This window comes from Sphingomonas sp. Leaf30 (genome assembly GCF_001422525.1).
Lineage (GTDB): Bacteria > Pseudomonadota > Alphaproteobacteria > Sphingomonadales > Sphingomonadaceae > Sphingomonas > Sphingomonas aerolata.
This window is the reverse complement of sequence record NZ_LMKZ01000001.1, coordinates 1,280,490-1,362,543: the sequence shown is the minus strand read 5'-3', so window position 1 is coordinate 1,362,543 and position 82,054 is coordinate 1,280,490. Positions and strand designations below refer to the sequence as shown.

General features: G+C 66.3%; 91 protein-coding genes and 2 tRNA genes (1 of these 93 running past the window's edge). 28 read left to right on the top strand and 65 right to left on the bottom strand.

Translation table 11 applies throughout. From position 1 onward, the window contains the following. Positions 1-102 precede the first annotated feature (102 nt). Positions 103-861 carry an SDR family oxidoreductase gene (locus ASE89_RS06390; protein ID WP_056674909.1) on the bottom strand — a complete coding sequence of 253 codons (759 nt, stop codon included), beginning with the start codon at positions 859-861 and terminating at the stop codon, positions 103-105. A 62-nt stretch (positions 862-923) separates the two neighbouring features. Continuing rightward, positions 924-1,805, bottom strand: a complete 882-nt coding sequence (locus ASE89_RS06385) for an alpha/beta fold hydrolase (protein ID WP_056406445.1) — start codon at positions 1,803-1,805, stop codon at positions 924-926. A 37-nt stretch (positions 1,806-1,842) separates the two neighbouring features. Here ASE89_RS06385 and ASE89_RS06380 point away from each other — a divergent pair, with 37 nt between their 5' ends. After that, positions 1,843-3,222 (top strand): protein adenylyltransferase SelO family protein, encoded by a 1,380-nt coding sequence (locus tag ASE89_RS06380; protein ID WP_056674906.1) that lies wholly within the window; start codon positions 1,843-1,845, stop codon positions 3,220-3,222. 69 nt (positions 3,223-3,291) lie between these two features. Next, a complete protein-coding gene (gene astD, locus ASE89_RS06375; RefSeq protein ID WP_056674904.1) occupies positions 3,292-4,704 on the top strand; it encodes a succinylglutamate-semialdehyde dehydrogenase in 1,413 nt (470 codons plus the stop codon). Positions 4,705-4,767: 63 nt separating this feature from the next. Here astD and ASE89_RS06370 read toward each other — a convergent pair whose 3' ends face one another. Beyond that, positions 4,768-6,585 (bottom strand): DUF885 domain-containing protein, encoded by a 1,818-nt coding sequence (locus ASE89_RS06370; RefSeq protein WP_056674902.1) that lies wholly within the window; start codon positions 6,583-6,585, stop codon positions 4,768-4,770. Between the two features lie 199 nt (positions 6,586-6,784). On the opposite strand from ASE89_RS06370, the gene cobA (ASE89_RS06365) reads away from it, so the two are divergent. The 5 genes from cobA (ASE89_RS06365) to ASE89_RS06345 all read left to right on the top strand — a co-directional run bounded on the left by cobA (ASE89_RS06365) (position 6,785) and on the right by ASE89_RS06345 (position 10,955). Further along, entirely contained in the window at positions 6,785-7,573 is a 789-nt protein-coding gene (gene cobA / locus ASE89_RS06365) for a uroporphyrinogen-III C-methyltransferase (RefSeq protein ID WP_056674900.1), read from the top strand. Continuing rightward, on the top strand, positions 7,570-7,866 hold the full coding sequence (locus tag ASE89_RS06360; RefSeq protein WP_031395828.1) for a DUF2849 domain-containing protein: 297 nt from the start codon (positions 7,570-7,572) through the stop codon (positions 7,864-7,866). The genes cobA (ASE89_RS06365) and ASE89_RS06360 overlap by 4 nt, the downstream gene beginning before the upstream one ends. Before the next feature lie 279 nt (positions 7,867-8,145). Continuing rightward, positions 8,146-9,777 carry a nitrite/sulfite reductase gene (locus ASE89_RS06355; RefSeq protein WP_056674898.1) on the top strand — a complete coding sequence of 544 codons (1,632 nt, stop codon included), beginning with the start codon at positions 8,146-8,148 and terminating at the stop codon, positions 9,775-9,777. Then, positions 9,770-10,210 carry a DUF934 domain-containing protein gene (locus ASE89_RS06350; RefSeq protein WP_031395826.1) on the top strand — a complete coding sequence of 147 codons (441 nt, stop codon included), beginning with the start codon at positions 9,770-9,772 and terminating at the stop codon, positions 10,208-10,210. Before ASE89_RS06355 ends, ASE89_RS06350 begins: the two co-directional genes overlap by 8 nt. Continuing rightward, positions 10,203-10,955: a phosphoadenylyl-sulfate reductase gene (locus ASE89_RS06345; protein WP_056674896.1), complete on the top strand. Its 753-nt coding sequence runs from the start codon at positions 10,203-10,205 to the stop codon at positions 10,953-10,955. The genes ASE89_RS06350 and ASE89_RS06345 overlap by 8 nt, the downstream gene beginning before the upstream one ends. A gap of 41 nt (positions 10,956-10,996) precedes the next feature. Here the strand turns inward: ASE89_RS06345 and ASE89_RS06340 are convergent, their stop codons facing one another. After that, complete coding sequence (locus ASE89_RS06340) at positions 10,997-12,487, bottom strand: replicative DNA helicase (RefSeq protein ID WP_031395824.1); 1,491 nt, start codon at positions 12,485-12,487, stop codon at positions 10,997-10,999. 143 nt (positions 12,488-12,630) lie between these two features. On the opposite strand from ASE89_RS06340, the gene ASE89_RS06335 reads away from it, so the two are divergent. From ASE89_RS06335 to ASE89_RS06325, 3 genes are read left to right on the top strand one after another with little or no spacing between them, the layout of a single operon-like run. Then, entirely contained in the window at positions 12,631-13,113 is a 483-nt protein-coding gene (locus tag ASE89_RS06335; protein ID WP_031395823.1) for a UPF0262 family protein, read from the top strand. Between the two features lie 9 nt (positions 13,114-13,122). Then, entirely contained in the window at positions 13,123-13,800 is a 678-nt protein-coding gene (locus ASE89_RS06330; protein ID WP_031395822.1) for a GH25 family lysozyme, read from the top strand. Beyond that, entirely contained in the window at positions 13,797-14,261 is a 465-nt protein-coding gene (locus ASE89_RS06325) for a cytidine deaminase (protein ID WP_056674894.1), read from the top strand. Before ASE89_RS06330 ends, ASE89_RS06325 begins: the two co-directional genes overlap by 4 nt. Before the next feature lie 7 nt (positions 14,262-14,268). Here ASE89_RS06325 and ASE89_RS06320 read toward each other — a convergent pair whose 3' ends face one another. Then, positions 14,269-15,822 carry a porin gene (locus ASE89_RS06320; protein WP_082451300.1) on the bottom strand — a complete coding sequence of 518 codons (1,554 nt, stop codon included), beginning with the start codon at positions 15,820-15,822 and terminating at the stop codon, positions 14,269-14,271. A 119-nt stretch (positions 15,823-15,941) separates the two neighbouring features. On the opposite strand from ASE89_RS06320, the gene dcd reads away from it, so the two are divergent. Next, positions 15,942-16,496 (top strand): dCTP deaminase, encoded by a 555-nt coding sequence (gene dcd, locus ASE89_RS06315; protein WP_031395819.1) that lies wholly within the window; start codon positions 15,942-15,944, stop codon positions 16,494-16,496. Positions 16,497-16,589: 93 nt separating this feature from the next. Here dcd and ASE89_RS06310 read toward each other — a convergent pair whose 3' ends face one another. The 5 genes from ASE89_RS06310 to ASE89_RS06290 form a co-directional block, all read right to left on the bottom strand. After that, positions 16,590-16,937 (bottom strand): tetratricopeptide repeat protein, encoded by a 348-nt coding sequence (locus tag ASE89_RS06310; RefSeq protein ID WP_235516361.1) that lies wholly within the window; start codon positions 16,935-16,937, stop codon positions 16,590-16,592. Positions 16,938-17,169: 232 nt separating this feature from the next. Beyond that, positions 17,170-17,598, bottom strand: coding sequence for an ExbD/TolR family protein (locus tag ASE89_RS06305; protein ID WP_031395817.1), 429 nt, complete (start codon positions 17,596-17,598; stop codon positions 17,170-17,172). A gap of 33 nt (positions 17,599-17,631) precedes the next feature. After that, positions 17,632-18,111: an ExbD/TolR family protein gene (locus ASE89_RS06300; RefSeq protein ID WP_031395816.1), complete on the bottom strand. Its 480-nt coding sequence runs from the start codon at positions 18,109-18,111 to the stop codon at positions 17,632-17,634. Between the two features lie 92 nt (positions 18,112-18,203). Further along, complete coding sequence (locus tag ASE89_RS06295; protein WP_031395815.1) at positions 18,204-18,998, bottom strand: MotA/TolQ/ExbB proton channel family protein; 795 nt, start codon at positions 18,996-18,998, stop codon at positions 18,204-18,206. 51 nt (positions 18,999-19,049) lie between these two features. Then, positions 19,050-19,730: an energy transducer TonB gene (locus tag ASE89_RS06290; protein WP_056406249.1), complete on the bottom strand. Its 681-nt coding sequence runs from the start codon at positions 19,728-19,730 to the stop codon at positions 19,050-19,052. 254 nt (positions 19,731-19,984) lie between these two features. Between ASE89_RS06290 and ASE89_RS06285 the strand changes: the two genes are divergently transcribed. Further along, a complete protein-coding gene (locus tag ASE89_RS06285; protein WP_236701627.1) occupies positions 19,985-20,944 on the top strand; it encodes a hypothetical protein in 960 nt (319 codons plus the stop codon). A 24-nt stretch (positions 20,945-20,968) separates the two neighbouring features. Here the strand turns inward: ASE89_RS06285 and ASE89_RS06280 are convergent, their stop codons facing one another. Further along, on the bottom strand, positions 20,969-21,259 hold the full coding sequence (locus ASE89_RS06280) for a Rossmann fold domain-containing protein (protein WP_056674892.1): 291 nt from the start codon (positions 21,257-21,259) through the stop codon (positions 20,969-20,971). Between the two features lie 4 nt (positions 21,260-21,263). Continuing rightward, positions 21,264-21,635 carry a dihydroneopterin aldolase gene (locus ASE89_RS06275; protein ID WP_056674890.1) on the bottom strand — a complete coding sequence of 124 codons (372 nt, stop codon included), beginning with the start codon at positions 21,633-21,635 and terminating at the stop codon, positions 21,264-21,266. 138 nt (positions 21,636-21,773) lie between these two features. Between ASE89_RS06275 and ASE89_RS06270 the strand changes: the two genes are divergently transcribed. The 4 genes from ASE89_RS06270 (at position 21,774) to ASE89_RS06255 (ending at position 24,727) form a co-directional block, all read left to right on the top strand. Continuing rightward, entirely contained in the window at positions 21,774-22,283 is a 510-nt protein-coding gene (locus tag ASE89_RS06270; RefSeq protein ID WP_056674888.1) for a GNAT family N-acetyltransferase, read from the top strand. Positions 22,284-22,359: 76 nt separating this feature from the next. Beyond that, positions 22,360-22,950, top strand: a complete 591-nt coding sequence (locus ASE89_RS06265) for a DUF1285 domain-containing protein (RefSeq protein ID WP_082451250.1) — start codon at positions 22,360-22,362, stop codon at positions 22,948-22,950. Next, positions 22,947-23,543, top strand: a complete 597-nt coding sequence (locus tag ASE89_RS06260) for a CoA pyrophosphatase (protein WP_056674883.1) — start codon at positions 22,947-22,949, stop codon at positions 23,541-23,543. The genes ASE89_RS06265 and ASE89_RS06260 overlap by 4 nt, the downstream gene beginning before the upstream one ends. Then, positions 23,534-24,727, top strand: a complete 1,194-nt coding sequence (locus tag ASE89_RS06255) for a CCA tRNA nucleotidyltransferase (RefSeq protein WP_056674882.1) — start codon at positions 23,534-23,536, stop codon at positions 24,725-24,727. The genes ASE89_RS06260 and ASE89_RS06255 overlap by 10 nt, the downstream gene beginning before the upstream one ends. Before the next feature lie 4 nt (positions 24,728-24,731). Here ASE89_RS06255 and ASE89_RS06250 read toward each other — a convergent pair whose 3' ends face one another. Both ASE89_RS06250 and parC read right to left on the bottom strand, forming a co-directional pair. Continuing rightward, a complete protein-coding gene (locus ASE89_RS06250) occupies positions 24,732-26,408 on the bottom strand; it encodes a putative bifunctional diguanylate cyclase/phosphodiesterase (protein ID WP_056674873.1) in 1,677 nt (558 codons plus the stop codon). Positions 26,409-26,594: 186 nt separating this feature from the next. Further along, positions 26,595-28,844 (bottom strand): DNA topoisomerase IV subunit A, encoded by a 2,250-nt coding sequence (parC, locus tag ASE89_RS06245; protein WP_056674871.1) that lies wholly within the window; start codon positions 28,842-28,844, stop codon positions 26,595-26,597. A 222-nt stretch (positions 28,845-29,066) separates the two neighbouring features. Here parC and ASE89_RS06240 point away from each other — a divergent pair, with 222 nt between their 5' ends. The 6 genes from ASE89_RS06240 to purQ all read left to right on the top strand — a co-directional run bounded on the left by ASE89_RS06240 (position 29,067) and on the right by purQ (position 33,940). Further along, positions 29,067-29,963, top strand: a complete 897-nt coding sequence (locus ASE89_RS06240) for an alpha/beta hydrolase (protein ID WP_082451249.1) — start codon at positions 29,067-29,069, stop codon at positions 29,961-29,963. Between the two features lie 34 nt (positions 29,964-29,997). Further along, on the top strand, positions 29,998-31,212 hold the full coding sequence (kynU, locus tag ASE89_RS06235) for a kynureninase (RefSeq protein ID WP_056674870.1): 1,215 nt from the start codon (positions 29,998-30,000) through the stop codon (positions 31,210-31,212). Between the two features lie 61 nt (positions 31,213-31,273). Further along, positions 31,274-32,146 carry a DUF4349 domain-containing protein gene (locus ASE89_RS06230; RefSeq protein ID WP_056674868.1) on the top strand — a complete coding sequence of 291 codons (873 nt, stop codon included), beginning with the start codon at positions 31,274-31,276 and terminating at the stop codon, positions 32,144-32,146. 118 nt (positions 32,147-32,264) lie between these two features. Then, positions 32,265-33,044 carry a phosphoribosylaminoimidazolesuccinocarboxamide synthase gene (gene purC, locus ASE89_RS06225; protein WP_031396310.1) on the top strand — a complete coding sequence of 260 codons (780 nt, stop codon included), beginning with the start codon at positions 32,265-32,267 and terminating at the stop codon, positions 33,042-33,044. Next, positions 33,045-33,275, top strand: coding sequence for a phosphoribosylformylglycinamidine synthase subunit PurS (gene purS / locus ASE89_RS06220; RefSeq protein WP_031439802.1), 231 nt, complete (start codon positions 33,045-33,047; stop codon positions 33,273-33,275). Further along, positions 33,272-33,940, top strand: coding sequence for a phosphoribosylformylglycinamidine synthase subunit PurQ (gene purQ, locus ASE89_RS06215; protein WP_031439801.1), 669 nt, complete (start codon positions 33,272-33,274; stop codon positions 33,938-33,940). Before purS ends, purQ begins: the two co-directional genes overlap by 4 nt. Before the next feature lie 127 nt (positions 33,941-34,067). Here the strand turns inward: purQ and ASE89_RS06210 are convergent, their stop codons facing one another. Continuing rightward, positions 34,068-34,769, bottom strand: coding sequence for a queuosine precursor transporter (locus ASE89_RS06210; RefSeq protein ID WP_051916672.1), 702 nt, complete (start codon positions 34,767-34,769; stop codon positions 34,068-34,070). 106 nt (positions 34,770-34,875) lie between these two features. Between ASE89_RS06210 and ASE89_RS06205 the strand changes: the two genes are divergently transcribed. Further along, positions 34,876-34,952, top strand: a tRNA-Arg gene (locus ASE89_RS06205). Between the two features lie 5 nt (positions 34,953-34,957). Here the strand turns inward: ASE89_RS06205 and ASE89_RS06200 are convergent. The 38 genes from ASE89_RS06200 to rpsL all read right to left on the bottom strand — a co-directional run bounded on the left by ASE89_RS06200 (position 34,958) and on the right by rpsL (position 62,640). Next, entirely contained in the window at positions 34,958-35,389 is a 432-nt protein-coding gene (locus tag ASE89_RS06200) for a c-type cytochrome (protein WP_082451247.1), read from the bottom strand. Positions 35,390-36,038: 649 nt separating this feature from the next. Further along, complete coding sequence (locus ASE89_RS06195) at positions 36,039-37,655, bottom strand: carboxylesterase/lipase family protein (protein ID WP_056675436.1); 1,617 nt, start codon at positions 37,653-37,655, stop codon at positions 36,039-36,041. Positions 37,656-37,762: 107 nt separating this feature from the next. Continuing rightward, a complete protein-coding gene (gene guaA / locus ASE89_RS06190; protein ID WP_056674866.1) occupies positions 37,763-39,319 on the bottom strand; it encodes a glutamine-hydrolyzing GMP synthase in 1,557 nt (518 codons plus the stop codon). A gap of 94 nt (positions 39,320-39,413) precedes the next feature. Continuing rightward, positions 39,414-39,836 carry a 50S ribosomal protein L17 gene (gene rplQ / locus ASE89_RS06185; RefSeq protein ID WP_031395235.1) on the bottom strand — a complete coding sequence of 141 codons (423 nt, stop codon included), beginning with the start codon at positions 39,834-39,836 and terminating at the stop codon, positions 39,414-39,416. Between the two features lie 252 nt (positions 39,837-40,088). Next, positions 40,089-41,159 carry a DNA-directed RNA polymerase subunit alpha gene (locus ASE89_RS06180; protein ID WP_031395236.1) on the bottom strand — a complete coding sequence of 357 codons (1,071 nt, stop codon included), beginning with the start codon at positions 41,157-41,159 and terminating at the stop codon, positions 40,089-40,091. A 100-nt stretch (positions 41,160-41,259) separates the two neighbouring features. Further along, positions 41,260-41,649, bottom strand: coding sequence for a 30S ribosomal protein S11 (rpsK, locus tag ASE89_RS06175; protein WP_031395237.1), 390 nt, complete (start codon positions 41,647-41,649; stop codon positions 41,260-41,262). A gap of 84 nt (positions 41,650-41,733) precedes the next feature. Continuing rightward, entirely contained in the window at positions 41,734-42,102 is a 369-nt protein-coding gene (gene rpsM, locus ASE89_RS06170) for a 30S ribosomal protein S13 (RefSeq protein ID WP_031395238.1), read from the bottom strand. 215 nt (positions 42,103-42,317) lie between these two features. Then, on the bottom strand, positions 42,318-42,551 hold the full coding sequence (locus ASE89_RS06165; RefSeq protein ID WP_056674863.1) for a hypothetical protein: 234 nt from the start codon (positions 42,549-42,551) through the stop codon (positions 42,318-42,320). 49 nt (positions 42,552-42,600) lie between these two features. Then, positions 42,601-43,944: a sensor histidine kinase gene (locus tag ASE89_RS06160; RefSeq protein ID WP_056674861.1), complete on the bottom strand. Its 1,344-nt coding sequence runs from the start codon at positions 43,942-43,944 to the stop codon at positions 42,601-42,603. Between the two features lie 6 nt (positions 43,945-43,950). Beyond that, complete coding sequence (locus tag ASE89_RS06155) at positions 43,951-44,643, bottom strand: winged helix-turn-helix domain-containing protein (RefSeq protein WP_031395241.1); 693 nt, start codon at positions 44,641-44,643, stop codon at positions 43,951-43,953. Between the two features lie 210 nt (positions 44,644-44,853). Then, entirely contained in the window at positions 44,854-45,504 is a 651-nt protein-coding gene (locus ASE89_RS06150) for an adenylate kinase (protein ID WP_056675433.1), read from the bottom strand. Positions 45,505-45,555: 51 nt separating this feature from the next. Continuing rightward, positions 45,556-46,920: a preprotein translocase subunit SecY gene (gene secY, locus ASE89_RS06145; RefSeq protein ID WP_031393745.1), complete on the bottom strand. Its 1,365-nt coding sequence runs from the start codon at positions 46,918-46,920 to the stop codon at positions 45,556-45,558. A gap of 327 nt (positions 46,921-47,247) precedes the next feature. After that, on the bottom strand, positions 47,248-47,790 hold the full coding sequence (gene rplO, locus ASE89_RS06140; protein ID WP_031393746.1) for a 50S ribosomal protein L15: 543 nt from the start codon (positions 47,788-47,790) through the stop codon (positions 47,248-47,250). Positions 47,791-47,907: 117 nt separating this feature from the next. After that, positions 47,908-48,084, bottom strand: a complete 177-nt coding sequence (gene rpmD / locus ASE89_RS06135) for a 50S ribosomal protein L30 (RefSeq protein WP_031393747.1) — start codon at positions 48,082-48,084, stop codon at positions 47,908-47,910. A gap of 6 nt (positions 48,085-48,090) precedes the next feature. After that, positions 48,091-48,882: a 30S ribosomal protein S5 gene (gene rpsE, locus ASE89_RS06130; protein WP_043156692.1), complete on the bottom strand. Its 792-nt coding sequence runs from the start codon at positions 48,880-48,882 to the stop codon at positions 48,091-48,093. A gap of 3 nt (positions 48,883-48,885) precedes the next feature. Continuing rightward, the gene (gene rplR / locus ASE89_RS06125) at positions 48,886-49,242 is read right to left on the bottom strand and encodes a 50S ribosomal protein L18 (RefSeq protein WP_031393749.1); all 357 of its coding nucleotides are present in this window, start codon (positions 49,240-49,242) and stop codon (positions 48,886-48,888) included. Next, positions 49,242-49,775, bottom strand: coding sequence for a 50S ribosomal protein L6 (rplF, locus tag ASE89_RS06120; RefSeq protein WP_031393750.1), 534 nt, complete (start codon positions 49,773-49,775; stop codon positions 49,242-49,244). The genes rplR and rplF overlap by 1 nt, the downstream gene beginning before the upstream one ends. Continuing rightward, positions 49,775-50,170, bottom strand: coding sequence for a 30S ribosomal protein S8 (gene rpsH, locus ASE89_RS06115; protein WP_031393751.1), 396 nt, complete (start codon positions 50,168-50,170; stop codon positions 49,775-49,777). The genes rplF and rpsH overlap by 1 nt, the downstream gene beginning before the upstream one ends. A 10-nt stretch (positions 50,171-50,180) precedes the next feature. Next, positions 50,181-50,486: a 30S ribosomal protein S14 gene (rpsN, locus tag ASE89_RS06110; protein WP_031393752.1), complete on the bottom strand. Its 306-nt coding sequence runs from the start codon at positions 50,484-50,486 to the stop codon at positions 50,181-50,183. Between the two features lie 65 nt (positions 50,487-50,551). Continuing rightward, complete coding sequence (rplE, locus tag ASE89_RS06105; RefSeq protein ID WP_042466294.1) at positions 50,552-51,166, bottom strand: 50S ribosomal protein L5; 615 nt, start codon at positions 51,164-51,166, stop codon at positions 50,552-50,554. After that, complete coding sequence (gene rplX, locus ASE89_RS06100) at positions 51,159-51,476, bottom strand: 50S ribosomal protein L24 (RefSeq protein ID WP_031393754.1); 318 nt, start codon at positions 51,474-51,476, stop codon at positions 51,159-51,161. The genes rplE and rplX overlap by 8 nt, the downstream gene beginning before the upstream one ends. Further along, positions 51,476-51,844: a 50S ribosomal protein L14 gene (gene rplN, locus ASE89_RS06095; protein WP_031393755.1), complete on the bottom strand. Its 369-nt coding sequence runs from the start codon at positions 51,842-51,844 to the stop codon at positions 51,476-51,478. Before rplN ends, rplX begins: the two co-directional genes overlap by 1 nt. A 164-nt stretch (positions 51,845-52,008) precedes the next feature. Beyond that, complete coding sequence (gene rpsQ / locus ASE89_RS06090; RefSeq protein ID WP_031393756.1) at positions 52,009-52,281, bottom strand: 30S ribosomal protein S17; 273 nt, start codon at positions 52,279-52,281, stop codon at positions 52,009-52,011. A gap of 10 nt (positions 52,282-52,291) precedes the next feature. Beyond that, positions 52,292-52,498 (bottom strand): 50S ribosomal protein L29, encoded by a 207-nt coding sequence (gene rpmC, locus ASE89_RS06085; protein WP_031393757.1) that lies wholly within the window; start codon positions 52,496-52,498, stop codon positions 52,292-52,294. A 4-nt stretch (positions 52,499-52,502) separates the two neighbouring features. Continuing rightward, on the bottom strand, positions 52,503-52,937 hold the full coding sequence (gene rplP / locus ASE89_RS06080; protein WP_031393758.1) for a 50S ribosomal protein L16: 435 nt from the start codon (positions 52,935-52,937) through the stop codon (positions 52,503-52,505). A gap of 15 nt (positions 52,938-52,952) precedes the next feature. Next, positions 52,953-53,660 (bottom strand): 30S ribosomal protein S3, encoded by a 708-nt coding sequence (gene rpsC, locus ASE89_RS06075; RefSeq protein ID WP_031393759.1) that lies wholly within the window; start codon positions 53,658-53,660, stop codon positions 52,953-52,955. Further along, a complete protein-coding gene (gene rplV, locus ASE89_RS06070) occupies positions 53,660-54,037 on the bottom strand; it encodes a 50S ribosomal protein L22 (RefSeq protein WP_037529220.1) in 378 nt (125 codons plus the stop codon). Before rplV ends, rpsC begins: the two co-directional genes overlap by 1 nt. After that, positions 54,037-54,312: a 30S ribosomal protein S19 gene (rpsS, locus tag ASE89_RS06065; protein ID WP_031393761.1), complete on the bottom strand. Its 276-nt coding sequence runs from the start codon at positions 54,310-54,312 to the stop codon at positions 54,037-54,039. Before rpsS ends, rplV begins: the two co-directional genes overlap by 1 nt. Before the next feature lies 1 nt (position 54,313). After that, the gene (rplB, locus tag ASE89_RS06060; RefSeq protein WP_031393762.1) at positions 54,314-55,153 is read right to left on the bottom strand and encodes a 50S ribosomal protein L2; all 840 of its coding nucleotides are present in this window, start codon (positions 55,151-55,153) and stop codon (positions 54,314-54,316) included. Between the two features lie 4 nt (positions 55,154-55,157). Beyond that, positions 55,158-55,472, bottom strand: a complete 315-nt coding sequence (locus ASE89_RS06055) for a 50S ribosomal protein L23 (protein WP_031393763.1) — start codon at positions 55,470-55,472, stop codon at positions 55,158-55,160. Beyond that, a complete protein-coding gene (rplD, locus tag ASE89_RS06050) occupies positions 55,465-56,091 on the bottom strand; it encodes a 50S ribosomal protein L4 (RefSeq protein WP_056674859.1) in 627 nt (208 codons plus the stop codon). Before rplD ends, ASE89_RS06055 begins: the two co-directional genes overlap by 8 nt. A gap of 2 nt (positions 56,092-56,093) precedes the next feature. Beyond that, the gene (gene rplC / locus ASE89_RS06045; RefSeq protein WP_056406239.1) at positions 56,094-56,840 is read right to left on the bottom strand and encodes a 50S ribosomal protein L3; all 747 of its coding nucleotides are present in this window, start codon (positions 56,838-56,840) and stop codon (positions 56,094-56,096) included. A 287-nt stretch (positions 56,841-57,127) separates the two neighbouring features. Beyond that, entirely contained in the window at positions 57,128-57,436 is a 309-nt protein-coding gene (rpsJ, locus tag ASE89_RS06040; protein ID WP_007406109.1) for a 30S ribosomal protein S10, read from the bottom strand. A gap of 224 nt (positions 57,437-57,660) precedes the next feature. Beyond that, entirely contained in the window at positions 57,661-58,059 is a 399-nt protein-coding gene (locus ASE89_RS21540; RefSeq protein WP_082451297.1) for a GFA family protein, read from the bottom strand. Positions 58,060-58,228: 169 nt separating this feature from the next. After that, positions 58,229-59,422 carry an elongation factor Tu gene (gene tuf / locus ASE89_RS06035; RefSeq protein ID WP_031393767.1) on the bottom strand — a complete coding sequence of 398 codons (1,194 nt, stop codon included), beginning with the start codon at positions 59,420-59,422 and terminating at the stop codon, positions 58,229-58,231. 106 nt (positions 59,423-59,528) lie between these two features. Further along, entirely contained in the window at positions 59,529-61,625 is a 2,097-nt protein-coding gene (gene fusA / locus ASE89_RS06030; RefSeq protein ID WP_031393768.1) for an elongation factor G, read from the bottom strand. 123 nt (positions 61,626-61,748) lie between these two features. After that, a complete protein-coding gene (gene rpsG, locus ASE89_RS06025; RefSeq protein WP_055872660.1) occupies positions 61,749-62,219 on the bottom strand; it encodes a 30S ribosomal protein S7 in 471 nt (156 codons plus the stop codon). A gap of 49 nt (positions 62,220-62,268) precedes the next feature. Continuing rightward, the gene (gene rpsL / locus ASE89_RS06020) at positions 62,269-62,640 is read right to left on the bottom strand and encodes a 30S ribosomal protein S12 (protein WP_010164594.1); all 372 of its coding nucleotides are present in this window, start codon (positions 62,638-62,640) and stop codon (positions 62,269-62,271) included. A gap of 315 nt (positions 62,641-62,955) precedes the next feature. On the opposite strand from rpsL, the gene ASE89_RS06015 reads away from it, so the two are divergent. The 3 genes from ASE89_RS06015 (at position 62,956) to nusG (ending at position 64,415) form a co-directional block, all read left to right on the top strand. Beyond that, positions 62,956-63,032, top strand: a tRNA-Trp gene (locus ASE89_RS06015). A 639-nt stretch (positions 63,033-63,671) separates the two neighbouring features. Further along, entirely contained in the window at positions 63,672-63,869 is a 198-nt protein-coding gene (secE, locus tag ASE89_RS06010) for a preprotein translocase subunit SecE (protein ID WP_031393770.1), read from the top strand. 9 nt (positions 63,870-63,878) lie between these two features. Then, a complete protein-coding gene (gene nusG, locus ASE89_RS06005) occupies positions 63,879-64,415 on the top strand; it encodes a transcription termination/antitermination protein NusG (RefSeq protein ID WP_031393771.1) in 537 nt (178 codons plus the stop codon). Positions 64,416-64,483: 68 nt separating this feature from the next. On the opposite strand, the gene ASE89_RS06000 is transcribed toward nusG, so the two are convergent. The 8 genes from ASE89_RS06000 to ASE89_RS05965 all read right to left on the bottom strand — a co-directional run bounded on the left by ASE89_RS06000 (position 64,484) and on the right by ASE89_RS05965 (position 74,941). Continuing rightward, the gene (locus ASE89_RS06000; protein WP_056674856.1) at positions 64,484-65,410 is read right to left on the bottom strand and encodes a glycosyltransferase family 2 protein; all 927 of its coding nucleotides are present in this window, start codon (positions 65,408-65,410) and stop codon (positions 64,484-64,486) included. Beyond that, on the bottom strand, positions 65,407-66,315 hold the full coding sequence (locus tag ASE89_RS05995) for a polysaccharide pyruvyl transferase family protein (protein ID WP_236701626.1): 909 nt from the start codon (positions 66,313-66,315) through the stop codon (positions 65,407-65,409). The genes ASE89_RS06000 and ASE89_RS05995 overlap by 4 nt, the downstream gene beginning before the upstream one ends. Next, positions 66,312-67,373, bottom strand: a complete 1,062-nt coding sequence (locus ASE89_RS05990; protein ID WP_236701625.1) for a glycosyltransferase — start codon at positions 67,371-67,373, stop codon at positions 66,312-66,314. Before ASE89_RS05990 ends, ASE89_RS05995 begins: the two co-directional genes overlap by 4 nt. An 8-nt stretch (positions 67,374-67,381) precedes the next feature. Further along, on the bottom strand, positions 67,382-68,302 hold the full coding sequence (locus ASE89_RS05985; RefSeq protein ID WP_056674849.1) for a glycosyltransferase family 2 protein: 921 nt from the start codon (positions 68,300-68,302) through the stop codon (positions 67,382-67,384). 63 nt (positions 68,303-68,365) lie between these two features. Continuing rightward, on the bottom strand, positions 68,366-69,478 hold the full coding sequence (locus tag ASE89_RS05980) for a glycosyltransferase (RefSeq protein ID WP_056674848.1): 1,113 nt from the start codon (positions 69,476-69,478) through the stop codon (positions 68,366-68,368). Next, the gene (locus ASE89_RS05975; protein ID WP_269082951.1) at positions 69,475-71,469 is read right to left on the bottom strand and encodes an HAD family hydrolase; all 1,995 of its coding nucleotides are present in this window, start codon (positions 71,467-71,469) and stop codon (positions 69,475-69,477) included. The genes ASE89_RS05980 and ASE89_RS05975 overlap by 4 nt, the downstream gene beginning before the upstream one ends. 182 nt (positions 71,470-71,651) lie before the next feature. After that, positions 71,652-73,685 carry an alpha/beta fold hydrolase gene (locus ASE89_RS05970; protein ID WP_056674843.1) on the bottom strand — a complete coding sequence of 678 codons (2,034 nt, stop codon included), beginning with the start codon at positions 73,683-73,685 and terminating at the stop codon, positions 71,652-71,654. Between the two features lie 134 nt (positions 73,686-73,819). After that, positions 73,820-74,941: an alpha/beta hydrolase gene (locus ASE89_RS05965; protein ID WP_236701623.1), complete on the bottom strand. Its 1,122-nt coding sequence runs from the start codon at positions 74,939-74,941 to the stop codon at positions 73,820-73,822. Positions 74,942-75,055: 114 nt separating this feature from the next. On the opposite strand from ASE89_RS05965, the gene ASE89_RS05960 reads away from it, so the two are divergent. Together ASE89_RS05960 and ASE89_RS05955 are read left to right on the top strand one after the other, a co-directional pair. After that, on the top strand, positions 75,056-75,811 hold the full coding sequence (locus tag ASE89_RS05960; RefSeq protein WP_056674840.1) for a Crp/Fnr family transcriptional regulator: 756 nt from the start codon (positions 75,056-75,058) through the stop codon (positions 75,809-75,811). Positions 75,812-75,902: 91 nt separating this feature from the next. Further along, complete coding sequence (locus ASE89_RS05955; protein ID WP_082451296.1) at positions 75,903-79,061, top strand: helicase-related protein; 3,159 nt, start codon at positions 75,903-75,905, stop codon at positions 79,059-79,061. A gap of 3 nt (positions 79,062-79,064) precedes the next feature. On the opposite strand, the gene cobF is transcribed toward ASE89_RS05955, so the two are convergent. The 4 genes in view from cobF to cobM are tightly spaced (each overlapping or abutting the next) and all read right to left on the bottom strand, a layout consistent with a single transcriptional unit that may run on beyond the window. Continuing rightward, on the bottom strand, positions 79,065-79,832 hold the full coding sequence (gene cobF / locus ASE89_RS05950; protein ID WP_236701622.1) for a precorrin-6A synthase (deacetylating): 768 nt from the start codon (positions 79,830-79,832) through the stop codon (positions 79,065-79,067). Then, positions 79,829-80,548: a uroporphyrinogen-III C-methyltransferase gene (gene cobA, locus ASE89_RS05945; protein ID WP_056674838.1), complete on the bottom strand. Its 720-nt coding sequence runs from the start codon at positions 80,546-80,548 to the stop codon at positions 79,829-79,831. Before cobA (ASE89_RS05945) ends, cobF begins: the two co-directional genes overlap by 4 nt. Next, the gene (locus tag ASE89_RS05940) at positions 80,545-81,879 is read right to left on the bottom strand and encodes a cobyrinate a,c-diamide synthase (protein WP_056674837.1); all 1,335 of its coding nucleotides are present in this window, start codon (positions 81,877-81,879) and stop codon (positions 80,545-80,547) included. Before ASE89_RS05940 ends, cobA (ASE89_RS05945) begins: the two co-directional genes overlap by 4 nt. After that, positions 81,876-82,054, bottom strand: partial view of a precorrin-4 C(11)-methyltransferase gene (gene cobM, locus ASE89_RS05935; protein WP_056674834.1) — the 3' end only. It continues 607 nt past the right edge of the window; 179 of the gene's 786 nt are visible here — the last part of the coding sequence; the start codon falls outside the window, past its right edge; the stop codon is at positions 81,876-81,878. Before cobM ends, ASE89_RS05940 begins: the two co-directional genes overlap by 4 nt.

Here is an 82,054-nt window from a genome sequence, read left to right as displayed (position 1 = left end):
GCCCGCCCCCTCCCGTTCGCCCTGAGCGAAGTCGAAGGGCATGCCCCGAGCGCAGGTGCTTCGACTTCGCTCAGCCCGAACGGGAGGGGGTGAACAATGGTGTTATTCCCCCTCCAGCGCGCGGGGCACGATCACGAGCTGCTGGATCACACTGCGTGTCGGCTGCGTCAGCAGGAACTCGACGCCCGCGGCGATGTCTTCGCCGCGCAGCATCTGCTCCGCCGCGATCATTTCCCGCTGCTTCTCGTCGGGCACGTCGGGATATTGCATGTTCGAGCCGACCTTGCCCGGCTCGATCAGCGACACCCGGATCCCCTTGGGCCCCAGCTCGCGACGCAGCGCCTCGGCGAAACCGGCGATACCCGACTTGATCCCCGCATAGACGGTCGAGCTCGGCCCGAGGATATGCGCGCTGAGCGAACCGATCAGGACCAGGTCGCCGATCGGCGTCATCCGGTGCGCAGCATGATGCGCGCTGAGCAGATAGGCTGTGAAATTGACCGCGATCGCGTAGCGCAGCGCGTCCTCGTCCATCTGCGTCAGCCCGCCCGCGGCGATCGAGGCGTTGATGACGGTGATGTCGAACCCGCCCAGATACGCCTCGCCCGCATCGAAAAAGGCGCGGACCTTGTCCGGATCGGCAAGCTCGGTGACTATCCCGTCGCCTTCGCCGACCGCGCGGATGCAGACGAGCGCGTCCTCGAGATGACCCGCATCGTGACCGCAGATATAGACTTTGGCGCCCCCCGCCGCGAGAAGCACCGCGATCGCCCGGCCGATCCCTGTCGTCCCCCCCGTGATGATCGCGCGTCGACCCTCGAGGGAGCGATGATTCACATGAAGGTCGGCGGGTGCGGTCATAAGCTGTTCCGGTCATCGAGCAGGCGGGACGAGGCGTCGCTGCGACGCCCCGTCCCCGTCCCCTAGGCGCGGACAGCATCCCCCTCAAGCACCTGCGCCAGCAGGTCGTCGATCGGCGCCTGGACGATCGGCTCGCTCAGCGTCGGGGCATGACCGACCCCGGGCACGGTGACGAGCGTCGCGCGGTCGAGCGAGGCGACCATCCGATCCGCGATCGCGGCCGACAACAGGTCGGATCGGCCACCGCGCACGATCAGCGTCGGGATCTCGCGCAGGCCCGCCAGCGCCTGCCACATGTCCGGCCCGGCCTCGCTGCCCGGCACGCGGAACGGTTCGGCGATCTTCAGGTCGTAATCGAGCACGATCCGGCCCGAGCTGTTGAGCCGGTAGATGCGCTTGGCCATCGCCAGCCAGTCCTCGATCGTCCAGTCCGGATAGACGTCGGCATTACTCTCCGACACGCAGCGCGCGGCATGCATCCAGGTCGGAAAGACGCTTGCCTTGCCGACATAGCCGCGGATCCGCGACAGGCCCTGCGCGTCGATCTCGGGGCCGACATCGTTGAGCAGCGCGGCTGCGATTCGCCCGCGCGCCGGCCCCGCCATCAGCATCGTGACGATCCCGCCGAGTGACGTCCCGAACGCGACGAAACGGTCGATGCCATGCTCGGCCAGCAACGCCTCGACATCCTGCACATAGGTCAGCGGGACATAGGACATCGGATCCTTGGCATAGGCGCTCTCGCCGCGTCCGCGGAAATCGATCCCGATCAGCCGCCAGCGTCCCGCCAGCCGCGCCGCCAGCGCATCGAAATCGCGCGCGTTCCGCGTCAGCCCGGGCAGGCACAGGATCGGCGGACGGCCATCGCCGCCGCCCGGATAGTCGCGTGCGTGCAGCCGCAGCCCGTCCCTGGACCACCAATAGAGGTTTTCGTAAGCGGCCATGGTTGCGTCCTTCGGGTAGCGGCCACCATATCGCCGCATGCCCATCGACCCGCAAGCCTTCCCCGCCTATCGCCCCGAAACCACGTTGCTCGACCTCGGCGACCCGTTCTTCGATCCGGTCGCGGCGGCCGATTTTCCCTGCACCCAGCTCCGCTTCCGCAACGATCGCGCCGCCGCTCAGGTCGGTCTGGCGACGCTCGACGACGACGAATGGACCCGGCATTTCGGCCGGTTCGCGCCGTTGCCGGACACGCTGCCCGGGCCGCTCGCCTTGCGCTATCACGGTCATCAGTTCCGCAATTACAATCCCGATCTGGGTGACGGGCGCGGCTTCACCTTTGCCCAGATGCGCGACGATCGCGGCCGCCTGATGGATCTCGGCACCAAGGGGTCGGGGCAGACGCCGTGGAGCCGCGCGGGCGATGGCCGGCTCACCCTGAAAGGCGGCGTGCGCGAAATCCTCGCGACCGAGATGCTCGAGGCGCTGAACGTCCCGACCTCGCGCACGCTCTCGCTGATCGAAACCGGCGAGGACCTGCAGCGCGGCGACGAGCCGAGCCCGACCCGCTCCGCGGTCATGGTCCGGCTCAGCCACAGCCATGTCCGGATCGGCACGTTCCAGCGCCTTGCCTATCATCGCGACGAGGACGCCCTGCGCCGGCTGGTCGGCTATACATTGCGCAACCTGTTCGACGAGGACGGGAACGGGGAAGGCGACGATCCGGTCCGCCTCCTCGCGCTCGTCGTCGCGCGGACCGCGCGGCTCACGGCGCGCTACATGGCGGCGGGCTTCGTCCACGGCGTGCTCAATTCGGACAACGTCAACGTCACCGGCGAAAGCTTCGACTATGGCCCGTGGCGGTTCGCGCCGACCTGGGACCCGGGTTTCACTGCCGCCTATTTCGATCATCAGGGGTTGTACGCCTTTGGTCGCCAGCCCGAGGCGATCCACTGGGACGTGATGCAGCTCGCGGTATCGCTGCGCACGATCGCCGAGAGCGATCCGCTGATCGCCGCGCTCGACGGCTTCGGCCCCGCCTATCAGGCGGAGGTTGGCGCGGCGATCCTGTGGCGGCTGGGCGTCCGCCCGCGCAATCCAGATAGCGACCGCGCGCTCGTCCAGGCGACCGAACGCGCGTTGCGGACCAGCGGGGCGGGTATCGACCGGTTCTTCTTCGACGCGTTCGGCGGCGATCTTCCCGCGGGCTACGGTCCCGAATGGGACGAGGTCCGCGCCGCGCTTGGCGACTATGCCGCGCGCAAGGATCGCACCCATCCCTATTGGTCGGGCACGCCGTGCAGCCTGCTGATCGACGAGGTGGAATCGATCTGGGCGCCGATCGCCGACGCCGACGACTGGAGCCGTCTTACCGCGAAGGTCGCGGCGATCCGGGCGATGGGCGACGCTCTTGCCTGATCGCGGGTGCCGCGGCCGACGGTGCGGCGGGTGGTGGAAACTCTTCTAAAATTGGGGCAAGAGCCCGATATGGCCGATGAGATCCTCTCCTATGAACCCGCAACCGGTACGCTGTTGTGGCGTCACCCGATCGGGGATGTCGATACCGAAGTGGCGACCGCGCGGTCGGGCTGGGCCGGCTGGGCGTCCAAGCCGCTCGCGTTCCGGATCGAGACGATGCGCCGGTTCGCCAATGTCGTCCGCCAGCGCAACGATGCATTCACCGACCTGATCGCGCGCGAGACGGGCAAGCCGATCTGGGAAGCGCGCGGCGAGGTCGAGACGGTGATGGCCAAGGTCGACATCTCGGTCAGCGCCTATGCCGAACGCACCGCGCAGCGCCGGATGGAGGCGCCGATGAACAGCCGCGTCGCGCTGCGCCACAAGCCGCACGGCGTGCTCGCGGTGCTCGGCCCCTATAACTTCCCGGCACACCTGCCCAACGGCCACATCGTCCCCGCCCTGATCGCCGGCAACGCGGTCGTCTTCAAGCCGTCCGAGAAGACCCCCGCATCGGGCGCGTTCCTCGTCGAGTGCTACCGCGCCGCGGGTGTGCCCGAGGATTGCATCCGGCTGCTCGTCGGCGGCCCGGCGGAGGGCAAGGCGCTGGCCGCGCATCCCGATATCGACGGCCTGCTCTTCACCGGATCGGCCCAGACCGGCCTCGCGCTCAACCGCGCCTTTGCCGAGAAGCCCGAGAAGATCCTCGCGCTCGAAATGGGCGGCAACAACCCGATCATGGTCTGGGACACGCCGGACCTGCACACCGCGGCGGTGCTCGTCGTCCAGTCCGCCTTCACCACCGCCGGCCAGCGCTGCACCGCCGCGCGCCGGCTGATCGTCCAGGAACGGCTCGCCCAGCCGCTGCTCGACACGATCGAGCGGATGATCGCGCGGATCATCGTCGACGAGCCGCATGCGAACCCGGCGCCGTTCATGGGCCCGGTGATCGACAATCAGGCGGCGGACCAGCTCACCGAGAGCTTTCTCGAGCTGCTGATGCGCGGCGGCCGCCCGATCCGGCATCTCGAACGCCCGGTCGATACGCTGCCCTTCCTCCGCCCGGCGATGATCGACGTCACCGACATGGCGGAGCGCCCCGATCTCGAGCTGTTCGGGCCGATCCTGCAGGTCTTCCGCACCGATGATTTCGACGCCGCGATCGCCGAGGCGAACAACACTCGCTATGGCCTGTCCGCCGCGCTGATCAGCCAGACGCCCGCGCTCTACGACCGGTTCTGGGCCAATATCCGCGCCGGGATCGTCAACTGGAACAAGCCCACCAACGGCGCCTCGTCGGGCGCGCCGTTCGGCGGCGTCGGCTGGTCGGGCAACCACCGCCCCAGCGCCTATTACGCCGCCGACTATTGCGCCTATCCGGTCGTCAGCAGCGAATCCGAAAGCGCGCGGGCCAGCATCGGCATCGGCCTGCGCGACGGCTGAGGCGCGTAGCGGCCCCCAAAGCTGAACTGAAATCCTCCCCCGCCAGGGGGAGGATCATGAGGCTTACTTCGCCCCGCCCAACCAGTCGTCGATCTTCTTCTCCAGCACCGGCATCGGCAGTGCGCCCGTATCGAGCACCTGCGCATGGAACGCGCGCGGATCGAATGCGGCACCCTGCGCCGCCTGCGCCTTGGCCTTCATCCTGAGGATCGTCAGCTGGCCGATCTTGTACGCCAGCGCCTGCCCGGGAATCGAGATGTAGCGCTCGACCTCGGCGGTCGCGTCGGTCCGCCCCATCGGCGAATTGGCGAGCATATAGGCGATCGCCTGGTCGCGGCTCCACCCCTTGGCGTGGATGCCGGTATCGACGACCAGCCGCATCGCGCGCAGCATCTCGTCATTCAGGCCGCCCATCCGCTGATAGGGATCGCTTTCGACGCCCAGTTCCTTCCACAAGGTCTCGGCATAGAGCGCCCAGCCCTCGACATAGGCGGTGTTGCCGCCGAACCGGATGAACGCGGGCAGCGCGACATTCTCCTGCGCCAGGCTGATCTGGTAATGATGCCCCGGCACCGCCTCGTGCAGGTACAGCGTCTCCATCCCCCACAGATACCGCGTCGGCAGATCATAGGTGTTGTAGTAGAAGATCCCCGGCCGCGTGCCGTCGGGGGTCCCCTGCTGATACGACCCCGCCGCATCCGTCTTCGCGCGGAAATCGGGCACTGCACGGATCTCGAGCGGACTTTTGGGTACCAGCGAGAATTGCGTCGCGATCCGCGCGTTGACCCGCTTGCCGATCGCCTCATAGCCCTCGCGCACCGCCGCCGCCGACTTGGGCTGGAAGCGGGGATCCGTGCGCAGATGATCGAAGAACGCCGCCAGCGTGCCCTTGAACCCGACCGCAGCTTTCTGCACCTCCATCGCCTGCGTGATCCGCGCGACCTCCGACAGGCCGAGCTGATGGACCGCCTCGGGCTCGAGCGGCAGCGTCGTGCTGTCCTCGATCCGCTGCGCATAGAGCGCGGCCCCGCCCGGCAGCGCCGACAGCCCGACCGTGTCGCGCGCCTTGGCGAGATATTCGTTCGCGAGGAAGTCGCGCATCCGGACATGCGCGGGATTGATCACCTCGCGCACCTGCTTGGCATAGGCCGCGGTCAGGCGCGTGCGGTCGGCCGCCGGGATCGACGCGGGGAACATCGTCACCGGCGCGTAGAAGGTCGACTTCTCGACACCCTCGGCGATCAGATTGTCGAACTGCCCGATCATGTTGCGCACGACCAGCTTGGGCTGGGTCACGCCCTTCGCCATCCCCTCGCGGAACCGCGCGATCGCCCGGTCATAGACCGCGGCATAGCCCGCATTGCGCCGCAGATTGTTCTCGTAATCCGCGACCGTCTTGAACGGCGCGCCACCCTTGCCCGACGCGAAATCGGGATAGAAGGTCTGGAACCCGCCGAAATGGCTGAGCGGCAGCAACCGGTCGATCGCGACCAGGTTCGGCGCGAACCCGCGCAGTGCAACCTCGCGGCCGTTGCGGAACACGTCATAGGCGATCTGGTCGACGCGGGTCAGCTTGCTGCGGTCGATCGCGGCGATCGCAGCCAGGTCCTGCTCGACGTTGCGCTTGTCCTGCGCGGTGCGCGCATCGGTCAGATATTCGCCGAAGCGATCGGCATAGCGCATGTCGCCGCGGAAGATGGCCTGCAGCGGATCGTTCTTCAGATCGCGCTCGTCGCTCGCATAGAAAAGCTGCTTGAGCTTTGCATCCTCTGGGCCGTCGCCGGCGATCGGCGCGGGCGGCGGCAGCGCCTGGCTCAACACCGGCACCGCGCCGATGAAGGTGGTCGCCAGCAACATGGCGGCAAGGCAGGTCAGGCGCATTATCGAAGTTCCCCATCGCGTCCGGGTTACCCGGTTCGTCGCGCCTTCCTATCGCGCGGATTCCGCCGCCACCAGCCCGTGACCGGGGCCTGCGAACGTTTCCGGCGTTGGCACCCGCGCCGCGTGGGAAAGCAGGACTAGCCCCGGGGCAAATAATGCTGGGCTCGCCAACCGCCCGCCCAGAGCCCATCTTCCTGACATGGTAAGCTTGCTAGACCCCGGTGCCCGCGGGCGCGTCATCCTCGTCGGGGCGGGGCCCGGCGATCCCGGTCTGCTGACCGTGCGTGCGGTCGCCGCGCTCGAGATCGCCGACGTCGTCGTCCATGACGGGCTGATCGATCCGCGCGTGCTCGACATCGCGCCGCCTGCCGCCCAGCGCATCTCGGTCGCCAAGCAGCGCGCGCGCCACACGCTGCCGCAAGAGGCGATCAACGCGCTGATCATCGCGCATGTGAAGACCGGCGCGATCGTCGTCCGGCTGAAGGGCGGCGATCCGTTCGTGTTCGGTCGCGGCGGCGAGGAGGTCGAGGCGGTGCGTGCCGCAGGCCTGCCGGTCGAGGTGATCCCCGGGGTCTCCGCCGCGCTGGGGTGCGCGGCCGAGGCAATGCTGCCGCTGACCCACCGCGATCATTCGAGCGCGGTCAGCTTCGTCGCGGGCCAGTGCAAGGGTCTGACCGAACAGGACTGGTCGGGCCTCGCCGGCCAGGGTCGCACGCTCGTCATCTACATGGGCATCGCGACCGCGACCGATATCGCCGACAAGCTGATGACCGATGGCGTCGCGCCCGACATGCCGGTTGCGGTGCTCGAGCGCGGCACGCTATCGGGCAGCCGTGCGATGCGGACCCTGCTCGCCGATCTCGGCCCGATGGTACAGCGCGAGGCGGTGAAGAGCCCCGCGATCATCGTCGTCGGCGAGGTCGTCGAACTCTCCGACGCGCAGGACAAGCTCGCCCGCTGGGCACGAATTGCAGAGGCCGCCGCATGAAGCTCCTGACCGGAAACGACCTTCCCACCGGCGACGTGATCTGGTGGACCGGCGATGGCTGGTCGCGCCATATCGAGGATGCGGCCGATGTCGGCGTCGCGGGTGAATCAATCCTCCAGGCGGAGGAAGGCGCACGCCGCGTCAACGTCCCCTATCTGATCGAGGCGACCGCGACCGCAGACGGCCCCCGCCCTGCGCACATCAAGGATCGCATTCGTGCGCTAGGTCCGACGATGCGGCCCGACCTGACGCTCAAGCCGGCCGATCCGGCTGCGGGGAGTTGGGTGATATGATTCACGCAAAGGCGCGATGGCGCGAAGAGAGCAGTGAGAAGGTGGTTCGCGCGGAGGCGCGGAGGCGCGGAGGTGTTGCGCTCGCCGCGCAGCGGCCTTCACAATCACTAGTCGCGACAGGGTCGATACCCGCTAGCGCGGGAGTTCCCTCTCCTTTCTCCTCCGCGTCTCCGCGTCTCCGCGCGAACAAAATTCTTCTGAATCTCTTCGCGCCATCGCGCCCCTTCGGCTTCGCTCAGGACAGGCTCCGCGTGAACCAAATTCTACCGGGAACCCCCCATGTATAAGTACGACGAATACGACCAAGCCATCGTCGACCAGCGCGTCGACGAGTTCCGCGACCAGGTCCGCCGCCGCCTTTCGGGCGAGCTGACCGAGGACCAGTTCAAGCCGCTGCGCCTGATGAACGGCCTGTATCTCCAGCTGCATGCGTACATGCTGCGCGTCGCGGTGCCCTACGGCACGCTCGACGGCCGGCAGATGCGGATGCTCGGCCACATCGCGCGCAAATATGATCGCGGCTACGGCCATTTCACGACGCGGCAGAACATCCAGTTCAACTGGATCCAGCTCGATCAGACCCCGGACATCCTCCAGGAGCTGTCGACGGTCGAGATGCATGCCATCCAGACCTCGGGCAACTGCATCCGCAACATCAGTTCCGACCAGTTCGCCGGCGCCGCCGCGGACGAGGTCGCCGATCCGCGCCCTTGGGCCGAGCTGATCCGTCAGTGGAGCACGTTCCATCCCGAATTCACCTACCTCCCGCGGAAGTTCAAGATCTGCGTGATCGCGGCGGACGAGGATCGCGCGGCGATGCGGCTGCACGACATCGGCATCGGTCTGCACGTCCGCGACGGTGAACTCGGCGCGAAGATCTATGTCGGTGGCGGCATGGGCCGCACGCCGATGATCAGCCACGAGATCCGCGATTTCGTCCCCGCCGACGACCTGATGAGCTATCTCGAGGCGTGCCTGCGCGTCTACAATCGCTACGGTCGCCGCGACAATATCTACAAGGCGCGGATCAAGATCCTGCTGCACGAGATCGGCCCCGACGAATATCGTCGCCAGGTCGAGGAGGAATTCGCCGCGGTGAAGGGCCTCGGCCTCGATCCGCCGCGCGCCGAGCTGGAGCGGATCACGAGTCATTTCGGCGCGCCCGCATTCGACGAGGCCGCGTCCACCGAAATCGACCGCAGCGATCCCGACTTCGCCGTCTGGCTCGACCAGAACGTCAAGGCGCACAAGCAGCCGGGCTATGCGATCGTCAACATCAGCCTGAAGCCCGTCGGCGGCATCCCCGGCGACGCGTCGGCGGACCAGATCGACGTGATGGCCGATCTCGGCACGCGCTACAGCTTTGACGAACTGCGCGTGACGCATGCGCAGAACATCGTCCTGCCGCACGTCCGCATGGCCGATCTGCACGCCGTGTGGTCGACGCTGAGCGAGGCGGGGCTGGCCGAGGCCAATCTCGACCTGATCAGCGACATCATCGCCTGCCCCGGCCTCGATTATTGCAGCCTCGCCAATGCTCGCTCGATCCCGCTCGCGCAGAAGATCGCGACGCGCTTCGGCGATCTCGGCCGGCAGCGCGAGCTGGGCGAGCTCAAGCTCAAGATCAGCGGCTGCATCAACGCCTGCGGGCATCACCATGCCGGCCACATCGGCATCCTCGGCGTCGACAAGAAGGGCACCGAGAATTACCAGCTCTCGCTCGGCGGATCGGGCGCGGAGGATGTGAGCCTCGCCAAGATCACCGGCCCCGGCTTCTCGGAGGATGGCGTCGTCGACGCGATCGAACGCGTTACCGACCGCTATCTCCAGGTCCGTGACCCCGGCGAGCGCTTCCTCGACACCTATCGCCGCGTCGGCTTCGAGACGTTCAAGGAGGCGATCTATGGTTGAGTATCCGGACCAGACGCTGCTCCGATTCCGCGATGACGAGCCGCATGACGAGCCTGCGGTGACGCTCGATTCGTTCATCGGCCAGAGCAACGCGGCCGCGGTCCGGCTGGAGGCGGGCGACGATGCGCGCGCGCTGCTGCCCCAGATCGACCAGCTCGCGCTGATCGAGGTGAGCTTTCCCGGCTATCGCGACGGCCGCGGCTATTCCGCGGCGCGGATCCTGCGCGAGGCGGGCTATACCGGCGAGCTGCGTGCGGCGGGCGACGTGCTCGTTGACCAGATTCCGCTGATGCGCCGCTGCGGCTTCGACAGCTTCGCGCCCGAGGCCCCGATCGATATCGACGTGCTCCGCGCCAGCCTCGCGCGCTACGACACGCCCTATCAGAAGGCCGCGGACGGCGCCGTGCCGGTCTGGAAGCTGCGCCATGGGTGAAGCGCTCCGCCGGATCGACACGATCGACGTCACCCCCGCCTTTACGAAGGCGGATGCACAGGCGATGCAGGACCGGTTCGCCGGCGTTCCTGCGGCGCAGATGCTGCGCGAGCTGCTGACCGGCGAGCTGGCCGGGCGGATCGCGTCGGTCTCGTCCTTCGGTGCCGAATCGGCGGTGCTGCTGCACATGGTCGCGCAGGTCGATGTCGACGTGCCGGTGGTCTTCACCAACACGCAGAAGATGTTCGGCGAGACGCTCGCCTATCGTGATGCGCTCGCCGAACGGCTGGGCCTCACCGACCTGCGCGTGTTCAGACCCGATCCGCGGCTGCTGGCGATCAAGGATCGGGCGGGCGAGCGCTGGTCTTATGACCCCGATGGCTGCTGCGACCTGCGCAAGGTCGAGCCGCTGCGCCGCGCGCTCGCGCCGTTCGACGCGTGGATCTCGGGGCGCAAGGGCTTCCAGTCGGGCACGCGCACCGCGCTGCCGCGGTTCGAGGAGGATGAGGGCCGGTTGAAGATCAACCCGCTCGCCGACTGGGACAAGGCCAAGCTCGACGCCTATTTCGGCGAGCATGACCTGCCGCGGCATCCGCTCGAGGCGCAGGGTTATCTCTCGATCGGCTGCGCGCCCTGCACGACCAAGGTCGCCCCCGGCGAGGATCCGCGCGCGGGGCGTTGGCGCAGTTTCGACAAGGTCGAATGCGGCATCCACGCCCCCGGGGGTTACGACCCGATCATCTGATCCGTGTCCCTCTCCCCGTGGGGGAGAGGAACGCCAGAGTTTCAATACTCCGCCAGATCCGAGAACTTCGTGATCGTCGGATCGAACTTCATCCGCACCTTGCCGGTCGCGCCGTGGCGCTGCTTGGCGATGATCAGCTCGGCCAGGCCATAGACGCGCTCCATCTCGGCCGCCCACGATGCGTGATCCTCGAAGATCTTCGCGCTGTCGCCTTCGGCCGGGCGCTTGGGCTCCTTCGACGCGACGTAATAATCCTCGCGGTACACGAACCAGACCATGTCGGCGTCCTGCTCGATCGACCCGGATTCGCGAAGATCGGACAGCATCGGCGTCTTGTCCTCGCGGCTTTCGACCGCGCGACTCAGCTGCGAAAGCGCCAGCACCGGGACGTTCAGGTCCTTCGCCAGCGTCTTCAGCCCGCGCGAAATCTCCGAGATTTCCTGAACGCGGTTGCCGTCCTTGCTCTTGCCCGACCCCGACAGCAGCTGGAGATAGTCGACCACCACCAGCCCGATCTCGTTATTGTGGCGACGCTGCAGCCGGCGGACGCGCGTGTGCAGCGCGCCGATCGACAGACCGCCGGTATCGTCGATGAACAGCGGCAGATTCTCGAGCTCGGCCGCCGCGGCCGCAAGCTGCGCGAACTCGGTGCGGCTGATCTTGCCCATGCGGAGCGATTCGGACGAAATCTGCGACTGCTCGGCGAGAATACGCGTCGCCAGCTGATCCGCGGACATTTCGAGGCTGAAGAAGGCAACCTTCGCGCCGACCGAATCCTTCGGGGCGATCCCGTCGGCCATGTCGCGCATCCAGCGCCGCGCGGCGTTGAACGCGATGTTGGTGGCGAGCGACGTCTTGCCCATGCCCGGACGCCCGGCCAGGATCATCAGATCGCTGTGGTGCATGCCGCCGATCTTGGCGTTGATCGAGTCGATACCCGTCGTCACGCCCGACAAATTGCCGCCCGAGTTGAGCGCCCGCTCGGCCATCTTGACCGCCGCGGTGGTCGCCTGCGCGAACGTCTTGACCGAGTTCTCCGCCCCGCCATCGGCGGCGACCTTGAACAATTCCTCCTCGGCGAGTTCGATCTGCGCACGCGGATTGACCTCCTCCGAGGTGTCCATCGCGCGGTCGACCAGGGTGCGGCCGACCGAGACGAGCGCACGCAGCATCGCCAGGTCATAGATCTGCTGCGCGAACTGGCGCGCACCGATCAGCCCTGCGCCGCTGCCCGTGAGGCCGGCCAGATAGGCGGGGCCGCCCAGCTCGCGCATGCCCTCGTCCGCGTCGAACATCGGCCGCAGCGTGACCGGCGTCACCAGCATGTCGTTGCCACGCAACGTCTTGATCGCGGCGAAGATGCGCCCGTGCACGGGTTCGAAGAAATGCGTGGGTTCGAGCTTGTCGACCAGATCGTCGGCGAGCCGGTTGTCGATCATCATTGCGCCGAGCATCGCGGCTTCGGCCTCGACGTTGCGGGGAAGCTGCTGTGGTTCGGCCACGGCGGGGACGGGGAATGCGAGGGTTGCCATACTGCGTTCTACGCACTGCGCGCGATCGCTCCAAGCCAACTGCGCCAGAATGATGGGGATAAGTCGACCAGCCAGCCGCGATCGGCGACCGCCGGTGCAGGCGACAAGTGACACGCGTTACGACCATCGCTATCGCACATGGCATGGCCGACCCGCGGATCATCGACATACAGCTCGACGAGCGCACGATTGCGTGGCGTTCCGCGGATATCGAGCAGGAACGCCGGATCGCGATCTTCGACCTGATCGAGGGCAATTATTTCGCGCCGCAGCGCCAGCATGCCGATGGCTATGCCGGCCCGTACCGCATCAGGCTCGAGACGGAGGAAGGCCGTCTCGGCATTCACATCCATCGTGAGGACGACACGCATCTTGAGACACTGGTGCTCGCGCTCGGCCGTTTCCGCCGACCGATCAAGGACTATTTCGCGATCTGCGACAGCTATTACCAGGCGATTCGCCAGTCCTCGCCTGCGCAGATCGAAACCGTTGACATGGCCCGTCGCGGCGTCCACAACGAGGCCGCCGAGCTGCTCAAGGACCGGCTGTCGGGCAAGATCGAGGTCGATTTCGACACCGCCCGCCGGTTGTTCACGCTCATCTGCGTCCTTCATCTGCGTGGCTGAGCAACGCTGATGGCCACGACATTGCTGAAGCTTGCGACCCTGCTGTTCGGCACGGGCGGCATCGCGATTGGCGGCTGGGCCTATGCGACGCAGTGGCATCCCGCGACCGAGACCTATCCGCTGCAAGGCGTCGACCTAGGTGAAAATCCCGCGCCGGTCGAATGGGGAACGGTGCGCGCGCGCGGCGTCGACTTCGCCTATATCGTCGCGACCTCGGGCAAGGATCGCCGCGATCCGGCATTCGAGGCGAACTGGGCGGCGCTTCCCGAAGCCGGGCTGCGGCGCGGCGCGGTGCATATCTATTCGCTGTGCCAGCCTGCGGTCGAACAGGCGAACGCGTTCAATACCTTCGTACCCGCCGCCGCCGATGCGCTGCCCGTCGCCGTCGATGTGCAGTTCCGTGATGATTGCGTCGCCCGCCCTGAAAAGGCCGCGCTGGTCGCCGATCTGACGCGCTTCGTGACGATGGTGGAGACGCATACCGGCAAGCCTGTCCTGCTGCGGATCGGCAAGTCGGTCGAGGGCAGCTATGCGTTGTCGGCGGCACTGCCGCGGCCGGTCTGGGCGATGGCCAATCTGCTCAAGCCCGATTATGCGGCACGGCCATGGCGAATGTGGCGCGCGAGCAATTTTCGGCGTGTCGAGGGAATCGAGGGACCGGTGAACTGGGACGTGGTGGCAGGATGAACGATGGTTTCGATACCGATCAGGCAACCCGCCTGATCGCCGCGGCGCGCGACGCCGCGCGTCACGCGCATGCGCCCTATTCGCGATTCGCGGTCGGCGCCGCGGTGCTGCTCGACGACGGCAGCGTGATCACCGCCGCCAATTTCGAGAATGCGAGCTACGGCCTGTCGCTTTGCGCCGAAACCGTCGCGCTGGCGACCGCAAGCGCGCAGGGCCGCCTGCGTGACGTCGTTGCGATCGGCGTGATCGGCGGCGCGATGGATGCGGACGGCATCGCCACCGGCCTCGCCCCGGTGAGCCCCTGCGGACGGTGCCGCCAGGTGATCAACGAGGCGGCGCAGATGGGCGGGCGCGATCTCCCCGTGCATTGCGGCGCGGCGCAGGGCGAGGCTGTCCGCAGCTACCGCCTGTCGGACCTTCTCCCCGATGCGTTCGGCCCGGCGGACCTCGGGATCGGCTGAGCCGCGGTCAGTAGTTGAACTGCAGCTGCGTGCGGATCAAATCGCCCTCCGCCCGGCCCTCGCGGCGTTCGTCGGCCTCGCGCCGTGTCATCCGCGCATAGGCGACGGTCAGCTCGATCGGCGGGGTCGGCTGGAACTCGATCCCCAGCTCGAACTCGTCGGTCTCGAGCCGCGGCGCGTTGGGCAGCGCCTTCCACCCGCCGCGATAATATTGCCGGCGCGCATAGGGCATGAACGGACCGAGCGGCGACGACCGCACACGCGCCATCGCCTGGACATAGCCGCCGTTCAGCCGCTTGGTCGTAATCGACTGTGACGCGTCGTCATATTCGGGGCCGCGGCCCCAGTTCCACTCCGCCTGGAACCCGAAGGGCTGCGGATAGAGGATCGCGTGGACGCCGAGCCGCTCGTCGGCAAAGCTCGTGTCGCTGACCCCGCCGCTGCGCAGTTCGGGCTGGACGCGATTACGGATGGCCGCCGCGCCGACCTCCAACACCTGTCCGCTGAACGCCCCGCCAAGCCCGTCGAGCGCGAACGGCCAGGTCGCCATCGCCACCGTCATCGCGCCGTCATTGGTCTCCGAACGGCTGATCCCCTGGCCGTTATACACGCCGAGCGCGAACGCGCCGTAATTGCCGAACAGTTTCTGGCCGTCCTCCTCGAGGCGATCCCAGATCCGTTGCACGCCGGTGGGCGTGTAATAGGCGACGATGCCCAGATCGCGCTCCCCGGGGACCGCGCTGTTGATCCCGTCGCTGCGATCGATCGTGATGCGATTCGACGAGGACTGCATATTCTCCCAGCCGAAGGGCACCTTCGACTGCCCGAACCGCAGCCGGAAGCGGCGATCTGCGTCGAGGAACGTGTCGACATAGGCGTCGCGCAGCTGGGCAAAGCCCTCGCGCCGCTCGCCGCCCGACTGGTTGCTGACGTTCACCGCGAAGTCGGGCTGGAGATAGAAGGACACACGGTCGGTCAGATCGCCCTGCAGGACCAGCCGGACGCGGCGGAGCGAGAAGCCCGTATTGTCGCCGATGCTGCCGTCATGCACTGATCGCAACCGCGACTGGCCGTCGGGCGCGGTGCGATCGCCCGACACGATCTCGTTGAACCGCATCTGCGTATAGCCGCGGATCGCGATGCGATCATACCAGGCGCGCTTCGGCTCAGGCGTCGCCGCGGCCAATTGCGTCGATGGCGCGACCGCGGTTGCCGGCTTGGGCGCCGGGGCGGGCGCAGGCGTTGCCGCAACCGCGACCGGCGCAGTGGCTGCCGCGGGGGCTGGCGTCGTGACCGGCGCCGCCTGAGCAATCGGTCCGTTCTGCGCGGCTTTGAGCTCGGCGATCGTCGCCTTCAGTTCGTCGATCTGGCGTTGCAGGTCCTGCACCGACTGCGCCTGCGCCGCCGTACCCGACAGCGCGATCGATCCTACCAGCGCAATCCGCGCATGGCGGCTGGCGCGGCGCGCGCGGATCGCGGCGCGGTTCCGCTCGTCATCATGGTCCGGAAGCTGTGGCTCGACGGACGTACCGCGCGGAAAAGGCTGCCGAATCTGGTTCATGCCGCGCCCCATGACCGCCCGACACGCCGGCTGCAACGGCAAAAACGCTCTCCGCGTGCACGCGCTCTTGCCGCCATCGACCATCCGCGCGAAAGCAGCGGCGAAAAGGGGAATGTCTCATGTCCGTCATGTCCGACCGCTGGATCCGCGAACGCGCGCTGGGCGATGCGATGATCGAGCCATTTCACGAGGCGCAGCGCCGCGATGGCTGTATCAGCTACGGGCTGTCCTCCTATGGCTATGACGCGCGCGTCGCCGACGAGTTCAAGATCTTCACCAATGTCGACAGTGCGATCGTCGATCCGAAGAATTTCGATGCGAACAGCTTCGTCGACCGCAAGACCGATGTGTGCATCATCCCGCCGAACAGCTTTGCGCTGGCGCGGACGGTCGAATATTTCCGCATCCCGCGCGACACGCTGGTGATCTGTCTGGGCAAATCGACCTATGCGCGCTGCGGAATCATCGTCAACGTCACCCCGCTCGAACCCGAATGGGAGGGCCATGTGACGCTCGAATTCTCCAACACCACGCCGCTGCCCGCGAAGATCTACGCGAACGAGGGCGCCTGCCAGTTCCTGTTCCTGCGCGGCAACGAGCCGTGCGAGATCAGCTATGCCGACCGCGCGGGCAAATATATGGGCCAGCGCGGAGTCACCCTGCCCCGGCTCTGACCGCCTAAGGCGTCGACCGCGTGAGGTCGACGCCGGCTCTGCCTCACTACCGCAACCACAGGACCGGCGCCGGACGAGCGCAACGGCCTTCGCTTAGCGCGTGGCGATCTGCACCGGGGCCACGCCGAGCGCGCGCCGTGCCAGGTCATGCGACGAGGCCACCGCACCCGAGGGAAGGTCCATCGCGATGTCGCGGCGTTCGAGCACGCGCTTGTACAGCGCCCGTGCGTCCGCCTCGCGGCCCGTCCGCCGGTAAACCGCGGCAAGGTTGAGCATCAGTTCGGGGCGACCCGGATAGACCGCCTGTTCCGCCAGGATATGGCGTTCGGCCGCGGCCAGATCGCCCGACACGATCGCCTGGTAGCCATTCTGATCCGCTGCGAGCGCCGGCGCTGCCGCGCCGACAAGGGCAAGAACTACAAAGCCGAATTTGCGCATCATCCCGTCTCCATCGCCCTTCTGAGTCGAAAGGTTTCACTTTTGTGACACTGTTGTGTCACTTCGATGACTGGAGCGCAATATGGCATTTTTACGGATATCGCCCTGGCAAGGCCGTGAGGTGCGCGCGCGGCATGCCGACGCTCTTTCCGCCCCGGTGTCATGGACGTCGGACATGCAAAAGGGGCGGCCCTTGCGGACCGCCCCTGGCATCGTATCGATCGTGTCGCGTGACTTAGAAGTCGTTGCGATACTGCTCGTTACCGATGAAGCCGAGCTTCGTGATCGAAGACCGCTTCACGACGGCAAGCGTGCGATCGACGACTTCGTACCGCGCCTGCGGGTCCGGCTGGAAGTGAAGTTCCGGCTCGGGGTTCATGCCCGCGGTCTGGTCCAGATACTGGCGCAGCGTCACCTCGTCGACCGGCGACCCGTTCCAGGCCACCGTGCCCGATGCGTCGATCGAGATCTTGTTCTTCTCGGGGTCGATCGGGTTCTGCGGCGGGTTCTTGCTGTTGACCGGAAGGTCGACCTTGACCGCGTGCGTCTGGATCGGGATCGTGATGATGAACATGATGAGGAGAACGAGCAGGACGTCGATCAACGGCGTCATGTTCATTTCCATCATCGGCCCGTCATCTTCTTTGCCGCCGCCCATTGCCATTCTATACTACTCCTAAATACGTCCGAGCGATCGTCAGCGTTCGGTGGTGCCGCCGGGGGGCGGCTCGGAGATGAAGCCGACGCGGGCGAAGCCGGCGCGCTGCATCGTGTAGATCGTGCCGCCGATGCACTTGTACGGCGTGTTCACGTCGCCGCGAATATGCGCCTCGGGCAGCTCAAGACCTGCGGCATTCACGCCACCCTGACGGTCGATCTCGGTCTTCAGCTTGGCGACCGCGCGATCGAGCAGCTCGGTCGAGGTGACCGGGGTCATGTTCCAATACACAGCACAGCTGCCATCGCCATTTGTCGTCACCGACAGCGAGACATTTTCGGGCTTGGTCGTGGTCGGATCAAATTTGACCTCGGGGAGCTTCAGCTGCACCGCCTGGACCGCGACGGTCGTCGTCACCAGAAAGATGATCAGGAGCACGAGCATGACGTCGACCAGCGGCGTCGTATTGATGTCCGATATCGATTTCTCGGTGGAATCGCCACCAACACTCATCGCCATGTGCGAACTATCCTATTCTTTTATCGCCACCGGCACCGCCGGCGGGAAGGAAGCGGAGCTGCCGCGAACGGCAGCCCCGCCTTTCTCGCGTCTTAGTTAGCGCGCGGCACGCCACCGGTCTGACCGGCAGTCGTGGTCGCCGTGGCAGGCTTGGCCACAACCGGCTTGACGCCCGAAGCGGTGATCGGACGCACGGCACCGTTCGATGCCAGGAAGCCGAGCACGTCGTTCGAGAAGGCCGACAGGTCCTCTGCGATCGACTTGTTGCGACGCTGCAGCCAGTTGTACGACAGCACGGCAGGAACCGCGACGACGAGACCCAGTGCGGTCATGATCAGTGCTTCACCGACCGGCCCTGCGACCTTGTCGATCGATGCCTGACCCGATGCACCGATCTTCACGAGTGCGCGGTAGATGCCGATAACCGTACCGAACAGACCGATGAACGGCGAAACCGAACCGACCGTTGCGAGGAAGGCGAGACCGCCACCCAGCTTCGAGTTGATCGCAGCTTCCGAACGCGCGAGCGAACCGTGCAGCCAGTCATGCGCCTCGACCGGATCGGTCAGCTTCGAATGCTGCTCCTGAGCGGCCAGGCCGTCGTCGACGATCTGCTTGTAGGCCGAGTTCTTCTCGAGCTTGGCCGAACCTTCGCGAAGGCTATTCGACGACCAGAAGGCCTGACGGACGCGCTTGCCCTGACCGATGATCTTCTGCTGCTCGAACAGCTTGGAGAACAGGATGTAGAACGAAACCACCGACATCAGCACCAGAATGCCGAACACGGTCTGGGAGATGAGACCGCCTTCGCGAAGTGCCGCTTCGAGGCCGTACGGGTTGGCTTCGGCTGCTGCGGGCGCCGCCGCGGCAAGGATAGTGGTGAACATGGTCGGATGATCCTCTTAAGATTCGTTGGTCTAAGTGCGCCGAGACGCAGATTAATTTTCCGGCAACGTCCACCGGATACGCTGCGTCGCACTCGAACGCATCGGGTTCCCGGCCTGATCGAGCGCCGGCGAGTAGCGACCGCGTCGCGTCATCGCAGCACAGGCTGCCCGATCGAGAGCAGGCGAACCGCTCGACGACGTCACGGTGCAGTTCTCGACACGACCCTGGGCATTAATGTCCCAGCGCATCGCGACCGCACCCTGTTCGCCGGCACGGATCGCGCTCGGCGGATAGTCGTCCTGGCTCACCCATGTCGCCGGATTACCCTTGGCGCCCGCGGCCTTGCTGACCGTCGGTGCTGCTGGCGGGGCCGGCGGCGCTGGCGGCGCGGGAGGCGCCGGCGGTGCCGTTGGCTGGCTCAGCGGGATGATGTTCGACGTCGTGATCGCCGGAGCGGGCGACGGCGTAACAACGACCGGCGGCGGCACGACGACGGTGGTCGGCGGCGGCGGCAGGTTGGGCTGGTCAGGCGGCGGCGGCGGCGGCTCGTCGGGCGGAGGCGGCGGTGGCGGCGGCTCCACGTCGAACGTGTTTAACTTTTCGGTGGCCTTTTTCACGTATTGAAACGCGAGGCCGGTGACGAAAGCATAGCCCAAGGCAGCATGAATCAGCGCGACGATGACGATCGCGACGATTTTGCCTGAGGACATCTTCTGGTCAACATAGGCCATTCAGCAACGACACTCCCTTATTCTGTCTGCCTTCACGCAGTCGCGCATGGGGGCAGGCGCAACGCAAACGTGTGCCGTGAAGCAAAAATTCCACGCGGCAGTGCGCAATGTCTATCGCCACGCCATGCGACACGCAAACGCTTTGTCGGACGCAACAAACGTACAAGCGTATGATGGCAATTTTATTTCTGTAACGTTCATGCGCCATCGCGTAGCCCATGGCGATGACATCCCCACGTTCCATCGCACCGCTCATGACCCTGTTCGCCGTCATCGCCGCGGCCCCGATCGTTGCGCAGACGGCCCCCCCTCCGCAGCCCGTGCCGACCGCGCCGCAGCAAAACAGCGCCGGCGACTCGACGACGCTGACCCCCGAACAGCTTGATCGGCAATGGGAAGGCGCGCGCGATGCAGCGCCCGCTGGAGCGGCTGGCGCGGAGCCGGCCCAGCCCGCGGCCGCCGACCAGGGTGCCGGCTATGCGGACCTTGCGGATCTCGTTCTCGCCGCGCCGGTGATCGCCGACGCGACGATTCGCTCGACCGCGCGGATCAAGGGCGTAGAGGCGGCGGACGTCGCACCCGGGCTCGTCCGGATCTATGTCGAGGCCGACGTAACCGCGCTGATTCGCGGCAGTGGTGGTGTGGCCCCAAGACTCGGTTATCTGCTTGATGTTGCACCGGATTCCAACGGTCGACTGCCAAAGCTGAAAAAGGCGCGCGTGCTGCTGTTTGCACGTACCGCCGGAACATCGACCGCCCAGATCCAGCTCGTCGCGCGCGACGCGCAACGCGACTGGACGCCGGCCCTCGACGCGCAGGTCCGCCGCATCGCCCGCGAGGTGCTCGCCGCCGACGCGCCGCCCGTCATCACCGGGATCGGCAACGCCTTTCACGTGCCGGGAGCCCTGCCCGGCGAAGGCGAAACGCAGATCTTCCTGACCACTTCGGATCAGCGCCCCGTCTCGCTGTCGATCCTGCGGCGGCCCGGCGAGCAACCCCGCTGGGCGGTCGCGCTGAGCGAGATCGTCGACGAGGCCGCGGCCCCCCCGCCGCGTGGTTCGCTGTTGTGGTACCGGCTAGCCTGCGCGCTTCCCGCCGCCATGCCGGATCGCAGCGTCGCGTCGATGGCAGCCACCGACGCGGTGATCGCGCGCGAGGATTATCAGTTCGTTCTGCGTGCGCTCGGCCCCTGCGGACGTAGCCCGCGGCGCTGACCGGACCACCGAGCGAGGGTCCGCTCAGCGGATCTCGAGGATCTGCCCGGTCGTCGACAGGGCGGTCTCTAGGTAGCTGATCGCCACTTCGACATCGGCGGCTCGCGCCCCATTATGGGACAGGACGGCGTTGATTCGCGTCACCGGCGCCGCCTCGATTGCGAGCGGTGCGATCAACGCGCGGGCCAGGGCGGCAAAAAGCGAATCGCTGCTTTCGCGAATCACGACGACCAAGCTGTCGTCGTTGCCCAGCCGCGCGCGCGCATCGCGCACGCACGCCGCGATATCGTCACGCTCGCTCAAGATCAGCCGCACGATCTCACCGACGATGTCGCACGAGCGTCACGCCGATCGCCTCGCCCGCTTCGGCGATCGCCAGCTTGACGATCTTGACCGTGACCCGCTGAACACGCGCGTCCTGCAGGAACAGCGTCTCGCAGATATGGTCGGCAACCGCCTCGATCAGCGTGAAATGCACGCCCGTCGGCAAGGCCGTGGTCGCGGCGTGTTTCAGATCAAGATAGTTTTTCGACGCCGACAAGGGCGTGTCGGGATCGAACCGGCTCGGGCAGGTGAGATCGACGGTGAGCGAAATCCGCAGCGGCTGGGGCAGATGCGTCTCCTCCGAGTAGATTCCGGTGAGCACCTGCACTTCCATGTCGTGCACTTCGAGCTGAAGACTGTCTTGCATCGCCGCGCTCTAGCAGAGCCGCGACCGTAGGGAAGGCCCGGGGCGGACGCGGCGTTACGCCGGTTCCGCTTGCGTTCGGCGACGTGCTGCGTAAAGCGCGCGGCCCCGGACGTTCCTGCGCCGGCGCTGGAGAAGCCGGTGTTCGAACTCGTCCCCTTGAACGCCGTCCCGGATGCCGAGGTCGAGACGCTGCTCGACCGCGCGTTCGGGCAGGATCGTCATGGCCGGACCGCCTATATGATCCGCGGCGATGGAATCGCGATCCCGACGCTCAGCTTCGCCGCGGTGTCAGGCGACGTGCTGCTGGGCTCGATCCAGTGCTGGCCGATCGCGCTCATGACCGCGCAGGCGGCATTGCCGCTGGTGATGGTCGGCCCGGTCGCGGTCGCGCCGGGGCATCAGGGCGACGGCATCGGCCGTGCGCTGGTGGCGCGCGCACTCGAGGTCGCTGCGGCGAGCGATCTGGGCGACGCGCTGATGCTGATCGGCGATCCGGACTATTATGGCCGGTTCTTCGGCTTTTCCGCCGAGCGTACAGCCGCGTGGCAGGCACCGGGTCCGGTCGAACGTCACCGGCTTCTTGCACTGGGCGGGGCCGTACCCGACGACGCTGGAATGCTCGGCCCGCGCCCAGGCGCAGCCGGCTGACGACGCCGCAGCGCGGCCTGGCGCTTCGCCTGCCGCGAGACTTTACGAGAGGCCATGCGCACCCTACCTCGCGCTCATGCCTATGGACCCCCTCCCCGATCTTGCCTCGCTGAGCCTCGCCGAAATCGCCCGGCTCGCCGACGAGCAGAAACTGCCGCCGGTCGACAAATGGAATCCGTCGCATTGTGGCGACAGCGAGATGCGGATCGCGCGCGACGGGACCTGGTATCATCAGGGCACGCCGATCGGCCGCGAGGCGATGGTCCGGCTCTTCTCGACGATCCTCCGGCGCGAGCCATCGGGCGGCTATGTCCTGGTTACCCCGGTCGAGAAGCTCGACATCGTCGTCGAGGACGTCCCGTTCATCGCGGTCGAGGTGAAGATCGATGGCGAGGGTCCGGCGACCAGGCTGACCTTCCGGCTCAACACCGGCGATCTCGTCACCGCGGGCGCCGCGCACCCGATCCGCTTCGTCGAGGATGAAGACGGCCCGCGACCCTATCTGATGGTCCGCGGCGGGATGGAGGCGGTGGTCGCCCGGCCGGTCTATTACGAGCTCGCCGACCGCGCGATTGCCGGCGGCGAGTCGCCGGTTGGGCTGTGGAGCGACGGCCAGTTCTTCCCACTCGAACCCGCGATGCCGTCGCCCGAAGACATCGCCGCGTGACGCTCGCCGATCGGCTGCGCAGCGCGCTGTCGCGGGGTGTCGAGCCGGGCATGATCCTGCTGACCGGCGACCGTGACGACATCGATCTGCCGCCCGGCGATGCGGTGCTGCCCGCGGCGGTCCTGATCGCGGTGACCGATCGTGCCGAACCCGGCGTGATCCTGACCCAGCGTACCGAGACGATGCGCAAGCATGCGGGCCAGATCGCCTTTCCCGGCGGCCGGATCGATCCCGGCGAAGATATCGTCACCGCCGCGCTGCGCGAGGCCGAGGAAGAGATCGCGTTGCCGCGCGAACGCGTGACCGTCATCGGCCAGGCCGATACCTATCGCACCGTCACCGGCTTCCAGGTGACGCCGGTGATCGGCGTCATCCCCCCCGACCTCGTGCTTCACCCAAGCGAGGCGGAGGTGGCGAACGTGTTCGAGGTTCCGCTCGAGTTCCTGCTCGATTCGGGCAATCATGTCGAAGCCAGCGTCGAGTGGCAGGGCCATGAGCGGCATTATTACGAGATCATCTGGAACGACCGCCGCATCTGGGGCGCGACCGCGGCGATGATCGTCAATCTGAGGCGACGACTACAATGGGCATGAGCCTTCCCGACGCCGCCTGGCGGACGCGCCCCGGCCTCGCCGCGCTGACCGCCGTGCTGGGCAGCGCGTCGGCACAGTCGCGCTTCGTCGGCGGGGCGGTACGCGACACGCTGCTCGGCCTGACGCCTGCCGATACCGGCGCGATCGACATCGACATCGCGACGAGCCTTCCCCCGCAGGAGGTGCTCGAACGGCTTGAGGATGCGCGGATCCGCGCAGTTCCCACCGGGCTCGCGCATGGCACGATCACCGCGGTGACCGAGGGTGGAACCGTCGAGATCACGACGCTGCGCCGCGACGTCGCGACCGATGGGCGGCATGCGACGATCGCTTATACCGATGACTGGCGCGAGGATGCGGCGCGCCGCGATTTCACGATCAACGCGCTCTATGCCGATCCCGTCAGCGGTGAGATCTTCGACTATTTCGGCGGACTGGACGATCTTTCGGCAGGACGCGTCCGCTTCATAGGCGATCCGTTGCAGCGGATTGCGGAGGATCACCTGCGGATCCTGCGCTTCTTCCGCTTTCACGCCCGGTTCGGGACCGAGATCGACGCCGCCGGGCTTGAAGCGTGTACGGCCCGCGCGAACGACCTGATGGCGCTGTCCCGCGAGCGGATTGCTGCCGAACTGCTCAAGCTGCTCGTCGCCGCGCGCGCCGTCGCGGTGATCGCGCTGATGGTCGAGCGCGGCATCTGGCGTGCGGTGCTGCCCGAGATCGACGCCGACGGGGTCGCGCGGCTGGCCGCGCTGGTCGATCACGAACATGCCGCCGGCATTGCGCCCGATCCGATCCGGCGTCTGGCCGCACTGATTCCCGCCCGCGACGGCGATGTGGTCGCTGCACGGCTGAAACTGTCGAACACCAATCGCAAACGCGTCGTCGCGGCGACGCAGGGGATTGGCGACGAGGGCCCTCGCGCACTCGCCTATCGCCACGGCGTGGCTGGCGCGATCGACCGGTTGCTGATCGCAGGCGCGGACGTCGCACCGATTGCCGACTGGTCGCCGCCGGCATTTCCGATCAGCGGGGGCGCGCTGGTCGAACGCGGCCTGCGCAAGGGCCCCGACGTCGCGGCGATGCGCCGACGGATCGAGACGCAGTGGATCGCGGAGGGCTTTCCCGATCAGGCCAGAGTCGATGCGATCGCGGACAAGGCGGTCACCGAAACGCTCGCCTGAACCTTCAGGCCAGGATCGGCACCCGGCTGAAGATCGACTCGAACGCCTGAGCCGCCTCGAGCGGCCGCGCGAAGACATAGCCCTGGCCATAAGTGCATCCGAGCGCCGCGAGCGTCTGGGCCAAGTCGCCCGTCTCGATCCCCTCCGCGGTCGTCTGCATGTTGAGCGCCTGCGCGAGACTGAGGATCGCGCGGACGATCGACACCTTGTCGCGGTCCGCCAGCATCCCCGTCACGAAGCTCCGGTCGATCTTCAGCACATCGATCGGCAGTTTCTGGAGATAGGCGAGGTTGGAATAGCCGGTCCCGAAATCGTCCATGGCGAGCGTCGTGCCGAGATCCTTCAGCGCGTGCATCGCCTGCGCAATCCGGTCCGGGTCGGACACGATCGCACTTTCGGTCAATTCGAGTGTGAATCGATCGCCGCCGAGTCGCGAGCGAGACAGCGCCGACTCGACCACCGGCGCGATCGCGTCGCGCTGCAGCTGGATCGCGGACAAGTTCACCGCGACGCGAACGCCGCAATGCCCGCCGGCACGCACGTCCCACGCCGCCAGCGTCCGCGCCGCCGTATCGATCGCCCAGCGCCCCAGCGGAACGATCAGCCCCGATTCCTCGGCAACCGGAATGAACTGTGTCGGCGGGATCTCGCGACCATCCTCGTCGGTCCACCGCGCCAGCGCCTCGAACGCGACGATACGCCCGGTCGCAAGGTCGCAGATTGGCTGATAGGCGAGCCGCAGCCGATCATTCTCGATCGCGCGACGCAGTGCGGTCTCCATGCCGAACTGTTCGCGGGCGATCACGAATTCCTGGCGCTGATAGCATTCGGTCCGACCCGTCGCCTTGCCGCGCTTCACCGCGAACTGCGCGTGGCGGATCATCTCGGCGGTGTCGCCGGTCTCGTCCCGGCCATAGGCGATGCCGATCGAGCATTCGACCCGGATCTCGTAATCGGTCAGGCGGAACGGCGCGATCAGCGCGCGCTGGATCCGGTCGGCGAGACGCAGTGCCTCTGCGGGATCCTCGTCGATCGTCATCAGCACCGCGAACTGCCCGCCGCCGACCCGCGCCAGCGTATCGCGCACCCGCAGCGCGCCCTTGATCCGCCGCGCGACGGTAATCAGCATCTCGTCGCCGACCAGCGAACCCAGACACGCGTTCAGCCGCCCGAACCGGTCGATATCGATCGCCAGGACCGCGCGCGCGGTGTGATCCTCGACCGCCTCGACCAGATCCTCGAACCCTTCGCGGTTGAGCAGCCCGGTCAGGCTGTCGGTCGTCATCTCGCGTCGCATGCTGCGTTCGGTATGGATCTGCGAGGTCCGGTCGACGAAGCTCAGCGTGCACCGGTCGTGGATCGCTGCGCTGCTCCGCGCGATCGTCACGCGGTAATGCCGGCAATCAATCGTGTCGCCAAAGGCCCAGTCGAAGTCGAGTCGGGTCTGCGACGTCAGCAGAAAGGCGATGATCCGATCGCCCAGATCGGCGATCATGGGCGACCGCGTCGCGACGACGCCCAGCCCGGCCAGGCGATAGGCCCGATTCATCGCGAACAGCTCGAGCCCACCGTTCTCGAGCGTCAGGTGGACCATCGGAATCGGGCTCAGCTCGAGGCCGCGCGCGACGAGTTCAGCCGAGACGGTTGCCGGTTGTTCGGCCTCGTGAAGAACCCATTCCATAGTCCTGCCTAACCCGGCTTCGTTAAGGCCGCGTGAAATTTACAAAAGACCCAAAACGAGTACGATTATTTCAACGCCGTTTCAGACAGCCCGGCACCAGTCCGCAACGACCCGGCCGCTGGCCCCCGGTTTACCCTAGAGCCAGATCGCGATGGTCAGCACGCATCGCCATAGCATAGACGAATTTCAGCCGAATCGGTTGTCGCGGGGAAAACCTGTGGGGGGCATCCGCCCGGCCGCGCCGCGCGCCGTACGCCACGGCCCCAGATCCGCCTCGGTCCGCGTGCGCTTGGTCTCGCCGCCCATCGCCCAGCTCAAGCCGTTGGCGAACACAAAGGTGATCGCATCCGCCAGCCCGCCATCGCGGTAACGCTGGAGCTGTACCCCCTGCCCGCGATTCATCTCGACCAGCTCGTTGATCGGGAACACCAGCAGCTTGCGGTTGTCGCCGATCGCCGCGACATAATCGTCCGCGGGGTCGACCGGACGGACCAGCTTCACCTTCTCGCCGATCCGCGGCGTCATCACCGTCTTGCCCTTGCGCGTCTCCGCGATCACGTCCGCTGCGGTCGCGATGAACGCGCGGCCATCGGTCGCCGCGACCATCAGCTTGGCCTGCCGCGCCGCGGGCAAGAGCGCGACGATCCCGACGCTGCCGTCCAGATCGATCATCGCGCGCACCGGTTCGCCAAAGCCACGCCCGCCCGGCAGCTTGTCCGCCGCCAGCGTGAAGAACCGGCCATTCTCCGCCGCGAGCAGCAGCTTGTCGGTCGTCTGCGCATGGAATGCGAAGGCGGGGCCATCGCCCTCCTTGAACTTCAGCGCCTCGGGGCTGGCCAGGTCATTATGCCCGCGCATCGCCCGGATCCAGCCGCGCTGCGACAGGATGACGGTGATCGGCTCGCGCTCGATCATCGCCTCGAGCGGAATGTCGCGGGTCGGCGCGGCCTCCTCAATCGTCGTGCGCCGTTTGCCGAGCAGCGTCTCCGCGCCATAGCGGTCACGGATCTTGCGCAGGTCCGCCTTCATCCGCTTCTTCTGCAGCTTGGGATCGGCGAGCAACGCGGTCAGCGTCGCCTGTTCCTTGTCGAGCTTGTCGCGCTCGGTCTTGATCTCGAACTCTTCGAGCCGGCGAAGCGACCGCAGCCGCATGTTCAGGATCGCCTCCGCCTGACGATCGGTCAGGTTGAACTCGGCGATCATCACCTTTTTCGGCTCGTCCTCGGTACGGATGATCTCGATCACGCGGTCGAGATTGAGATAGGCGATCAGATAGCCGTCGAGCAGCTCGATCCGGTCGGCGATCTTCTCGAGCCGATGCTGGGTGCGCCGCGTCAGCACGACGAACTGATGCTCGACCCAGGCCGCCAGGGCCTCGCGCAGCGACATCACGCGCGGCGTGCGGTCCTTGTCGAGCACGTTGAGGTTGAGGCTGACCCGCGTCTCGAGATCGGTCAGCCGGAACAGCCCGTCCATCAGCACCTGCGGATCGACCGTCCGGCTCCGCGGTTCCAGCACGATGCGGATCTCGGCGTCCGATTCGTCGCGGACATCGGCGAGGATCGGCAGGCGTTTCGCGTTGATCAGGTCAGCGATCTGCTCGATCAGCTTGCCCTTCTGCACGCCGTACGGGATCTCTGACACAATCAGCGTCCACATCCCGCCCTTTTCGCGCTCGATCTCCCAGCGCGCGCGTACCCGGAACCCGCCGCGCCCGGTGCCATAGGATTCGCGGATCACCGCGGGCGGATCGACGACCAGCCCGCCGGTCGGAAAGTCCGGCCCCGTCACATGCGCCAGGATCGCATCATTGTCTGCATCGGGCTGATCGACCAGCAGGATCGCCGCCTCGATCAGCTCGGCGGCGTTGTGCGGCGGGATGCTCGTCGCCATCCCGACCGCGATCCCGCTCGCGCCATTGGCGAGCAGATTGGGGAACATGCCGGGGAACAGCTCGGGCTCCTCGTCCTCGCCATTGTAGGTCGGGCGAAGATTGGCCGCATCCTCGTCGAGCCCGTCCATCAGGTCGACCGCGACCTGCGTCAGACGCGCCTCGGTATAGCGGTAGGCGGCGGCGTTATCCCCGTCGATATTGCCGAAATTGCCCTGCCCGTCGACCAGCGGATAGCGCAGCGAGAAGGTCTGCGCGAGACGGACCATCGCGTCATAGACCGACTGGTCGCCATGCGGATGATATTTGCCGATCACGTCGCCGACGACGCGCGCGCATTTCTTGTAGCCCTGGCTCGGATCGAGCTTCAGCAGCCGCATCGCCCAGAGCAGCCGCCGGTGCACCGGCTTCATCCCGTCGCGCACATCGGGCAACGACCGCGCGGTGATCGTCGAGAGCGCATAGACGAGGTACCGCTCGCTCAAAGCGCTGTCGAACGGAGCGTCGACGATGGAATCGAAGGGATCTTTGAAATCGGTGACCATAGTTGCCTTGTGGATAGCAAGCGCGGCCCAAAGGTTCCACTGTTGTTCTCACCACCCCGACCAGAACGCCCTGTCCTCATCCCCTGCCCGTCACCGTCACGAACGTCAGAACCCACGAGCCAAGCCTCCCACCGATATTGCGTCCACCCGCGACGTCCGCCACCGTCAGACCATGACCGCTCTTGCGTTCGTCACCTGCTCCCCGAAAGGCCACGCAACCCCATGATCCGCCTTGCCTTTCTCGCACTCGCCGCCATCTCCACCCCGGTGATCGCCGAACCGCCCGCACCCAAGCTCCTGACCTGGCCCGACCTCGTCAAACGGCCGAAGCCGAGCCCCGACGCGACCATCGCCTATGGTTCCGACCAGATGCAGAAGGTCGATGTCTGGCGCCCGAAGGGCAAAGGCCCCTTCCCGGTCGTGGTGATGGTCCATGGCGGCTGCTGGACGACGAGCATCGCCGATCGCAGCCTGATGAACTGGGTCGCGGACGATCTTCGCAAGGACGGTCTCGCGGTCTGGAACATCGATTATCGCAGCGTCGACCGCGCCGGCGGGGGCTATCCGGGCACGTTCGAGGACGCGGCGAAGGCGACCGACGCACTGAGCGCGAACGCGGCGACGTTCGACCTCGACACGCGCCGCATCGTCGCGATCGGCCATTCCGCCGGCGGCCATCTCGCGCTCTGGCTCGCCGCCCGCGTAAAGATTCCTGCTGCCAGCCCGCTCCACAGCAGCACGCCGCTGCACGTCGACCATGTCATCAGCCTCGGCGGCCTGCCCGATCTCGAGGCGACGGCGGCCACCCCCGCCAATGGCTGCGGCACGGAGGTCGTTGCCAAGCTCGTCGGCACGCCCAGCGCGGCCCGCGCGGACGTGTACGCCGACACATCGGTGCCGCGCCTCCTCCCGCTCGGCATCGCGCAGGACCTCGTCAACGGCCGCGAGGATCGGATCATCCCCTTCCCCTTCGCCACCGATTATGTCGCCAGGGCGAAAGCCGCAGGCGACGCCGCCGTCCTCCACACCATCCCGGCAACCGGCCATGTCGAACTCGTCGCACCCGAGACGCCCGCCTGGGCGGAGGCGAAACGGCTGATCGCGGCCGCCCTGAAATGAACCGAAACCCGCCCGCATTTACAAAGGCCCGACCATGACCCTCGACGAAGCCCGCGCGCTCGACGCCGCCGATCCTCTGGCAGCGTACCGGGAGCAGTTCGCGCTGCCGGAAGGCGTGATCTATCTCGACGGCAATTCACTCGGCGCGCTCCCCAAGGCGACGCCCGCCGCGCTCGCCGACGTCGCGACCCGCCAATGGGGCGACCGGCTGATCCGCAGCTGGAACGAAGGCTGGATCGACGCGCCGCAGCGGATCGGCGCGAAGATCGCGCCGCTGATCGGCGCCGCCGCCGACGAGGTGATCATCGGCGACACGACCTCGACGCATCTGTTCAAGGCGCTGGTCGCGGCGTTACGCGCCAATCCCGACCGCCACACGGTGTTGAGCGAGGCCGGCAATTTCCCGACCGACCTCCATATCGCCGAGGGCGCGGTCTCCTGCGTCCCCGGCGCCCGGCTGAAGGTGGTCGCGCGCGCGGATCTCGCAGAGGCGCTCGACGAGGACACCGCGGTGCTGCTGCTCACCCATGTCCACTACAAGACCGGCGAGCGCTTCGACATGACCGCGTGGACCGCCCGCGCCCACGATGCCGGCGCGCTGATGCTCTGGGACCTCAGCCACAGCGTCGGCGCGGTGCCGATCGACCTGAACGGCGCCGACGCCGATCTGGCGGTCGGCTGCACGTACAAATACCTCAACGGAGGCCCCGGCGCGCCCGCCTTTCTCTTCGTCGCCAAGCGTTGGCAGGACACGCTTGCCAGCCCGCTCTCCGGTTGGATGGGCCACGCCGCGCCCTTCGCGTTCGAGGACGCCTATCGCCCCGCGCCAGGGATGAAGCGCTGGCTCGCGGGCACCCCCGCCATGCTGTCGACCGCCGCACTCGAAACCGCGCTCGACCTTTGGGCCGACATCGACCAGCACGCCGTCGCCGCCAAGAGCGCGCGTCTGTTCGACATCCTCGCCGCCGCCGGCGACGCGCTCGGCCTCGACTGTGTCAGCCCGCGCGATCCCGCCCAGCGCGGCAGCCATATCAGCTTCCGCCACTCGCACGCCTATGCGATCACCCAGGCGCTAATCGCCCGCGGCGTAATCGGCGATTTCCGCGACCCCGACATCCTGCGCCTTGGCCTGACACCGCTTTATCTTAGCCACGAGGATGTCTGGCGCGCCGGCGACATACTGCGCGAGATCAACATCGACCAAAGTTGGAAAGATCCCCGCTTCGCCACCCGCCTCGCCGTAACCTGACCGCGATTGACCGCAATTCGGATCGGCTGGATAGTATATCGCAGCGATCGGGAGAGCAGGCATGCGGTACGGGGTGATTGGTACAGCAGTTCTGGCGCTGGCAGCCTGTAGCAAGGCGCCAAATGCCGTTTCGGTCGAGAAGCTCGCCACCTACGACGTCGAGCCGTCCGCCGCAGCACCGGTCAAATCGGCAAGCGCGGCAAACAGCTCGCAGCCCATCTCCGTCGCGATTCCGCAAATGGCATATTCCTATAAATATGCCTTCCGATTGGCAGGCGATGCGATCGCCGGCGCGCAGCAGACGCATATCGCCCTATGCGACCGTCTCGGTCCCGCGCGCTGTCAGGTTCTCGCGCTGGACAGCGGCAAAAGCGATGACATGGCGTCGACCGGCACGTTGAAACTGCGCGTCCAGAGCAGTATCGCGCGACGCTTTGGCCAGCAGTTACAGAATAGCATCGCCAAGGCCGGCGGTCGCGCCCTGTCGAGTTCGATCGCCGCCGAGGACGTGTCGAAGGACATCGTCGATACCGAGGCGCGCCTGCGCCAGCGGACGCTGCTGGTCGAGCGGTTGACGGACATCCTCCGCACGCGCACCGGCAAGGTGTCGGAGCTCGTCGAAGCCGAACGCAGCGTGGCCGCCGCGCAGGAAGAGATTGATCAGGCCAAGGGCTGGCTCGGCGAGCTGCGCGGACGCGTCGTCATGTCGACGATCGAGATCGGCTACCAGGCCGTCGCTGCCGACCCCGGCAGTCCCCGGTCCGGACTCGCCGAGGCCGTGGTCGGGTCGTGGAGCACCTTCACCATGGGCATCGCCGCGATTCTCAGAACCTTGATCTTCCTGGCGCCCTGGGCTCTGATGGCGGGGCTTAGCGTCCTTGGCTGGCGTGGTCTTGGTTTCCGCCTGCGTCGTACCCGGGACGCTCAGCCCTGATTGCACCACCGCGACCCTTGGCCTATAGGCGCGGCCTGTTCCGGCCTCGGCTCCGCGATCGGTTTCGCGTGGGCCGGGGCCGCTCGATTTTCACCGTTCGATTTTCAGGGGACCGCGCATGGCTCGCCGCCGCCAGATCTACGAAGGCAAGGCCAAGATCCTCTACGAGGGTCCCGAGCCCGGCACGCTGATCCAGTATTTCAAGGACGACGCGACCGCGTTCAATGCCCAGAAAAAGGGCACGATCAACGGCAAGGGCGTGCTCAACAACCGGATTTCCGAGCACATCTTCACGCTGCTCGATCATATCGGCGTGCCGACGCACTTCATCCGCCGGCTTAACATGCGCGAGCAGCTGATCCGCCAGGTCGAGATCGTCCCGATCGAGGTCGTCGTGCGCAACGTCGCCGCGGGTTCGATCTCGAAGCGTCTTGGAATCGAGGAGGGCACCAAGCTGCCCCGCACGATCATCGAATATTACTACAAGGACGATGCACTCGGCGATCCGATGATCTCCGACGAGCATATCGCCGCGTTCGGCTGGGCGAGCCAGGAGGAGATGCACGACATCGCCGACCTCGCGATCCGCGTGAACGATTTCCTGTGCGGGCTGTTTGCCGGCGTCGGCATCCGCCTCGTCGACTTCAAGCTCGAATTCGGCCGCATCTTCGACAATGATTATGGCCGCATCATCCTCGCGGACGAGATCAGCCCCGATGGCTGCCGTCTGTGGGACATGGAAACCAACGAGAAGATGGACAAGGACCGCTTCCGCCGCGATCTCGGCGGCGAAGTCGAGGCCTATCAGGAGGTTGCACGCCGTCTTGGCCTGTTGCCCGAAGGTGGCGACAATTCGGTCCTCGACCTCGAAAAGCATCGCAAGAACCGGGGCAAGTAAATGAAACTCAAGGTTTTCGTGACACTCAAACCCGGCGTGCTCGACCCGCAGGGCCGCGCCATCCATCACGCACTCGGCAGCCTCGGCTTCGACGGCGTGCAGGACGTCCGCCAGGGTAAGCTGATCGAGCTGGAGGTCGCCGACGATACCGACGACGCGACGATCGACGGCATGTGCCGCAAGCTGCTCGCCAATACGGTGATCGAGAATTACCGGGTCGAGAAGGCATGAAGACCGCGGTCATCGTCTTCCCCGGCTCCAACTGCGACCGTGACATCGCCGTCGCGCTGGAAACGGTGACCGGCGTCAAGCCGACCATGGTCTGGCACGGCGACGCCGACCTGCCGGGCGATGTCGGGCTGGTCGCGGTGCCCGGCGGCTTCTCCTACGGCGATTACCTGCGCTCGGGCGCGATCGCCGCACGCTCGCCGATCATGCGCGCGGTCGTCGAGGAGGCGGGCAAGGGCCTGCCCGTGCTCGGCATCTGCAACGGCTTCCAGGTGCTGACCGAGGCGGGGCTCCTGCCCGGCGCGCTGATGCGCAACCAGGGGCTGAACTTCGTTTGCCGTGACGTCGCGCTGACTGTCGAGACGTCCTCGAGCCGCTTCACGTCTGGCTATAGCGCTGGCGAACACGTCTCCTTCCCGGTCGCGCATCATGACGGCAATTACTTCGCCGACACAGAGACGCTCGACCGCCTCGAAGGCGAAGGCCGCGTCGCCTTCCGCTATGCCGAGAGCGTCAACGGATCGGTGCGCAACATCGCTGGCCTGCTCAACGACAAGGGCAACGTGCTCGGCATGATGCCGCACCCCGAACGCCGGATCGAAGCGGCGCATGGCGGCACGGATGGCCGACGGCTGTTCGAAGGTCTGATGGAAGCCGTCAGCGCTTAATCGGGTTCGTCACCCTACCCCACCCCATCCGTTTGCCATGAGCGAAGTCGAAGGGCCTGAGACCCAGGTGCTTCGACTTCGCCCAGCACGAACGGGTGGGGGCGGAAGCGGATCGCATGCGACAGGCTCAAACCCGCGTCCGGAACGGCGAGAAGTCCGTCCCCTCGTCATACACATCGACCCCCTCGCGCCGCTTGAGCCACCCCACCGCGACATAGGTTAGCGGCGTCAGCAGCACCTCCCACGACACCTTCAGCGCGAACTGGCTGACCATTACCATCAGCATCGCCTCAACCGGCCAGTCGGGCGCGCCGTAAAAGGCCAGTGGATAGAAGATCAGGCTGTCGAACGCCTGCCCTACCACCGTGCTGCCGATCGTCCGCGTCCACAGCATGCGCCCCTTGGTCCAGATCTTCATCCGCGCGAGCACGAAGCTGTTGGCAAATTCGCCCACCCAGAACGCACAGATCGAGGCCAGCACGATCCGCGGCACCTGTCCGAACACCGACTCATACGCCGCCTGCCCCGTCCACCCCGCGTCCGGCGGCAGCGCGACGACGACCGTCGACATGAACACCATGAAGAGCATCGCGCCGAACCCGGCCCAGATACAGCGGCGCGCCCGCGCATAGCCGTAGACTTCGGTCAGCACGTCGCCGATCACATAGCTGACCGGGAAGAACAGGATCCCCGCGCCGAATGGCCAGGCACCGATGAACGGCAGGTCGATCACCGCCCGCTTGCCCGCGCCGATCACATTCGACAGCAGCAGGATGGTGACGAACGCCGCCATCACGAAATCGAAATAGCGGAACTGTTCGCTGCGCATGGCAGTGGCCGCCACGGGTTCGGGCGCGTCGTGATCCACGATATTCATCACGTCGTTATGATGACGGTTCCAAGCTCGTGCAATGCACGCTAATCGGAACGCGTGCGCGCCCGTAGCTCAGTTGGATAGAGCAAGGAGCTTCTACCTCCTCGGTCGGGGGTTCGACTCCCTCCGGGCGCGCCAATTTCCTAACGGTCTCGGCGATAGGTCGCGAGATAGGCGATCACGTCGGCGCGCTGCTGCGCATCGGACAGACCGGCAAAGCGCATCGTCGTCCCCGGCACCAGGCCCTGCGGTGCCCGAAGCCACGCATCGAGCCGCGCCGCATCCCAGCGCCCGCCCATTGCCTGCAACGCCGCGGTATAGGCAAATCGCGGCCGGCGTTGCGCGACCGGGCCGTCAACCAGGTCGTAGAGATTGGGACCGTCGGTATCGGGGGCGTCCGCACCAATCGTGTGGCAGGCCTTGCACTGAACGAACACGCGCGCACCCGCCACGGGGTCGCCCGTCAGCGTCCCGACCACCACGCGGCGTTCCACAGCGGCGGCATCCCGGCCATCGCCCGTCTGCTGGCATGCGCCGACGAGCATCAGCCCCAGTGTCACCCCGATCCTCCGCATGCCTTCGCTCCGATACCACCGGCCCGTCCGAACGGCCGCGTCCCCCGCCTAGCGCAGATTTTCGGGCGAAACGAGGCAGCGGCGTGACGAGCGGTGCTGTCAAGTTTTGCCGCCGGTGCTAGCTTGTCGTCAGCGACGCAGTGCCGATACGGCATCGCGTCCTCGGCGCCCCGCCCGGATACGAGAGTGTCGCACGGACGGGCGGGGCGCCCCGTTCATTTTCAATTCACGACTGCTTGGCATAAGCCATGGGCAGAGGCGTTGCCGAGTATCGCGTAACCTTCAGCGCCCCGCCAGTTTTCAGTCACACGGGCCGGCGGGGCGCGCAGCACCATCCCTCCCCGCTTGGTCGGCATCGTTCGGTGCAGACCACACACAGCGCAATCGGGATCGCCGAATCGCAATTCGATCTCCAGGTTTGTCCCGCAATCGGTCGGCACAACTTCCTTTCAAAAGTCTTGATACATCGCGGCATTCCGCCCATATCCGATCTGTCCGACGCGCTTCCCCAAGACAGCAGCGTCGGCGCTGGACTGCGGCCCGCACGAGTTATCCCCTTTTCTCGAGCGGGCCGATTCCTACTGAAATCGACAGAAGACGCGGACGCCAGACGCTCGAACTATGTGTGCAAGCGGCTGCGTGGCGTGCCTCAGCGCCGTTCGGGGCCTGCTGCCACGGCGTCGGCGGGCCCCTGTACCGCATCCAGCCGGGCCTTGAGCGGATCCACGCCGTTGATCGCGCTCGCATCGGCCTGCAGCAGCTGCACGGCGCCCCGGCGTGCGTCGAAGGCCGGCCAGCGCGGTAGTCCCGGCGCGTTGGGATCGCCCTTCCGCACGAAATTGACGACATAGCGGTTGGCGAGCTGCGCGGCGCGGGCATCCTGCGGGGTCAGCGCCGCGCCGTATTTCGCGGCAACCGTGTCGAAGAAATACGGGATGTCCGTGGCATGCGGCGCGCCCGACCAGTCCTTGCGCATCGATTGTGCGACATAGCCGAAGCGATAGAGATAGGCTGGCTGCCCCGCGCGCTGCGTCTCCTGCGCGACGAGCCGCGCGGGTTCGTGCATCAGGCGGTCGCGTCCTACCTCGGGACCGACCGCGGCAAGCTCCTGCGTGCCCGCGGGATCATAGGCGGCGCGGGCGGCGTCGGCCTGCGCACCGAAGCTGGCGAACAGCCCCTCCTTGGACGTCTCGCCAAAGCCCGCGATATCCGCGTCGGTGGTCCCGACCATCATCGGTACCGCCATCGCGGTCCCTCGCCGCATCGCTCCGTCCGTCGTGCCGACCACGATGCGGCCATCGACGATCGGTCCGCCCGCATAGGTCGGCACATCCACCGGGCCCCGATAGGCAAGGTTCAACTCGCCGCGCACCTGATCGGCGGGCAAGGCGCGAAGCGCCGCGAGCGTTTCCGCATCAGACCGTCCCGCAATGCCCTGGGTCGTCGCAAAGTTGACGCCGATCGTCTCGGCCGAAGGCCTGCCGCCCGCCTCACCGCGAAGCGGCACGCCACCGATCAATGTGCGCCCGCCGCCCGACATCACGATCGCCCGCGCGAACAGGCCCTTTGCCATTGGCGATGCCATCAGGTTCAACACCGAGGCGCCCCCTGCCGATTCACCCATCAGCGTGACCTGCGCCGGATCGCCCCCGAATTTCGCGATGTTCGCCCGCACCCATTGCAATGCCGCGATCTGGTCGAGCAGCGCATAGTTGCCGAGCGGTCCCTCGTTCGCCGCGCTCAGCGCGGGGTGCGCGAAAAAGCCGAACCGTCCGAGCCGGTAGTTGAAGCTGACGAACACGACGTCCTGCCGTGCGAACGCCGACCCGTCATATACCGCAGGTGACGATCCGCCATTCACGAACCCGCCGCCATAGATCCAGACCAGCACGGGTTTCGGCGCCGCTGACGCCGCCGGACGCCAGACGTTGAGGACGAGACAATCCTCCGCCGGCGTCGTGCCGAGCGGCGCCGCATCGCTCGGAAAGGGCAGTTGCATGCAGTCATGCCCGAAACGGTCCGCCGCGCGCACGCCCGACCATGTCTGCACCGGCTGCGGCGCCCGCCAGCGCAAGGGGCCGACCGGCGGCGCTGCAAAGGGTATGCCCTTGAAGACCGCGACGCCTGCGCCCGTCGTGCCGGTCACCGAACCGCCCTCGACCTGGACCGCGGGCGTCACGCCCTGCGCCGCACCTGTGCCCGGGACCATCGCGGCAACACACGTCATCGCGATCGCCAGCGTCGTCGACGCCCTCTGCATGCTCATCACCGCTCTCCCCCGGTCCTGCTTGTCTACGAGGGGATGGAACACCCGCGCCCATCCTGCAATCGGGGAAACCGCTCAGGCGCAGAGGCGCACGCCACCCATGGGGCTCACTCCCACTCGATCGTGCCGGGCGGCTTCGACGTATAGTCGTAGGTGACGCGGTTGATGCCCTTGACCTCGTTGATGATCCGGGTCGCCACGCGCGGCAGGAAGTCGCCGGGGAACTGGAACGCCTGCGCGGTCATCCCGTCGGTCGACGTCACTGCGCGCAGGGCGAGGACGTTGTCGTAAGTGCGGCCGTCGCCCATCACGCCGACACTGCGCACGGGCAGCAGCACCGCGAACGCCTGCCAGATCGTGTCGTAGAGCCCCGCCGCGCGGATCTCCTCGAGGTAGATCGCATCCGCCTTGCGCAGGATGTCGCAGCGTTCCTTGGTGACTTCGCCGGGGATGCGGATCGCGAGGCCGGGTCCGGGGAACGGATGACGGCCGACGAAGATCTCCGGCAGGCCCAACTCGCGACCAAGCGCGCGGACCTCGTCCTTGAACAGTTCGCGCAAGGGCTCGACGAGCTTCATGTTCATCCGCTCGGGCAGACCGCCGACATTATGGTGGCTCTTGATCGTTACCGACGGCCCGCCGGTGAAGCTGACGCTCTCGATCACGTCGGGATAGAGCGTACCCTGAGCCAGGAACTCCGCCCCGCCCAGTTTCTTCGCCTCGGCATCGAACACGTCGATGAAGGTCTTGCCGATGAACTTGCGCTTCAGCTCGGGGTCGGTGATGCCCGCGAGACCGCTGAGGAACAGCTCCTCGACGTTCACATGGATCAGTGGGATGTTGTAGGCGCCGCGGAACAGGCTGACGACCTGCTCGCTCTCGCCCGCGCGCATCAGGCCGTGATCGACATAGACGCAGGTGAGCTGCTCGCCGATCGCCTCGTGGATCAGCACCGCCGCGACCGCCGAATCGACGCCGCCCGACAGACCGCAGATGACCCGGCCGGTGCCGACCTGCGCGCGGATCTCGGCGATCTTGGTCTCGCGGAACTCCGCCATCGTCCAGTCGCCGCTGAGACCGCAGACGTGCCGCGCGAAGTTCGCGATCAGCTTGCCGCCATCGGGCGTGTGGACGACCTCGGGATGGAACTGCACGCCGTAGAAACGCCGCGTCTCGTCGGCGACGATCGCATAGGGGGCGCCGGTCGACACCGCGACGGGGGTGAAGCCGGGCGGGATCGCGTCGACCTTGTCGCCATGGCTCATCCACACCTGGTGCCGCTCGCCCTCGGCCCACAGTCCGTCGAACAGCGCGCAAGGCGACTTCACCTCGACGAACGCGCTGCCGAATTCGCCGCCGTCACCCGAGACGATCACGTTGCCGCCGAGCTGTGCGGACATGACCTGCTGGCCGTAGCAGATGCCGAGGATCGGGATCCCCGCCTCGAAGAAATGCTGCGGCACCCGGGGGCTGTTCTCGGTCGTGACCGAGGCGGGGCCACCCGACAGGATGATCCCCTTTGGCTGCATCCGCTCGAACGCGGCCGCGGCGGACTGGAAGGGGGCGATCTCGCTATAGACGCCCGCCTCGCGCACGCGGCGGGCGATCAGCTGGGTTACCTGGCTGCCGAAATCGACGATGAGAATGCTGTCTGGGTGCTCCATGTCGGGCGCATAGCCGGATGGAACCCGTAACGAAAGAGGCCGCGCCTCCCGGATGGGAAACGCGGCCTGCAATTCGACTAACGAGAGGCGGGAATTATGCCGCTTCGTTGTAATCCTCGTCCGACATCACCGGACCCGAATCCTGGCCCTTCGCCGAGACGTCGCGGTCGACGAACTCGATGACGGCCATCGGCGAGGCGTCCGACATGCGGATGCCGGCCTTGATGACGCGGGTATAGCCGCCGTTGCGATCCGCATAACGGGTCGCCAGAACGTCGAACAGCTTCACCAGCTGGGCGTCGTCGAGCAGCTTGCCGTGCGCGAGACGACGGTTGGACAGGCCACCCTTCTTCGCGAGCGTGATCAGCTTCTCGATGTAGGGACGCAGTTCCTTCGCCTTGGCGACGGTGGTGGTGATCTGCTCGTGCTTGATGAGCGCGGCGCTCATGTTGCGGAACAGAGCAAGACGGTGGGCCGAGGTCCGCTGAAGCTTACGGCCGCCTACGCGATGGCGCATGTTTAATACCTTTTCGTTCGTTCAGGGGCCGTATGAGGTACCCGGGAGCTGGTCGCCGTTAAGGCCGGCGACCGTTGCCTTCGTAAAGACGGCAAGGACGGGTTTCGTCAATCACGAAACCCGCACCTTGCCCATTTTGTCTTCAGCCGTGTGGCGACCCGGCAAAGCCGTGTCGTCGAACGGGTCGGTCGAAACCGACCCGCCGGCCGGGCTGTCTGGTCTCCGGTGCAGCATGGCTGCCCCGGTGCCAGATCAGCCCATGATTTCCTGCTCGAGCTTCTTGGCCATCTCTTCGATGTTCTCAGGCGGCCAGCCCGGGATTTCCATGCCCAGGCGAAGACCCATCGACGACAGCACTTCCTTGATCTCGTTCAAGGACTTGCGGCCGAAGTTAGGCGTGCGCAGCATCTCGGCTTCGGTCTTTCCGACCAGATCGCCGATATAGATGATGTTGTCGTTCTTGAGGCAGTTCGCCGAACGCACCGACAGCTCGAGCTCGTCGACCTTCTTGAGAAGGTACCGATTGATCTGCTGCGTGTCGCCTGCGGGCTCCGCACCACCGGCAGCGGGTGCTGCCTGGCCGATCGGGGCCGACGAACGCGTGACCGACGAATCGTCGAAGTGGACGAACAGCGCGAGCTGGTCCTGGAGGATGCGACCGGCATAGCCGACTGCGTCTTCCGGGGTGATCGTGCCGTCGGTTTCGATCGTCAGCGTCAGCTTGTCGTAATCCAGGTCCTGACCGACGCGGGTCGGGTCGACCTTGTACGACACCTGACGTACCGGCGAGTAGAGCGCATCGACCGGGATCAGACCGATCGGCGCGTCGGCAGGGCGGTTTGCGGTCGCGGGCACGTAACCCTTACCGATGTCGGCGGTCAGCTCCATGTTGAGCGTCGCACCCTCATCGAGGTGGCAGATCACGAGATCCTTGTTCATGATCTCGATGTCGCCCGAGACGGCGATGTCGCCGGCCTTGACTTCACCCGGACCCGTTGCCGAGAGCTGGAGGCGCTTGGGCCCCTCGCCCTGCATGCGGATCGCGATCTGCTTCACGTTGAGGACGATGTCGGTCACGTCCTCGCGGACGCCGGCCAGAGACGAGAACTCATGCAGCACGTTCTCGATCTTGATCGAGGTCACGGCCGCGCCCTGCAGCGACGAAAGCAACACGCGACGCAGCGCGTTACCGAGCGTCAGGCCGAAGCCACGCTCGAGCGGCTCGGCGATGAAGGTCGCCTTGCGCTTGGTGTCGCCACCGGCCTTTTTCTCCAGGCCGCTGGGCTTCTTGAGTTCCTGCCAGTTCTTTGCGTTGACAGACACTTGCTTCCCCTAATTTGGGGGCCGGCGGACAGGACGTCCACCGGCCATGAATATGCACCCGTGCCGCGCGATCAACCGCGTACGGGCAACGTCGGAGAAATCAGACGCGACGACGCTTCGAAGGACGAACGCCGTTGTGCGGGATTGAGGTCACGTCGCGGATCGACGTGATCTGGAAACCGACTGCCTGCAGCGCGCGCAGTGCCGACTCGCGGCCCGAACCGGGGCCCTTCACTTCGACTTCGATCGTCCGGACGCCGTGCTCGGCGGCCTTCTTGCCCGCGTCTTCCGCTGCGACCTGCGCCGCGTACGGAGTCGACTTGCGCGAGCCCTTGAAGCCCATTGCGCCGGCCGACGACCACGAGATCGCGTTGCCCTGGGCATCGGTGATCGTGATCATGGTGTTGTTGAAGCTGGCATTCACGTGTGCGACGCCAGAGGTGATGTTCTTGCGCTCGCGCCGCTTAATGCGCTGAGGTTCGCGTGCCATGGTGTATTTCCTGACCTGTATCTGCGTGACGCCGGGCGGTCCCTCGGGACCAGCGCCGGCGGAGTAATCCGGGGTTGAGTCGGATTACTTCTTCTTGCCGGCGATCGGCTTAGCCTTGCCCTTGCGGGTGCGCGCATTGGTGTGCGTACGCTGGCCGCGGACCGGCAGGCCCTTACGGTGACGAAGACCACGATAGCAGGCGAGATCCATCAGGCGCTTGATGTTCATCGACACCTGGCGACGCAGATCGCCTTCGACGGTGTAGTCGGCGTCGATCGCCTCACGGATGTGCAGCACTTCCTGGTCGGTCAGGTCCTGGACTCGTGCCGTGTCGGCAATGCCGAGCTTCGCGACGATTTCCTTGGCCTTGGTCGAACCGATGCCGTGAATATAGGTCAGCGCGATCACCACGCGCTTGTTGGTCGGGATATTAACACCCGCGATACGTGCCATGAACTTGGTTCTCCTGCTCCACGAGGTCCGGCATGGCTGCACGGCCCTCATCTCCTAGCGATGATCCGAAACGCACGATAACGGCGAACGCAAAAGAGCGCCGCCGGGAACCGTCGTATCGGGGAGGCCGAATTAGGCGCGCGCTAACGAACTGTCAAGCCGCGGGTTCCGCCGCCCGCATGATGTGCCCCCGCAAGCCGCGCCGCGCGACCGCGTCAGGGCCGGGCCCCGGCCACCCGTCGCATAACGATCCAGCGCCGCAGCGCGACGACGAACCAGATCAGCTCGACCAGCCCGAACGGCCATGCCCCCTGCAGGAAGCCATAGGCCGATCCGAACAGGCACCCGACGGCGAAGCCGAACGTCCACCAATGCGATCCCGATTCCTTGGCATAGCACAGCAGGGTGAAGGAGACTGCGGCAAGCCCGAAAAGCGAAAGTGCGTCCATCGCCAATCCCTTGGCGCGTCCGGCCGGACAAAGCCATCCCCGCTCGCAGTCAGACTGGCAGGACGATCCGCGCAACGAGGCCGGGCGCATTGTCCCCCAGTTCGAACCGCCCGTCATGCAGCCGCGCGACCGCCTCGACCAGCGCCATGCCCAGCCCCGCCCCCGGGGTCGTGCGTGCGCTGTCGAGCCGCCCGAACCGCTTGAGTGCCTGCGCGCGGTCCGCCACCGCGATCCCCGGCCCGCGATCCTCGACCTGGATCACGACGCCGTCACCGCGCTCGATCAAGCGCAGCGTCACCATGCCACCACTAGCCCCATGCCGCAGCGCGTTGTCGATCATGTTGGTGATCGCCTGGCTCAGCAGTTCGCGGTGCAGCGCCATGGCCGGGGGCCGATCATCGATCGCCACGACGAAGCTCAGGCCCGCATCCTCGGCGACCGGGGCGTAGAGCTCACCGATCTCCTCGAGCAGGTTCGCAGGCGACACCTGGATGAACCGGTCGCGCGATACCGATCCCGACCGGCTGATCTCGATCACCATCGTCAGCATCCGCATGACCAGGTCAGTCTCGGTCAGCAGCCCGCCCAGCGCCACTTCACGCGCGTCGGGGTCCGCGATCAGCACCGCCTGCTCGGTCTTGGTCCGCAGGCGCGCCAACGGCGAGCGCAGGTCATGGGCTAGGCTGTCGGTCACGACGCGCAGCTCGGCCATCACCCCCTCAAGCTTGCTGAGCATGACGTTCAGCCGCGCGGCCAGCCGGTCGAACGCGTCACCGCCACCCGCGACCACGGCCACCCGGCGTGACAGGTCACCCTCGCCCGCGGCCTCGACGACGCTCGCTATCCCGTCGAGACGCCGACCGACATAGCGCGCGAGCACGAGCCCCCCGACGATGCCGAGCGCGAGCGAGAGGGTGATGGCGAAGGCCAGCGCGCGCTCCATCGCACGTTCCTCCGCCGCGATCAGGTCAAGGTTGCGGCCGGTCAGCAGCCATTGCCGGCCGATCGGGTACAGGGCGTACCCCGTCTCGCGCGCGTTCCACAACGCGTCGTCGCCAAGCCGGGCGATCCTGAAGCGGGTCATACGCAGCGGCACGGTCAGCCGCGCAGGCGCGACTCCCTGGACGGTTCGTCCGTCCGCGTCGACGAGCGCGAGTACCAGCGAGACGTCGCCGGGGCTCACCGCCTCGCCGATCGCCTGGCGCAGTTCGGGAATACCGCCGACCTGCCAGACGGTGCGCAGCGCATCAGACTGTTCGGTTGTCTCGCGCCGGATCGCATCGATCGCATCGGCGCTGGTCTGTTTCCAGACGAAGCCGATCAGCGCGAGGTTGGACACTAGCGACAACATGATCGCGAGCAGCGCGATCCGCGCGGTGACCGACAGGCGCATCGCGGTTCAGCCCTCCACGGCGAGCCGGTATCCTGCCCCGCGTACCGTATGGAGGATCGGCGTCGGGAACCCGTCCTCGAGCTTGCGCCGCAACCGCCCGATATGGACGTCGACGACGTTCGATCCCGGATCGAAGTGATAGTTCCAGATCTTCTCGAGCATCATCGTCCGCGTCACGACCTGCCCCGCATGCCGGGCGAGGAATTCGAGCAGGTTGAATTCACGCGCGCCCAGCGGGATCGTGTGCCCACCGCGCGACACGACGCGTGAAAGCAGGTCGATCTCGAGATCGCCGACCGACAGCTTGGTTTTTTGCGGATCGCTCGCGAGGCGGTCCGACCGGCGCACCAGTGCCTCGACGCGCGCCGACAGTTCCGCGAACGAGAAGGGTTTGCACAGATAGTCGTCGGCCCCGGCCTTCAGCCCGTCGACGCGGTGGTCGACCGCCGCGAGCGCGGAGAGGATGAGAACCGGGGTGACGATGCCGGCCGCGCGGACCGCGCTGACCATGGCGAGGCCGTCCAGCCCCGGCAGCATCCGGTCGGCGATGATCAGGTCGAAGATCCCCTCGCTCGCGAGGAACAGTCCGTCACGCCCATCGCCACAGGTCTCGACGGCATAACCCGCTTCGGTCAGCCCCTTGGCAAGATAGCTCGCGGTCGAGACATCATCTTCGACAATCAGGATCTTGCGGTTCACGGCGTCATCGCTTTCCCCTGTCCCATAACGGAAAGGCCGGCGGAAATCACTTCCCGCCGGCCCCCACGGTACCCCCGGGAGTGACGGGCACCGATCTCTGGAAACTCGTGCCGCTCTTTCGGGCGACACGCGTCTCTTAGGATCGGGCACTCGACAGGGGGATGACCCGAACATGACAAACCTGTCATGTTCGGGTCGGTGAACGTCTAATCAGCGGTCGTCGAGGATCGCCGCGATCGCGACACCGACATGGCCGATGTCCGCCATCCCGTCGACGCGGCGTACAAGCCCGCGCGCACCGTAGATCGGCAGGATCGGCGCGGTCTTGGCGCGATATTCGGCCATCCGCGTCTTGACGGTTTCGGCATTGTCGTCGGGACGGCGCTTGAACTCGGTCGAGCCACACACGTCGCAGACCCCGGCAACCGCCGGCTGCTTGAACCGATCGTGATAACCGGCGCCGCAGTTCGCGCAGGTGTACCGCCCAACCACACGGTCGATCAGCGCGGCTTCGTCAACACCAAGCTCGATCACGTAGTCGAGCGTGCGGCCGCGAGCCGCAAGCAGCCCGTCGAGCGCCTCGGCCTGGGCCGCGGTGCGCGGATAGCCGTCGAAGATCACGCCGTTTGCGGTATCGGGCTGGTCGAGCCGCTCACCGATGATGCCCGACACGATGTCGTCGCTGACCAGGCCCCCGGCGGCCATCACGGCTTTCGCCTGAAGGCCGACGGGCGATTCCGCGGCGACCGCAGCGCGCAGCATGTCGCCGGTCGACAGCTGGACCATGCCGCGTTCGGCCACGAGCGTCGCGGCCTGCGTGCCCTTGCCCGCGCCTGGCGGGCCAAGAAGGATGATATTCACGAAACGCACTCCCCTCGTTCGTGCAGGATTATAAACCGGTAACCCCGCAACTTAGCGAAGTCGACCGCCCTTCAGCTTCGCCTTCTTGATCAGGTCGCCATATTGATGCGCGAGCAGATGGCTCTGGATCTGTGTCACCGTATCCATCGTCACGTTGACGACAATCAGCAGGCTGGTGCCGCCAAGATAGAAGGGGATCGACAGCGCCGTGACCAGATATTCGGGCAGCAGGCAGATGATCGTCAGATAGGCGGCACCGATGACGGTGATGCGCGTCAGAACATAATCGAAGTAGTTCTCGGTGTTCTTGCCCGGACGGATGCCGGGGATGAACCCGCCATGCCGCTTCAGATTGTCCGCGGTCTCTTCGGGATTGAAGACGATCGCGGTGTAGAAGAACGAGAAGAAGATGATGCCCGCACCGTAGAGCAGCATGTACACGGGGCTGCCGTGCTGCAGATACTGGTTCAGGGTGATGATGAAATCGCCCCACTGCGACTCACCCGCAACGCGCTGTCCGGCGAACTGCGAGATCGTCAGCGGCATCAGCAGCAGCGACGAGGCGAAGATCGGCGGGATGACGCCCGCGGTGTTGATCTTCAACGGCAGATGGCTGCGATCCGCCTGCATCCCGCGCTGCGTCTGGCGCTTGGGATACTGGATCAGGATGCGGCGCTGTGCGCGCTCCATGAAGCAGATGAACAGGACGAGCAGGACGACCGCTACGATGATGCCGATCAGCTTGATCGGGTCGAGGCTGCCCGAACGGCCGCCCTCGAGCAGGTTGACCAGCGTCGTCGGCAGATGCGCAACGATGCCCGCCATGATGATCAGCGAGACGCCGTTGCCGATGCCACGGCTGGTGATCTGCTCACCCAGCCACATCAGGAACATCGTCCCGCCGATCAGCGAGATGACCGCCGCGATGCGGAAGGTCATGCCCGGTTCGATCACCGCGGCGATGCCCTGGTTCGCGCCGAGCGTCTCGAGCCCGACGGCGATGAAATAGCCCTGCACCGCGGTCAGGCCGACGGTGCCGTAGCGGGTATACTGGTTCAGGCGCTTGCGGCCCGATTCGCCGTCCTTCTTGATCGCGGCGAGCGTGGGGCTCAGCGAGGTCGCGAGCTGCACCACGATCGAGGCGGTGATGTAGGGCATCACGCCGAGCGCGATCAGCGACATGCGGCTGAGCGAGCCACCCGAGAAGGTGTTGAAGAAGTCGAGCACGCCGCCCTGCGTCTGCTGCGACAACAGGCCCAGCGCGGTCGGGTCGACACCCGGCAACGGGACATAGCTGAGCAGGCGGAAGACGATCAGGGCGCCGATCGTGAACCACAACCGCTTCTTGAGATCGGTCGCCTTGGCGAATTTGGACAGGCTGACGCTTTGCGCCATCTGGTCGGCTGCGGATGCCATACGTGTGATCGTCCTGGAAACAAAGAAGGCGGGAAGCGTTGTGACCGCCCCCGCCGCTCATATAGGCGCAGGAGCGCGCTTGTCTAATGCCTAGGTGGCTTCGGTCGCTTCCCATGCCGTTCGTGCACCGCAACGCGCGGGTCATTTAACCCTTCGCCCTGCCCCGTTCGTCCTGAGCGAAGTCGAAGGACATTGCCCGAAGCGAGCGACCCTTCGACTTCGCTCAGGGCGAACGGGGGGCGGGGATGGCGACAGGTGGGAAGGCCGGCAACCTGGCAAACAAAAAAGGGGCCGGCGCTCTCGCACCCGCCCCCTTTCTTGTTCGGCTCAGGCCTTGAACGACGCCTTGTGCGCCGCACGCTCCTTGTACTTCACGCCCTTCTTGGCGGCAGCCTTCTCGGCTGCGGGGACGAAGTGGATCACCTCGACCTTGCCGCCGATCTTCTCGACCGCCTCGATCGCGCCCTTCGACGCACCGTCGACGGTGAACGAGAGGACCGTGGTCAGCTCGCCCTTGGCGAGGAGGCGGACGCCGTCCTTGCCGCCACGTGCCAGGCCAGCGGCCTTCAGCGCGTTGTGGTCGAGCGTGGCGTTCGCCTCGATCTTGCCGGCATCGACCGCGAGCTGGATCGCGCCGAGGTTGACCTCTGCGAAGTCCTTACGGAAGATGTTGTTGAAGCCGCGCTTAGGCAGACGCATGTGGAGCGGCATCTGGCCGCCTTCGAAGCCGGCGATGGACACGCCCTCGCGGCTCTTCTGGCCCTTCTGGCCGCGGCCGCCGGTCTTGCCCTTGCCCGAGCCGATGCCGCGTCCGACGCGCATCTTGGACTTACGGGCACCTTCGTTATCGCGGAGTTCGTTGAGCTTCATGGTAATGCACTCGCTTTCGCTTGTTACGCGCTGGTTGAAAAACCGGGGTTAGATTCTCGAATAAGAAAGGGGGCCGTTAGCCCCCTTTCCCATATTTGTCACGTGGGTCGTGAAGGCTCAGCCTTCAACCGACACCATGTGCTGCACCTTGCGGATCATGCCGCGGACCTCTGGGCTGTCTTCCAGCTCGCGGGTCTTGTGCATCTTGTTCAGGCCGAGACCGACCAGCGTTGCGCGCTGGTCCTTCTCGCGGCGGATCGGCGAACCGGTCTGCGTGATCTTGATGGTAGCCATGATCGCTTACTCCGTGATCGCAGCTGCATCGGCCTCGGCGGTCTTCGAACCACCATGGCCGAGCAGGTCGGCGATCTTCTTGCCGCGACGCTGTGCGACGGCCTTGGGCGAGGTCTGCTCGCCAAGGGCTTCGAACGTTGCGCGGATCATGTTGTAGGGGTTCGACGTGCCGACCGACTTGGTCACGACGTCTGCAACGCCCAGCGACTCAAAGACAGCGCGCATCGGGCCACCGGCGATGATGCCCGTACCCTGAGGCGCCGACCGCAACGTGACCTTGCCGGCACCGAAGTGACCGTTGCCGTCATGATGCAGCGTGCGACCGTCCTTGAGCGGAACGCGAACCATCTTCTTCTTGGCAGCTGCCGTCGCCTTCGAAATGGCTTCCGGCACTTCGCGTGCCTTGCCATGACCGAAGCCTGCACGGCCCTTGCCGTCGCCGACGACGACGAGTGCTGCAAAGCCGAAGCGCTTGCCGCCCTTGACCGTCTTCGAGACGCGGTTGATGTGCACCAGCTTCTCGATCAGCTCTTCGCCGCCATCGTCCGAACCCGGACGACCGCCACGATTGTCACGACCGCCACGACCGCCATCGCGACCACCACGGTTGCCACCGGGGCCACCGCCACGGTTGCCGCCGGGGCCACCACGACCGCCACCGCCGCCGCCACCCGGACGACCACGGCCACCGCCGCTGTTGCCCTGGTATCCGGTGCTCTGGGGCACGTTCTGAGCCGTGACGTCCTGTGCGGTCGTCTCGGGTGCGATTACCGCTGGCGTGTTGTTTTCGTCAGCCATGTCTTAGAACTCCAATCCGGCTTCGCGCGCGGCATCGGCAAGAGCCTTCACGCGACCGTGGTAGAGGAAGCCGCCGCGATCGAACACGACCTGGGTCACGCCCGCTGCCTTGGCAGCCTCGGCGACGCGCTTGCCGACCGAAGTCGCCGCGTCGATGTTGGCGCCGGACGTGCCGCGCACGTCCTTCTCCAGCGTCGAGGCCGAAGCGACCGTCGTGCCGGCGGCATCGTCGATCACCTGGGCATAGATGTGCTTGCCCGAGCGATGCACGGACAAGCGCGGACGGGTGCCGGCGCGTGCGCGCAGCGCGGTACGGTTGCGGCGACGCCGCTTGGCGAAAAGAGAAAGTCCCTTGGTCATTACTTCTTCTTCCCTTCCTTGCGGAAGATGAACTCGCCGTCGTACTTGATGCCCTTGCCCTTGTACGGCTCGGGCTTGCGCCACTGACGAATCTCCGCGGCCAGCTGGCCAACCATCTGCTTGTCCGAACCCGAGATCTCGATCGTCGTGTTGTCCGGCGTCTTCACCTCGATGCCCTCGGGCACGTCGATGTTGACGTCATGGCTGTAGCCGAGCTGCAGCTTGAGGTTGCGACCCTGGGCTGCGGCACGATAGCCGACGCCGCTGATCAGCAGCTTCTTGGTGAAGCCTTCCGACACGCCGGTGACCAGGTTCTGAACCATGGTCCGCTGCATGCCCCAGAACGCGCGAGCGCGCTTGGTGTCGTTGGCCGGCTGCACCGAAATGCCGCCGTCTTCGATCGTGTAGCTGATCTCGTCGCGCAGCGGCATCTTCAGGGTCCCCTTGGGGCCCTTCATCGTCAGCTGCTTGCCCTCGATCGTCGGCGTGATGCCCGCCGGTACGGTGACCGGCTTCTTACCAATACGGCTCATCAGAACACCTCCGCGAGGACTTCGCCGCCGACGTTCTGCTCACGTGCTTCGGAATCCGAAAGCACGCCGCGGGGCGTCGAGACGATGGTGATGCCGAGGCCGTTGCGGACGCGGGGAAGTTCCTGCGAACCGGAATAGACGCGACGGCCGGGCTTCGAGACGCGCGCAACATGCTTGATCGCAGGCTGGCCCTCGAAATACTTCAGCTCGATGCGAAGGCCGGCCGCGGGGCCCATCTGCTCTTCGCTATAGCCACGGATATAGCCTTCACGCTGCAGAACGTCGAGCACGCGGACGCGCAGCTTCGACGCCGGAGTCAGGACGGAGTCCTTCTTCGCGCGCTGGCCATTACGGATACGGGTGAGCAAATCACCCAGGGGATCGGTCACTGCCATGATGTAGTCCTTACCAGCTCGACTTCGTGACGCCGGGGATCAGGCCCTTGTTGGCCAGATCGCGCAGCTGAATACGGCAGAGCCGGAACTTGCGGTAATAGGCGCGCGGGCGACCGGTCAGCTCGCACCGGTTACGGATGCGGGTCGGGTTCGCGTTGCGCGGGATTGCCGCCATCTTGAGGCGAGCGATCAGACGCTCACCATCGTCGAGCGTCTTGTCCGCTGCGATTGCCTTCAGTGCCGCGTACTTCGGGGCATACTGCTTGACCATGCGCTTGCGGCGCTCGTTCTTGTTGACTGAACTCAGTTTCGCCATCGACTTAAGTTCTTTCTTTCCTGAAGCGCCGCCCGTGACACGAGGTCAGGGGCGGCGGTTGGTAGTTAAGCTGCCTTCTTCTCGTCGGCAGCGTCGTCTTCGATCGGGAACGGGAAACCGAAGAGACGGAGAAGCTCGCGAGCCTCGTCGTCGGTCTTGGCGGTCGTCGTCACGATCACATCCATGCCGCGGACCTTGTCGACCCGGTCATAGCTGATTTCTGGGAACACGATCTGCTCCTTGATACCGCAGGCATAGTTGCCACGGCCATCGAAGCTCTTCGGGTTGAGACCGCGGAAATCGCGGACGCGGGGAAGAGCGATCGTGATGAAACGGTCGAGAAACTCGTACATGCGCTCGCGGCGAAGGGTAACCTTCACGCCGATCGGCATGCCCTCACGCAGCTTGAACTGCGCGATCGACTTCTTGGCCTTCGTCACGACGGGCTTCTGGCCGGCGATCAGCTCCATTTCCTGGGCTGCCTGGTCGACCTTCTTCTTGTCCTGCGTCGCTTCGCCGACACCCATGTTCAGCACGATCTTGTCGATCCGGGGGATCTCCATGACGTTCTTGTAGCCGAACTTCTCGGTCATCGCCTTGATGATCGTCTCATCATACATCTTCCGCATGCGCGGCGTGTAGGCGGCCTCGGTGCCAGCGGCGGTGTTCTGATCAACCATTGATCTTCTCCCCGGTCTTGACGGCCACGCGGACCTTCTTGCCATCCTGCTCCTCGAAGCGGACGCGGGTCGGCTTGCCGTCTGCGGTCACGTGAGCGACCTTCGAGACGTGCATCGGTGCTTCCTTGCGAACCAGGCCACCCTGCGGGTCACCCTGGGTCGGCTTGGTGTGGCGCACCGCGATGTTCACGCCCGAGACGACGACCTTGTCGGTCTTCGGCATCGACATCGTGACTTCGCCGGTCTTGCCCTTGTCCTTGCCGGACAGGATGATGACCTTGTCACCCTTCTTGATACGCTGGCTCGCCATTACAGCACCTCCGGCGCAAGGCTGATGATCTTCATGTGCTTCTTGCCACGCAGCTCGCGAACGACTGGGCCGAAGATACGGGTGCCGATCGGCTCCTCGTTCTTGTTGACCAGCACCGCGGCGTTGCCGTCGAAGCGGATGACTGTACCGTCTGCACGGCGGATATCCTTGGCGGTACGAACGATCACCGCGCGGTGAACGTCGCCCTTCTTCACGCGGCCCCGTGGCTGCGCTTCCTTGATGCTGACGACGATGATGTCGCCAACGCCTGCAACACGACGCTTGGAACCCCCAAGCACCTTGATGCACTGCACCCGCTTCGCGCCGCTGTTGTCAGCGACGTCGAGATTGGACTGCATCTGGATCATGGATCCGTATCCCTTCTCTGTCTCTGGGGTCGATACCGACCGAACCCCGCCTAAAAAATCACCCCGCCGCGGACGAATCCGCAACGGGGAGGAGCGGCCGCTTAGCCGTTCCCGTTTACGAAAACAAGAGCGCAGGGAGTTGCCCCCCTGCCCTCATGTTTGATTCAGCCCTCGGCCGAAGCCCGCTCCGGCGTCGCGTGGGTGTTGACCCGCTCGATCACCTTCCAGGTCTTCAGCTTGGAGATCGGTGCGGTCTCTTCGATCCGCACGGTCTCGCCCTGCTTGAACTCATTGCTCTCGTCATGAGCATGATACTTTTTCGAGCGACGGATGATCTTCCCGTAGAGCGGGTGCTTCACCTTACGCTCGACGTTCACGACCACCGTCTTGTCGCCCTTGTCGGACACGACCAGACCGGTCAGCACGCGCTTCGGCATGATGTGTTCCTTACTTCGCGGCGTCAGCGCTGGTGCGCTGAGCCTGCAGGGTCTTGATGCGAGCGATGTCGCGGCGGACCTCACGAACGCGGCTCGGCTTTTCGAGCTGGTTCGTGGCGGCCTGGAAGCGCAGGTTGAACTGCTCGCGCTTCAGTTCGCCAAGCGACTCCGACAGCTGGTCGTCGCTCTTGGCCTTCATGTCGTCGATACGAGCCATGATCTTACTCGCCTCCCAGATGCGAGGTGTCGCCCAGGCGGGCAACGACCTTTACCTTGATCGGCAGCTTCATGGCCGCCCGCTCGAACGCCTCGGCGGCGATCTTGCCGTCGACGCCGTCGAGCTCGAACAGGATCCGACCCGGCTTGACTCGAGCGGCCCAATATTCCGGCGCGCCCTTGCCCTTACCCATGCGGACTTCGGCTGGCTTTCCCGAGACCGGAAGGTCTGGGAAAATGCGGATCCACAAACGCCCCTGGCGCTTCATGTGACGCGTGATCGCGCGGCGGGCCGCCTCGATCTGACGTGCGGTGATCCGGTCGGGCTCCATGGCCTTCAGGCCGTAGGAGCCGAAATTGAGCGAGAAGCCACTCTTGGCGTCGCCCGAAATCTTGCCCTTGAAGGCCTTCCGGAACTTGGTCTTTTTTGGTTGCAGCATGTCTGTTCCTGCCCCTTAGCGACGATCGTCGCGCTGCGGCCGCACGCCGGAGGTCTGAGCCTCCATCATGATGCGGTCGTACGACGTCGGATCGTTGCCGAGAATCTCGCCCTTGAAGACCCAGACCTTCACGCCGCAAACGCCATAAGACGTGTGCGCCGTAGCCTCGGCATAATCGATGTTCGCGCGCAGCGTGTGCAACGGAACCCGACCCTCACGATAGCTCTCCGACCGTGCGATCTCGGCGCCGCCAAGACGGCCGCCGCAGTTCACGCGGATGCCTTCGGCACCGAGACGCATAGCCGACTGAACCGCACGCTTCATGGCGCGACGGAAGGCGATACGACGCTCGAGCTGATCGGCGATGCCCTGTGCAACGAGACGTGCATCGACTTCCGGCTTGCGGATCTCGACGATGTTCAGCGACACGGTCGACGACGTCATCTTGCCGATCGTCGAGCGCAGCTTCTCGATGTCCGCACCCTTCTTGCCGATGATCACGCCGGGGCGTGCAGCGAAGATGGAGATGCGGGCCAGCTTGGCCGGACGCTCGATCACAACCTTGGAGATCGCGGCCTGCGGCAGCGTCTTCATGATATATGCGCGGATCTTGAGATCCTCGAGCAGGAGCCGACCATAGTCGGCGCCTTCGGCGTACCAGCGGCTATCCCAGGTACGGTTGATCTGCAGACGCAGACCGATGGGGTTGCTCTTCTGACCCATTATGCTTCTTCCTGCTCGCGCACGACGATGCGCAGACGGCTGAATGGCTTGAGGATGCGGGTCGACTTGCCGCGGCCGCGGGTCGCGAAGCGCTTCATCGTGATCGACTTGCCGACCGATGCCTCGGCGACGACCAGCGAGTCGACGTCGAGGTTGTGGTTGTTCTCCGCATTGGCGATGGCCGAGGCCAGCACCTTGCGGGCTTCGATCGCCATGCCCTTGGTCGAGAAGGCGAGGATGTTCATCGCATCGCCGACCTTCTTGCCACGGATGAGCGCAGCGACGAGGCCGAGCTTCTGTGCGGAACCGCGGATCTGCGTACCGACCGAAAGCGCCTCGTTGTCCGCGACCTTGCGCGGGCTGACTTGCTTAGACATCAGCGCTTGCCCTTCTTGTCGGCGGAGTGGCCGGGGAAGTAGCGCGTGGGCGCGAACTCGCCCAGCTTCATCCCGACCATGTCCTCGTTGACCGAGACCGGCACGAACTTGCGGCCGTTATAGACGTTGAACGTGAGGCCCACGAACGACGGCAGGATCGTCGAGCGACGCGACCAGGTCTTGATCGGCGAACGCGCGTTGGTGTCCTGGGCGGTTTCTGCCTTCTTGAGCAGATGAAGGTCCACGAACGGACCCTTCCAGACTGAACGAGCCATGTTAGCCCTTCCTCTTCGTCGAATGACGCGACCGGATGATCATCTTGTCGGTCGATTTGTTGTGACGCGTGCGCGCACCCTTCGTCGGCTTGCCCCACGGCGTGACCGGATGACGGCCACCCGAGGTGCGACCTTCACCACCGCCGTGCGGATGGTCGACCGGGTTCTTGGCGACGCCGCGCGTCAGCGGACGAATACCAAGCCAGCGCGAACGCCCTGCCTTGCCCAGGTTCTGGTTCTGGTTGTCGGGGTTCGAAACCGCGCCAACCGTCGCCATGCAATCGCTGCGGATGTAGCGCTGCTCGCCCGAGTTCAGGCGGACCATCACCATGCCCTTGTCGCGACCGACAACCTGCACATACGTGCCGGCCGAGCGAGCGATCTGGCCACCCTTCATCGGCTTCATCTCCACGTTGTGGACGATGGTGCCGACCGGCATCTGACCGAGTTCCATGGCATTGCCTGGCTTCACGTCGGTCTTCTTGGCCGCGAGGACCTTGTCGCCAACGGCCAGACGCTGCGGCGCCAGGATGTAGGCGAGCTCTTCGTCCGGGTACTTGACCAGGGCGATGAACGCGGTGCGGTTGGGATCATACTCGATCCGCTCGACAGTGCCTTCGACGTCCCACTTGCGACGCTTGAAGTCGATGTAGCGGTACTTCTGCTTGTGACCGCCGGCGATGCCGCGCGAGGTCACATGACCCTTGTTGTTACGACCGCCGGTCTTGTGCTTGCCTTCGGTCAGCGCCTTGACGGGCTTGCCCTTCCAGAGCGACGACTTGTCGACCAGGATGAGACCGCGGCGTGCCGGCGATGTCGGATTATAATGCTTGAGTGCCATGGCCTCAGATCCCCGTCGTCACGTCGATGGACTGACCGTCCTTCAACGTCACGATTGCCTTTTTCATGTCGGAGCGCGAGTAGTTCGTGCCCTTCCACTTCTTGGTCTTGCCCTTCTGGACGAGCGTGTTCACGCCGACGACATTCACGTCGAACAGCGCCTCTACGGCCGCCTTGATCTCGGGCTTCGTGGCGTCGTTGGACACCTTGAACACCACCGCGTTGTGCTCCGACAGGGTCGTCGTCTTCTCGGTGATGTGCGGGGCCAGGATAACGTCGTAATGACGATTATCGATGCCCGCCTTCTGCTTCTTAGCCATGGAAGCGCGCCTCCAGCTTTTCGACAGCGGCGCGCGTCAGCACCAGCGTGTCATGCTTCAGGATGTCGTAAACGTTCGCGCCGGCTGCCGGCATCACGTTCACTTCGTACAGGTTGCCCGCAGCGAATGCGAAGCTGGTGTCGACCATGTCGCCGTCGATGACGAGCGCACGCTTGCCGAAGCCGAGCTTGGCGAGATCGCCCTGCAGCGTCTTGGTCTTGCCACCCTCGACAGCCAGGCTGTCCATGATGACCAGCGAACCCGCCTTAGCGTGGCTGCTGAGCGCCATGCGCAGACCGAGCGCGCGAACCTTCTTGTTCAGCGACGGGTTGAAGTCACGGACGCGAGCGCCGTGAGCCTTACCACCACCGATGAACACGGGTGCGCGGCGATCGCCGTGACGTGCGGTACCGCCGCCCTTCTGGCGACCGAACTTCTTGCCGGTGCGAGCGACGTCTGCGCGCTCACGGGTGCCACGAGCCGTCTCGCGACGCTTCTCGAGCTGCCAGGTGACCACACGGTGCAGGATGTCGGCGCGCGGATCGAGACCGAAGATCTCGTCGTTGAGCTCGATGTCCACGCCCTCGGTGCCGGCGAAAGATGAAAGCTTGATCTTCACGCTCAGCCCTCCTGGCCGTCGGCTGCAGGTGCGTCGGTCGTTTCGGCCGGCGTGTCTGCTGCGGTGTTGCTGTTGGCGGTCTTGAGACCGGCGGGGAACGGTGCGTCGGCGTGGCGCGCGACCTTCACCGAGTCCTTGACGAAGAGCCAGCCGCCCTTGGAGCCAGGAACCGAACCCTTGACGAACAGGAGACCACGCTCGACGTCCGTCGATACGATCTCGAGGTTCTGCTGGGTGCGATACTTGTCGCCCATGTGGCCGGCCATCTTCTTGTTCTTGAAGACCTTGCCCGGATCCTGGCGCTGACCGGTCGAACCGAGCGAACGGTGCGAGACCGACACGCCGTGGGTTGCCCGCAGACCGCCGAAGCCCCAACGCTTCATGCCGCCCTGGAAGCCCTTACCCTGGGTCTTGCCCTGGATATCGACGATCTGGCCTGCGACATAATGGTCAGCCGAGATCTCGGCGCCAACGTCGAGCAGGCCGTCTGCGTTCACACGGAACTCATGGACGACAGCCTTGGGCTCCACTTCGGCCTTGCCGAAATGGCCGCGCTGCGGCTTGGCGACATTCTTCGACTTGGCAACGCCTGCACCAAGCTGGACGGCGGTGTAGCCGTCACGATCCATTTCGCGAACGGAAATGACCTGATTGCCTTCGAGTGCCAGAACGGTGACCGGCACGTGCCGACCATCTTCCTGGAACAGGCGGGTCATCCCCATCTTCTTCGCGATCACGCCAGTACGCATGATCTTGTCCCTTCCTAGACAGAGGCCCCGTCGGACTATTCCTCGGGGGCTTGCGGACCATGTCCGGAGCAAGCTCCATGATGCATCCACCTGACCCCATCCCCGGCAAAAGCCCTGAATGGAGTCGGATCAACCCGGTAAATACGAAACGCGCCCCGTCCCGGGCTGGTGCTCCCGCGAATGCGGGAGCGTGACGGGGGACGCTGCCCCGTCGGTTTGCACCGACGGCGGTATCCCAATGTCGAACGGCGCGGGACCGTTACCGGTCGACCGCGCCGCGCTCGCCCTTAGGCGAGCTTGATCTCGACGTCAACGCCAGCGGCGAGGTCCAGCTTCATCAGCGCATCGACCGTCTGCGGCGTCGGCTGGACGATATCCAGCATACGCTTGTACGTGCGCACCTCGAACTGCTCGCGCGACTTCTTGTCGATGTGCGGGCCGCGGTTCACGGTGAATTTTTCGATGCGCGTCGGAAGGGGAATCGGACCGCGGATGAGCGCGCCGGTGCGGCGTGCGGTGTCGGCGATGTCGCCAGTGGCCTGATCGAGCACACGGTGATCGAACGCCTTCAGACGAATGCGGATATTGCTGTCCATAGTCCCTACCGATGCGAAAGAGCGGGCCCGTTTCCGGGCTCTTGCTGGTTGATGTTTAAACCGAAGGCGGGCCATTACGGGAGAGTCGCCGAAAAGGCAACTAGGGCGACGACGATTTTAGGCCGCGCACTCGCGGCGGCGATAGGCTCATGACTACCCCCACCCGACCCCTTTGGCGCTACCTCGGCCTAGGGCCGGCGCCCGATCAGCCGGATAACCGACGCCTACACGCGTCCCTTGGCGAAATGCTGTACTTCACATGGCAAGGTCACCCAGTGATGCATCGTTTCCTCCCAGACAGAGCGAACGGGAGCTGGGAAAGCAGGATCGGCAATCGCGCCCACGGCGACCCCGATCATCGACGGGTGCTTGGCGGTCCTCGCATAGACCGTTGATCCGCACTCTGGACAGAAGACCGTCTCGAAGCGACTGCCTTCGTCCGTCGCCCGCTCAAACCGTTTGCCCTCACCGGCGACAGTGAGCAGGTCCTCGGGATAATAGGTGAGAACACCAAAGGGCGATCCGCTTCGGCGCTGACAGGCGATGCAGTGACATGCCACCACGGCAGGCGATGGCCCCGGAAGCTCGACCGTAAGTTGGCCGCACTGACATTGCGCACGCATAAGCCCCGCCCCCTGTGACGTGCCTAATCTAGCCGCTCGACGGACCCTGACAATTGCCTGCTTGCCGCCCAACGCTCTGGCGATGCTGCGGCCGCCCCCGAACACGAAAAAGCCCGGCCTCTCTCGCGAGAAGCCGGGCTCTTCGATCAACTCCCGAAGGAGCGGATGCTTACTTGTCGATCTGGCTGACGACGCCTGCACCGACGGTACGGCCGCCTTCGCGGATCGTGAAGCGCTGGCCCACGTCCATGGCGATCGGTGCGATCAGCTTGATGCCGAGCGACACGTTGTCGCCTGGCATCACCATCTCGGTGCCCTCAGGCAGCTCGACGGTGCCGGTCACGTCCGTCGTACGGAAGTAGAACTGCGGGCGGTAGTTGGCGAAGAACGGCGTGTGACGGCCACCCTCTTCCTTCGACAGCACGTACACTTCCGAGTTGAAGTCGGTGTGCGGCTTGATCGTGCCTGGCTTGCAGAGCACCTGGCCACGCTCGACTTCGTCGCGAGCGACGCCGCGGATCAGCGCGCCGACGTTATCGCCAGCCTGGCCCTGGTCGAGCAGCTTGCGGAACATCTCGACGCCCGTGACCGTGGTCTTGCGAACGGTCGGGTGGATACCGACGATCTCGACTTCCTCGCCAACCTTGACGATGCCGGTCTCGACGCGGCCGGTGACGACCGTACCACGACCCGAGATCGAGAACACGTCCTCGATCGGCATCATGAACGGCTTGTCGAGCGGACGCTCGGGCTGCGGGATGTAGTCGTCGACGGCCTGCATCAGCTCGGTGACGGCGTCGGCGCCGAGCTTCTGGTTCGAACCCGACAGCGCGCAGGTTGCCGAACCCTTGATGACGGGGATGTCGTCGCCCGGGAAGTCGTACGAGCTGAGCAGCTCGCGGATTTCCATCTCGACCAGCTCGAGGATTTCCTCGTCGTCGACCAGATCGACCTTGTTCATGAACACGACCATGGCAGGCACGCCGACCTGGCGTGCGAGCAGGATGTGCTCACGGGTCTGCGGCATCGGGCCATCGGTCGCCGAAACGACGAGGATCGCGCCGTCCATCTGGGCTGCGCCGGTGATCATGTTCTTCACATAATCGGCGTGGCCCGGGCAATCGACGTGCGCGTAGTGACGGTTGGCCGTCTCGTACTCGACGTGTGCGGTCGAGATCGTGATGCCGCGCTCGCGCTCCTCGGGAGCCTTGTCGATGTTTGCGAAGTCGACAGCGGTACCGCCGGTCGTCTCTGCCAGAACCTTCGTGATCGCAGCGGTGAGCGACGTCTTGCCATGATCGACGTGACCGATGGTGCCGATGTTGAGATGCGGCTTGTTCCGCTCAAATTTTGCCTTGGCCATTGTTTCCTACCTTCTGATTCGTATTCCGGTGCCACACCGGGAACCGCGCGAACGCGGCCCCATAGCGGCTGTTAAAGCCTGACGCTAGCCCTACCCCCTTAAAGGGTTAGGCCAGTTTCGCCTTCACCTCGTCAGCGACGTTCTGCGGCACTTCATCATAATGCGAGAACTGCATCGAGTATTGCGCGCGGCCCTGCGTGAACGAGCGGAGCGAGTTCACATAGCCGAACATGTTGGCCAGCGGCACCATCGCCTCGACCGTCTGCGCGTTGCCGCGGCTGTCGGTGCCCTGGATTTGGCCACGACGGCTGTTCATGTCGCCGATGACGTCGCCCAGATAGTCCTCCGGGGTAACGACCTCAACCTTCATGACCGGCTCGAGCAGCGTGATGCCCGACTTCTGCGCCACTTCGCGCATTGCGCCACGTGCACAGATTTCGAACGCCAGAGCCGACGAGTCGACGTCGTGATACGCGCCGTCATACAGCACAATCTCGAAATCGATGATCGGGAAGCCGACCAGCGAACCCGAAGCAGCGGTCTCGCGGAAGCCCTTCTCGATCGCGGGCAGATATTCCTTCGGAATGTTGCCGCCCTTGATCTCGTCCTTGAACGTGATGCCCGAACCGCGCTCGCCCGGCGTGACCTTTACCTTCACGCGACCGAACTGGCCGGTGCCGCCCGACTGCTTCTTGTGCGTGTAGTCGACGTCGACCGGCTTCTTCAGATATTCGCGATACGCGACCTGAGGAGCGCCGACATTGGCCTCGACCTTGAACTCACGCTTCATGCGGTCGACCAGGATCTCGAGATGGAGCTCGCCCATGCCCTTGATGATGGTCTGACCCGACTCGGGGTCCGACGACACGCGGAACGACGGATCCTCGCGTGCGAGACGATTGAGCGCGACGCCCATCTTCTCCTGGTCGGCCTTGGTCTTCGGCTCCACCGACAGCTCGATCACGGGCTCGGGGAATTCCATCCGCTCGAGGATGATCGGTGCGTTCATCGCGCAGAGCGTGTCGCCCGTGGTGGTGTCCTTGAGGCCTGCGAGAGCGACGATGTCGCCCGCGAACGCTTCCTGGATGTCCTCACGGCTGTTCGCATGCATGAGCAGCATGCGGCCGACCTTTTCCTTCTTGTCCTTGACCGAGTTGGTGACCTGCGACGCGGTCTCCAGCTTGCCCGAATAGATGCGGGCGAAGGTGAGCGTGCCGACGAACGGATCGTTCATGATCTTGAACGCCAGCGCCGAGAAGGGAACCTCGTCCGACGAAGGACGCTCGTCCGGCGTCACGCCGTCGAGCTTCAGACCCTGAATCGCGGGAACGTCGAGCGGCGACGGCAGATAGTCCACCACGGCGTCGAGCAGGGGCTGGACGCCCTTGTTCTTGAACGCCGAACCGCAGACCACCGGCACGAACGCCATGCTGAGCGTGCCCTTGCGGATCAGCTTCTTGAGGTCGGCGACGCTGGGCTCGTTACCCTCGAGATAGGCTTCCATCAGAGCATCGTCCTGCTCGACTGCCATCTCGATCAGGTCGCTGCGATACTTAGCGGCCTTGTCGGCCATGTCGGCCGGGATGTCCTGATATTCGAACTTCGCGCCCAGGCTCTCTTCGAGCCAGATGATCGCGCGGTTCTCGACGAGGTCGACCAGGCCCTTGAACCCGCCTTCCATGCCGATCGGCAGGTACAGGACCGCCGGACGCGCGCCGAGACGCTCGATGATCGAGTCGACGCAGAAATAGAAGTCGGCACCGGTGCGGTCGAGCTTGTTGACGAAGCACATGCGCGGCACGCCGTACTTATCGGCCTGACGCCACACGGTCTCGGACTGCGGCTCAACGCCGGCAACGCCGTCGAAGCACGCGACCGCGCCGTCGAGGACGCGCAGCGAACGCTCGACTTCGATCGTGAAATCGACGTGACCCGGGGTGTCGATGATGTTGATAAGGTGCTCTTCACCCTTACCTTCTTCGGCGCGCCACTTGCAGGTGGTTGCAGCCGACGTGATCGTGATCCCGCGCTCCTGCTCCTGCTCCATCCAGTCCATCGTCGCGGTGCCTTCATGCACTTCGCCGATCTTGTAGGACTTGCCGGTGTAATAGAGGATGCGCTCGGTCGTCGTCGTCTTGCCGGCGTCGATGTGCGCCATGATGCCGATGTTGCGGTAACGGTCGAGCGGATGGCTGCGGGCCATGATCGTGCTTCCTTAAGGATATGGGGAGCCGAACGTGCCGGCTCCCCAATATATAGGTGTTTGCGTTACGGGCGAAAGACCGCCCGTGACGCGGTTACCAATGCTAGGCTTCGAAGCCCGCTGTTACCAGCGGTAGTGCGAGAATGCACGGTTGGCTTCTGCCATCCGGTGCGTGTCTTCGCGCTTCTTGACCGCGTTGCCGCGGTTGTTGGCCGCGTCCATCAGCTCGCCCGACAGCCGTGCGGCCATCGTGTTTTCGCTGCGCGAACGTGCCGCACCGATCAGCCAGCGGATCGCCAGCGCCTGAGCACGCTCGGGACGCACTTCGACGGGAACCTGGTAGGTTGCACCACCGACGCGACGCGAACGGACTTCGATGCCCGGCTTCACGTTGTTCAGCGCATCGTGGAAAACGCCGATCGGGTCGCGCTTGGCGCGCTGCTCGACGGTTTCGAATGCACCGTACACGATCAGCTCTGCGACGGACTTCTTGCCGTCCAGCATGACGCTGTTCATGAACTTCGACAGAACCTCATCCCCGAACTTGGGATCAGGCAGGATGACCCGCTTTTCGGGACGACGACGACGTGCCATTTTATATTCCTTCTAAACTTCAGCCTGTGTGATCAGATACCTGATCGGCTTACTTCGGACGCTTGGCGCCGTACTTGGAACGCGACTGACGCCGGTCCTTCACACCCTGTGTATCGAGCACGCCGCGCAGGACGTGATAGCGAACACCGGGAAGATCGCGGACACGACCGCCACGGATCAGGACAACCGAATGCTCCTGAAGATTGTGGCCTTCGCCCGGGATGTAGCTGATGACTTCGCGCTGGTTGGTCAGGCGAACCTTGGCCACCTTGCGCAGAGCCGAGTTCGGCTTCTTCGGGGTCGTCGTGTAGACGCGGGTGCAAACGCCGCGCTTCTGCGGGTTGGCTTCCATCGCAGGGACCTTCGACTTGGCCTTCTGCGGATCGCGGCCCTTGCGGACCAGCTGGTTGATCGTCGGCATTGAAGCCTTCACCTTTCAAATGGTTACTTTGCTGGAGCCATTGAGGCGCCTGAGAATACAAAAAGGACCCTAGGAAGCGCAAAACGCTCCTCAGGCCCTGGAATGCATCCAGCAATGTTCAAGCATGCCCGGCGGGAAAGACTCCCGAAGAACAGGGCGCGCCTATAGGTCAGGAGTCAGCCGCGGTCAACACGGGGATCACTCCATCCAGCCCTGGACCCGACGCCGGATTGGTTGCACGTTCGACAATCGTGCGTCGGGCATGAACAGGTGCTTGCCCTGCCGCGGACATGGCGCTAGAGCCCGCCACCGCACAGGAGTGTAGCTCAGTTGGTTAGAGCGTCGGTCTCCAAAACCGAAGGCCCTCGGTTCGAATCCGAGCACTCCTGCCAGATCTTCCCACATCGCCGACGAACCGCTGCCGTGACCCATTGGTCAGCGGTCGACGCACCGCGTCTGTCACGATTGCACAAAACGCATTTCACAATGCAATTTGCGCAGTTGTGAAATTCGCTGCTGCGATGCACAAAGACTGTGCCTTTCAGGCATCCTCTCCTAAAACTTTTACGGCCGGTCTTTGACCGGCCTTTTTTTTGGTCTGCGCGCTGATATACCGATGTCGGTCCGTCACGCCGGCAAACATAACAGAAACGCAGGAGAGGCGCCGCCGGCAAGACCGGCACCGGTTGACGGCCGGCGGGGGAGAGGGCGTAAACGCCCGCCCCCGCGCCTTCCGTTCCCGCCTCCTACGCATCCCCTTATGCTTTTAACCGTGTGCGAGAGGCTGGTGCATCGCGGCGTACGCGCTGCCGAGTCGGGTCATCACAGGGCCGCCCGGCCGACGTTGCCGCCCCGCCCCTTGCGTTCCGTTGGCGCGGAAGCTATCTGCGCCGCCATCCGACAGCGAGACGGACGCATGCCCGACCCCTTTGACGGGGCCCTATTGACGGGGCGACCCTTCACAGGGAGCGGGTTATGGGTCTATGCCTCGCTTCTTTTCATGTCTCCATCAGGCGGGTTCGAACAGCACCGTGGCTAAAACGTCCCCACTCGAATTCATCCGGCAGGTCCGCACCGAAACCTCGAAGGTTACGTGGCCGACGCGTCGCGAGACGATCATGACCGGGGTGATGGTCGTCATTATGACGACGATCCTCGCGCTCTTCTTCTTCGGCGTCGACTCGATCCTTCAGGCGATCGTCACCGCCCTTCTGAAACTCGCTCAATAAGGTCCGCACATGGCGCGCTGGTACATCATTCACGCCTATTCGGGCTTCGAGGGCAAGGTCCGCGACTCGATCATGGCAGAGGCGACCCGTATGGGTCTCGAACAGCTCGTCGAGCAGATCGAAGTCCCCACCGAGACGATCACCGAGGCCCGTCGCGGCAAGAAGATCGCGGTCGAACGCAAGTTCATGCCGGGCTACGTGCTTGCCAAGCTGAACATGAACGACGACGTCTATCACCTCGTCAAGAACACCCCCAAGGTGACCGGCTTCCTCGGCAGCATGGGCAAGCCGCAGGCGATCAGCGAGGCAGAAGCCACGCGGATGCTCAACAGCAAGGAAGAGGCCGCGGCCGCTCCCAAGCAGAAGGTCAAGGTCGACTACGAGATCGGCGATCAGGTCAAGGTGCTCGACGGTCCGTTCGCGAGCTTCAACGGCCTTGTCGAGGAACTCGATTTCGACCGCAGCCGCGTCAAGGTGTCGGTGTCGATCTTCGGTCGCGCCACCCCGGTCGAGCTCGAATTCGAGCAGGTCGAGCGCTCCAAGTAATCACCGCCTGAGCCTGCGGGCTCGGTCTGGACAATCGATCATGGGCCTGATGCTGCGACGCCGCGGCATCAGGCCTTTTCGTGTGTGGGTGAAAGCCGTACCCGCGCTGTAAGTTCGGCGCCTGCATAAGCGAAGAAGCCGCGCAGCATGTGGCGCAGGCGGAAACTGTGGAAGCGCCGGATATAGGGAAAGGGCCGCGTCCCCGCGCGGATTTCGCCGAGCGCATCGCCAAGGTCGCGGCGGATCGCGCCCAGGATTCGCCGGTCGGTCAGGATATGCTTGGCGTAGAGCGCGCCGTCGCCATAGCCATAGCCCGCGAGCAGCGCGATCACCTGATCGGGCCGGCAGCGGCCGTGGTGATGCTCGACGACGAAATGCGGGTCATAGGCGACGACCACCCCGGCCGCGATCGCGCGAAACAGGAAGTCGGTATCCTCCGCCGCCACGAACCGCGCGCCGGCGCCGAACCGCGTATCGAACGGCCCCGTCCGTGCGATGACGTCGCGCGTGAAGGCAAGGTTCGCGCCCATCACGAACCCGCCGGGAAACGCGCCCGGCACCGGCTCCATCGGATGATCCTCTAGCTTCAGCGTCACCGGCAGGTCCGCGGCATCGCCCGGCAGGATCCGCCCGCCGACGATCGTCGGCGTCGCGACCCCGGCAAACCGGCGGACCAGCGCGAGCAGATAGTCCGGCTTGAGCACGCAATCGTCGTCGGTCATCGCGACGATCCTCCCCCGGACATGCGCCAGCCCAAGATTGCGCGCCCGCGCCAGCCCCGCGCGCGGCTCGGCCAGCAGCATCACGGGAAACGCCTGCTCCTCCTGCCAGGCTGCCAGACGCGCCGCGGTGTCGTCGCTCGACCCGTTGTCGACGACGACCATCTCGACCGCCATATCCCCCGCAACGCCGACCGCGCGCGTCACCGAGTCGAGCGTGCGCGACAGCGACGCCCCCCGGTCGCGCGTGCAGATCAGCACACTGACGTCGATCATTCGCGCAGCAGCAGCGGCGACGGCGCGGTCCAGGCGGCGATATAGGCGGACAGCTTGCCATACTCATTGTCGAGCGCGACGTGCGGGATGCCCAGCAGCAGCGCGAGAATATGCGCGTGCAGCCGGTCGGTGACGATCTGCCGCCCGCGCGACAGGAGCGTCAGCCCGCGCGCGACCCGCGCACCAGCCAGCCGCTCATAGTGCGCAGCACGCGGCACCCCCGCCTCCCAAGCCGGCAGCATGCCATCCTCGAGCCAGTCGAGCACCACCGCCCCCTCCGGCACCGGCCCGCGATCCCCCGCCACGCGCTCGTCATCGGTCCGCATCAGCATCAGCAGGTCGCAATCCGCCGGCCCACGCGACTGCGCCCCCAGCGCGAACGCGGAATCGGGCGCCAGCGCGACCGGGCAGGACAGAGGCCGCGCAAGGTCGAGGCTCTGCGCATCGCGAACATAAAGGTGGAAATCGGGGTGCGCGGCGACGCAGGCGGCGAAGCGGTCGAGCCCCTCGCCAGCGCGGAAATGGATCGACTGGGGCAGCTGGACGATCGTCCGGTCGCGAAACTCCGCCAGCATTGCCTCGCGAAACCGCTGATGATGCGGCCAGATATCCCCCAGATTGCCGCCGCCGTGCAGGAACACGACCCCCGCCGGGCTGTCGCGGCGAAACGCGTCCGCGTCGAACGCGTCCCAGGTACAGACATGATCGGGATCGCGCCCGGTGATCGCGCGGAGCATGGCGATCTCGCCCAGCCAGATCGCGCTGTCGCCGACATTGGCGTGATCGGGAAAGTCGAGCAGCGCATAGCGGTCGCCGTGCCCGACATGCTGCCGGTACAGCGCCGCCAGCGCCTCCTGCTGCGCCGCGATGACGTCATCGCCCCGTATCCGTGCAGACACAGTCACGCGACCATCTCCGCCTTGGCCGCGCATACCTCCGCATACAGTGCCTCGCACCGGTCGAGCCAGCGGTCGCGCGTGAACAGCCGTTCGACCCGCGCACGCGGTACATCGCGCGGGATCGCCATCGCCGCAGGGATCGCCGCCGCCAGACCCTCGACGTCGCCCGGCCCAGCGAGACACCCTGCCTCACCCACGACCTCGCGCGCCGCGCCCATGTCAAACGCGGCGACTGGCAGGCCGCACGCCATCGCCTCCGCCGCAACCAGCCCGAACGGCTCGTCCCAGCACGGCGTGAACAGGAACACCGACGCCTGCCCGAGCGCCGACGCCAGCGCCGCGCCGTCCAGATGTCCGCCATAACGGACGTCGGGTCCCAGATGCGGCGCGACCTCGGCCGCCCAATAGTCCGGATCCTCGATCTGTCCGTACAGCGTGATCGCCACGCCTGCGTGCCGCGCCGCCTGCACCGACAGATGCGGCCCCTTGTTCGGCGTCATCCGTCCCGACCAGATCGCGCTGCCGTCCCCTGCGGGCGAGAACCCCCACGCCGCGGGGTCGATGCCGTTGTGCAGCACCGATGCCTCGGCGGGCGCACCGTCGGGCCACCAGGCGCGCAACTGTGATTGCGACGTCACCGTCAGCCGGTGCGTCGGCGACGGGCTCGCCTTCACGAACCAGTGCAGCGCGTCATAGGGCGGCACGTGGAGCGAGGTGACGGTCGGCACGATCGCGGTCCGCTGCGGCTCGATTGGAAAGCGGCTCAGGCTGTTGTTGTGCACCACGTCGAACCCGCCCGCCGCGATCCGGTCGCACGCCGCGAGATAGCCCTGGTCGACATGCGCGATCAGCGGTGCGGACCCGCGATGCTCGGCCCAGGGAAACACCCGCTCATAATGTTCGGGCAGCACCGGATCGATCGCGAAGCGCGGGTCGCTGTCGCCGCTCGCGAACAGCACGACGTCGTGCCCGCGTGCCTGCAGCCCCTCCGCCAGATACCAGCTGTGCGATTCCATCCCGCCCATGAACGGCTGCGCGATCCGCTGGCGGACGTGCGAGAGCAAGGCGATCCTCACGCCGCCGCGGCACTCGCGGCGACACGCTCTTCCAGCAGCCGGATGACGCTTGCGGTATTGGCATAGGGCTGGTGGCTCTGCTGCCCGGTCAGCGCAAAATCCGCGTCATCGGGGCAGCGGAGCACGCGGATCGGCTGGCCGGGCCGGTCGTCGATCAGCCCCATCAGCCGGAACGCATGCAGCCAGTGCCCCATTGTCCGATAGCCCCAGCGCGCCTCGAACAGCTCGGCATTGCGGATCACGCTGTCGAGATGGTGGACCGGCGGCATGTGGTGCGGATGATATTGATGATGCGCCAGCCCGCCCTTGATCCACGCGATCGGCACGCCCGCGGTGTCGAGCACCTTGCCGAAATCGGTATCCTCGCCGCCATAGCCGTTATAGCCCTCGTGGAACCCGCCGACCGCCAGGAAGGTCGCACGCCGCATCGCGAAGTTGAGCGACCAGAAACAGCGATAGTCGTTGCACGCCTCGATCCCCTCGGCGGGTGGTCCGCGCCGGTCCGAATGCCGCACCGCGACTGCCGCGAAATCCTCGCTGCGCCAATCCCCCTTCGTCGCGCCGCCCGGCAGGTACATCACCTCGCCCATCAGCAACCCGTCATAGGTCGAAAGGTGCCCGGCATAGTCCGCGACGAGACCCGGCGCCGGGATGCAGTCCATGTCGAGGAAGATCAGCCCCTCCCCCGTCGCGGTCCGCGCCGCCAAGTTGCGCGCAGCGGCGAGCGGCAACGCCTCGCCCGCGATCATCAGCTGTCGGACCGGAAAATCCGTCTCGGGCAGGACATAGGGCTCATCCTGCATCACCGCGACGATCAGTTCGCGCGGCGGGGTCGTCTGTCGCGTGAGCCCCGAAACCAGATTGTAGAGATGCTCGGCCCGCCCCTTGGCCAGCGTGACGATCGAGATAGCGGACATGGGCAGGGCTCCAATGGGATCTGGGAACAGGACGGGACAGGGTAACGACGGGGGCAGAACGGATCAGGCCGGGTGCGGTGCCGTGCCCCAGAGCCTTGCCGCCAGCGCTTCGAGCCAGCGCGCGGCATCGTCGGCGGGGGCCTCGGCGATCATCGCGCGCTGCCGCTCGGGGCGGTGCTGCGCATAGGCGGCGTCGATCGCCTGCGTCCACGCGTCCGCCGACGACGGCAGATGCGGCCGGATGCACGCCACCCCCGCCGCGCCCAGCGCGTCGGCCTTGCGGTGCTGCTCGTCGAAATAGCGCCACTCGGGTACCGCGATCCACGGCCGCGCCGCCGCCAGGATCTGCTGGCAGGTCGTGTTGCCCGTCGACGCGATCACCAGATCCGCCGCCGCGACATAGTCCGCCGCATTCTCCACCCAGCCGCGATGTTCGATATTGGCGGGCTCGGTCGCATGCCAGTCGCGCACGACCGGCCCGATCGTGATCCAGCGCGCGGCAGGCCGGCTGCGCGCGCCGACGCCCAGTGGCGCCTGCCCGAACCCGCTGCCGCCGCCGCCGGCCATGACGAGGATCATCTCCTCGCGCTCGCCGATCCCCAGCCGCTCCCGCGCCGCGCTCCGGTCGGGGCCCTGCGTATCGACCCCCAGCCCGCCCGCGAAACACGTCTTTTCGACCATCGCCGCGTCCCAGTCGGGCTGGGCGAGATCGCGGTGGAATGCGGCGAGCAGCCCGGCGGCGCCGTCATAGGCGGCGCGGTGGCCGGCATCGCTGCGGTCGCCATGCTGCAGCACCTTGACGTGCGGCACGCTGCAGATCCGCGCCAGCTGCGCGACCTCCGCCGACACGTCGCAGATCATCAGCGCGGGGTCCGCTTGCGCGAACCAGTCGGTGATCGTCGCCATCGCGCTTCGGATCCCCGGCCAGCCGAGCGGCGCACAGTGCAGGGTCGCGGGCGTTGCGACCCAGTCCATCGCCACCTCCGCCCCGGTCGGCTCGAACAGCGACGGGATCGTCACGATCCGCGCCTGCGCCGGCAGCGCGGGGAAGATGTCGTCGCGCGCGCAGAAGATCGTCACGGGACGCGACGGCGGCAGCGCCTGCAGGATCGCGGCACAGCGTTCCGCATGCCCGCGACCCTGATGGTGGACGAAATAGCCGAACGGACGCGTCATGCCGCGACTTGCACGGCCGGCGTGGTCAATCCGAGCCGTGCCAGCCCCTCGACCACCCCGGCGGCATGGTTGCGCGTGGCGCGATGTAGCCCGGGACGCGCAGCAAGCGTCGACAGTTCATCACTTGCATTGGCGACGACGATCGCGAACCCGCATGCGTCGAGCATGTCGAGGTCGTTGCCGCTGTCGCCCGCTGCGATGCAGTCGTCGAGCGTCAGCCCCAACCCGGCCGCATAGGCCGCGATCGCCGCCGCCTTGCCGCCGCCGGGGGACAGCACGTCGATCAGCCGGCCGTGCGAAAACACGACCCGCGCTGCAAGCCTCGCCTGCGCCAGAGCCGCGCGGATCGCTGCGGCGTCGGCGGCGTCGCCAAAGAAGCTGAGCTTGTGCGCGCCCTCGGTAACGACCGGCTGGGCGCAGATGCCGAGCGGGGCAATCGCCGCACGTACCGCCGCCCGGTCCCAGTCCTGATCGAGCGCGGCAGCGAACGCGGCACAGCACTGCCACCCGCCATGCGCCGCCGGACGGAGGATCCGCGTCCCGACATCAACGATGAACGCGTCCGGCTCGGGCAAATGCCACTGCGCCAGCACCGCGCGCGCCTCGGCGAAGCTGCGCCCCGTCGCGACCACGAACGGCAGGCTGCTGCCATGCCGCCACCTCGCGAACGCCGCCGCGCCATCGACCGACCCGGTCAGCGTGTTGTCGATGTCGCATGCCAGCAGAGCGGGTTGGCGCCGTAATGCCGCATAGATCCCGACAGCCGACCCGGCATAACGCCGCCAGTCATACGCCACACTTCCCCCGCGCGCCGCCTGGCTCAGCCGCGCATGAAGTCCGGCGTCTTCGATCACCGCGCGGCATGCCGCAGCGATTCCGGCCTCGTCGCGCGGATCGACCAGCAGGCCGTGACCGATCTGCGCGACGATCTCCGCCGGCCCTCCGTTGCGGGTGGCGACGACCGGAACGCCGGCTGCCGCCGCTTCGATCAGGGTCAGCCCGAACGGCTCGTGCAGCGCCGGGTTGACGAACACGCCGCCTGCCGCCGCTCGCCGGTACAGCGCAGTGACGTCCGAAGCATCGTGCCGCGGCGGCAAGGCGAATCGCCCGCGCAGTGCAGGACTAGCGGCAAGCGCCTGCAGTTCGCCCAGCACCGCCCGTTCCTCACTCGACGACTGGCCCCCATGTTGCCCGGCGAGGATCACCAGATTCGCACGCTCGTGCAGAACCGGATCCGCCGCGAACGCACGTACGAGGGCCGCGAGGTTCTTCTTCGCCACCGGTCGCGCGATCGCCAGCAGGATCGGGAGATCAGGCCGATCGAGCCAGTCCCCCAGGCGATCGACAAGCGTCACCGTGTTTCCGGCGTCGGGACGGCGGGGTACGCCGGGTGGCACGCAGTGGATCCGGCCCGCGACCCCGACGTCATAGGCCGGGACCTGCCGTTCGGCCTCGTCCCGCGTCGATACGATCAGCGCGTCTGCCGCAGCGATCGCGGTGGTTTCCGCCGCAATCCGCGTGCCGAGTTCGGCTCCGCCAAGGCCCTGACGGCGTTTGTCGATCGCCAGCGCATGCGGCGTGTACACGAACGGAATGCCGAACCGGCGGCGTGCCTCGATCGCGACCGCTGCGGCATCGGCGAAATGCGCATGGATGACGTTGGGCATGACCGCCAGTCCGGCAATGTGACGGCAAAACGCCTCGGTGAATGCGGGCAGGTCGGCGGCGAGCGCCTCCTTTTCGAGATAGCGGTCGTCGCCACTATCGACCCGGTCGATCGTCAATCTGTCGGTGACGCACTCCGATCGCAGGCCATGCACGGATGGAAGATCCGCAGACCGGAACAACCGGGTAACGATCGAGACCCGGTCCACGCCGGGAAGCTTTGCCTGAACCAGCGCTGCGTCGACCACATACGCAAGATGCCCCCCGGAGTCGGCCGTAATGCCGAAGTCGATGGGCGGCGCTTTCAGGCAGCCCCCGAGGGCCAAATGGAGAATGAACAAGGCGACCCCGTATCGTTAGTATGGCGAAACGACACGCCACGACATTCGATCCCGGGGTGCGCGGTTATCGCGTTGCGCTATGTTAACCCTGTTGCAATCTGACGTTTTCTGCCGCTGCCGGGCAGAGCCGCCCCGGCATGTCTGCATGCCCGGGGCGCCCGTTCATGTCACCGCGCGGGGTCGAATGCGAACAAAGCGGTCGGCAGCGATGCCGGCGCACCCGGCTTGAACCAGCTGGTGTCTTGGATATGGCTCGCTGTCACATAGATCCGGCCATCGGGCCCTTCCGAAAACGTATCGGGCCAGCGCAGCCGCTTGTCAGTCAGCACCGGCTCGACATGATCGCCGACCAGCCGCGTGATGCTGTCGTTGGTCGGCGACGTGATGTACAGCACCCCCGCCTTGCTCATCCACAGCCCATCCGCGACATGCGTCTCGGCGATGGTCTTGACCCCCGCCGCCTGCTGCGCCGCGCTCACGCCCTCGCGGAGCAGCCCGGTATCGATCGCGTAGAGCGTCTTGCCGGTCAGCGCCTGGTAATACAGCGTCTTGCCATCGTTCGAGATCGCGATCCCGTCCGCGGAGAAGGCCGGCTGACGGCCATCGGGGCGGACCAGCGGCTTGCCGTCGGTCATGACCGTCACGCTCTTGTCGATCTGCGTCGAGCCATGCCCGTCGAGCGCGCGCATTCCCTTGCCGCTCTCCAGGTCGATCACGATGATCGCGCCGCGCGTGCCCGAATCGGTGATGTAGCCGGTCTTGCCGTCGGGCGAGAAGCGGATGTCGTTGAGGTACGTGCCCTGCAGCGCAACATCGGCCGCGACCTTGATCACCTTGGTCACGCGGTTCGTCGCCAGATCGATCCTGACCAGCTTCGGCGCGCCCTCGAGCGGCTTTTCGTTACCCGGCGCGCCGGGATCGAGCACCCACAGATTGCCGTGCCCGTCGGGCACGATCGACTGAACGCAGACGAAATAGTCGCCGACCGGCAATACGTTCGCGCGCGCGTTGCGCCAGCTGTTCCACGTATCGTCGGGATAGGCCTTAAGCTTTCCGTCCGGCAGCACCTCGGCGACCGAGATCGGCGCATCGTCGGTCCAGCGCGGGAAGTTGACGAACCGTCGTCCGTCTGCGGTCACCGCGACGCCGGTCACCTGGTGGTCGAACGTCGCCACCTGAGTCAGCGGGCTCGCCGCGGTCTTGGCCTGTGCGACGCCGGCCGCGGTTGCGGCGGCGGCGAGCGCGAACAGCGCCGCACCTGCCAGAAGGGGTTTGAACTTGGACATGTCGTGGCTCCGGTAAATCGTGTCGGACAAGGTGGCGGGATCGCCGGTGAACAGCGTGACGAGCAGGTCGGCGACCGCCTCGGGCCGCTCACGCTGTGGAAAATGGCCAACGCCCGGCAAGGTGACGAAGGCGAAGGGTCCCGAGAATTTCTCCGGTACCGCGGTGGTCGCGCTCGGCGGGTTCACCCCGTCCTCCGCACCCTGAATGTACAGCGCGGGCAGCGACAGCGTCGCGCTCGCCTTTACCGCTTCCTCAAGCCAGACGCTCGCGGGATCGGGTGCCGCCTCGTCCCAGCGCGCGCGATAGCTGTGCAGCGTGACGTCGACCCAGTCCGGATTCCCGAATGCGCGCGCCACCCGTGCAAAGGTCGCCTCGTCGAACCAGCCCGGCGGCGACCAGTTGGTCCAGTGGACATGCGCAAACCCCCTGGGGTCATCGCGCACCGCCTGCGCGCCGCGCGCGGTGGCCATGAACCAGTGATACCATTGCCGCTGCGTCTGTTCGAACGGCGGCGTCGGCATGCCGCCCAGTCGCGGCGGCGTCGCGAGCATCGCGATCCGCTGCACCCGCTCGGGCCAACCGACCGCCAGCGCCTCGGCGATGTTCGAGCCCCAGTCATGCCCCGCGACCATGAAACGCGCGATCCCCAGCCCGTCCATCAGCGCAATCGCGTCCATCGCCAGGATCGCGCTGTTGCCGGTGCGCGGCGTATCTGCCGCCACGAACCGCGTTTCGCCGAACCCGCGCAGGCTCGGTACGATCGTCCGCAGCCCGGCTTCGTGCAGCGCGGGTAGGACGTCGTCCCAGGTCGAGGAGTCATCGGGCCAGCCGTGCAGCAACAACACCGCATCGCCCTCGCGCGGGCCCGTATCGGTATAGGCGATCGCCAGCGTTGGCGTGGTTATCACGGGCATCTCAGCGCTCCGCCATCAGCAGGGCCACAACCCGCCCGAAGGCACGATAGCGGGGCGAAGAGGCATGGGTCGTCGACGTCATGGCATTACTCGCTGCAAAAATGGGAGGGAGAAACTATCCCCCTCCCAACGCATCAGCGCTTCGCAGGAGCCATGGCGAACGCCGCCTTCAGCCGTGCGACCGCGAGATCGTTCGCATCCTTGGCGCCGCGCACGATCGCGCCCATGCCGAAGAATTCATGCGTCACGCCCGGGAAGGTGCGCTGTTCGACCTTGTCGCCCGCCGCACGCATCGCCGCGGCCAGCGTCTCGCCGTCCGACCGCAGCGGATCGATCTGTGCGTTGATGATCGTCGTCGGCGGCAGCCCGCGCAGGTTCGCCCCGACCAGATTCAGCCGCGGATCCTGCGCATCCGCCTTGCTGGTCTGGTAGTAATAACCGAACCACGGCAGCATCGCGCCGTTGAGCGGCTTGGCGTTCGCCGAATCCCTGCGCGACGGCAGCGTCTTGCTGCTGTTGGCGATCGGATAGACCGAGACGATGTGCAGCGGCGCGGTCAGGCGATTGTCACGGGCATAGATTGCCGTAGCGACGGCCAGATTGCCGCCGGCGCTCTCGCCCGCAACCGCGATCTTCGCCGGGTTGCCACCCCATGCCGCGGCATTGGCCAGCGTCCAGCGATAGGCGGCTGCCGCGTCGTCATGCTGCGCGGGGAACTTGAACTCGGGCGCATGGCGATATTCGACCGACACGACGATCGCGTTCAGCGCCTTCGCCATCGCGCGCGGTGCCGCGTCATAGGTCGCGACGTCCGCGATCACCCAGCCGCCGCCGTGATAATAGACGACGACCGGCAGGCCCTTGGCATTGGCGGCGCTCGCCGGCTTGTACACGCGGGCGAACTGCTTGGCATCGCTACCATAGGGAATGTCCTGCGTCGTCACCGATGCGTCGGGCGTCGTCGGCATCCCCTTCTGTGCCATCACCGCCTTGGCGCCATCGGCAGCCGAGGGCTGCTGGCGTGCTTCGGCGGGAGTCAGCGTCTCGATCGGCTTGCCGCCGAGGCCGCCCAGCGCGTCGAGCACGGCCTGCATGTCGGGCGCAGCCTTGGCCGGCGCCATCTTCGTGGCGGGCGGCGGGGGCGGCGGGGGCGCGGTGTCGCTGCGCGCCGACTGGGCGAGCGCGGCGCCCGGGATGATTACGAGCATCGATGCAAACACGCCGGCGAGCAGCGTCCGTCGAATGGAATGTGTCAAAATTGCCTCCTGTAATATTGAAAGGCGCAACCCCGGCGGCGGCGTGGGAGTTGCTGTACGAAACCGGACAAAGACCGGATCGTATTGAATTCGCGCAGTGTTTCAGGGGGCATGATGGCGGGCGACAATCGACTGGAGACCATCGATCGGGATGGGGCTGGCGACGCGTCGTCGGCACGCGGCACAGGAAACCGGCTCCTCCAGCGCCTGAGCCCCGACGACTTCGCGTTGATCGCCCCGCATCTCGACCGCGTTTCCTTCGCGGTCGGCGAGTCGCTGACGCGTGCGGGCGACCGGATCGAGACACTCTGCTTTCCCGAGGAGGGGATCGCCGGCGTGCTCGACGCGCTCGAGGGCGATCATCGCTTTGCGGTCGGGCTGATCGGCGCGGAGGGCTTTGTCGGCTGGTCCGCGCTGCTCGGCGACAACCGCTCGCCCTATGACGTCGTGATGCGCGCCGAACAGGGCGTCGCGCTGCAGCTCCCGCTCGACCGCTTCCACGCCGCCGCCGCGCAGAGCGACACGCTGCAGGTCGCGCTGCTCCGTTTCGTGCAGGTGTTCATGACCCAGATGGGCCGCACGATCGTATCGTCGCTCGCGCATTCGATCGAGCGACGCATGGCGCGCTGGATCCTGCTCTATCACGATCGCATCCGCGACGACGCGATCTGCATGACGCATGAGGAGTTCCGCCTGATGCTCGGCGTCCGGCGCAGCAGCGTGACCGAGGCGCTCCACCGGCTCGAGGAGGAGCATGCGATTCGCTCGGTCCGCGGCCGCGTGCTGGTCCGCGACCGCGACGTGCTGATGCGGATGGCGGGCGACACCTATGGCCATGCCGAATCCGAGTACCGCCGCCTGCTCGGCTGAGCCGGTCGGAACATTTCGTGCACGGATCACGGAACGAGCCGGTCCGCATACCGTTCATTCAATGGGCGCCAACGGCCCGACCGGAGGGGCCATGCTGAAGCGTACCGACCATATCGACCTGCCGGGCGACACGCGCACCGCACCGGCAACCCTGCCCGCGGCGATCGTCGTTGCCGAGCTGCTGACCGCCGGGATCGACCGTGCCATTCTGGTGGTCGAGGACGAGGCGCGCGCCGAGGCGATCGCCTGTCTCGCGGAGGGGTTCGCCCCTGCGATGACCGTCGTCCATCTCGTTGCGAGCGATGCGCTCCCCGGCGACTCCGCGCCGCCCAGCGCCGCCAATGTCGGGCGCCGGGTCGAGGCGCTGCGCCGTCTGCGCGCCGCAACCGCGACAGCGTCGGCTGACCCGATTCTCCTCGTGCTTTCCGCCGAGGCAAGCGCAGTCCGCTATCCAGCCCCCGCCGCATTCGACGAGGCGCCACCGGTGTTCCGCGTCGGCGACACGATCGACATCGCCGCGCTGCCCGCGCTCGCCGACACGATCGGCTACACGATCGACGACCGCGTCGACGAACCCGGCGAGATCGCGATCCGCGGCAGCGTCGTCGACCTGTTTCCAGCCGACCGCGCGAACCCCGCCCGGATCGAATTCGACGACAATTCGGTCATCACCGAAATTCGCAGCTATGACCCGGTGTCGCAGCGCAGCCTCGAAACGCTCGACGCGGTGATCGTCGGTCGCGCCTGCGAACCCGATCTGGGTGACGGCGTCGCGATCACTGAGCATTTGCCCGACGCCGCGCTCCATTTCGACCCTCTGGTCGACGACCGCCGCACCCGGTTCCTCGCGCTTGCCGCCGACGGCACCGCGGCGCGTCAGGTCAAGGCCGCGCTGGTCGACACCCGCGCCTGGAACAAGGCGACCGCCGGCCGCCAGATCCTCGCCACCGACACCCCGGTCGAACGCACCCCGCGTTTCATCGAGCGGCGCGATCCGGTCCGCGCGTTCCGCCGCTTCGCCCGTTCGGTGATCGCCGACGGCCGGCTCGCGATCGCCGGGTCCGCGCGTGACCTTCGTTTCCTCGCATCGCGGCTCGGCGTCGACGCCGAACACGTCGACAGCCTTGCCGAGGCGGCGGCCGCACCCGTCGGTTCGGTGTCGCTGCTCTGCGCTCCGCTCGACCAGGGCTTTGTCCATGCCGATCTTACCATCGTCGCCGCCGCCGATCTGCTCGGCAGCCGCGCACGACTGGACGACGGTCCCGGTGCCGGCGTTGCGGCCTTTGCCGAGGGCGCGACGCTGCAGACCGGCGACATTGTCGTGCATGAGGATCACGGAATCGGTCGCGTTCTTGGGGTCGAGGCGCTGCCCGACCTCGATGGCGTCGCGGCCGACGCAATCGTGCTTGACTATGCCAAGGGCGCGCGCCGCCTCGTCCCCGTGCATGAGGCCGATCGCATCTGGCGTTATGGCGCAGATGCGGACGCGGTGACGCTCGACACGCTTGACGGCGGAAGCTGGACCAAGCGTCGCGCCGCGATCGACACCGCGATCGCGGAAAGCGCACGTGCGCTTCAGGCGGTCGCCGCCGAACGTGATGCGCGGACGACGCCGCCGATCGTCCCCGATGTCGCGCTCTACGAACGGTTCGCTGCGGGCTTCCCCTTCGCCGAGACCCCCGACCAAGCGCGCGCGATCGCCGCGGTCCGCAGCGACCTCGCCAGCGGCCAGCCGATGGACCGGCTGATCGTCGGCGATGTCGGCTATGGCAAGACCGAGGTCGCACTTCGCGCCGCCGCGCTCGTCGCGCTAGCCGGTCGCCAGGTCGCGATCGTCGCGCCCACCACGGTGCTGATCCGCCAGCATCTCGAGACGTTCCGCACGCGCTTTGTCGGCACCGGGCTGGAGGTCGCCGCACTGTCTCGGCTGTCGACGCCTGCCGAGCGCCAGCGCGTCTGCGCCGGGCTTGCCGACGGGTCTATCGCGGTTGTGGTCGGCACCAGCGCGGTTGGCGGCAAGAGCGTCGCCTTTGCCGATCTCGCGCTCGTCGTGATCGACGAGGAACAGCGGTTCGGCGCGAAGGCCAAGGCGTCGCTGCGCGACATGGGCGCGGGCCATGTCCTCACGCTCAGCGCCACGCCGATCCCGCGCACGCTTCAGTCGGCGATGGTCGGCATCCAGGCGATCTCGGTCATCGCGACGCCGCCCGCGCGCCGCCAGCCGATCCGTACCATCGTCGCGCCGTTCGACGACGCCGCGGTCCGCAAGGCGCTGCGCCGCGAACGCGCGCGCGGCGGCCAGAGCTTCGTCGTCGTGCCGCGGATCGAGGACATCGCCCCGCTCGCGAAGACGCTCGCGCGGCTCGTCCCCGAGCTCGGCCTCGTCATCGCGCACGGCAAGATGGACGCCGCCGAGCTCGACGATGCGATGGCGGGCTTTGCCGCGGGCGACGGCGACGTGCTGCTCGCGACCAACATCATCGAGGCGGGGCTCGACGTGCCGCGCGCCAACACGATGATCGTCCACCACGCCGACCGGTTCGGCCTGTCGCAGCTTCACCAGCTGCGCGGCCGGGTCGGGCGCGGCGGCCGGCGCGGTCAGATCCTGCTCACGACCGACGGCGAGGCCACGATCGCCGACGCGACGATGAAGCGCCTGCGCACGCTCCAGGCGTTCGACCAGCTCGGCGCGGGCTTCGCGATCAGCGCGCGTGATCTCGACATGCGCGGCGCGGGCGATCTGGTCGGCGAGGATCAGGCTGGCCACATGAAGCTGATCGGCATCGACCTCTACCAGCATCTGCTGGGTCGCGCGCTGAAAGCCGCGCGCGGCGAGCCCGTCGATCAGTGCCAGCCGGTGCTCAATCTCGGCGTCGGCGGCATGCTTCCCGAGGAATGGATCCCCGAGACCGACCTGCGGCTGACGCTCTACGGCCAGCTCGCGCATCTGACCGACATCGCCGCGCTCGATGCGTTCCAGGCCGAGCTCGAGGACCGGTTCGGCGCACTTCCCGACAATGCCGTCCGCCTGCTCGAATGCGCGCGGATCCGCGCACTCGCCGCCGCCGCCGACATTCGCCAGATCGATGTCGGCCCGGGCGCCATCGCCTTCACCCCGGGGAATCCGACCGCCGCCCTTCCGGCGCCGTTCGAACCGGCGAAGCGCCGCTGGCTGGTCCGCGAACGGATCGAGGATCCCCTCGCCCGCCTCGATCGCGTCCGCGAGCTGCTGAGCGACCTGTCGGAGTGACGCTCAGCCGCCCGTGCGGCGCAGGAGATATACGTCCATGATCCAGCCGTGCCGGGCGCGCAGCTCGGTGCGGCGCATGATGATCTCCGGCCCGACCGTAGCAAGCGGCCCGGCGATCAGCGCCTCCTGCGCCATCCCCAGATACGCCCCCCACCAGATCGTGAGCCCCTCGGGCGCGATCGTCTCGAACGCGCACGCTCCGTCGAGCATCACCGCCAGCGTCTCGACGCCCGCCGGCCACCCCTCCGCGCGCAACCGCCGACCAGTGGTGATCGTCACCGGCGCGGCGAGCGTGTTGAGCGGGATCGCATGCGCCGCGGTCAGCGCCTGCAGGCTGGTGATCCCCGGCACCACGCTGACCCCGATCGACCGCCCCCCCGCGCGTAGCCGCTCGGCGATGCGCAGGCTGCTGTCATAGAGCGACGGGTCCCCCCAGACGAGGAACGCGACCCGCCCCCCGTCCGGCAGATGCTCTGCGATCTGCGTCGCCCAGACCGCCGCGATCTCGTCATGCCACACGTCGACTGCCGCACGGTACGGCGCGTCCGCATCGCGCTCGGGCAGGTCGAACTCCACCACCATGGCGGGCTCCGTCAGCAACTCGGCACAGATGGTCCGGCGCAGATCAACCAGATCGGACTTCCCCGCGCCTTTCCGCGGAAGCAGGATCAGGTCGGCAGCGTTCATCGCCGTGACCGCCGCGCGCGTCACGTGATCGGGATTGCCCGTGCCGATTCCGATCAGCGATATCACGATCTCGCCACCGCTCACGGCGCCATCAGCGAGCCATAGAGGATCAGCGCGGGCTTGTCGGACACGCCCCCCGCCAGCCGCGCCGCGAGCCCCGCGATCGTCGACCAGGTCAGGCTCTGGTCGGGATGCCCGACATTTTCCGCGAGCAGCGCGGTCGTGTCGCCCGACAGACCATGTGCGACGAGCGATTCGACCAGAGCCGGAAAGGTCCGCTGCGGCATGAACACGACCGTCGTCGCCTCCGGATCGGCAAGCGCGGCCATGTTGCGCTGCTGCGGCAGTTGCCCGGTCACGTCATGGCCGGTGACATATTGCACCCGCCGCGCGGACAGGCGGCGCGTCAGCGGTATCGCCGCGGCGGCGGCAGCCGCGCTCGCCGCGCTGATCCCGGGGACGATCTCGAAGTCCACGCCCGCCTGGCGCAGCGCGACGATCTCCTCCTCCAGCCGCCCGAACATCCCAGCATCGCCGGACTTCAGCCGGACGACGCTTGCGCCGGTCAGCGCATGATCGACCAACAGCTGCGAGACATGCGACTGGCGCGGCGACGGCCGCCCCGCGCGCTTGCCGACCGCGACCAGTTCGGCACCGACGCGCGCATGGCCCAGCACCGCGCCCGACGACAGGTCGTCGAACAGCACGACGTCGGCGCGCTGCAACCGCGTCACCGCCTTCAGCGTCAGCAATTCGGGGTCGCCGGGGCCGGAACCGACGAACGAAACGAAACCGGTCATGCAGCCGGTGGGCCAAGGGGGGCGATCATGTGGAAGAAACTACCCGTCACGCCGCCGCGATGCGAGCCGGTTTCGGGTACGGCCTGCGCATTCGCGTCGACCACCTGCGCCAGCGGCGCGTCGGGCTGGTCGAGGATCGTCGAATAATGGAACTCATGCCCCGCCAGCATCGCCCCCGCCGCGATCCCGCCGATCGGCGCGTGCAGCGTCGCACGGCGATAGCCCAGATGCATCCGCCGCTTCTCGTAACTCGTCACCAGCCCGAGCAACCCGGCCATCCGGTGCCGCGTCCCGTCCGCATCGATCAGCCCCTCACCCAGCGCCATATAGCCGCCGCACTCGCCGTGCACCGGTCGCGTCCGGGCATGCAGCGCCAGCGCCGCACGGAACCGGTCCGCCGCTGCGAGCGCCCCGGCATGAAGCTCGGGATAGCCCCCCGGCAGCCAGACCAGATCCGCGTCCTTCGCCGGCGCCTCGTCCGCCAGCGGCGAAAAGGGCAGGATCTCCACCCCTGCGCCGCGCCACCCGTCCAGCACATGCGCATAGGTGAACGAAAAAGCGGCATCCTGCGCCAGCGCGATCCGCTGTGCCGGCGGGATTGGCACCATCGCTGCTTGCGCCATGGGACGCGGCGTCGCGGCCGCCGCCTCGCACAGCGCGGCGATATCAACATGCGCGCGCAGGAACGTCGCATAGGCCGCGATCTGCGCGTCGAGCGCGGGATGTTCGATCGCCTGCACCAGCCCCAGATGCCGCTCGGGGAGCGTCAGGTCGCCGCGCCTCGGCAGCGCGCCGAACACGCGGATCCCGACCGCTTCCATCCCGCTGCGCGCCAGCCGCTCGTGCCGCTCGCTCGCCACGCGGTTGAGGATCACGCCCGCCACCCGCACGCCGGGATCATAGCGCGCGAACCCCAGCGCAGTTGCCGCCGCGGATTGCGCCTGCCCCGACACGTCGATCACCAGCACGACCGGCCAGCCCATCCGCCGCGCGACGTCCGCGCTCGCGCCATTGCCCGTCGCGCCCGCGCGCGCCACGCCGTCGAACAGCCCCATCGACCCCTCAGCCAGCGTCATGTCCGCATCGTCGCCGCGCGCCGCAATCCCGTCGAGCCGCGGCCCCGTCATCGCCCAGCTGTCGAGGTTGAACGACGCGCGCCCGCTCGCCGCGCGGTGGAATGCCGGGTCGATATAGTCGGGCCCGCATTTGAACGGCTGCACCGCGATCCCGTCGTCGCGCAGCGCCCGCAACAACCCGAGCATCACCGTCGTCTTCCCCGTCCCCGACGCGGGCGCTGCGACCAGCAGGCCCGGCGTGGCGCCGCGCGTCATGGCGTGTCTCCTGCGAACCGGGACTCCGCCGATTGCGGCCGGAACCGCCGGTCATAGCCTTGCGCATACAGGCTGCTCGTCGCGAAATCGCCGGGCGCCAGCACGCGCCCGACCAGGATCAGCGCGGTCCGCTCGGGTCGCCCCGTCACCGCCGCCTCGATCGTCGAGAGCGTCG

What these genes read in the sequence shown, in the direction of transcription:
- ASE89_RS06390 (WP_056674909.1), bottom strand. Translation starts at nt 861, where the DNA reads ATGACCGCACCCGCCGACCTTCATGTGAATCATCGCTCCCTCGAGGGT.
- ASE89_RS06385 (WP_056406445.1), bottom strand. Translation starts at nt 1,805, where the DNA reads ATGGCCGCTTACGAAAACCTCTATTGGTGGTCCAGGGACGGGCTGCGG.
- ASE89_RS06380 (WP_056674906.1), top strand. Translation starts at nt 1,843, where the DNA reads ATGCCCATCGACCCGCAAGCCTTCCCCGCCTATCGCCCCGAAACCACG.
- astD (WP_056674904.1), top strand. Translation starts at nt 3,292, where the DNA reads ATGGCCGATGAGATCCTCTCCTATGAACCCGCAACCGGTACGCTGTTG.
- ASE89_RS06370 (WP_056674902.1), bottom strand. Translation starts at nt 6,585, where the DNA reads ATGCGCCTGACCTGCCTTGCCGCCATGTTGCTGGCGACCACCTTCATC.
- cobA (WP_056674900.1), top strand. Translation starts at nt 6,785, where the DNA reads ATGGTAAGCTTGCTAGACCCCGGTGCCCGCGGGCGCGTCATCCTCGTC.
- ASE89_RS06360 (WP_031395828.1), top strand. Translation starts at nt 7,570, where the DNA reads ATGAAGCTCCTGACCGGAAACGACCTTCCCACCGGCGACGTGATCTGG.
- ASE89_RS06355 (WP_056674898.1), top strand. Translation starts at nt 8,146, where the DNA reads ATGTATAAGTACGACGAATACGACCAAGCCATCGTCGACCAGCGCGTC.
- ASE89_RS06350 (WP_031395826.1), top strand. Translation starts at nt 9,770, where the DNA reads ATGGTTGAGTATCCGGACCAGACGCTGCTCCGATTCCGCGATGACGAG.
- ASE89_RS06345 (WP_056674896.1), top strand. Translation starts at nt 10,203, where the DNA reads ATGGGTGAAGCGCTCCGCCGGATCGACACGATCGACGTCACCCCCGCC.
- ASE89_RS06340 (WP_031395824.1), bottom strand. Translation starts at nt 12,487, where the DNA reads ATGGCAACCCTCGCATTCCCCGTCCCCGCCGTGGCCGAACCACAGCAG.
- ASE89_RS06335 (WP_031395823.1), top strand. Translation starts at nt 12,631, where the DNA reads ATGGCCGACCCGCGGATCATCGACATACAGCTCGACGAGCGCACGATT.
- ASE89_RS06330 (WP_031395822.1), top strand. Translation starts at nt 13,123, where the DNA reads ATGGCCACGACATTGCTGAAGCTTGCGACCCTGCTGTTCGGCACGGGC.
- ASE89_RS06325 (WP_056674894.1), top strand. Translation starts at nt 13,797, where the DNA reads ATGAACGATGGTTTCGATACCGATCAGGCAACCCGCCTGATCGCCGCG.
- ASE89_RS06320 (WP_082451300.1), bottom strand. Translation starts at nt 15,822, where the DNA reads ATGAACCAGATTCGGCAGCCTTTTCCGCGCGGTACGTCCGTCGAGCCA.
- dcd (WP_031395819.1), top strand. Translation starts at nt 15,942, where the DNA reads ATGTCCGTCATGTCCGACCGCTGGATCCGCGAACGCGCGCTGGGCGAT.
- ASE89_RS06310 (WP_235516361.1), bottom strand. Translation starts at nt 16,937, where the DNA reads ATGATGCGCAAATTCGGCTTTGTAGTTCTTGCCCTTGTCGGCGCGGCA.
- ASE89_RS06305 (WP_031395817.1), bottom strand. Translation starts at nt 17,598, where the DNA reads ATGGCAATGGGCGGCGGCAAAGAAGATGACGGGCCGATGATGGAAATG.
- ASE89_RS06300 (WP_031395816.1), bottom strand. Translation starts at nt 18,111, where the DNA reads ATGGCGATGAGTGTTGGTGGCGATTCCACCGAGAAATCGATATCGGAC.
- ASE89_RS06295 (WP_031395815.1), bottom strand. Translation starts at nt 18,998, where the DNA reads ATGTTCACCACTATCCTTGCCGCGGCGGCGCCCGCAGCAGCCGAAGCC.
- ASE89_RS06290 (WP_056406249.1), bottom strand. Translation starts at nt 19,730, where the DNA reads ATGGCCTATGTTGACCAGAAGATGTCCTCAGGCAAAATCGTCGCGATC.
- ASE89_RS06285 (WP_236701627.1), top strand. Translation starts at nt 19,985, where the DNA reads ATGACCCTGTTCGCCGTCATCGCCGCGGCCCCGATCGTTGCGCAGACG.
- ASE89_RS06275 (WP_056674890.1), bottom strand. Translation starts at nt 21,635, where the DNA reads ATGCAAGACAGTCTTCAGCTCGAAGTGCACGACATGGAAGTGCAGGTG.
- ASE89_RS06265 (WP_082451250.1), top strand. Translation starts at nt 22,360, where the DNA reads ATGCCTATGGACCCCCTCCCCGATCTTGCCTCGCTGAGCCTCGCCGAA.
- ASE89_RS06255 (WP_056674882.1), top strand. Translation starts at nt 23,534, where the DNA reads ATGGGCATGAGCCTTCCCGACGCCGCCTGGCGGACGCGCCCCGGCCTC.
- ASE89_RS06250 (WP_056674873.1), bottom strand. Translation starts at nt 26,408, where the DNA reads ATGGAATGGGTTCTTCACGAGGCCGAACAACCGGCAACCGTCTCGGCT.
- parC (WP_056674871.1), bottom strand. Translation starts at nt 28,844, where the DNA reads ATGGTCACCGATTTCAAAGATCCCTTCGATTCCATCGTCGACGCTCCG.
- ASE89_RS06240 (WP_082451249.1), top strand. Translation starts at nt 29,067, where the DNA reads ATGATCCGCCTTGCCTTTCTCGCACTCGCCGCCATCTCCACCCCGGTG.
- kynU (WP_056674870.1), top strand. Translation starts at nt 29,998, where the DNA reads ATGACCCTCGACGAAGCCCGCGCGCTCGACGCCGCCGATCCTCTGGCA.
- ASE89_RS06230 (WP_056674868.1), top strand. Translation starts at nt 31,274, where the DNA reads ATGCGGTACGGGGTGATTGGTACAGCAGTTCTGGCGCTGGCAGCCTGT.
- purC (WP_031396310.1), top strand. Translation starts at nt 32,265, where the DNA reads ATGGCTCGCCGCCGCCAGATCTACGAAGGCAAGGCCAAGATCCTCTAC.
- purS (WP_031439802.1), top strand. Translation starts at nt 33,045, where the DNA reads ATGAAACTCAAGGTTTTCGTGACACTCAAACCCGGCGTGCTCGACCCG.
- purQ (WP_031439801.1), top strand. Translation starts at nt 33,272, where the DNA reads ATGAAGACCGCGGTCATCGTCTTCCCCGGCTCCAACTGCGACCGTGAC.
- ASE89_RS06210 (WP_051916672.1), bottom strand. Translation starts at nt 34,769, where the DNA reads ATGCGCAGCGAACAGTTCCGCTATTTCGATTTCGTGATGGCGGCGTTC.
- ASE89_RS06200 (WP_082451247.1), bottom strand. Translation starts at nt 35,389, where the DNA reads ATGCGGAGGATCGGGGTGACACTGGGGCTGATGCTCGTCGGCGCATGC.
- ASE89_RS06195 (WP_056675436.1), bottom strand. Translation starts at nt 37,655, where the DNA reads ATGAGCATGCAGAGGGCGTCGACGACGCTGGCGATCGCGATGACGTGT.
- guaA (WP_056674866.1), bottom strand. Translation starts at nt 39,319, where the DNA reads ATGGAGCACCCAGACAGCATTCTCATCGTCGATTTCGGCAGCCAGGTA.
- rplQ (WP_031395235.1), bottom strand. Translation starts at nt 39,836, where the DNA reads ATGCGCCATCGCGTAGGCGGCCGTAAGCTTCAGCGGACCTCGGCCCAC.
- rpsK (WP_031395237.1), bottom strand. Translation starts at nt 41,649, where the DNA reads ATGGCACGCGAACCTCAGCGCATTAAGCGGCGCGAGCGCAAGAACATC.
- rpsM (WP_031395238.1), bottom strand. Translation starts at nt 42,102, where the DNA reads ATGGCACGTATCGCGGGTGTTAATATCCCGACCAACAAGCGCGTGGTG.
- ASE89_RS06165 (WP_056674863.1), bottom strand. Translation starts at nt 42,551, where the DNA reads ATGGACGCACTTTCGCTTTTCGGGCTTGCCGCAGTCTCCTTCACCCTG.
- ASE89_RS06160 (WP_056674861.1), bottom strand. Translation starts at nt 43,944, where the DNA reads ATGCGCCTGTCGGTCACCGCGCGGATCGCGCTGCTCGCGATCATGTTG.
- secY (WP_031393745.1), bottom strand. Translation starts at nt 46,920, where the DNA reads ATGGCATCCGCAGCCGACCAGATGGCGCAAAGCGTCAGCCTGTCCAAA.
- rplO (WP_031393746.1), bottom strand. Translation starts at nt 47,790, where the DNA reads ATGAAGCTCAACGAACTCCGCGATAACGAAGGTGCCCGTAAGTCCAAG.
- rpmD (WP_031393747.1), bottom strand. Translation starts at nt 48,084, where the DNA reads ATGGCTACCATCAAGATCACGCAGACCGGTTCGCCGATCCGCCGCGAG.
- rpsE (WP_043156692.1), bottom strand. Translation starts at nt 48,882, where the DNA reads ATGGCTGACGAAAACAACACGCCAGCGGTAATCGCACCCGAGACGACC.
- rplR (WP_031393749.1), bottom strand. Translation starts at nt 49,242, where the DNA reads ATGACCAAGGGACTTTCTCTTTTCGCCAAGCGGCGTCGCCGCAACCGT.
- rplF (WP_031393750.1), bottom strand. Translation starts at nt 49,775, where the DNA reads ATGAGCCGTATTGGTAAGAAGCCGGTCACCGTACCGGCGGGCATCACG.
- rpsH (WP_031393751.1), bottom strand. Translation starts at nt 50,170, where the DNA reads ATGGCAGTGACCGATCCCCTGGGTGATTTGCTCACCCGTATCCGTAAT.
- rpsN (WP_031393752.1), bottom strand. Translation starts at nt 50,486, where the DNA reads ATGGCGAAACTGAGTTCAGTCAACAAGAACGAGCGCCGCAAGCGCATG.
- rplE (WP_042466294.1), bottom strand. Translation starts at nt 51,166, where the DNA reads ATGGTTGATCAGAACACCGCCGCTGGCACCGAGGCCGCCTACACGCCG.
- rplX (WP_031393754.1), bottom strand. Translation starts at nt 51,476, where the DNA reads ATGGCGAGCCAGCGTATCAAGAAGGGTGACAAGGTCATCATCCTGTCC.
- rplN (WP_031393755.1), bottom strand. Translation starts at nt 51,844, where the DNA reads ATGATCCAGATGCAGTCCAATCTCGACGTCGCTGACAACAGCGGCGCG.
- rpsQ (WP_031393756.1), bottom strand. Translation starts at nt 52,281, where the DNA reads ATGCCGAAGCGCGTGCTGACCGGTCTGGTCGTGTCCGACAAGGGCGAC.
- rpmC (WP_031393757.1), bottom strand. Translation starts at nt 52,498, where the DNA reads ATGGCTCGTATCGACGACATGAAGGCCAAGAGCGACGACCAGCTGTCG.
- rplP (WP_031393758.1), bottom strand. Translation starts at nt 52,937, where the DNA reads ATGCTGCAACCAAAAAAGACCAAGTTCCGGAAGGCCTTCAAGGGCAAG.
- rpsC (WP_031393759.1), bottom strand. Translation starts at nt 53,660, where the DNA reads ATGGGTCAGAAGAGCAACCCCATCGGTCTGCGTCTGCAGATCAACCGT.
- rplV (WP_037529220.1), bottom strand. Translation starts at nt 54,037, where the DNA reads ATGTCTAAGCAAGTCAGCCCGCGCAAGGTCGCGGACAACGAGGCGCTT.
- rpsS (WP_031393761.1), bottom strand. Translation starts at nt 54,312, where the DNA reads ATGGCTCGTTCAGTCTGGAAGGGTCCGTTCGTGGACCTTCATCTGCTC.
- rplB (WP_031393762.1), bottom strand. Translation starts at nt 55,153, where the DNA reads ATGGCACTCAAGCATTATAATCCGACATCGCCGGCACGCCGCGGTCTC.
- ASE89_RS06055 (WP_031393763.1), bottom strand. Translation starts at nt 55,472, where the DNA reads ATGGCTAAGAAGCAGAAGGCGGGCATCGATAATCGTCATTACGACGTT.
- rplC (WP_056406239.1), bottom strand. Translation starts at nt 56,840, where the DNA reads ATGCGTACTGGCGTGATCGCGAAGAAGATGGGGATGACCCGCCTGTTC.
- rpsJ (WP_007406109.1), bottom strand. Translation starts at nt 57,436, where the DNA reads ATGGACAGCAATATCCGCATTCGTCTGAAGGCGTTCGATCACCGTGTG.
- ASE89_RS21540 (WP_082451297.1), bottom strand. Translation starts at nt 58,059, where the DNA reads ATGCGTGCGCAATGTCAGTGCGGCCAACTTACGGTCGAGCTTCCGGGG.
- tuf (WP_031393767.1), bottom strand. Translation starts at nt 59,422, where the DNA reads ATGGCCAAGGCAAAATTTGAGCGGAACAAGCCGCATCTCAACATCGGC.
- fusA (WP_031393768.1), bottom strand. Translation starts at nt 61,625, where the DNA reads ATGGCCCGCAGCCATCCGCTCGACCGTTACCGCAACATCGGCATCATG.
- rpsG (WP_055872660.1), bottom strand. Translation starts at nt 62,219, where the DNA reads ATGGCACGTCGTCGTCGTCCCGAAAAGCGGGTCATCCTGCCTGATCCC.
- rpsL (WP_010164594.1), bottom strand. Translation starts at nt 62,640, where the DNA reads ATGCCGACGATCAACCAGCTGGTCCGCAAGGGCCGCGATCCGCAGAAG.
- nusG (WP_031393771.1), top strand. Translation starts at nt 63,879, where the DNA reads ATGGCGCGCTGGTACATCATTCACGCCTATTCGGGCTTCGAGGGCAAG.
- ASE89_RS06000 (WP_056674856.1), bottom strand. Translation starts at nt 65,410, where the DNA reads ATGATCGACGTCAGTGTGCTGATCTGCACGCGCGACCGGGGGGCGTCG.
- ASE89_RS05985 (WP_056674849.1), bottom strand. Translation starts at nt 68,302, where the DNA reads ATGTCCGCTATCTCGATCGTCACGCTGGCCAAGGGGCGGGCCGAGCAT.
- ASE89_RS05980 (WP_056674848.1), bottom strand. Translation starts at nt 69,478, where the DNA reads ATGACGCGTCCGTTCGGCTATTTCGTCCACCATCAGGGTCGCGGGCAT.
- ASE89_RS05970 (WP_056674843.1), bottom strand. Translation starts at nt 73,685, where the DNA reads ATGCCCGTGATAACCACGCCAACGCTGGCGATCGCCTATACCGATACG.
- ASE89_RS05960 (WP_056674840.1), top strand. Translation starts at nt 75,056, where the DNA reads ATGGCGGGCGACAATCGACTGGAGACCATCGATCGGGATGGGGCTGGC.
- ASE89_RS05955 (WP_082451296.1), top strand. Translation starts at nt 75,903, where the DNA reads ATGCTGAAGCGTACCGACCATATCGACCTGCCGGGCGACACGCGCACC.
- cobA (WP_056674838.1), bottom strand. Translation starts at nt 80,548, where the DNA reads ATGACCGGTTTCGTTTCGTTCGTCGGTTCCGGCCCCGGCGACCCCGAA.
- ASE89_RS05940 (WP_056674837.1), bottom strand. Translation starts at nt 81,879, where the DNA reads ATGACGCGCGGCGCCACGCCGGGCCTGCTGGTCGCAGCGCCCGCGTCG.